This window comes from Streptomyces sp. CB01635, from assembly GCF_002803065.1.
Classification (GTDB): Bacteria; Actinomycetota; Actinomycetes; order Streptomycetales; family Streptomycetaceae; genus Streptomyces.
The window spans coordinates 169,475-281,666 of the sequence record NZ_NNBL01000006.1; the positions used below are offsets into that span (position 1 = coordinate 169,475).

Consider the following 112,192-nt stretch of genomic DNA (forward strand, 5'->3'; position numbering starts at 1 on the left):
ATCGCCTTCAGGCTGCGGCTCATGAACGCCGCGTACTTCTCGTCGGTCATCCCGAACGACGGCGCCATCGGCATGATCCGCTGGTGCGCGACGGTCTGCGCCTCGGTGTACTTGAGGATGCCCTCGGAGCCGTGGCGGCGGCCGAGGCCCGAGTCCTTCATGCCGCCCATCGGCGACTGGACACTGCCGTACGCGGGCGCGTAGCCCTCGTTGATGTTGACGGTGCCGGTGCGCAGCCGGGAGGCGACGTCGTGTCCGCGCCTGGCGTCCTTCGTCCAGACCGAGGAATTCAGGCCGTACGGCGTCCCGTTGGCCAGCGCGATGGCCTCGTCCTCGTCCGTGAAGCGGTAGATGGAGACGACCGGGCCGAAGGTCTCCTCGTTGCACACAGCCATCGGGGCCTCGACGCCGTCGAGGATGGTCGGCTCGAAGAAGTAGGGGCCGATGTCGGGGCGCGCGACGCCACCGGCCACGAGCTTCGCCCCCTTGGCCACGGCCTCGTCGACGTGCCGCGTCACCGTCTCCAACTGCCGCTCGCCGACCAGGGATCCCATGTCCGCGCCGTACGCGAGGGACTTGCCCAGGCGCATCGCCTTGGTGCGCGTGGCGAACCGCTCGACGAACGCGTCGGCGATCGACTCGTGGACGTAGAGCCGCTCGATGGAGATGCAGAGCTGTCCCGCGGAGGAGAAGCAGGCGCGGACCGCGCCGGCCGCCGCCTTGTCGATGTCGGCGTCCGCCAGGACCAGCATCGCGTTCTTGCCGCCGAGTTCGAGCGAGACGCCGACGAGGCGCGCGGCGGCACCCTGGGCGACCTCGCGGCCCGTGCGCGTGGAGCCGGTGAACGAGACGTAGTCGGCGTGCTTGACCAACTCGGGTCCCACGACCGGGCCTTCGCCGAGGACGACCTGGAAGACCTCGGCGGGCAGCCCCGCCTCGATGAGCAGGTCACGCGCCCACAGCGCCGTCAGGCAGGTCTCCGTGTCGGGCTTCATGACGACCGCGTTGCCGGACACGAACGCCGGGAGCGCGTCACCGACGGACAGCTCGAGCGGGTAGTTCCAGGGGGCGATCTGGCCCACGACACCGCGCGGCTGGCGCAACTCGGTGACCTTGGTGAGGGTCGGGACGGCGCCCGTGTGCCGCTTCGGCTTCAGGTAGGCGGGGGCCTTGCGGCCGTAGTGGCGGGCCGCGACGGCCACCGCCTGGACCTCTTCGTGCGCGTGCAGGCGCGCCTTGCCGGTCTCCAGCTGGATCAGGTCGAGGACCTCGGCCTGGCGGGCGAGCACCAGGTCGTGGAAGCGCAGCAGCACGGCGGCGCGCTGCCGTGCGGGCACCTTCGCCCAGACGGCCTGCGCGGCGCGGGCGCGCTCGAAGGCCCCCGTGACGTCCTCGGGCGTGGACTCGGGCAGGTCCGCCAGCTTCTCGCCGGTGAACGGCGTGTGGTTGGCGGTGCGGCCCGAGCCGGCCACACCCTTGGTGAGCTGGGCGACCAGCTCGGGCGTCACCACGTCGGCCGCGGTGCGCGCGCCCTGCGGGGCGGGGGCGACCGGGTTCGTGCCGGTCTTGTCCGTACGGTCCTTGGAGATGGCCTGCGAGTCCGTCATGGCGCGAGCGTAAGGGCCCGTCAACGTTTTGGGTACCCACGGGTAACGAGGTTTCACCAAGCACTCACACGCCGCCAGCGATCGCTGGCAACAAAGGCGCTGATCAGGGCGTTGTCAGGGCCTTCGCCGGGAGTTCGTCGATGTTCGCCGATGTCCGCCGATACTCGCCGATCAGACTTTGTCGATGTCGAGGTTGGCGATCGCCGCCTTCGCCACCTCACGCCCGCGCTCGGTGAAGTCGCCCTTGCCCGGGTAGTCGATCCAGAGCTGGTACATGTCGCCCGACTTGGTCTTGTAGTAGAAGACCTTCGCCTCGCGCGGCTTGAGCTCGTCGGAATCGCTGTCATCCGTGTAGGTGATGGTGTTCTCGGCGGACTCTCGGTCGTTGTACGTGGTCTTGGCGGTCCGACTGCGCGGAGCGGGCTTGTCCGCCATCTTCGAGTTGTCACCCTTGTTGATCTCGTCGGAGTCCTTGTAGGCCTGCGCGGACGCGGAGCTCGCGATCCCGTTCACGCTGTCCTCGGACTTCTTCTTGAGCGAGAGGGTGATGGAGACCGCGTAGCTCGGATCCCGGTAGGAGACCCAGTGATCGGTCTTGATGATGCTGTTGTCCGCCTCGAATCTGACGTACTCCGGCGGCGCCGCGAACGTCGCCGCGACCGTCTTCTCCCGATGGTCCTGCCACCCGTCCGGCAGCGGGCCCGCGAACGGGTTCGCGATCACCAGGTACGCCACCACCGCCGCCGCGACGACCGCAGCGCCGACGCCGAGCAACGCCTTGCGGCTGAGGCTGACGCCCTTGCCGCCGGGGCCCGCGAGCTGGACGACCTGGGTGGGCGGCTGCACCGGCGGGTTGGCCGCGCGCTCCAGGAGATCGCGCACGCGCGCCGCGTTCGGGCGCCGGGCCGGATCCTTGGCGAGCAGGCCGTTGATGGCCTCGGCGAGCGGGCCCTGGGCCGCGGCGGGCGCCGCCGGGGTCGCGTTGATCACGGACTGGAGCGTCGCCGGCGTGTTGTTGCGGCGGAACGGCGAGACGCCCTCCGTCGCCGCGTACAGGACGACGCCGAGGGACCACAGGTCGGACGCGGGGCCCGGGCGCTGGCCGAGCACCCGCTCCGGGGCGATGAACTCGGGCGAGCCGACGAAGCCGCCGGTGTCCGTCAGATTGGTCTCGCCCTCGATCTGGGCGATGCCGAAGTCGGTGAGGACCACCCGGTCGTGGCGGCCGAGCATCACGTTGTCGGGCTTCACGTCGCGGTGCAGGACGCCCGCGGCGTGCGCGGCCTCAAGGGCGCCCAGCACTTCGAGGCCGACCCGCGCCGCCTCGCGGGCGCTGAGCGTGCCCTCCTGGAGCGCGTCACCGAGCGTGCGCCCCTGCACGAACTCCATGACGATCCACGGCTGTCCGTCCTCGACGGCGACATCGTGGACGTTGACCACGGCCGGGTGGTCGAGCCGGGCCGCCGCGCGCGCCTCGCGCCGCATCCGCTCGAAGACGGTGGTCCGCTCGCGCTCCGGCAGATGGTCGGGGACGCGCGGCTCCTTGACCGCCACCTCGCGGTCCACCGTCTCGTCCTTGGCCCGCCACACGGTGCCCATGCCGCCGTGCCCGAGCTTACTCAGGAGCCGGTAGCGCCCGCCGATGAGGCGCCCCGCGCCCGGCTCGGCCTCCGCGCTCTGCCGCGGCGGGACGACCTGGGTGGGCGATGGCTGGTGCGGGGGCTGGTGCGGGGGCTGCGGCTGCGGATACGCGGTGGGGGGCTGGGCGTACGGGTTCCCCTGCTGGGGCGTGTGCGGCTGCTGCGGCGGCTGGAGTCCGAAGCTCGTCGGATCGTTCGGGCCGTAGGCGGGTCCCCCGTTGTTACTCATGCCTCCATGCCTACCGTGCGGGACGCCTCCGGATCCACTCGGGTCACTCACTTGTGACCGCCCCGATGCCTCAGCCGCCCCCGGAGGGCACGAATGTGGCGACCGCCGTGTCGAAGTACCGCTTGGCCTCCGCGATCCGGCCGACCGGCGCCGACACCCACACGTCATACATCCGGCCGCCCTGCTCCCAGCACAGGTCGTACGTGTGCCTCGCGCCCTCCGCCGTGCTGAAGCCGTTCCACGTGAACCGCCAGAGCGCGGCGGGCCGGCCGCCGTGAGTCGTGTCGGTGACCGAACCGTCCCGGTAGCCCGGGTTGTTGGCGGGCCCCTTCGCGTCGGAGCGGCGCTGCACGGCGCCGGGCCCGCCCGGGTCGGGGGCCGCCTCCTTGATGCCGATCCTGAACGTGTCGCCCGGCGACATGTAGAAGATCCTGGATCCGTCGGGCTTCCTGCTGAAGTCGTCCGGCACGGCCAGGGAGAAGCCCTCCGGGTCGACGGCCGTGCGGTAGCCGGCGGGGGACGCGGGCCGCGTGCCGGTCTGCTGCTCCGTGACGGTGACCGTCGGACGGGGCTCCGACGCCGAGTCCGAGGGGGACGCCGTGTCGCCCGTGGGGCCCGGCGCGGACGCCGTGGGGCGGTGGGTGCCGCCGCCGTCGCCCCCGTTCACGAGCAGCGCGGCCGCGGAGACGCCTGCCCCGGCCATCGCGGCGACGAGCGCGGCGGCCGCGAGGACCACGCGAGCGGAACGCTTCTGCGGGGGCGCGGGAGCGGGCGCCGTGAGACTGTTCCTGGCGGTGGGCGTGTAGCCGCCCATGGACCGCGGCGTCGTACCCGTGGCGACGTACGCGCGAAGGAGCCGGTCGGCCTCGTCCAGGCCGAGCCTGCGCTCCGGATCGCGCTCAAGGAGGCCCCGTACGACGGGCAGCAGCGGCTCGGCCTCGGCGGGCGGGCGGATCTCGCCGACGACCACGGCGTGCATGATCCCGCCCAGCGAGTCGCGCCGGAACGGCGACTCGCCCGTCAAGGCCGCGCACAGCATCGCGCCCAGCGACCACAGGTCCGACTCCGGGCCGGTCCGCTCCCCCGACATGCGCTCGGGCGCCGTGTACTCGGGCGAGCCGACGAAGGAACCCGTCTCGGTGAGCGTCGTCGCGCCGCTGACCTGCGCGATCCCGAAGTCCGTGAGCACGACGCGCTCGCTGCCCGCCTCGACGAGCACGTTCGCCGGCTTCAGATCGCGGTGCAGCACCCCCGCCGCGTGCGCGACCCGCAGCGCGCCGATGAGCGCGATCCCGATCCGGGCCGCCTCCCGCGCGTCGACGGGCCCGGTCCGCGAGAGCCGGTCGGCGAGCGAGCCGCCCTCGATCAACTCCATGACGATGTAAGGACGTTCGCCGTGCTCCACGACGTCGTGGACGACGATGACGTTCGGGTGGCTCAGCTGGGCGACCGCGCGGGCCTCGCGCAGGGTGCGGTCCTTCTGGCGGCGGGCCTCGTCGGCGGAGAGCGTCTCGTCGAGCACGAGTTCCTTGACTGCGACGCGCCGCCCGAGCAGCTGGTCGGAGGCGCGCCACACGACGCCCATTCCGCCCCGGCCGATGCGCGCCTCCAGCCGGTAACGCCCGGCGATCACACGGACGTTGCCCTCCCCCTCGGTCCCCATGCGTTCCATCATGCCGCACGGAACGGGCGCCGGAGGGGCGTGCTCCGGGCCGTCAAGGGATCAACGAAACCGCAGGGCCGGAGCCCGCGGGCCACGGGCGCCTACGGCTCCCAGCCCCGCAGGATCGCGTCGAACTGCTGCCGCCCCTCGTCCCAGTCGGCCTCCGGCACGGACAGATAGATGGCGTACTCGGTGCCGTCGTTCTCGACGTACGTCTGCTCGATCGCGTGCCGCGGGCCCGACGTCGTGTCCTTGTCACCCGCGGTCCAGGTGAACTCCCACAGGGATCCCGGCCGGTCGCGGTAGGTGTTGGGCTGCAGATTGACCTGCTGGTAGTCGGGCAGCCCGGGCGGCTTCGTGACCTGCCGCTCCAGGTCCAGCTGGTGGTGGTACGAGTCGGGCCAGTCGGGGGATTTGTCGACCGCTATCCGCACGAAGTGCGCGCCGCCGTCCGGCGTGTAGTCGACCTGGGAGCCGTCCGCCTGCCGCTTCCAGTCCTTCGGCAGCATGAGGCTGTAGCCCTCGACGTCGTCGACGCGGACCCAATCGTCCGGAATGCTCCCGGACTTGTGCTTGCCGTTGCCCGAACCCGCCGATGTGTTCGGGGCCCCGTCCTTGCCGGAGTTCGAGTCCGACGAGGTCCGGTCGTTCAGATAGTGGTTCGCGGCGAACACGCCACCGCCGCCGACGAGAGCCGCCGCCAGGGCCACGGCGACGACACGCGGCCACTTGCGGCTACCGGAGGCGCGGGCCGCGGGCGTCGCCGGCTGTCGCACGCCTATCGCAGTCGACTGCTCCGTGGGCGTCGGCTGCGCCGGGACATGCACCTGTGTGGGTACGTAGGCCTGCGCCGCGTCGGAACGGCGCCCCTCGGCGGCCTCGGCGAGCATCGTCTCGGCCTCGTCGGCGGACGGGCGCGCGGCCGGATCCTTGCGCAGCAGCGCCTGGATGACGGGCGCAAGGGCGTCCGCGTACGTGAGTTCGCCCGGCTCCTCCTCGACGACGGCCTGCATCGTGCTGATCGGCGACGTGCGCCGGAACGGGGACTTGCCCTCTACGGCCGTGAACAGCGTGGCGCCGAGCGCCCAGAGGTCGGACGCGGGTCCGGGCGCGGCGCCGCTGACCCGCTCGGGCGCCAGATAGTCGACCGAGCCGACGATCTCGCCGGTCCGCGTGATCGTCGAGTCGCCCTCGACCTGCGCGATCCCGAAGTCGGTGAGCAGCACCCGTCCGTCGCGGGCGAGCAGGACGTTGCCCGGCTTGACGTCGCGGTGCAGCACCCCGGCCGCGTGCGCGGCGCGCAGCGCCCGCAGTGTCCACAGGCCGATGCGGGCGGCCTCGCGCGGCTGGATCCGGCCATGTTCCTTGACGGCGTCCGCGAGCGAGGGGCCCTCGACGAGCTCCATCACGATCCACGGCCGGTCGTCGTGCTCCAGCACGTCGTGGACGGTGACGACCGCCGGGTGGTTGATGCGCGCGGCGGCCCGCGCCTCCGTCTGCGTCCGCGCGAGCAGCACGGCGCGATCGGCCTCCTGCACGTACTGGGCCGCCGTCAGTTCCTTGACAGCTACGGCCCGGTGCAGCACTTCGTCGTGTGCCCGCCACACCCGGCCCATGCCGCCTCGCCCGATCGAGTCACCGAGTCGATAGCGGCCCGCGAGGAGCAGGCCCTGCATCTGATTCACGTTCCCCCGCAGGCGCATTGGTCGTGCCAGGGCCGCTCATGGCCTTGACAGAGCCACATTAGGGAGCGGCCCAGGCCCAGGGAACCGCCGGGGGTGCACGGAGACCGCACTGTGACGCTTGTCGCCTGCCGGGACGGGGGCCGACAGGTCATCAACTGGGTGTATTCCGTGCGCCCGTACGTCACCGGGCGTTGTCTCGGCCCGTGCACCGGGCAGGGTTCTCAACCAGTGTTCTGATACGTCGCCGACGCCTGCTCGTACAGGCGCGTCACCTCGTCGCGTTCGGCTTCGGGGCCCCGCAGTTGCACCACGTGATAGCGGCCGCCCACGATCATCGCGAGGTTGCGTACGTACGTCTCTCGGCCCGCCGAGTTCTGCCACGTGAACTGGCCCTCGGCCATGGCCCGACCGCCCACGTCTATCCGGCGCATCCCGGAGGACGTCGCCCACGTCGAGTCGCGGAACGGCTGCAACTCGCGCTCCTTCTCCCGCTGGTACGTCATCGGGTCGCTGCCGTACGCGGACGTGCTGTCGCGGCCCGGGACGACGACGAGTTCGAAGTCGCCGTGCGTGTAGAGGACCTGGCCCTGTCCGTTCCTGCCCTGCCGGTTCCAGCCCTTGGCGACGGCGACGCGGAACCCTTCGGGGTCCTTGCGCAGCGTGAAGCCCTGCGCGACCTCGGGCTCGGACGAGTCGGTCTGCGGATCGGTGGCGGAGGGGGTCGACGAGCTGTTGCCGCCGCTCTTGCCCGCGGATTCGCCCGCCGACGGCGCCGGCGTGGACCTGCCGCCCTCGGGCGCGGGCCTGCCCCCGCCGGTGGCGCCCGCGTGATCCTTGCCGCCATCGCCGGGCGTGCCGCCGCTCGGCTCGGCCTTCGGCATGAAGAGCACGGCATACGCGACCGCGGCGGCCAGGCCGAGCAGTACGAGAACGAGCAGGGTGCGGCCGAGCGAACGGGGCTTCCTGGGGCCGCGCTCCGACTGGGGGCGACGCTCTCGCTCCGACGGGGGGCGACGCTCCGGCCTCGTGCGCCGCTCAGCCTGCTGCGGCTGCGCCTTGGCCCGCTTGTGCCGCGCATGCCCGGGCCCGGCTCCGGCTTGGGCGGAGGAGCGCCAGCGGCGCCTGCGCACGAGCTCGCCCCGGCGCCGTACGATCGGCAGCCGCGTGGCGTCGAACGGGGGTGCGACCACGACGTTCGCGCCCGCCTCAGGCTCCGGCGCGGACCGCACCAGCGACCTGAGCCACCCCCGCAGCTCCTCGAAGTCGAGCCGCTCCGTGGGGTCCTGACGCAGCAGCGACTCGACGACCGGCCGCAGCGGCCCGCACTCCTCGGCGAACGCGGGCGGCTCGGCGCACACCATCTGCACCAGCTCACCGGTGTTCTCCTCCGGGTACGGGGCATGCCCCTGGACCGCCCGGAAGAGGAGGGCGCCGAGGGCCCACAGGTCGGTGGCCGGGCCGATCGGGGCGGCCAGCTGCCAGTTCTCGTGGACGGGCCCCGCCTGCTCGGGCGCCCAGCGCTCCGTGACGGGCCCGACGACGGTCATCCGCGCCTGCCGCGCACGGTCGGCGGCGAGGGCGGTGGCCGGCCCGCGACCGGCCGTCGACGCCGTCTGCTGCGCGGGGATGAGCTGATCCCAACGCGTGCTCTCCGGGGCGGAGTCGGGCGCCTCAAGAGCGGCGGGCTCGGCCTGCTCCATGCCGGGGCGCGGGATCGCCCCGTGCCAGGGGCGCTCGGCGGAACCGCGTACGCCGTAGGGGTCGTCGATCCGGCCGGACTGCGCGTCGTCACGGTGCGTCCCGGCGCCGGACTCCCCGCCCGGCCCGCGCTGCGGCGGCCCCGGTGTCCCGTCCGTGTCCACACCCCCGCGCGCGGCGGCCCGCGCACCGGCCCGGTACGCGGCTATCGCCCCCGCGCGCGCGGCCCGCGGGTCACTCCCGGCTTCAAGGGCGGCGGGCCGGGACGGCGCGGGGGCAAAGGGAGCGGGAGGGGTGTAGGGGGACGCGGGAGCCGAAGACTGCGGGTCCTGCGGCTCCGAAGGTGCCGCGGGCGGCGCCGGCGTCGGGTCATAGCCGCACAACGCCTCCTCCGCCGCGCCGGCCGCGAGTCCGGTCAGCACGATCCGGCCGTCGTCGCACACGAGAACCGTGCGGGCGGTGATGTTCCGGTGGACCCAGCCGTGGGCGTGCAGCGCGCGCAGGGCTGTGAGGACGTCGGACGCGACCTCGGCCGCCCGGTACGGGGACAGCGGCTCCTCGGCGAGCAGCGCGGCGAGCGGCCGCGCGGAGACGACCTCACTGACGATCCACAGCGAGCCGCCCTCGGCGAACACGTCGAAGACCTGGTCGAGCCGCGGATGGTCGGGTATCTGGGCGGCGGCCTGCGCGGCCTCGACGGCACGGCGCACCGCGGGATCCGTCGGCCTGCGCGTGGTCCGCGCCGCGTCCCCCCGCTCGCGCCGGCCGCGCGACTCACGCGGCACGAACCCGTCCGGGAGCCCCTCGGCGTCGAGCACCTCGGCCTCGACCACCTCGGGTAACGGCACCTGTCTGACCAGGACCTCCTGGCCGCTGTAGGTGTCGAACGCCCGCGTCGATGCGAACTCGTACGCGTCGGCGGGCGACAGCGGCAGGCGGTAGCGGTCGGCGAGCACTCGCCCCGCGTAGTCCTCCACGACGCGTCCCCCTGTCCGCCCGGTGGTCAATTCCGTTCGCTTTGCGCCCTGTTGTGCGCAGTGACACGTACCGATGCGACTGCGCACGGTCCGCAAGCACTCACGATACGTGCCGGACCGCTGTCAGGCTCAGGACTTCGGCTCGAACGTCTTGGTGAACGTCTCCCAGGCGGCCTTGCGCTGCGCACCGTCCCAGTCAGCGGCCTTGGCCGTGTACATCAGGCCGTAGCCGAGACCGCTGTTGACCACGAAACCGCGGTCTACGGAGCGGTACTTGGTGCCCCCGTCGACGTAAGTGAACTCCCAGTCCGCCGTGTTCCAGTCGCGGAAGTCGACGGCCGCTATGCGTATCCGGTGGTACTGGGCGCGGCGCATGTACTGCTCCTGGTTGCGCCAGTCCTGGACCGGGTTCGACTTGGGCGTCGTCGTCCAGCCGACGAGCAGCTTCTGCCCGTCGGGACCCGTGAAGCGGGCCCCCGCCGCGCTCGTCGAGGTGTACTTCCAGCCCTTCGGGAGCCCGATGGAGAAGCCCTGGTCGTGCTTGTACGTCGAGGCGGCGCCGCTGCCGCCGGGGACTCCGCTGCCGCCGCTGGTGCTGTCGGGCGACGCCCCCTGGCCGGCGTCGCCGTCCTTGTCGCCGCCTTTGCCGGTGTCCGAGCCGGAGCCCTTGCCCTTGTCGGAGCCCTTGCCGCCGTCCTGCGCCGCGCCGTTGCCGGAGCCGCTGCCCTTGTCCTTGTCCTTGCTACCGCTACCGCCACTGCCTCCGGTCGCTCCCGCGGACGCGGCCTTGTCGCCGCCCTTGGCGGCACTGCCGTCGTCGCCACCGCTGAACGCGATGCCGATGACGGTGCCGATCACGGCGAGCGCGACGAGCACCGCCACGATCACGAGGGTGCGCCGCGGAACCACGTCCGTGAGCGAGGCCCTGGTCGCGGGCGTACGCGGCGGCCCGGCGGGCTGCGCCGGGATACCCGAACCGCCCTGCCCGACCGCGGGATGCGCGGAGGCCTCCGCCGTAGCGCCGGACGCTTCTCCGCCCCCCTTGCCTGCCGCTGCGGCCGCCGTCGCGGCGGTGGCCGCAGCAGCGGCCTTCCGCACCGTCCGCAGCGCACCGCGCAGCTTCTCGGCGGCCTCTTCGCCCCTCTTGCCCGCGCCATCGCCCACGGCGACACCGGAAGCGGATCCGGATCCGGCCTCCGCGGAACCAGAAGTGGCGGCAGCACTGGCGCCCGCAGCAGCCGCAGCCCCCGAACTCCCCTTACCGAAGCGCACCTTGGGCGTCTTCGACGCCTTCGGCGCCCTGGGCGTCTGCTCGGGAATGGGCGGCAGCGGCACGACCTTGGTCGCGTCGACCGGCTCGGGCGCCTCGTCCTTGGGCTCGGGAGCATGCAGGACGTCGTTGAGGAGCGCCCGCGCCCCGGCGTCGTCGAGCCGCTGCTCCGGGTCCTTGGCGAGCAGCCCGTAGATGACCTTCTCCAGCGGCCCGGCGTTCTTGGGCGGGTCGACCGGCTCGGTCATGACGGCAGTCAGGGTCGCGATGGCGGACCCCTTGTCGTACGGAGGAACGCCCTCCACCGACGCGTACAGCAGTCCGCCGAGCGACCAAAGGTCGGCTGCGGGACCGGGCTTGTGCCCGCGTGCCCGCTCCGGCGAGATGTACGAGGGCGCGCCGACGAGCATGCCGGTGGACGTGATCGAGGGGTCGCCCTCGACCTGGGCGATGCCGAAGTCCGTGAGGACGACGCGCCCGTCCTCGGCGATCAGCACGTTCGACGGCTTCACGTCGCGGTGCAGGATGCCCTCGCGGTGCGCGGCGCGCAGCACGTCGAGGATCGCGAGCCCGACCTCGGCGGCGCGCCGCGGCTCCAGCAGACCGTCCTCACGGATCTGCTCCGCGAGGGACTTGCCCTCGACGAGTTCCATCACGATCCACGGCCGGTCGTCCTCGTCGACCACGTCGTAGACCGTCACCGCGCTGTTGTTCCGGATCCGCGCGATCGCCTTCGCCTCACGCAACGTACGCGTGATCAGGCGCCGCTTCTCCTCGTCGTCGATGCTCGACGGGAACCGCAGCTCCTTGACGGCGACCGTCCGGCCGAGCGTCTCGTCCTTCGCCCGCCACACGGTTCCCATGCCGCCGCGGCCGAGGACTTCTCCCAGCCGGTAGCGCCCGGCGAGGAGACGTGCACTCTTGTCCTGACGAGCTGTGCCCGCCTGCTCCGCCTCCGACATGCGTCCCCTCTGCAACCCGCCCTGACAGAGCCTTCATTGTCCCTTACCCGGGGACCACTCCACGCCCAGGGTCGGCCGTCCCGCAAGATGGACCGCACACAGGGAGGAACCGTCATGCCCGTACTTCGGACACTGCTGGCGATACCCCTGGCAGCAGCCCTGTTCTGTATGTTTCCGGGCAGTTCCACGACGCTCGCGGCCCCGGCCACGGACGCCACTCTTCCGTTGCTGGTCACGGAGGGCAAGGCCCCCGCCGCGGCGCTGCTCGCCCGCGAGGGCAGGACGACGCGCTTCGTACGCACCGGCCCCACGATCCGCCGCACCGACCACTTCCGGGCCGGGAGCATCACGAAGTCGTTCATCGCAACGGTCGTGCTGCAACTCGTCGCCGAACACCGCCTGCGCCTCTCGGACACGGTTGACGATCACCTCCCGGGTCTCCTACGTGACCACGCCGTCTCCCTCCACTCGCTTCTCACCCACACCAGTGGCCTGCCCGACTTCACGGCGCGCACGCACGGCAAGATCCCGGTATCCCCCGGAACCGCCGTACGCCTGGCCGAGGCGGACCCGCCGAAGCCCCGCGGCCACTGGTCGTACTCGAACACGAACTACGTCCTGCTCGGCATGGTCATCGGCCAGGTCACGGGCCACTCGTACGCGGCCGAGGCCCGCCGCCGCATCATCGAACCGCTCCACCTCACCGGCACGTCGTTCCCCGGCACCCACACCGATCTGCCCACCCCGCACGGCCGCGCTTACGACGCGAAGGGCCGCGACGTAACCACCCTGAACCCACGCGTGGCCGGCGCCGCAGGCGAACTGATCTCCACCCTCACGGACCTGAACCGCTTCTACACGGCCCTCCTGAAGGGCAGCCTCCTCCCGCCACGCCAACTCGGCACGATGCTCAACACCCGCACCGCACAAGGCCGCTACGGCATGGGCCTCTACCCGACGAAACTCCCCTGCGGACTGACGGTCTGGGGCCACAACGGCCGAATCGAAGGCAGCTACGTCCGCACAGCGGCAACGAAAACGGCGTCGAGAGTCATCACGTTCCGCACCAACACGGCCACGGTGACGAACACCCCCCAACTGGAACGCCGCCTATTGACGGCAGAGTTCTGTGAACCCACGCCTAAAGACGAGCCCGCCGTTTCAGCCCGTCCGTCGTCTGAGAACAACCCCGGACCCCCCAGCCCGCCCGGCGCCTGAGGACGAGCCCGCCCCCCCCTACCCGTCCGGCGCTTGAGGACGAGCCCGAACCCTCCAGCCCGTCCGGCGCTTGAGGACGAGCCCGAAGGGCGAGGGGGGCCTGGGGGCACAGCCCCCAGCGCAACCCCGGCCCACCCGATCACAGCGGCACAATATCCGGCGCCCCCAATCGCGCCGCATCGGCCGAGAGGTCATCAGGTTGACGCTGAGACTCCCGCTCAGCCTGCACCCGCTTCTCGTAATGCTCCACCTCCCGCTCGATCTGGTCCTTGTCCCAGCCGAGCACCGGAGCCATCAGCTCCGCCACTTCACGCGCACACCGCGTCCCGCGGTCGAACGTCTCGATCGAGATCCGCGTGCGCCGCGTCAGCACATCGTCGAGGTGCCGCGCCCCCTCGTGCGAGGCGGCGTACACGACCTCGGCCCGCAGATAGTCGTCGGCGCCGGTGAGGGGCGCGCCGAGCCCTGGGTCGGCAGCCACCAGGTCGAGCAACTCCTCCGCCAACGACCCGTACCGGTTGAGCAGATGCTCCACCCGCACCACATGGAGCCCGGTCCGCGCGGCGATCCTCGCCCGCGCGTTCCACAGCGCGTGGTAGCCCTCGGCGCCGACCAGCGGAACGTCCTCGGTGACGCAGTCGGCGACGCGCTGGTCGAGCCCGTGCACCGCCTCGTCCACGGCGTCCTTGGCCATGACCCGGTACGTCGTGTACTTGCCGCCCGCCACGACGACGAGCCCCGGCACGGGGTGCGCCACCGTGTGCTCGCGCGAGAGCTTGCTCGTGGCGTCGGACTCACCGGCGAGCAGGGGCCGCAGGCCCGCGTAGACCCCCTGGACGTCGTCGCGCGTGAGGGGCACCGCGAGCACCGAGTTCACATGCTCGAGCAGATAGTCGATGTCGGCGCTGGAGGCCGCGGGGTGCGCCTTGTCGAGGTCCCATTCCGTGTCCGTGGTGCCCACGATCCAGTGGCGCCCCCACGGGATCACGAACAGGACGCTCTTCTCAGTACGCAGGATGAGCCCGGTCGTCGAGTTGATCCGGTCCTTGGGCACGACGAGGTGAATGCCCTTGGACGCGCGCACGTGGAACTGGCCCCGCTCGCCCACCATCGCCTGCGTGTCGTCCGTCCACACGCCCGTCGCGTTCACGATCTGGCGGGCGCGGATCTCGTACTCCCCACCGCCCTCCACGTCCTCGACGCGGGCGCCGACGACGCGCTCGCCCTCGCGCAGAAACCCCGTCACACGCGCCCTGTTGGCGACCTTCGCCCCGTACATCGCGGCGGTCCGCACCAGCGTCGCCACGTACCGCGCGTCGTCCATCTGCGCGTCGTAGTACTGCAACGCACCCACGAGCGCGTCCTTCTTGAGCGCGGGCGCGACCCGCAGTGCGTGACGTCGGCTCAGATGGCGGTGCATGGGCAGTCCGCGCCCGTGCCCGCGCGCCATCGACATCGCGTCGTACATGGCGACGCCCGAGCCCGCGTACAGCCGCTCCCAGCCCTTGTGCTGGAGGGGATACAGGAACGGGACCGGCTTCACGAGGTGCGGGGCGAGCCGCTCAAGGAGCAGCCCGCGCTCCTTCAGCGCCTCGCGCACGAGCGCGAAGTCGAGCATCTCGAGATACCGGAGCCCGCCGTGGATCAGCTTGCTCGACCGGCTCGATGTGCCGGAGGCCCAGTCCCGCGCCTCGACCAGGCCGGTGGACAGACCGCGGGTCGCGGCGTCGAGCGCGGTTCCCGCGCCGACCACCCCCGCGCCCACGACCAGGATGTCCAGCTCCCGCTCGGCCATTCCCGCGAGCGCCTCGGCACGCTCCGCCGGTCCCAGTGTCGCTGTCCTCACTGCTACCTCCCGCTGTCGGTCAGTCGGCGTCGGTCCAGTCGGGCCCACCGGTGTCACCTGTTCGGTGCGCCCCGGCTCTCATTCCCCATTCACCGATTCTGACCGCCGTGCCCGACTTCAGCCACCACTCACCCGCAGCCTGTGGACAACACTCCCGGATTCCCGGCCCCGCAATACCGCATAACGGTCATATTTACTCCTAGTCTGACATTGCGCTCGTCCATCTTGTCCACAGGACTTGCGCTCCCCTCCCGCTCCGGCTATTGGGAAGGACGGCCCACTTCCATGCCCGCAGATCTCGCCGTCATCGGACTCGGTCACCTCGGCCTGCCCCTCGCCCAGGCCGCCGTCGCCACCGGCATCGCGACCATCGGCTACGACCCCGCACGCGCCACCGACCTCGCGGCCGGCCGCCTCCCCGGCGACGGCGCCGAGGGAACCCTGACCGCCGCCGACATCCGCCGGATGCTCTCGGGAGGCTTCCGGCCGACCGGCGACCCCGTCGAACTCGGCCGCGTCCGCACCGCCGTCATCTGCGCCCCCGCGCCACTCGGCGCGGACCGCTCCCTCGACCTCGCACAGCTCACCGACGCCACGCGCGCCCTCGCCGCCCGCCTGCGCCCCCACACCACGGTGATCATCGAGACCCCGGTCGCCCCCGGCACCACCGAAGGCGTCCTGCGCCCCCTCCTGGAGGACGGCTCGGGGCTGCGCGCCGGCCGCGACTTCCACCTCGCCTACTCCCCCGGCCGCCTCGACCCCGGCAGCCGCACGCACGCGTACGCCACGACCCCCAAGGTCATCGGCGGCCTCACCCCCGCCTGCACCGAGTCCGCCGCCGCCTTCTACGGCCGCCTGTCCGACAAGGTCGTACGCGCGCGTGGCCCACGCGAGGCCGAGACCGTCCAGCTCCTGGAGACCAACTACCGCCACGTCAACATCGCCCTGGTCAACGAGATGGCCGTCCTCTGCCACGACCTGGGCGTCGACCTGTGGGACGTCATCCGCTGCGCCGAGACCAAGCCCTTCGGCTTCCAGGCGTTCCGCCCCGGCCCCGGCGTCGGCGGCCACGGAGTCCCCCAGGACCTCTCACGCCCGCCACTCCCGGTCCGCCCCCTGCGCATGGTGGAACTGGCCCAGCAGGTCAACCACCACATGCCGCAGTACGTGATCCAGCGCGCCGCCACCCTCCTCAACGAACACGGCAAGTCGGCCCGCGGCGCCCGCGTCCTGCTCCTCGGCGTCACGTACAAGCCCGACGTCGCCGACCTGGAGGGCACCCCCGCTCACGAGATCGCCACCCGGCTGATGCAGCTGGGCGCGGCGGTCAGCTACCACGACCCGCACATCCCGTCGTGGAACGTCCTCGGCCACCCCGTCCCCCGCGCCGACTCCCTCTACGAGGCGGCCGCCGACGCCGACCTGACGATCCTGCTTCAGCAGCACCGCACGTACGACCTCCAGGGCCTGTCCGTGAAGGCCCAGCTCCTCCTGGACACCAGGGGCGCCACCCCGACAGGCGCGGCCCACCGCCTGTAGAGGCCCTCCACGAAGAGCTGTACCGGCCCTCTACGGAGATGGGGCCCGCACCGAACCGGTGCGGGCCCCATCTCCGTAGAACTGCGTCAGCGGCGGTGCTGCGAGTCCGCCACCGTGACCTCGACCCGCTGGAACTCCTTGAGCTCGCTGTAGCCGGTCGTCGCCATGGCGCGCTTGAGGGCACCGAAGAAGTTCATCGAACCGTCCGGGGTGTGCGAAGGCCCGGTGAGGACCTCCTCCGTCGTACCGACGGTCCCGAGGTCGACCTTCTTGCCGCGCGGCACGTCCTCGTGGACGGCCTCCATGCCCCAGTGGTGGCCCTTGCCGGGCGCGTCCGTGGCGCGCGCCAGCGGGGAGCCCATCATCACGGCGTCGGCGCCGCAGGCGATGGCCTTCGGCAGGTCGCCGGACCAGCCCACGCCACCGTCGGCGATCACGTGCACGTACCGGCCGCCGGACTCGTCCATGTAGTCGCGGCGGGCGGCGGCCACATCGGCCACGGCGGTCGCCATCGGCACCTGGATGCCCAGCACGTTGCGCGTGGTGTGCGCGGCGCCGCCACCGAAGCCGACGAGCACACCGGCCGCGCCGGTGCGCATCAGGTGCAGCGCGGCCGTGTACGTGGCGCAGCCGCCCACGATGACCGGCACGTCGAGCTCGTAGATGAACTGCTTCAGGTTCAGCGGCTCGGCGGCGCCGGAGACGTGCTCGGCGGACACGGTGGTCCCCCGGATCACGAAGATGTCGACACCCGCGTCCACGACCGCCTTGGAGAACTGGGCGGTGCGCTGCGGCGACAGCGCGGCGGCGGTGACGACACCGGAGTCGCGCACCTCCTTGATGCGCTGCCCGATCAGCTCCTCCTTGATGGGAGCCTCGTAGATCTCCTGGAGGCGGCGTGTGGCGCTCTCCGTGTCCAGCTCGCCGATCTCGTCGAGGAGCGGCTGCGGGTCCTCGTAGCGGGTCCACAGGCCCTCGAGGTTCAGCACGCCGAGGCCACCGAGCTCCCCGATCCGGATGGCGGTGGCCGGCGACACGACCGAGTCCATGGGAGCGGCCAGGAACGGCAGCTCAAAGCGGTAGGCGTCGATCTGCCAGGCGATCGAGACCTCCTTCGGGTCGCGCGTACGGCGGCTCGGTACGACGGCGATGTCGTCGAAGGCGTACGCCCGGCGGCCGCGCTTGCCGCGCCCGATCTCGATCTCAGTCACGTGTGTGGCCTTTCCCTCTGCGTTTCAGCGCCTTCCAGTATCCCCGACATACGCGCCAGGGGCGGCCCCGGGAACCCCGGGGCCGCCCCTGGCCCTGTCTTCGACTGTCGGCGACTACTTGCTGCGGCTGTAGTTCGGCGCTTCGACCGTCATCTGAATGTCGTGCGGGTGGCTCTCCTTGAGGCCCGCGGACGTGATCCGCACGAACCGGCCCTTGGTCTCCATCTCGTCGATGGAGGCGGCACCCACATAGCCCATCGTCTGGCGCAGGCCGCCGACGAGCTGGTGCAGCACGTTGGCCAGCGGGCCGCGGTAGGGCACCTGACCCTCGATGCCCTCGGGCACGAGCTTGTCGTCGGAGGCGACCTCGGCCTGGAAGTAGCGGTCCTTGGAATACGACCGGCCCTGCCCACGGGACTGCATCGCCCCGAGGGAACCCATGCCGCGGTACGACTTGAACTGCTTGCCGTTGATGAACATCAGCTCGCCCGGGGACTCCTCACAGCCCGCGAGAAGGCTGCCCAGCATCACCGTGTCGGCACCGGCGGCGAGCGCCTTGCCGATGTCACCGGAGTACTGCAGACCGCCGTCACCGATGACCGGGACACCGGCGGCACGCGCGGCGAGAGCCGCCTCGTAGATCGCGGTGACCTGCGGGACACCGATACCGGCGACCACGCGCGTGGTGCAGATGGAGCCGGGGCCCACACCGACCTTCACGCCGTCGACACCGGCGTCGATCAGGGCCTGCGCGCCGTCACGCGTCGCGACGTTGCCGCCGATGACGTCGACGCCGACGCTGGACTTGATCTTCGCCATCCAGTTCAGCGCGTTGCTGTTGTGTCCGTGCGACGTGTCGACGATGAGGAAGTCCGCGCCCGCCTCGGCCAGCGCCTGAGCGCGCTCCAGGGCCTCAGGGCTGGCGCCCACCGCGGCACCGACGAGGAGGCGGCCCTCGGCGTCCTTCGCGGCGTTCGGGTACTGCTCGGCCTTCACGAAGTCCTTGACCGTGATGAGGCCCTTGAGGACGCCCGCGTCGTCGACCAGCGGAAGCTTCTCGATCTTGTGGCGGCGCAGCAGCTCCATGGCGTCGACGCCGGAGATGCCGACCTTGCCGGTCACGAGCGGCATCGGCGTCATGACCTCGCGCACCTGCCGGCTGCGGTCGGACTCGAACGCCATGTCGCGGTTGGTGACGATGCCGAGCAGCTTGCCCGCCGGGTCGGTCACCGGGACGCCGCTGATGCGGAACTTCGCACAGAGCGCGTCGGCCTCGGCCAGCGTCGCGTCCGGGTGCACGGTGATCGGGTCGGTCACCATGCCGGACTCGGAACGCTTCACGAGGTCGACCTGGTTGACCTGGTCCTCGATCGACAGGTTGCGGTGCAGCACGCCGACGCCACCCTGCCGCGCCATGGCGATGGCCATGCGGGACTCGGTGACCTTGTCCATCGCCGCCGACAGCAGCGGAATGTTCACGCGCACGTTGCGGGAGATGCGGGACGAGGTGTCGACCGCGTTCGGGAGGACCTCGGACGCGCCCGGCAGCAGCAGCACGTCGTCGTAGGTCAGCCCGAGTGTCGCGAATTTCTCGGGCACTCCGTCGACGTTTGCAGTCATGACACCTTCCCCAAATGGCCTTGATCGGTGCGGATGTCCATGCTAACGGGATCCGGAGGTGTCTCATTCCACGATCAAGATCACCAAGCAGATTTGTACGTTCACACGTGTGCGGCCCGCGCCCTGCACAGGGGGAGTCCCACGCGCGCGTGGCGCGTCTCACTCATCGGGTCACTGCTTGGGGCGCTGCTTGAAGCACTGCTCTGCTCGCACTCGCTGTTTCGGCTCGCTGTTTCGGCTCGCCGCTTCGGCTCACTGCTCGGCGAGCGCCCGCAGTCGGCTGAGTGCGCGGTGCTGGGCGACGCGGACGGCACCCGGCGACATGCCGAGCATCTGTCCCGTCTCCTCGGCGGTGAGGCCGACGGCGATACGGAGCAGCAGCAGCTCGCGCTGGTTCTCCGGAAGGTTGGCGAGGAGCTTCTTCGCCCACTCCGCATCGCTGCTGAGCAGGGCCCGCTCCTCCGGTCCGAGCGAGTCGTCGGGCCGCTCCGGCATCTCGTCGGAGGGCACGGCGGTGGAACCGGGATGCCGCATGGCGGCGCGCTGCAGATCGGCGACCTTGTGCGCGGCGATGGCGAAGACGAACGCCTCGAAGGGGCGCCCGGTGTCCTTGTAGCGCGGCAGCGCGAGGAGCACCGCGACGCAGACTTCCTGCGCGAGATCCTCCACGAAGTGCCGTGCGTCACCCGGCAGTCGGGTCAGACGGCTGCGGCAGTAGCGGATCGCGAGGGGGTGGACGTGCGCGAGAAGGTCGTGCGTGGCCTGCTCGTCGCCCTCGACTGCGCTGTGGACCAGTGCACCGATGGCTCCTGGGCCGGCTGCCTCGTCGTCGCGCATCGGTCCATGGTGCCTTGGCGGCGTCCGGTCCGTGGCACCGCGTCCGTAGTTGTGCACTGAAGCGTTATGAGCAGGTGCGCCGGAACTCATCTCGTGCGCCCTCCCCTTCCGCTCGACCGACTCGTCCCTGAGGAACTCCACAACTCAAGGATGCGGCATGTCCGGCGAAACGAGGACCGGCGGCCGTCCGCAGCCCCGTCCGCCCTGGGGCGGACGGGGATCGCTGTGCCCCCGCGGCGGCGCATCGTGGGCCTTAGCGGACAAGGCCCCAGCGGAATCCGAGCGCCACGGCGTGCGCGCGGTCCGAGGCGCCGAGCTTCTTGAAGAGGCGGCGTGCGTGCGTCTTGACCGTGTCCTCGGAGAGGAAGAGCTCGCGCCCGATCTCCGCGTTGGACCGGCCGTGGCTCATGCCCTCGAGCACCTGGATCTCACGCGCCGTGAGCGTCGGCGCCGCACCCATCTCGGCCGACCGCAGTCTGCGCGGCGCGAGCCGCCACGTCGGGTCGGCGAGCGCCTGCGTGACCGTGGCGCGCAGTTCGGCGCGCGAGGCGTCCTTGTGCAGATAGCCGCGGGCACCGGCCGCGACGGCGAGCGCGACACCGTCCAGGTCCTCGGCCACGGTGAGCATGATGATGCGCGCACCGGGATCGGCGGACAGCAGCCGCCGGACCGTCTCGACGCCACCCAGACCGGGCATGCGTACGTCCATCAGAATCAGGTCCGAGCGGTCGGCGCCCCAGCGGCGGAGTACTTCCTCGCCGTTGGCCGCGGTCGTCACGCGCTCCACGCCGGGGACGGTCGCGACCGCGCGGCGGAGCGCTTCTCGGGCAAGCGGGGAGTCGTCGCAGACGAGGACGGATGTCATGACCGTCCTCCGCAGCTGATGCGCGTCACCTTGGGCCTCCAGGCTGGTACGAATCGTCACCTGTGCGGTCGACGCTCTCGGACACTTGCCCGAGCGCTTGTTCTTTCAACCGCCTCCGCACTCTCAACGACGGTCACCCGAAAGAGTTACGGGTTCGGCGGTCTGCTTCGGCACTCTACGTGAGGGACCGGATACAGAGCAGTCGGCGCAAGCGATCCCCCAGGTTTCGCCACAAGGCATGCCCCATTTAGCCGTTTTTCTTCACTTTCAGTGGTGTCTGAGGCTAGATTCGTAATGAGTCATATTTTCATCTCCTTAGACAGTAGATGTACGGTTCTTGGGCACCGTATCCGCGTCAGAACGGCTACAAGGGGACACAGCAATGGCAGATTTCTCCCGCCTTCCCGGACCGAACGCAGATCTATGGGACTGGCAGCTCCTCGCGGCCTGCCGCGGGGTGGACAGCTCGCTCTTCTTCCATCCGGAGGGAGAGCGGGGAGCGGCGCGCAGCGCGCGCGAGAACTCGGCCAAAGAGGTCTGCATGAGGTGTCCGGTGCGCGCGGAGTGCGCTGCTCATGCGCTCCAGGTACGCGAGCCGTACGGCGTGTGGGGCGGGCTGACCGAGGACGAGCGCGAGGAGCTCATGGGCCGCGCCCGCAACCGGCTCGTCGCCGCCGCACCGGCGTCGGCGGGCGGCGCCCCGCCCGTGGTGAACAACTGACGGAAACGTTTCTTCACGGTGGGCACGCAGTGGCGTGCCCGCGGGCTTGTCAGGGCCCGATCACGGGTTCGTCAGGGCCCGATCAGCGGGCCGCGGCCCGCGCCAGGTGGTCGAGCGTGGCTGCCACGGCCGGCACCTGGGCCAGGTCGGGCAGTGTGAGGGCGACGATCTCGCGCTGCACAGCCGGCTCCACCGTCACTGTGCGTGCACCCTTGGGGCGTACGGACTCGATGGCGAGTTCCGGCAGGACCGCCACACCGAGGCCCGCGCCGACCAGGCCGATCACCGCCGGATAGTCGTCGGTCGCGAAGTCGATGCGCGGCGTGAATCCCGCACCCTCACAGACCTCCACCAGCTGCCGGCGACAGCGCGGGCAGCCCGCGATCCAGGGCTCGTCGGCCAGCTCGCCGATGGAGACCGCGTCGGACTTGGCGAGACGGTGCCCCTCAGGGACAAGGCCGACGAGACGGTCGGCCAGCAGCGGACGTACGACGAGGTCGTCCCAGTCCTCCGCGGCCTGCGCCCCTTCTCCCACCCGTCTCCCACCACCGGCCTTGTCCTGAGACGCTTCGCGCCGCCCCTCATACCTGAAGGCCAGAGCCACGTCGCAGTCGCCCTCGCGCAGCATCTCGACCGAGCGCGGCGGCTCCGCCTCCACGAGGGAGACGCGGGTGCCGGGGTGCGCGGCGCGCAGGGCGGCCAGCGCGGTGGGGACGAGCGTGGAGCTGCCGCTCGGGAAGGAGACGAGGCGGACTCGGCCGGCGCGCAGACCCGCGATGGCAGCGACCTCTTCCTCCGCCGCGGTCAGCCCGGCCAGGATTCCCGCCGCGTGCCGCACCAGAGCTTCACCCGCCTGGGTGAGGCGCATTTCGCGGCCGGTGCGGATGAGGAGCGGGGTGCCCGCCGAGGATTCGAGGGCCTTCATCTGCTGGCTGACCGCGGGCTGGGTGCAGCCCAGCTCGCGGGCGGCCGCCGAGAAGGAGCCGGTGGCGGCCACGGCGCGCAGGACACGGAGATGACGGGCCTCGATCATTCCTCAAGCATAAGGGAGCCTTGGATGCAACGGGAAATATTGCGTCGACGCTTTGGCGCCACGTCGCTTAGCGTGCCGTCATGAAGCTTCTGTCTCTGAATGTGGGTCGCCCCGAGGCCAGCGAGCACACCGACCAGGCCGAGGGTGTGACCGGAATCGACAAGCAGGCGGTGCCGGGCCCCGTCCGGGTGGCGGCGCCCGGGCCCAAGGGGGTCGGCGCCAGCGGTCTCGAAGGGGACGCCGTGTGCGACATGCGCCATCACGGCGGCGACCACCAGGCGGTCTACGCCTTCGCTCGCGAGGACCTCGACGAGTGGCAGGGCACGCTCGGCCGCGACCTGCGCAACGGCTCGTTCGGCGAGAACCTCACGACCGAGGGTGTCGACGTGACGGGCGCGAAGATCGGCGAGCGCTGGCGCGTCGGCTCCGACCTGGTCCTCGAGGTCGCCTCCGGCCGGATCCCCTGCCGCACGTTCCAGGGCCACCTCGGCGAGAAGGGGTGGGTCAAGCGTTTCACCGCGCGGGCCGCCCCGGGCGCGTATCTGCGAGTGATCGAGCCGGGCGCGATCCGGGCGGGCGACACGATCGAGATCGTGCACCGGCCCGACCACGAGGTGACCGTCGCCTTCCAGTTCCGCGCCGTCACGACCGAGCGGGAGCTGCTGCCGCGGCTGCTCGTCGCAGCGGACGTGCTCGACCCCGAGGCCGTCGAGACGGCTCGTATGTATGTGGCCAAGTACGGAGACGGGGGCGCGGGGGGCGACGCGACGCAGGGGTAGAGCGGGCCTGGCCGCGTGGCGGTAACGGACCTGGTCCGCACGGCGGTTGCGAGCCTGCCGCACTCGGGCGCAACACTCGCCGGACCACGCGCGGGGGGGCTTCCGGGCGCGGTCATGCCCACGGCGGTCACCGGGGGGTGTCCGGCGGATCATGGCCGGGGCCCCCTAGCCTGGCCTCATGACTACCGCTCTGATTACGGGATCCACCTCGGGGATCGGTGCCGCGTTCGCGCGCCGGCTCGCCGCGGACGGCCACGACCTCGTCCTGGTGGCGCGTGACACCAAGCGGCTGCGGGAGCAGGCCACCGAGCTCCACGACCGGCACGGCATCGAGGCCGAGGTGCTCACGGCGGACCTCGCCACCGACGAGGGCATCGGCGCGGTCGAGGCACGGCTGACCGACCGCAAGCGTCCGGTGGACCTGCTGGTCAACAACGCGGGCTTCGGCAACAAGGGCCAGTACCTGGAGGTCCCGCTCGCCGACGAGTTGACGATGCTGAAGGTGCACTGCGAGGCGGTCCTGCGGCTCACGTCCGCCGCGGTGGCGCCGATGCGTGAGCGCGGCAGGGGCGGCGTGGTGAACGTGGCGTCGGTGGCGGCGTTCGTGCCGCGCGGGACGTACGGCGCGTCGAAGGCGTGGGTCGTGCAGTTCACGCAGGGCGCGGCACGGGACCTGGCCGGCAGCGGTGTGCGGCTGATGGCGCTCTGCCCGGGCTTCGTCCGTACGGAGTTCCACGAGCGGGCCGCGATGGGCACCGACAACATTCCCAAGTGGATGTGGCTCGACGCCGACAAGCTGGTGGCGGCGGCGCTCTCCGACCTGGCGCGCGGCAAGTCGCTGTCGATCCCGGATCCGCGGTACAAGACGCTGATGGGCGTCGTGAAGCTCGCGCCGCGCGGGCTGCTCGGCGGGGTCACGGCGAAGACGGGTCGCAAGTACGGCCCGCAGTAGGACGCGGCGGGTTCGGGGCCGGGGCAGGGAGTGCCTCGGCCCCGAACCCGATCCCGCCGGCTCGTTACACGGCGGTGGGAAGATAGGGCTGTCCGGACCTACGCAGGGGGCTCAGGGGGGCCGGAGGCGGCGTCATGACGTTTGTGCAGGTCATCGACTGCAAGACCAGCCGATTCGACGAGATGGACCAGCTCATGGACACATGGGCGGAGAAGTCCCAGGGGAAACGGACCGCGACGCACAGCGTCATCGGCAAGGACCGGTCCGACGACACCCACTTCATCGAGATCGTCGAGTTCCCGTCGTACGAGGAGGCAATGCGGACCTCGAACCTTCCCGAGACCGACACGATCTTCCGGCAAATGGTCGCCCTCTGCGACGAGATGCCCACCTTCACCGATCTGGACGTGGTGCGGGACGAGCAGTTGTACGCGGGCAACGCGCGCCGGTTCTTCGAGACGGTCGCCACCGAGGGTGAACTGCCGCCGCTCGACGGCCTGCTCGCGGAGGACTACCACGGCCACGATCCCGGCAACGTGACGGACACCATCGGTCTCGACGCGACGCGGCGCGAGATCGAGATGTACCGCGGCGGGTTCGACTTCGAGTTCACCGTCGACGACCAGATCACCGAAGGCGACCGGGTGTGCACGCGGTGGACCTTCAGCGCCGAGCACAACGGCAACTTCATGGGGATCCCGGCGACGGGCAAGCAGGTCACGATGACCGGCGCGACCATCTTCCGGTTCCAGGGGGACGGGAAGATCGTCGAGGGCTGGTGGCACAACGACCGGCTGGGGCTGATGGCCCAGCTCGGCGCGCTCGACGAACTCGAGGGCTGACCGGCGGCCGTGTCGCGGGGCGCAACGCCGAGGCCCGGCCCCGCGACAAGCGCGGAACCGGGCCTCGTACGAACAGGCGCCAGTGCGACCGGCGCCGCACTGGTTGCTCAGTGCACTAGTGGGAGTGGCCGTGACCGTGACCGCCGGCCTCGGACTCCTCCTCCGCCGGCTTCTCGACGACCAGGGTCTCGGTCGTGAGCAGCAGCGAAGCGATGGACGCGGCGTTCTCCAGGGCGGAGCGGGTGACCTTGACCGGGTCGATGACGCCGGCCTTGACCAGGTCGCCGTACTCGCCGGTCGCGGCGTTGAAGCCCTGGCCCTTGTCGAGCTCGGCGACCTTCGAGGTGATGACGTAGCCCTCGAGGCCGGCGTTCTCGGCGATCCAGCGCAGCGGCTCGACGGCGGCGCGGCGCACGACCGCGACACCGGTGGCCTCGTCGCCGGTCTTGTCGAGGTTGCCCTCGAGGATCTTGACGGCGTGCACCAGAGCGGAGCCACCACCGGAGACGATGCCCTCCTCGACCGCGGCGCGGGTCGCGGAGATGGCGTCCTCCAGACGGTGCTTCTTCTCCTTGAGCTCCACCTCGGTGGCGGCGCCGACCTTGATCACGCACACGCCGCCGGCAAGCTTCGCAAGGCGCTCCTGGAGCTTCTCGCGGTCCCAGTCGGAGTCCGTGTTCTCGATCTCGGCCTTGATCTGGTTGACGCGGCCCTCGACGTCGCCCTTGACGCCGCCACCGTCGACGATCGTGGTGTCGTCCTTGGTGATGGTCACGCGACGGGCGGTGCCGAGCACGTCCAGACCGGCCTGGTCGAGCTTGAGGCCGACCTCCTCGGCGATGACGGTGGCACCGGTGAGGGTGGCCATGTCGCCGAGCATCGCCTTGCGGCGGTCACCGAAGCCGGGCGCCTTGACGGCGACGGCGTTGAACGTGCCGCGGATCTTGTTCACGACCAGGGTCGACAGGGCCTCGCCCTCGACGTCCTCGGCGATGATCAGGAGCGGCTTGGAGCCACCGGCCTGGATGACCTTCTCGAGCAGCGGCAGCATGTCCTGGATGGAGGAGATCTTGCCCTGGTTGATCAGGATGTACGGGTCCTCGAGCACGGCCTCCATGCGCTCCTGGTCCGTCACGAAGTACGGAGACAGGTAGCCCTTGTCGAAGGCCATGCCCTCGGTGAAGTCCAGCTCGAGCCCGAAGGTGTTGGACTCCTCGACGGTGATGACACCGTCCTTGCCGACCTTGTCCATCGCCTCGGCGATGAGCTCGCCGACCTGCGAGTCCTGGGCGGACAGACCGGCGACAGCGGCGATGTCGGCCTTGTCCTCGATCGGGCGGGCGGTCGCGAGGAGCTCCTCGGACACGGCCTTGACCGCGGCGTCGATGCCCTTCTTCAGGGCGGCCGGGGAAGCGCCGGCGGCGACGTTGCGCAGGCCTTCCTTGACCAGGGCCTGGGCGAGCACGGTGGCGGTGGTGGTGCCGTCACCCGCGATGTCGTTGGTCTTGGTCGCCACCTCCTTCACCAGCTGGGCGCCGAGGTTCTCGTACGGGTCGTCGAGCTCGACCTCGCGGGCGATCGTGACACCGTCGTTGGTGATGGTGGGAGCGCCGAACTTCTTGTCGATGACGACGTTGCGGCCCTTGGGGCCGATCGTCACCTTGACCGTGTCGGCAAGCTTGTTGACGCCGCGCTCGAGGGCGCGACGGGCGTCCTCGTCGAACTTCAGGATCTTCGCCATGGAGCTGTTAGTCCTCTCGAACGAACTGCGCCCCCGACGCCCGGCATGCTGAGAAAAGTCGCAGCTGAGTAGCGGGGTGCCAGGGGCGCAGAACTAAAACAGTGGGTGAATTACTTCTCGACGATCGCGAGCACGTCGCGAGCCGAGAGGACGAGGTACTCCTCGCCGTTGTACTTCACCTCGGTGCCGCCGTACTTGCTGTACAGCACGATGTCGCCGGTCTGCACGTCGAGCGGCAGGCGCTCGCCGTTCTCGAAGCGACCCGGACCAACGGCGAGGACGACGCCCTCCTGGGGCTTCTCCTTCGCGGTGTCCGGGATGACCAGGCCAGAGGCGGTGGTCTGCTCGGCGTCGAGCGGCTGGACCACAATGCGGTCCTCGAGCGGCTTGATGGCAACCTTGGAGCTGGTGGTCGTCACGATCCGACCTCCCCCTTCGGAGATCACGGGGTTAACTGTCTGAGGTGGCGACCAGGTGGATCCGTCGTCGCGGGTGCCGGACCTGCCCGTCGCTATTGGCACTCTCCAGTGGGGAGTGCCAGGGCCGAGACTATGACTGCGATTAGCACTCGGTCAAGCGGAGTGCCAATTCAGTGAGGGCGAGTCCTCCGCACGGCCCCTCCGGCGCGTCCGCCACAGCCCCTCCGGCCCATCCCTCACAGGTAGTTCTCGAGCCTCCCCACCGTGAACCCCTGGGCCTGGATACGGCGCAGCAGCCGCACCGTCATCCCGGTGAGCGTCGCGCCGTGCGGCCCGGCACGGTCAGTGAACCGGGCCCGGACGATGTCGCCGGGACGCAGCCGGTCCCCGTCACTCAGGTCTTCGCCCCGCGTCGAGGCGCGCCACAGGACGACGGCGTCGACCCCGCAAGTGGCGGCCGCGCGCAAGGTGTCCTGGTCGTACTCGCCGAAGGGCGGGCGGAAGAGGCGGGGGCGGGTGCCGAAGCGGTTCTTCAGCCGGTCCTGCTGGCCGCAGATCTCGGCGTGCTGCTCGGCGTACGGGAGCGAGGGCAGAGAGTGGTGGTTCAGGGTCTGGTTCTGCACGCCCGCGCCGAGGGCCCGCAGCGTGCCGAAGTGGTCGTGGCCGGGGCCCACGACGCCGTCCGTGAGGAAGACGCTGACGGGCAGCCTCAGGTCCCGGACCATGTCGGCGAAGTGCGGGTCGCGGTCCACGCCGTCGTCGAAGGTCAGGAAGACGACGCGGTCCTTGGTCCGGACGCGGTCCACGACGGGCGGGAGTGTGTGCGAGCCCCGGCCGGCCGCGTGGCGTGCCGGAGGTCTCGGCGCCGGGGCGAGCGGCGCGGAGAGCCCCCAGCGGCGATAGGCGTCCGGAGTGACGCCGCCCTGAGGGGAGTGGAGAGGCGCGGCGTGACCAGGCCCCCCAGCCGCCTCCCCGGCGCCGAGCGCACCCCAGGACGACCCGCGCCCCACACCGACGGCCGGTGTGGCCGTCGGTTCCGGGTGGCCCGAGTGGCGGACCTTCTCGGCCGCTTTCCTGCTGAGCCGCTCGATCGGGTCCACGGACGGGGCGCACCCGGTGAGCAGCGCGGGTGCGAGGACACCGGCGGCCAGGGCGGCGGCGAGCAGCCGCCGTGGCCAGGTGCGCGCGGGGGCCCGTCGTGCCCGCACGGACCTCACAGGTAGTCCTCCAGCCGGGCCACCGCGTACCCCTTGTCGGTGACGTACTTCATGAGCCGGCGGACCATGTCGGGCATGGTGCCCTTCCACTCCCCGCGGCCGCGGAAGTGGCTCAGGATGATGTCGCCGGGGTGGAGGTCCTGGTCCACCTCGCGCCACTCGACGTGGTCGACGAACATCTCTTCGTTCCAGATCGGCGCGTACTTGATCCCGCAGGACTTGGCGGCGCGCAGCGTGTCCCGGTTGTAGTTGCCGTAGGGCGGGCGGAAGAGGACGGGCCGCTTGCCGTACTCCTCCTCCATGATGTTCTGCATGCCGCAGATCTCGCGCTTCTGCTCCGCGTAGGACAGCCCGGGCAGGTAAGGGTGCGTCAGCGTGTGGTTGTTCAGGGTGACGCCGCGGGACTGCATCTTCCTGAAGTAGTCGTAGTTGTCCTCCACCAGGTAGTTGCTGAGGAAGGCGGTGTACGGGATCTTCAGGTCGCTCATCATCTTCAGGAACTCCGGGTCCTTCTCGGAGCCGTCGTCGATGGTGAGGAACACGACCTTGTCCTTGGTGGGCACGGTCGTGAAGACGGGCGGCAGGTCCTCCTGGCCGTGGACCTCGAAGCCCTTGCGGGCGCTGATCACCGGCTTGTCGGCCGGCGGGGGCGGCGCGAGGAGCGGCGGCTCGGCGAGGCGCCACTTCTTGGCCATCGCGACCCGGGCGGCACCCAACTTGCCCGCGTAGGAGTCGAGGGCGCGGCCGCCGGGCGGCCCGTGGAGGGGCTGCTGGCCGGGCGCCGGCCGGACGGCCTCCGCGCCGACGGGCGCGGCGCACCCGGAGGCGACCGCGCAGGCGGCGAGCACGGCGAGGCAGGCCCGCGTACGGCCGTGCCGGAACCCTCGGCCCGGCGTCCCCTTCGCGGCCCTTTTGTCGTTTTGTCGTACAAGTCGCATGGCGCCGAATCCTCACAGCTCACGGCGCTGATCAGGGCCCGACACCGCGGCCGGGCGCGCACCGTCCACCGACTGGCCCACAATGGGCCTGGTGAACGACCTCGCCTCCTTCAGCTCGCTGCTCTCCGCGGAGGGCCAGGCGCTCCTCGACGACGTACGGGACATCACCCCCGGCCAGGAGCTCGCCGTCGCCACCCGGCTGCGCCGCGACCACCCGGCGGAACTCGTCTCGGCGGCCATCGCTCAGGCCCGGCTGCGGCAGCGCGCCGCGGCCAAGTTCGGCGAGGCGGACGCGAGCCGCATGTACTTCACGGCGAACGGCGTCGAGCAGGCGACCCGCACGAGCGTCGCCACCCACCGCGCCCAGGAGTTCAAGGCGCTCGGGGTGCGCTCCGTCGCCGATCTGTGCTGCGGCATCGGCGGCGACGCGATCGCCCTGGCCCGCGCCGGGATCTCCGTACTCGCCGTCGACCGCGACCCCCTGACCTGCGAAGTCGCCCGGGCGAACGCTCAGGCTCTGGGCCTCGACGGGCTGATCGAGGTCCGCGAGGCCGATGTCACCCAGGTCGACACGGAGCCGTACGACGCGGTGTTCGTCGACCCCGCGCGCCGGGGCGGCGGCAAGGGGGGCGGCCGGATCTTCGACCCGGAGGCGTACTCCCCGCCCCTGTCCTGGGCGGTCGGCGCGGCGCTCGGGGCCCGGCACGCGGCCCTGAAGATCGCGCCCGGCATCCCCCACGAGGCGATCCCCACCGCGGCCGACGCCGAGTGGATCTCGGACGGCGGGGACGTGAAGGAGGCCGTGCTCTGGTTCGGCACCGAGCCGGGCCGTATGCGGGCGACGCTGCTCCCCGGGCCGCGCGCACTCATCGGCAGCGGCCTCCCCGACCCCGAAGTGCGGCCCGTGGGACGGTACTTGTACGAGCCCGACGGCGCCGTCATCCGCGCCCACCTGGTCGCCGACGTGGCCGAGGAGGTAGCGGGCGGGCTGATCGACGAGACGATCGCCTACGTCACGTCCGACACGCTGCACGCGACGCCGTACGCCACCGCGTACGAGATCACGGACCAACTCCCCTTCAACGTCAAGAAGTTGAAGGCGCTGCTGCGGGAGCGCGAGGTCGGGATCCTGACGGTGAAGAAGCGGGGGTCGGCGGTGGAGCCGGAGGAGCTGCGCCGCAAGGCGCTGCCGAAGCGGCACGGTCCGAACGCGCTGACGGTCTTCCTGACCCGCGTCGCGGGCGCCCCGACGATGCTGCTGGGCGCGCCCGCGCAGCCGGCCACGGGTGAACCCGCCGCCACCCGGCGCGGAGCGACGCCCTAACGACACCCCTCCGCCCGAGCCAGCAGCAGCCCCCGCTCCCGCTCGTTACGGGTCAGCGAAGCGGCCCGCTCGAACTCGGCCCGCGCCTCCTCGTACCGCCCGAGCCGCTCAAGCAGGTCCCCGCGCACGCTCGGCAGCAAGTGGTAGTCGCGCAGCGCCGGTTCACCGGCCAGGGCGTCCACCAGGACGAGACCGGCCGCGGGCCCCTCGGCCATGGACACCGCCACCGCCCGGTTCAGCTCGACGACAGGGGACGGCGCACGCGTGGCGAGCAGCCCGTACAGAGTCGCGATCCCCTGCCAGTTCGTCTCCGCGTACGTGTGGGCGTGCGCGTGGCTGGCGGCGATCGCGGCCTGGAGGGCGTACGGGCCGGGGCCGCCGCCCGTGGACACCGCGTCCGCGCGGCCGAGCGCGGCGAACCCGCGCCGGATCAGGAGCTGGTTCCAGCGCGTACGGTCCTGGTCCCTGAGCAGGACGGGCTCGCCCGAAGGGCCCGTACGGGCGGCCGAGCGCGAGGCCTGGAGCTCCAGCAGGGAGGCCAGGCCGTGCACTTCCGGCTCCTTCGGCATCAGGCCGGCCAGGAGCCGGGCGAGCCGCAGCGCGTCCTCGCACAGGCCGGGGCGCAGATAGTCGTCGCCCGCCGTGGCCGCGTACCCCTCGTTGAAGATGAGGTAGATGACCTCGAGGACCGAGCCGAGGCGGGCCGCCCGCTCGGGGCCGTAGGGTACTTCGAAGGCGACGTTCTTCGTGGCGAGGGTGCGTTTCGCACGCACGATGCGCTGGGCGACCGTCGCCTCGGGGGCCAGGACCGCGCGGGCGATCTCGGCCGTGGTCAGGCCGCCGAGCAGGCGCAGCGTGAGCGCGACCCGGGCCTCGGCGGACAGGACCGGGTGGCAGGCCGTGAAGACGAGGCGGAGCAGGTCGTCGTCGATGTCGTCCGGGTCCGCGGGCTCGTCCAGGTGGGGCGGCGCGGCCTCCAGGTCACGGCCGACCTCCGCCAGCTTGCGCGCGTACCGCTCCTTGCGGCGCACGAGGTCGATCGCCCGGTGCTTGGCGGTGGCCATGAGCCACGCGCCCGGGTTGTCGGGAACCCCCTCGACCGGCCACTGCTCCAGGGCTGCGACCAACGCGTCCTGCGCGAGTTCCTCCGCTATGCCCACGTCCCGGACGATGCGCGTGACGCCGGCGATGATGCGGGGCGCCTCCAGACGGAAGACGGTCTCGATGGCGTGGGCCGCTCCGGCAGTACGTTCTGCTGTCACGGCCCACCATCAGACACCCCCGGCCGTTCGGCGGCCAAGGGCCTGTCCGGCGTGGCTCGGCCCTCAGCCCTCGGCGATCTCCCGGATCTCGGAGGTGACCGTCCAGTGCTCCTCGTGCACCTTCAGGAAGCGCTTGGTCCACTCCAGGATCTCGGCCCGGTCCTTGGCCTGGATGATCGCGTAGCCGCCGATGACCTCCTTGGACTCGGTGAAGGGCCCGTCGGTGACGGTGATCTCGCCGTTCTCGTAGTGCACGCGGGTGCCCTCGGACGACGGGTGGAGGCCCCCGGTGTCGAGCAGCACGCCGGCCTTGGTCATCTCCTCGATCAGCTCGCCCATGCGCTGCATCAGAGCCTCGCTGGGGCCCTCGGCAGGGGCCTTGCTCTCGTCGATACGGACCAAGGTCATGTAGCGCGGCATGGCGGACTCCTCGTTCGGTGCGGTCGGGGCTTCTCCCCGCTCTCGTCTACGCGTCGAACGGGATCGGGGCGGATCGACACGCTCGCGGAAATTTCTTCGGGAAGTTTTCCGGCCCCTCCCCAACAACCCCCCAGCCCTCCCCTCACCCGCGTCTTACCGCCCCCCTGCCACCATCACGCCCCATGCCCTTCGACCACAACGACCACTACCACCGGCCCCTCCTGCGCCGGCTGCCGGCGGAAGGCCGCGAGGAGGGCCGCCGCGCCCTCGACATCGGCTGCGGCACCGGCCGCTTCGCGCGGCGCCTGGCGGGCCGTGGCTACCAGGTCGACGCGCTCGACACCTCGGCCGAGGTCATCGCCGAGGCGCAGGCCATGGGCGGCGGGCCGCGCTACCGCCGGGCGGACGTGACGGCGACGGATCTGCCCGAGGGGCACTACGACGTCATCACCTGCCTGGCGAGCCTGCACCACATGCCGTTCGCGACGGTGACGCGGCTGCGCGCCGCCCTCGCTCCCGGCGGCGCGCTGCTCGTCCTCGGCTGCTACGCGGGCAGGACGCCCCGCGACCTCGTGGCCGTCCCCGCGAACGCGGCGGCCCGCGCCGCGGTCCACGTGGCCGTCCGGCTGCGCGGCGCCCCGCGGCCACCCCTCCGGGCACCCGTGCGCCGGCCCGACATGACACTCACCGACATCCGCACCGAGGCCGCCCGCCTCCTCCCCGGCAGCCGGGTACGTCAACTCCTGCTCTGGCGCTACCTGTTGACGTACAACGCCTGACGCGTCACCGGAGCGAGGCCCACAGCTTTCCGGCCTCCGGCTCGTTTGCGACGACACGGTTGGGGTCGGACGGCGCCGGAAGCACCGGCATCATCACTGTCTTCACCTCATCGGCCGACAGCCCCTTCAAGCTGCCCGCCAGGGCCTGGAGTTCGCCGAGGGAGTCGAGGCCGGTGTCCGTGGTGAGGCTTCCGGTGAGGGCGTCGGCGACCTTGTAGAGGCGGGCCGGGTTCGTCAGGAGATCGCTCTCCGAGACCTTCTCCACCAGCGCCTTGACCAGCTGCTGCTGGAGTTTGATGCGGCCGAGGTCGCTGCCGTCGCCGACGCCGTGCCGGGTGCGGGCGAAGGCGAGGGCCTGCTTGCCGTCGAGGTGGTGGTAGCCCGCGTCGAGCTGGAGGTGGCTCAGATCGTCATCGATGTCCTCGGTCGTCGTGACATCCACGCCGCCGAGCGCGTCCACGACCGACGCGAAGCCGGAGAAGTCGATCTCCAGATAGTGGTCCATGCGGACGCCGGTGAGCTTCTCCACCGTCTTCACGGCACAGACGGGACCACCCACGGAGTAAGCGCTGTTGAACATGGCGCCGTACGCGGCCTGCGTGGTGCCGCCGGACGAGGCCGGGCACGCGGGCCGCTCGACGAGAGTGTCGCGGGGGATGCTGACGACGGTCGCCGACGAGCGGCCGGCGGCGAGATGGACGACCATCGCGGTGTCCGAGCGGGCGCCCTCGCTGTGGCCGCCGCCGAGCGCGGAGTTCTTGCGGCCGCTGCGCGAGTCGGAGCCGAGGACGAGGATGTTCAGCGCCCCGACGGGCGGCGCGGTCGCCGAGGGCTCCGGCGTGGCCGGTGCCCGCTTCGGGGGCCGGTCGTCGCCGAGCGCGCTGTCGATGTCGACGCCCCGGATGTTGTGGTCCAGATGCCAGTACGCCCATGCGGCCCCGCCCCCGGTGAGGACGAGCACGCAACCGGCCACGACACCGGCCGTCTTCACCAAACGCCCACGACGGCGCTGTATTCGCTTCACAGGGCGAACATAAGTCGGAATTATTACAACGGTAAACCAGTTGGACGCCGTCATTCGGGAATCTCAGACGGTTCTCACGCCCCGGGACGATGCCGCCTCAGGCGGGAGCGACCGCCTCGAACCGCCACCGATGCACCGTCCGGGTCACCAACTCGCCCTCAGGGTCGGGAAGTTCGGGCAGCTCGGCTTCGTACGCCGCGTCCCACCAGGTGATGACGAGGACCCGGTCCTGCGGGGCACGGAAGAACTCGCGCCGCAGCGGCTCGGCCGCGAGGACCTGCCCCCGCGCCCAGGCGAGCAGCTCCTCGCCCCGCCCCTCGGCCGCCCGGGCCTCCCACATCAGCGCGACGGTCATGAGTACAGGTTGTCCTTCGCGACCTCGTGCACATGGTCGTGGTCGTGCGTCTGCCCCGGCACGTGCGTCTCCGTCACGGGCAGCGACGAGTCGGCCGACAGGTCCCAGGCGGACGCGGACCGGTTGCGCGCCACCATCTCGGCGCCGAGGGCCGCGACCATCGCGCCGTTGTCCGTGCACAGCTTGGGCCGCGGCACGCGCAGCCGGATCCCGGCGGCCTCGCACCGCTCCTGGGCCAGGGCCCGCAGCCGCGAGTTGGCGGCCACACCGCCGCCGATCATGAGGTGGTCGACGCCCTCGTCCTTGCAGGCGCGCACGGCCTTGCGGGTCAGCACGTCGACGACGGCCTCCTGGAAGGACGCCGAGACATCCCGGACCGGAACGTCCTCACCGGCGGCGCGCTTCGCCTCGATCCAGCGCGCGACGGACGTCTTCAGGCCGGAGAAGGAGAAGTCGTACGCGGGGTCACGCGGCCCGGTGAGCCCACGCGGGAAGGTGATCGCGTTCGGGTCGCCCTCCTTCGCGTACCGGTCGATGACGGGACCGCCGGGGAAGCCGAGGTTCAGCACCCGGGCGATCTTGTCGAAGGCCTCGCCCGCCGCGTCGTCGATGGTCGCGCCGAGGGGCCGCACGTCGGACGTGATGTCGGAGGAGAGCAGCAGCGACGAGTGCCCGCCGGAGACGAGCAGCGCCATCGTGGGCTCGGGCAGCGGCCCGTGCTCCAGCTGGTCCACGCAGATGTGCGAGGCGAGGTGGTTCACGCCGTAGAGCGGCTTGCCGAGCGCGTACGCGAACGCCTTGGCCGCCGAGACGCCCACGAGGAGCGCGCCCGCGAGCCCCGGGCCCGCGGTGACGGAGATCCCGTCCAGGTCGGAGGCGGCGACCCCGGCGTCCTTCAGGGCGCGCTCGATGGTCGGCACCATGGCTTCCAGGTGCGCGCGCGAGGCGACCTCGGGGACGACGCCGCCGAAGCGGGCGTGCTCGTCGACGCTGGAGGCGACCGCGTCGGCGAGCAGCGTGTGGCCGCGGACGATGCCGACACCGGTCTCGTCGCAGGAGGTCTCGATGCCGAGGACGAGCGGTTCGTCAGCCATTTTCGGTTCCTTGTACGGGTGTCACGGAGGTCGAGGGGTCGGTCAGACGCATCACGAGCGCGTCCACGTTGCCCGGCTGGTAGTAGCCGCGGCGGAAGCCGATGGGCTCGAAGCCGAAGCGCTGGTAGAGCTTCTGCGCCCGGGTGTTGTCGACCCGCACCTCGAGCGTCACCTCGGAGCACTCGAAGTCGGTCGCGTGGCGCAGCAGGACGGTGAGGAGCCGGGCGCCGAGCCCGGTGCCCCACTGGTCACGGGCGACGGCGATGGTCTGCACGTCGGCCCCCACGCCGGAGCCGCCTTCGTAGTCCGTGCCGGACGCGGCGAGGCCCGCGTACCCGACGAGACGGTCGCCGTCGTGGGCGACGACATAACGGCGGGTCGACCCGGCGCCACGCGCGTGCGCGAGCTCGGACCAGAACATGCCGCGGGACCACGCGTCGTCCGGGAAGAGATCCTTCTCGAGCGCGTGCACGGATTCGATGTCCCACCAGCGCATCTCGCGCAGAGCCGCGCTCACTTCGGGGTGACCACCTTGTAGTTCTTGGGCACCTGCGCGTCGGGCCGGCGCAGATACAGGGGTCGCGGCGCGTCGAGCTCCTCGCCGGCCGCGAGCTTCTCGGCGGCGAGCGAGGCGAGGGCGGCCGCCGACACGTTCTCGGGGGCGCGCGCGTCCGGGAACGTGTCCGGGTACAGCACGGCACCGGCGCCGACCGCGGGAAGGCCCGCGACCTGCTCGGCGATGTCGGCGGGGCGGTCGACGGCGGGCTCGGTGACCCGGGTGCGCGGATCCTCGTAGCGCGCCCAGTACACCTCCTTGCGCCGCGCGTCCGTGGCGACGACGAAGGGGCCGTCCAAGGAGGCGTCCTCGGCGCCGTACGCGAGCCCGTCCAGCGTGCACAGACCGTGGACGGGCACACCGAGCGCGAGGCCGAAGGTGTCGGCGGTCATCAGGCCGACGCGGAGGCCGGTGTAGGGGCCGGGGCCCACGCCGACGACGATGCCGGTGACGGCGTCGAGTCCGACGCCGGCCTCGGCGAGTACCCGGTCGACGGCGGGCAGCAGCAGTTCCCCGTGCCGACGGGCATCCACCTGACTCGATGCGGCGACGACGGAGGAGCCGTCGTGCAGGGCGACGGTGACGGCGGGGGTGGCGGTATCCAGCGCGAGCAGCAGCACACAAACAGCCTACGGCTCCGGCGCCCCGCCCACGGCCGCCCCGGTGAGCCGCACGCCTGCTGCTACCGTCACCACAAAGACGTACGGGCAGGAGAGGTGGGCACACAGGTGGCACGGAGCAGCTCGGGATTCGTGGCCGGGCTCACCGCGGCGGCGCTCGCCGTGGTCGGCTTCCTCACCTACCAGGCTTCGGCCAGCGCGCCGGACAGCCTGGCCCCGCCGGAGACCGCGGAATCCCCTTCCACGGCCGCGTCCCACTCCCCCGAGGAGAAGAAGGACCGGACGGAGGTACCCGAGCAGTCCGGCACCGGTGAGCGGGTCGTCTACTCCGTGAGCGACGACCGGGTGTGGCTGATCGCGGAGGGCGGCAAGGCGCAGCGCACCTTCAAGGTGACGCCGAGCACCGTGAACCCGCCGGCCGGGAAGTACCTGGTGACGTCGCGCTCGGCTGCGATCACCGGCAGCGACGGTGTGCCGATCGAGCACGTGGTGCGGTTCGCGAATGTCGACGGCGTCACGATCGGCTTCAGCGCCGCGGTCGACGGCTCGATCCCGGCACCGGACCCGGCCAAGAAGACGGGCGGCATCCGCGAGAGGCGGGCGGACGGCGACGCGATGTGGGAGTTCGCGACGATCGGCAAGAAGATCGTCGTGGTCCAGTAGGACCCTCCGTCACCTGACCCACGCCACAGAAACGCTCACGCGGCATCACGCCGCTCCTCACCGGCTTCCTCCCCCCTGCCCTCCCCCTGCTCAACGGGCGGAGTGGAGATGGCGGAAGCGGCGGCGCAGGACGCGAGCAGATCGCTCATGGACAGCCCCGAGGCGGAGATCCCGGACATGTCCCCGTGCCCCGGCGCCACACGGGGCTGCTGCGGCACGTCACGTTCTGAAGCCGACATGGATGCCTCCTGGGCTCCGGGGCAGCAAAGTTAGGTAGACCTAACCAGGACTGGTATCCATGTGACCACGCGGAGCGCGCGCCGCGCAACATTTTGCCGACGCCATGTCGGAACGTTCGGGTGAAGGTACGAGAGTCAGGCGGCCAGAGCCTCCAGGCCCGCGCCGGCCCAGCGCGCCCCGAGGCCACGCAACGTCACCGAGCGCACCTCGTCGTCGGTGTCCCCCGTGGCGCGGTGGATGACGACATGGAGCCGGTCGTCGGCGAGGTCCTCCACCTTGCCGTCGCCCCACTCGACGACGATCACGGAGTCGGTCAGCGAGACGTCGAGGTCGAGGTCCTCCATCTCGTCGAGTCCGCCCCCGAGCCGGTACGCGTCCACGTGCACGAGGGCGGGCCCGTCGCCGAGCGGCGGGTGGACGCGGGCGATGACGAAGGTCGGAGAGGTCACGGCGCCCCGCACACCGAGGCCCTCGCCGAGCCCGCGGGTCAGCGTGGTCTTGCCCGCGCCCAGCTCGCCGGTGAGCATCACAAGGTCACCAGGGCGCAGCAGCTTGGCCAGGCGACGGCCCAAGTCCCCCATGTGGGCGGGCGAGTTGACGGTGATCGAGGCGGTGGCGGCGTCAGCTGCCGGGCTGTGCGGTGTCTCCATAACTTCCCACGGTAGCCCCTGCGGGAACGGCTCCCGTGCGCGCGAGGAGGTCGGCCAGCCGGTCGGTGACGGCCTCGGGGTGCTCCAGCATCACCAGGTGCCCGGCGTCGGGCACGAGCACCAGCTCGGCGTCGGGCAGCAGCCCGGCGATGGCCTCGCTGTGCTCACTGGGGGTGACGAGATCCTGGTCGCCGGCCAGTACGAGTACGGGGAGCTGCGCGAACCGCTCGATGGCCTCGCTCTTCTCGTGCTCCTGAAAGGCGGGGTAGAACTCGGCGACGACGTCGATCGGCGTGCTCTCGATCATGCGCTCGGCGAAGCGGGCGACGGCGGGATCGACGTCACGCGAGGCGAACGAGTAGCGCTTGATGATGCCGGCGAACAGGTCGGCGGTGGCGCGGCGCCCCTTCTCCACCAGGTCGGCGCGCTGGCCCAGAATCTTCAGGACGCCGGGGAGCACGCGCCGCACGGCGTTGACGCCGACCACGGGCAGCCCGTAGCTGACCTCGCCGAGCCTGCCGGAGGAGGTCCCGACGAGAGCGACGCCGACGACGCGCTCGGCCACGAGCTCGGGAAACTGGTCGGCGAACGCCATCACGGTCATGCCGCCCATGGAGTGCCCGACGAGGACGAGTGGCCCTTCGGGGGCGGCTGCGTCGATGACGGCCTTCAGGTCGCGCCCGAGCTGATCGATGGTGACGTCGGGCCCGCCGTCGGCCTGCTCGACCCCGCGCCCGGACCGCCCGTGGCTGCGCTGATCCCAGTAGACGGAACGCACCACGCCCCGCAGGGCGGCACGCTGGAAATGCCAGGAGTCCTGGTTGAGGCAGTACCCGTGACTGAATACCACGGTGACCGGCGCGGGCGCCTTGCGACCGAAAAGCCGGAGCCTGCGAGGTGCGGCACCGCCCTCGGACTCCACTTCCTCGACCTCGTAATAGAGCTCGGTGCCGTCCCCGGCGCAGGCCTTGCCGGGGGTGCCGCGCAGGGACCCGAACGGGCCGGAGGCATCCAGCGCGAGCCGCGCCTTCCTGCGCATGCCGCGGCCGACGGTGAGCCGCTCGACGGCGACACCGGCCGCGGCACCGGCCGCGACGACGCCTATCGCGGCGCCGGCGAGCCCGGCGACCCGCCAGCTCGCGACACCCGCCGCGGCCTCGGCGCTGCTCTCACCCACGTGCCGCTCCTCCGTCCACATAGACGCGCGGAACACGCGCCCCGATCCGGGTGACGATCTCGTACGCGATGGTGCCGGCGGCCTGCGCCCAGTCCTCGGCGGTCGGCTCGCCCCGGTCGCCGGGCCCGAACAGCACGGCCTCGTCCCCGGCCCTCAGCTCGTCGCCGCCGAGATCGACGACGAACTGGTCCATGGCGACGCGTCCGGCGACGGTCCGCAACTTGCCCCCGATGAGTACGGGCCCGGTCCCCGAGGCATGCCGGGGAATCCCGTCCCCGTACCCGAGGGGGACAAGCCCCAGGGTGGTCTCGCCCGGGGTGACGTAGTGATGCCCGTAACTGACGCCGAGCCCGCCCGGGGCGTGCTTCACCAGGGCGAGCGAGGCCGACAGGGTCATGACGGGCCGCAGCCCGAAGTCCTCGGGGGTGCCGATCTCGGGGCTGGGCGAGATCCCGTACATGGCGATGCCGGGCCGCACCAGATCGAAATGGGTCTCGGGCAGCGTCAGAGTCCCCGGCGAATTCGCGATGTGCCGGACCTCGGGCCGAACCCCGGCCCCTTCCGCAAAGGAGACCATCTCGCGAAATCGATCCAACTGAGCGGCAATCGACGGATGCCCCGGCTCATCGGCGCAGGCGAAATGGGACCAGAGCCCGGAAACGACAACAAGCCCCTCGCGCTCCGCGGCAACGGCAGAACGCACAAGCTCGGGCCAGTCACCAGGCAGACACCCATTACGTCCGAGCCCCGTATCGGCCTTCAACTGAATACGAGCGGGACGCCCCACCACCCGAGCCGCAGCAACAACCTCGTCCAGAGCCCACATACCACTCACGGACATGTCGAGATCGGCCTCGATGCCCTCGCGCCAGGGCCCGCCGGGCGTCCACAGCCAGCACATGACGCGCCCCTCGATCCCCGCGGCACGCACCGCGAGGGCCTCCTCGGGCGTGGCCGTACCGATCCAGGTGGCACCGGCCTCCCGCGCGGCGCGCGCGCAGGGAATCATGCCGTGGCCGTAGGCATCAGCCTTGACCACAGCCATGAACTCGGCCCCGGGCGCACGATCGCGCAGGGACCGCACATTGGCCCGCAGAGCGGCCAGATCGATCTCGGCCCGGGCACGGCCCACGGCAGGTGCTCTCTCAGTCATCGTGCGCCCAGTGTCTCAGAGCCCTCCGACACCCCCACGTGACCACCACTCCCCAAACCCCCCACACCCACTCAAATCACCAAGCCGCCGGCCACCCCACAGCGAAGAACCCAAGACCGCCCGCCACCCGCCCGACGCCCCGGACGGGACGAGACCCCCACCGGCAGCGAGCACGTACATCCCGGGTCGGCCCCGCCACAAAGACGGCGAAGCGCCCTCACGGAGCGAAGCAGAGGCCCACCGAGCCAAGCCCAACCCAGCCCGAGCCCCGCCCTAGAAGCCGCGCCGAACATCCCCCCAGGCCCCAGCAATCCCACCCGCCACATCCTGAGCAACAACAGGCGCCCCACCGGACACCCGCCGAGCGGCAAGCCCATGCAGATAGGCCCCCACAGACCCGGCATCGAGAGCCCCGAGCCCAGCGGCAAGCAGCGACCCGGCGAGCCCGGACAGAACATCACCGCTGCCGGCGGTGGCCAGCCACGCGGTACCAGTGGAATTGACCCGCACCAACCGCCCCTCACCCCCGGCGGAACCCCCACCCCCGGCAACCAGGGTCGTGGACCCCTTCAGAAGAACGGTCGCGGAGAACCGACTGGCCAACTCCCGCACAGCGGCGAGCCGTTCCGCCTCCACCTCCTCCCGGGAGACCCCCAACAACGCGGCGGCCTCCCCCGCATGAGGCGTAAGCAAAGTAGGCGCGCCCCGCCCCCGAACGGCCTCAGGATCGGCGAGCCGCAGCCCATCGGCGTCGATCAGAACGGGCACATCGGCCCCCACGACATCCGCGAGCCGGGACGCGTCATCACCGAGGCCGGGCCCGGCCACCCACGCCTGCACGCGCCCCGCCTTCCCGGGCGCGCCCTCGGACACCAGAGTCTCCGGGAACCGGGAGACGACGGCGCCGGCCGCAGGCCCGACGTACCGAACGGCCCCGGCCCCACCCCGCAAGGCCCCGGCCACGGCAAGCACGGCGGCGCCGGGATACCGCGCGGACCCGGCGACGATGCCCACGACACCGCGCCTGTACTTGTCGCTCTCACCGGTGGGCTCAGGCAACAGCCGGGCCACGTCATCGTGCTGAAGGGCCTCCAGATCCCCCTCGCCGGGAACCGGTTCAAGCCCAATGTCGACAAGCCGAACAGCACCGGCGTACTCCCGCCCGGGATCAACAAGAAGCCCAGGCTTGTACGCACCGAAGGTGACGGTCACATCGGCGCGGACGGCCTCCCCGTCGACCTGCCCCGTATCGGCGTCGACGCCGCTGGGCAGATCCACAGAAACGACAACGGCACGAGAATCCAGGGCAGCACGGACAACAGGCAGAGCACCCGCACGAAGCCCACCCCGCCCCCCAATGCCCACGATCCCGTCGACAACGAGATCGGCCCCGGCAAGAACCCGCTCAAAGCTGTCGGCGACGCGCCCCCCGGCGGAAAGGAAGGCGGCAAGCCCGGCACGGTGCACCCGCTCGGAATCCAGAAGCACGGCGGCAACCCCGGCGCCACGACGGGCAAGCCGGGCACCGGCGTAGAGGGCGTCGCCCCCGTTGTCCCCGGACCCGACGAGGAGCACGACCCGGGCCCCGTACACCTTGCCGAGGAGCTCGGCGCAGACGACGGCGAGCCCGGCGGCGGCACGCTGCATCAGGGCGCCTTCGGGAAGCCGCGCCATGAGGGCACGCTCGGCGGTCCGTACGGTGTCCACGCTGTAGGCAGTACGCATGAAACCGAGTCTCCCGCAAAGAAGAACCCCGCGCGCGAAGCGCACACCCAAACCGGAACCGGCCCCGGAACCGAGGCCGGACCCGAAGCCGGAACAAAGCCCTCCAGCCCCTGCCTCCGGGCCTCTACCCCTCGGCGATCACAACAGCAGACGCAATCCCGGCATCATGACTGAGAGACACATGCCAAGACCGCACCCCAAGCTTCTCGGCAGCGGCGGCAACGGTCCCGGTGACCCGCAGCCGCGGCTGCCCACTCGCCTCGACACAGACCTCCGCATCGGTCCACCGCAACCCGGCCGGCGCCCCCAGCGCCTTGGCCAGCGCCTCCTTGGCGGCGAACCGCGCGGCAAGAGAGGCAACACCCCGCCGCTCCCCGCTGGACAGCAGCAACTCCCGGTCGACAAAGAGCCGTTCGGCCATTCCGGGCGTACGCGCGAGCGACGCCTCGAACCGCTCGATCTCGGCAACGTCGATCCCGACCCCAATAATCAAAGCCAGCCCCTAGTAATCAAATCCAGCCCGTCACTCCACCGTCACGGACTTGGCAAGGTTCCGAGGCTGATCGACCTCGTTCCCCCGCGCAGTGGCCAGCTCGCAAGCAAACACCTGCAACGGCACCGTCGCAACCAGCGGCTGAAGGAGCGTAGGGGTGGCAGGGATCCACACGAGATGGTCGGCGTAGGGGACGACCGCCTCGTCGCCCTCCTCGGCGATCACGATGGTGCGCGCCCCGCGGGCCCGGATCTCCTGGATGTTGGACACGATCTTGTCGTGGAGGACGGACCGCCCCTTGGGCGACGGCACGACGACCACCACAGGCAGGTCCTCCTCGATCAACGCGATGGGCCCGTGCTTGAGTTCACCGGCGGCGAAGCCCTCGGCGTGCATATAGGCGAGTTCCTTGAGCTTCAGGGCGCCTTCAAGGGCGACGGGATAGCCCACGTGCCGCCCCAGGAAGAGCACGGTCCGCTTGTCGGCGAGCGACCGGGCCAGCGCCCGCACGGGCTCCATGGTCTCCAGAACGCGCTCGACCTCACCGGAGATGTCGGCCAGGTCCCGGATCACCGCACGGATCTCGTCCCCCCACTTCGTGCCGCGCACCTGCCCGAGGTACAGGGCCACGAGATAGCAGGCGACGAGTTGCGTGAGGAACGCCTTGGTGGAGGCGACGGCGACCTCGGGCCCGGCGTGCGTGTAGAGCACGGCGTCGGACTCGCGGGGAATGGTCGAACCGTTCGTGTTGCAGATGGCGAGGACGGTCGCACCCTGCGCGCGGGCGTGCCGCAGCGCCATCAGCGTGTCCATGGTCTCGCCGGACTGGGAGATGGCGATGACGAGCGAGCGCCCGCCCAGAATCGGATCCCGGTACCGGAACTCACTCGCGAGCTCCACCTCGCAGGGGATCCGGGTCCAGTGCTCGATGGCGTACTTGGCGATGAGACCGGCGTGGAACGCCGTCCCGCACGCCACGATCACGACCTTGTCGACTCCCTTCAACACGGCCGCGGGGATACGGAGTTCATCGAGCGTCAGCGCCCCGTCGACGCCGATGCGCCCGAGCAGCGTGTCGGCGACCGCCTTCGGCTGCTCGGCGATCTCCTTGAGCATGAAGTAGTCGTAGCCGCCCTTCTCGGCGGCGGAGGCGTCCCAGTCGACGTGGTACGACCGCACCTCGGCGGGCCGCCCGTCGAAGTCGGTGACGGTCACCCCGTCCCGTACGCCGTCCCGGCGCAGCTCGACGACCTGGTCCTGGCCCAGTTCGATCGCGGAGCGCGTATGGGCGATGAAGGCGGCGACGTCGGAGGCGAGGAACGCCTCGTCCTCCCCCACGCCCACGACGAGCGGCGAGTTGCGCCGGGCGCCCACGACGACGTCGGGCTCGTCGGCATGCACGGCGACCAGCGTGAACGCCCCTTCGAGGCGTCGGCAGACGAGCCGCATGGCCTCTGCGAGGTCCGCGCACACGGAGAACTCCTCGGCGAGCAGATGCGCGACGACCTCGGTGTCGGTCTCGGACTCCAGGACGTGCCCGCGCTCGGCGAGCTCGGCGCGCAGCTCGGCGAAGTTCTCGATGATGCCGTTGTGGACGACGGCGACGCGGCCGGCGTTGTCGAGGTGGGGATGCGCGTTCACGTCGGTGGGGGCGCCATGGGTGGCCCAGCGGGTATGGCCGATGCCTGTGGCCCCGGCCGGCAGCGGCCGCTCCACGAGCTCCTTCTCCAGGTTGGCGAGCTTGCCCGCCTTCCTCGCCGAGGCGAGGCCGCCGTCGGCGAGCACCGCGACCCCGGCCGAGTCGTAACCCCGGTATTCGAGCCGCTTCAGCCCGGCGAGCACGACGTCGAGCGCCGACTGAGATCCGACGTATCCCACGATTCCGCACATGGCGGCAGCCTAAGGCCGCGCGGTCAGCAGCCCCAGACGATCCGGTCCCGCGCGTCTTCGAGCAGACGCAGGTACTCCACTTCCTCGCAGCGCGGCTTGCTGCCCATCTCGTAGAGGTCGAGACAGTCGTCGAGATCCTCGCGCAGGTCCTCGTCGGGCAGGTCGAGGGCGAGCTCACTGCGCACCTGACCGGCGAAGTCGTCGCCAATCAGCCCGGGTCTGCGCCGGACGAGGTCACGCAATCGGGGCACGGCCATAACGGTTCCCTCCCACCCGGACGGCGCGGCTCGGCGCCGGATGCCGGGAACGTATCCCCGTTCCCCCGCCCGGTCCAGACCTGCGACCACGGAAACCCGCGAATTCCGGCACCAACCACGCACAGAAAGCCCACCGCACCCCCACCCGCCGCACCTCACCGCCCCCAAGGTGACGCACCCCACCCCCCACCCCGTCCACACAGCCGTAACAATGGACTGTGATCTCTTCGGTCTCCGTGCCCCCGACGGCACCCCGGAGCGCCCACCGGCACAAGCCGGAGGCGACTCCCTACGTCGACCTCACCCGCACCGAGTGGAGCGCGCTGCGCAACAAGACGCCGCTCCCCCTCACCGCCGATGAGCTGGAGAAACTGCGCGGCCTCGGCGATGTCATCGACCTCGACGAGGTCCGGGACATCTACCTCCCGCTCTCGCGCCTCCTCAACCTCTACGTCGGCGCCACCGACACCCTGCGCGGCGCCCTCAACACCTTCCTCGGCGAGACCGTCGAGAAGGCGTCCCAGTCGGGCACACCCTTCGTCATAGGGGTCGCCGGTTCGGTGGCGGTGGGCAAGTCGACCGTCGCCCGCCTCCTCCAGGCGCTGCTGTCCCGCTGGCCGGAGCACCCGCGCGTGGAGCTGGTCACCACGGACGGCTTCCTGCTGCCGACGAAGGAGCTGGAGCGGCGCGGCCTGATGTCGCGCAAGGGCTTCCCCGAGTCGTACGACCGACGCGCACTGACCCGCTTCGTCGCCGACATCAAGGCGGGCAAGGACGAGGTCTCGGCGCCCGTCTACTCCCACCTGATCTACGACATCGTGCCCGGCCAGAAGCTCACGGTCCGCCGCCCCGACATCCTCATCGTCGAGGGCCTCAACGTCCTCCAGCCGGCCATGCCCGGCAAGGACGGCCGCACCCGCGTCGGCCTCGCCGACTACTTCGACTTCAGCGTGTACGTGGACGCGCGCGCCGAGGACATCGAGAGCTGGTACCTCAACCGGTTCAAGAAGCTCCGCCAGACGGCGTTCCAGAACCCGTCCTCGTACTTCCGCAAGTACACGCAGGTCTCCGAGGAGGAGGCGCTCGACTACGCGCGGACTACCTGGCGGACCATCAACAAGCCGAACCTGCTGGAGAATGTGGCGCCCACGCGCGGCCGCGCGACGCTCGTCGTGCGCAAGGGCCCCGACCACAAGGTGCAGCGGCTGAGCCTGCGGAAGCTGTAGAAAACCGGAGAGCTACGCTGCGCGCATGCTGCACCTGCGACTGATCACCCCGGCCGACAAGACCGACGCGGTGGCCCGCCTGATCGAGAGGACCGTCGGCACCACGCATCTCGTGGTGGTGCCGGGCGCGGCCCGCGACCCCGAGGGTGACGTCGTGATGTGCGACGTCGCCCGGGAGGCCGGCGACGAGCTGATCAGCGGGCTGCGCGGCCTCCACATCGACACGACGGGCTCGATCGCCGTCGAGAACATCGACCTGTCGCTGTCGAGGCTGGCCGACAGGGCGGAGGACGAGGCGCCGGGAGAGGGCGCGGACGCGGTCCTGTGGGAAGCACTGACGGACGCGACGCACGAGGAGTCGACACTCAACGTCACGTACGTGGCGTTCCTGGCCGTCGCGACGATGCTCGCGGCCTGCGGTGTGATGCTCGACAACGCGATCCTGATCGTCGGCGCGATGGCCGTCGGCCCCGAGTTCGGGCCGCTCGCCGGGATCTCCACGGCGCTGGTGCAGCGCGCCCCGCGCCTGGTGTGGCGATCGCTGTGGGCGCTGCTGGCGGGATTCGCCGCCGCGATGGTGCTCACGGCCGGGTTCAGCTGGCTCCTTGACCTGTTCGGCCTGTTCACGCGCTCGATGATCGAGGCGGACCGGCCGAACACGTCGTTCATCTGGAAGCCGGACTGGATGTCGTTCGTCGTGGCGTTCCTCGCGGGCATCGCCGGGACGCTGTCCCTCACGTCGGCGAAGTCGGGCGCCCTGATCGGCGTCGCCATCTCGGTGACGACGGTCCCGGCCGCGGCGAACGCGGCGGTGGCGTTCGCGTACAGCGACTACGCCCAGACGTGGGGCTCGACCGCCCAGCTCCTCGCGAACCTCGGCGGCATCGTCCTGGCCGGCACGCTCACCCTGCTCGCCCAGAAGTGGTTCTGGGCGAAGCAGCGCAAGCGTGCCACTCCTGCGGCCGGACCTGCCTAGGTCCTCCGAACTGCCTTATCCGAGCGTGGACTTGACGACATCGGCGAGGCGCCCGGCGATCGAGCGGGCCTGCTCGATGTCGGCGGCCTCGACCATGACGCGGACCAGCGGCTCCGTGCCGGACGAGCGCAGCAGCACCCGGCCCGTCGCGCCCAGCTCGCGCTCGGCGTCGGTGACGGCGGCGGCCAGCTCGGCGGACGTCGTGACGCGGGACTTGTCGACGTCGCGCACATTGACCAGGACCTGCGGGAGGCGCTCCATGACGGAGGCGAGGTCCTGGAGGGTGCGGCCGGTCTGGGCGACGCGGGCCGCGAGCAGCAGACCCGTGAGCGTGCCGTCGCCGGTCGTCGCGTGGTCGAGGATGATCACGTGCCCGGACTGCTCGCCGCCGAGCGCGTAGTCGTGCTCCTTCATCGACTCCAGGACGTACCGGTCGCCGACGGCGGTCGCCACGAACTCGATGCCCTCGCGCTCCATGGCCAGCTTGAAGCCGAGGTTCGACATGACGGTCGCGACAACGGTGTCCTGGCGCAGGGCGCCGTGCTCCCGCATCGACAGGGCGAGCACGGCGAGGATCTGGTCCCCGTCGATCTCGGCGCCCGTGTGGTCGACGGCCAGGCAGCGGTCGGCGTCACCGTCGTGCGCGATGCCGAGGTCGGCGCCGTGCTTGATGACGGCGGCCTTCAGCAGGTCGAGGTGGGTGGAGCCGCAGCCGTCGTTGATGTTCAGGCCGTCCGGGTCGGCGCCGATCGTGACGATCTGGGCACCGGCCTGCGTGAACGCCTCGGGAGAGACCTTGGCCGCCGCGCCGTGCGCCTCGTCCAGGACGACCCGCAGGCCGTCGAGGCGGTTGGGCAGCACACCGATGAGGTGGGCGACGTACTGGTCGAAGCCCGCGTCGTACGAGTTCACACGGCCGACGCCGGCACCGGTCGGGCGGTCCCACGGCGCACCGGTGCGGTGCTGCTCGTAGACCTGCTCGATCCGGTCCTCCAGCTCGTCGGCGAGCTTGTGGCCGCCGCGCGCGAAGAACTTGATGCCGTTGTCCGGCATCGCGTTGTGACTGGCGGACAGCATCACGCCGAGGTCGGCGCCCAGCGCGCCGGTGAGATGCGCCACCGCGGGGGTGGGCAGCACGCCGACCCGCAGGACGTCGACGCCCGCGCTCGCCAGACCCGCGACGACCGCGGCCTCGAGGAACTCGCCCGAGGCCCGCGGGTCACGACCGACCACGGCCACCGGACGGTGCCCCTCGAACGTCCCCGCCTCGCCGAGCACATGTGCCGCCGCCACGGAGAGTCCGAGCGCGAGCTCGGCCGTCAGATCCGCGTTGGCGACACCTCGTACGCCGTCCGTGCCGAACAGTCGTCCCACTGGTGTCCTCCGAACTTTCGCAATTCTCGAAGAAGCGTCGGAAATCATCCGAGCATGAAAACTTATGAGCACCTTGTGCCGTTATAACGCCCAGCGCCGCCATATACGAACGCCCCGGCGGCACACAGCGTGCCGCCGGGGCGAACGAAACGAACAAGCAGCAGCGATTTAGCGCTTGCTGTACTGCGGGGCCTTACGGGCCTTCTTGAGACCGGCCTTCTTGCGCTCGACCGCACGGTCGTCACGCTTGAGGTAACCGGCCTTCTTGAGGGCGCCGCGGTTGTTGTCGACGTCGGCCTCGTTCAGCGCACGGGCGACACCGAGACGGAGCGCACCGGCCTGACCGGAGACGCCGCCACCCGAGATGCGGGCGATGACGTCGTAGCGGTTGTCGAGCTCGAGCACCTTGAAGGGCTCGTTGACTTCCTGCTGGTGGACCTTGTTCGGGAAGTAGTCCTCGAGCGTGCGCCCGTTGACCTTCCACTTGCCCGTGCCGGGCACGATGCGGACACGCGCGATGGCGTTCTTGCGACGGCCCAGGCCGGCGGCCGGCTGCGGGTCGCCGAAGCGCGCGGCGTTCGACTCCGAGGTGTACTCACCCTCGACGGGGACCTCGGACTCGGTGGTGTACTGCTCGACGTCGACAATCTCGGTCTCTTCGACCGGCTGCTCAACGGTGGTCTCGGCCACGATTCTCCTCAGATTCTTTTTCGTCTTTGGGGGTGGCCGGAACTACTGCGCGACCTGGGTGATCTCGAACGGCACCGGCTGCTGGGCAGCGTGGGGGTGCTGGTCGCCCGAGTAGACCTTCAGCTTCGAGAGCACCTGACGGCCCAGGGTGTTCTTGGGGATCATGCCCTTGATGGCCTTCTCGACGGCCTTCTCGGGGTTCTTGTCCAGCAGCTCGTCGTAACGAACCGAACGCAGACCGCCCGGGTAACCGGAGTGGCGGTACGCCATCTTCTGGGTCTTCTTGTTGCCGGAGAGGTGCACCTTGTCCGCGTTGATGATGATGACGAAGTCACCAGCGTCGACGTGGGGGGCGTAGATCGGCTTGTGCTTGCCCCGCAGGATGTTCGCGGCAGTGGTCGCCAGACGACCCAGGACGACATCCTGGGCGTCGATGACGTACCACTGGCGAGTGATGTCGCCGGGCTTGGGGCTGTACGTACGCACTTAGCAGCCTTCTTCTTCTTCAGTGGATGGGTGCTGAAAGTGGCATCACTGAAGCGATCGTGCAGCTGGGGACGACAGTGCCGGGTTCAGCGCCCGTATGCCGCCCACTGGTAACTGCTCCAGGGAACCTGCGCATGGCCCCTCACGCGAGAGCGAGCAAGCCAATACACACAACGACTAGGCAGGATACCCGCGCTTCCCCTTACGGGTCAAAACGCGGACCTGGACACCGGCATCGCCGGATCCGCCGCACTGGGCGGCCCTGCCGTCTACCAGAGTAAACCGCACGTCGCCGCAGGCAGCGCCGCACGAGCGTGACCCCCGGCACACAGGAAGCGCACACACGGCACACACAAGATCGACCAGACCCTGCGCACCCCCTTCCCCACCGCGCCGCAGCACCCCCTGCGCGTCGGTCTAAGATGCGCCCCATGAGCTTTGGGCAGGGGGGACCCCAGTGGGGTTCCGGGGGCAGTGGTGGTTCACAGGGACCGGACTGGGCGGCACTCGCCGAAGCGTCCGAGACACGCGCGCGGCGCCGCCGCTGGCTGATGATCGGCGGTGGCGCGCTCGCCACGGTCGCCGTCGGCTCGGCCGTCGCGTTCGCGATCGTCTCCGCCAACGGCAAGAACTCGGCCTCGAACAAGCCCGCCGACCAGCTGCCGACGACCGCTGACATCCCCAGCGACACGGCCACGGCCGACCCTACGTTCGCGGAGACCACGCCCCCGCCCCCGCTCGACCCCAAGGACTTCATCTCCAGCGCCAAGAAGGACAAGGCCCCGCTCAGCGCGGACACCCTCTTCCCCGGCACCAAGCTGACCGTCAGCGACCGCGTCTACAAGAAGGGCGCGACCGCCAGCACGAAGAGCTGCGCCTCGGCCACCCAGGGCGCGCTCGGCGGCGTCCTGACGGGCAACGACTGCACGCGCCTGATCCGCGCCACCTACGCGAAGGACGGCGTCGCGGTCACCGTCGGCGTCGCCGTCTTCGACACGGAGGCCCAGGCCACCAAGGCCAAGAACCAGTACACCAAGGGCACCGTGACCTCCCTGTCCGGCTCGGGCGTCCCCGCGTTCTGCCGTACGACGATCTGCCGCTCGACCACCAACTCGTACGGCCGCTACGCCTACTTCACGACCGCCGGTTTCACCAGCGGCGGCCGGGACGTCACCACCAAGGACCGCGCGGTCTTCACCACCGGTGACGACCTCGCCGAGTTCACGTTCCGTCAGATCACCCGGCGCGGCGAGGCGCAGGCCTCCGCTGCGGCCGAGGCGCCCCAGTAGGGGCTCAGCAGCACCCCGGTTCCGAGAAGGGCGCCCCCGGCAGCGTCCGCCTGTTCCTGGCTTCCTTGCTGCGCGCCGCGAGCAACTCGTCGGCCGGGTAACCGACTTCCTCCAGCGTCAGGCCGTGCGGCCGCACCACGTGCACCGCCGAGTCCCGTACGCCGGCGGCCAGGACCTTCGCGGGCCAGTCCGGCGTCCGGTGCCCGTCACCGACGAACAGCATCGCGCCGACCAGCGAGCGCACCATGTTGTGGCAGAACGCGTCGGCCCGGACGGTCGCTTCGAGGATCCCGTCGGGCGACCGCTCCCACCGCAGCTCCTGGAGCGTACGGATCGTCGTCGCGCCCTCGCGCCGCTTGCAGTACGCGGCGAAGTCGTGCTCCCCGAGCAGCTTCTCCGCGGCGGTGTTCATCGCGTCGAGGTCCAACTCCCAGTCGTGCCACAGCACATGACTGCGCAACAGCGGATCGACACCGCCCGGGTTGTCGGTCACCCGGTACACGTACCGACGCCACACGGCGGCGAACCGCGCGTTGAACCCGCTCGGAGCCTGAGCCACCTTCCACACCCGCACATCGTGCGGCAGCCGTCCCGCGAGCCGGCGCAGGAGCTTGTCCTGGTGCTCGGCCCAGACGTCCTCCGGCAGATCGACATGCGCGACCTGCCCGCGCGCGTGCACCCCGGCGTCGGTCCGCCCGGCCACGGTCAGCTCGTACGTCTGCGCGGACCGGGTCACGGTCTTCAGCGCGTCCTCGATCTCGCCCTGCACGGTCCGCCGGCCGCTGGCCTGCTTCGCCCACCCGGAGAAGTCCTTGCCGTCGTACGACAGATCAAGCCGCACCCGCACGAACCCGGGCTCTACCTCGTCACTCACTCACAGATCCTCTCAGGCAAAGGCAATACGAAAGCGGGCCCGCCCCGAAGGGCGGACCCGCTCACATCAAGGCAGAGCCTCAGGCGTCCTTGGACTCCTCAGCGGCCTCGACCGCTGCGGCGTCCTCGACGACCTCGGCGGCCGGAGCGGCAGCCTCGGTGTCCTTGGCGGCACGCTTGGTGGCGGCCTCGGCCTCACCGGTGGCCTGCTGCGCAACCGTCAGCGCCTCGACCAGCTCGATGACAGCCATGGGCGCGTTGTCGCCACGGCGGTTACCGATCTTGGTGATACGGGTGTAACCACCCGGACGGTTCTCGTAGCGCGGGGCGATCTCCGTGAAGAGCGTGTGGATGACGCTCTTGTCGGTGATGACCTGGAGCACCTGACGGCGGTTGTGAAGGTCGCCCTTCTTCGCCTTGGTGACCAGACGCTCCGCGTACGGACGCAGACGACGGGCCTTGGCCTCGGTCGTCGTGATCTTGCCGTGCTCGAAGAGCGACTTCGCGAGGTTCGCGAGAAGCAGCTTCTCGTGCGCGGCACTGCCGCCCAGACGGGCACCCTTGGCGGGACGCGGCATGGTGTTTCTCCTAGATGTCTGCCCCGGCCGTATCAGGTACCAGGGTCAGTGTCCGAGCGGGCGGATGCCCGTCGGAGACCCGCGCCCCGTAAGGGGCGCGGGGAACTGCGCGACCAGCCGAAGCGGACCCGCAGCCGAAATCCGGCGTCCTCGCGGAGCGCCTAGTACTGCTCGGTCTCGACGAAGCCCGCGTCCGCGTCGTCGTCGGCGCCGAAGGCGTCGGCGGCGGCGGTCGGGTCGAAGCCGGGAGGCGAGTCCTTGAGCGCAAGACCCATGCCGGCCAGCTTCGCCTTGACCTCGTCGATCGACTTCGCACCGAAGTTGCGGATGTCGAGCAGGTCCGCCTCGGAGCGGGCGACGAGCTCACCCACGGAGTGGATGCCCTCGCGCTTGAGGCAGTTGTACGACCGAACGGTGAGCTCGAGCTCCTCGATCGGCAGCGCCAGATCGGCGGCCAGGGCGGCGTCCGTGGGGGACGGGCCCATGTCGATGCCCTCGGCGTCGATGTTCAGCTCGCGGGCGAGACCGAACAGCTCGACCAGGGTCTTACCGGCCGACGCCATGGCGTCACGCGGACGCATGGCCTGCTTCGTCTCGACGTCGACGATCAGCTTGTCGAAGTCGGTGCGCTGCTCGACACGGGTCGCCTCGACCTTGTACGTGACCTTCAGGACCGGCGAGTAGATCGAGTCGACCGGGATGCGCCCGATCTCCTGACCGACCTGCTTGTTCTGGACGGCGGAGACGTAGCCGCGACCGCGCTCGACGGTCAGCTCCATCTCCAGCTTGCCCTTGCCGTTGAGCGTGGCGAGGACGAGGTCGGGGTTGTGCACCTCGACACCGGCCGGGGGCGCGATGTCGGCGGCGGTGACCAGTCCCGGGCCCTGCTTGCGCAGGTACATCACGACCGGCTCGTCGTGCTCCGAGGAGACGACCAGCTGCTTGATGTTCAGGATGAGGTCGGTGACGTCTTCCTTGACGCCCGGCACGGTGGTGAACTCGTGCAGGACACCGTCGATACGGATGCTGGTGACAGCAGCGCCGGGGATCGACGACAGGAGGGTGCGGCGAAGCGAGTTGCCGAGGGTGTAACCGAAGCCCGGCTCCAGCGGCTCAATGACGAACCGGGAGCGGAACTCGTCGACGACCTCTTCGGTCAGCGACGGGCGCTGAGCAATAAGCATGAAGGAATCCTTCAGTCAGGGGCACCCACTATTTGATGCCCTGATGCCACCGGGTGGCGGCCCGGTGTTGATGCAGTAACAAGGGTACGGGCGATACGGCCCCTAAGAGCCGTACCGCCCGAAAACCTCAGACCAAGCAGTCGTACGTCAGGTCAGACGCGGCGACGCTTGGGCGGACGGCAGCCGTTGTGCGGGGTCGGCGTGACGTCCTGGATCGAACCGACCTCGAGGCCCGTGGCCTGGAGGGAACGGATCGCGGTCTCGCGGCCGGAGCCCGGACCCTTGACGAAGACGTCAACCTTGCGCATGCCGTGCTCCTGGGCGCGACGCGCGGCCGACTCGGCGGCCATCTGCGCGGCGAACGGAGTGGACTTGCGCGAGCCCTTGAAGCCGACGTGGCCGGCGGAGGCCCACGAGATCACGTTGCCGGTCGGGTCCGTGATGGACACGATCGTGTTGTTGAACGTGCTCTTGATGTGAGCGTGCCCATGGGCAACGTTCTTCTTTTCCTTGCGGCGCACCTTCTTGGCAGCGCCCTGACGACCCTTGGGGGGCATCTATTACTCCTACGGGAGGTGGTCGGTCCTGCAGCGACAGCTGTCGATAGACCGCTGAGCGAGGACTACTTCTTGCCCGGCTTCTTCTTACCGGCGATGGCGCGACGCGGGCCCTTGCGGGTACGAGCGTTCGTGCTGGTGCGCTGACCGCGGACGGGCAGGCCACGACGGTGGCGAAGACCCTGGTAGCAGCCGATCTCGACCTTGCGGCGGATGTCGGCCTGGATCTCGCGACGGAGGTCACCCTCGGTCTGGATGTTCGCGTCCACGTACTCGCGGATCTTGATCAGGTCCTCTTCGGACAGATCACGAACGCGGATGTTGCGGTCCACACCGGTGGCGTCCAGCGTCTGCTGGGACAGCGTGCGGCCAATGCCGAACACGTAGGTGAGGGCAACCTCTACGCGCTTGTCGCGCGGGAGGTCAACGCCTTCAAGGCGTGCCATTCAAGGCTCCTGTTGATACTCGGAGGTCTTCAGCAGAACCGTTCCCAGGTGCCGTACGAGGTACATCCTGGGTCCCCGGCCTCCGACCGGGGGTGTCGCCCTCCATTACCAATGGATCTGAAGAGGGACGGGTCCTGCATGTGTGCTTACTTGCGTCGCGCGAAACTCTGCGAACTGCAGTAGTGCGTCAGCCCTGGCGCTGCTTGTGGCGCGGGTTGTCGCAGATAACCATGACCCGGCCGTGACGGCGGATCACCCTGCACTTGTCGCAGATCTTCTTGACGCTCGGCTTGACCTTCATTGGGTGAGGTTCTCCGGGTCAGTGCCACCACCCCGCGCGAGGCAGGGTGCGGGCAAGATCTACTTGTACCGGTAGACGATCCGGCCACGCGTCAGGTCGTACGGAGACAGCTCCACCACGACCCGGTCGTCAGGGAGGATACGGATGTAGTGCATACGCATCTTGCCGCTGATGTGAGCCAGGACCTGGTGGCCGTTCTGGAGCTCCACCTTGAACATGGCGTTCGGGAGAGACTCGACGACAGTGCCTTCGATCTCGATGGCACCTTGCTTCTTGGCCACGCTTTGCCCTTCGAATCGACTACCTTGATCGACTCAGCACGTACATGCAGGCATGCGTGTGCACGAGAGCCGACGAGTCAGTCTACGTCAGGGCCCCCGGAAAGACGAATCGGGGAAGTTTGCCCCACACTCAAGATCATCATGCAAGGGGACCCGGAGCAGCGAAGACACCCTCCGCAGCAGCGGCCGTCGTCAGGCCAGCGGGTCGGGTGCCGCAGTGACACCGAGCTCGGCCAGCTTCGCCTTGCCGCCGTCGGGGGCCGTGAGGACCAGCGGGCCCTGTTCGGTCAGCGCGATGGAGTGCTCCCAGTGCGAGGACCAGGTGCCATCCGTGGTGATGACCGTCCAGTCGTCCTCGAGGACCTCGGTGCGCGGGGTGCCGAGGGAGACCATCGGCTCGATCGCGAGGCAGAAGCCGGGGACGAGCTTCGGACCCTTGCCGCGGCGGCGCTCGACGTAGTTCAGGAGGTGCGGGTCCATGTGCATCTCGGTGCCGATGCCGTGGCCGCCGTAGTCCTCGACGATGCCGTACTTGCCGCCGCCCGGCTTGGGCTGGCGGCGGATGTAGGACTCGATGGCGCGGGAGATGTCGACGAGCCGGTTGCCGTTCTTCATCGCGGCGATGCCGGCCCACATCGACTCCTCGGTCACCCGCGAGAGCTCGACCAGCTCCGGAGCGTGGCCGGTCCCGACGAACGCGGTGTACGCGGCGTCGCCGTGCCAGCCGTCGATGATCGCGCCGCAGTCGATGGAGATGATGTCGCCGTCCTTGAGGACGGTCTTCTCGTCCGGGATGCCGTGGACGACGACCTCGTTGACCGAGGTGCAGATGGTCGCGGGGAATCCTCCGTAGCCGAGGAAGTTCGACTTGGCCCCGTGCTCGTCGAGCACCTTGCGCGCGACCTCGTCCAGGTCCCGGGTGGCGGCACCGGGCACCGCGGCCTCACGCGTCGCCGCGTGGATCGCGGCGACGACCAGCCCCGCCTCACGCATCTTGGCGATCTGCTCGGGGGTCTTGATCTGCACCATGGGGGCCTGCGCTCTCCGTCTTCCGTCCTACGGGTTTACCTGGACAACACTACGGCCGCGGCGCCCTGTGCGGGCACCGCGGCCGGAGCAGCGTAACGACTTACTTGTCGCGCTTGAGGGCCTCCATGGCCCGCGCGGTCACCTCGTCGACCTTGCCGAGCGCCGAGATCGTCCGCACCAGGCCCTGGGCCCGGTAGTAGTCGATGATCGGCTCGGTCTGCGTGTGGTAGACCTCGAGCCGCTTGCGAACGGTGTCCTCGCTGTCGTCCTCGCGCTGGTACAGCTCGCCGCCGCAGACGTCACAGACGCCTTCCTGCTTCGGCTGCTTGTACGACACGTGGAAGACGTGCGCGGAGTCCTTGCGGCAGATGCGGCGGCCGGCGATGCGCTTGACCACCTCGTCCTCGGGGACCTCGAGGTCCAGGACCGCGTCGAGCTTCACTTCGTCCGCCTTGAGGGCGACGTCGAGCGCCTCGGCCTGCGAGACGTTGCGAGGGAAGCCGTCGAGCAGGAAGCCGTTCACGGCGTCCGGCTGCTCCATGCGGTCCTTGGCCATCCCAATGGTGACTTCGTCGGGAACCAGGTTGCCGGCGTCCATGAACGCCTTTGCCTGCTTGCCCAGCTCCGTGCCCTGGCTGATGTTGGCACGGAAGAGGTCGCCCGTGGAGATGTGCGGAATCGACAGGTCCTTGGCAAGGAACGCGGCCTGCGTTCCCTTGCCCGCACCGGGCGGCCCGACGAGGACGATACGCATCAGCGGAGGAACCCTTCGTAATTGCGCTGCTGAAGCTGGCTCTCGATCTGCTTCACCGTCTCCAGACCGACACCCACGATGATGAGGATGCTTGTCCCACCGAACGGGAAGTTCTGGCTTGCCCCGAAGCCAACCAACGCCATCGTTGGTACGAGAGCGATCAGACCCAGATACAGCGAACCCGGCCAGGTGATCCGGTTGAGTACGTAGCTCAGGTACTCAGCGGTCGGCCGGCCAGCCCGGATGCCCGGGATGAAGCCACCATACTTCTTCATGTTGTCCGCGACTTCCTCGGGGTTGAACGAGATCGCCACGTAGAAGAACGCGAAGAAAACGATCAGGAGGAAGTACGAAACGATGTAATAGGGGTGATTTCCCTTGGTCAGATGGTCGTTGATCCAGGTCTTCCACCCGGAATTGCCTCCCGCGAACTGCGCGACGAGGGCCGGGATGTAGAGCAGCGACGAGGCGAAGATGACAGGGATCACACCCGCCTGATTGACCTTCAGCGGGATGTAGGTGGACGTACCGCCGTAAGACCGGCGACCGATCATGCGCTTCGCATACTGGACAGGAATGCGGCGCTGCGCCTGCTCGACGAACACCACCAGGCCGACCATCACGAGGCCCACCAGGATCACGGCGCCGAACTCGATCCAGCCGCCGGCGAGGTCGCCGGTCGTCTTGATGGTCCACAGGGCGCTCGGGAAGGTGGCGGCGATCGAGATGAACATCAGGATCGACATGCCGTTGCCGATGCCGCGGTCGGTGATGAGCTCACCGAGCCACATGACGATGGCGGTACCGGCGGTCATCGTGATGACCATCGTGATCGTCACGAAGATCGACTGGTCCGGGACGATCTGGTTCGCGACGGGGCAGCCCTGGAAGAGGGCGCCGCTGCGAGCGGTCGCGACGAGGCCGGTGCCCTGGAGGATGGCGAGCGCCACGGTCAGGTAACGCGTGTACTGCGTGATCTTCGCCGTACCCGCCTGACCCTCCTTCTTCAGGGCCTCGAGCCGCGGGATCACGACAGTGAGCAGCTGCAGGATGATGCTCGCGGTGATGTACGGCATGATGCCGAGCGCGAAGATCGTGATCTGCAGGAGCGCGCCACCACTGAACATGTTGACGAGACCGAACAGCCCCTGCGTGCCTTTGTTCGCGTCCACGCATGTCTGGACGTTCGAGTAGCTGACTCCCGGGATCGGTACATGCGTACCCATCCGGTAGATCACGATGATGCCGAGCGTGAAGAGCAGCTTCTTGCGCAGGTCGGGCGTCTTGAACGCCCGGGCGAACGCGGTGAGCACGGTGCCTCCTGCGACCCCCGCGCACGTGCGTCAGAGGTGACGGTCTTGAGGTTCGATGAATGAAGGAATGCGTAAACAGTCAAGCACCGGGTGAAGATCCATCAGACTCGTCGCCTTCAGGACACACCGCCCGGCCCGGGGCGTCAGCCCCAGACGGATACAGCACAGTGCAGGCCACCATACCGGCGACCATGCCCCCCTTGGAACGACCAACCGGGGATGCCCCAAATATGGGGCATCCCCGGTTGGGAATCGCTCATGTCATCGAGACGTCTGAAAAGGTCAGACGAGCTCGGTGACGGTACCGCCGGCGGCGGTGATCTTCTCCTTGGCGGAGTTGGAGACGGCGTCAACCGTCACCTGCAGCGCCACGGTGAGCTCACCCTGGCCGAGGACCTTGACGAGGCTGTTCTTGCGAACGGCACCCTTGGCGACGAGACCCTCAACGGTGACCTCGCCACCTTCCGGGTACAGCGCGCTCAGCTTGTCGAGGTTCACGACCTGGAACTCGGTCTTGAACGGGTTCTTGAAGCCCTTGAGCTTCGGGAGACGCATGTGGAGGGGCATCTGGCCACCCTCGAAGCGCTCCGGAACCTGGTAACGGGCCTTCGTGCCCTTGGTACCACGACCGGCCGTCTTACCCTTGGACGCCTCACCGCGACCCACACGGGTCTTCGCGGTCTTGGCGCCCGGGGCGGGACGGAGGTTGTGGATCTTGAGCGGGTTGTTCTCCGCCATGATCAGTCGACCTCCTCGACCGTCACGAGGTGCCGCACGGTGTTAGCCATGCCGCGGAACTCGGGACGATCCTCCTTGACGACCACGTCGTTCAGGCGCTTGAGCCCGAGCGAACGCAGGGTGTCGCGGTGGTTCTGCTTGCTGCCGATGTACGACTTCGTCTGCGTGATCTTGAGGCGAGCCATTACGCACCCGCTCCCGCACGTGCACGAAGCAGAGCCGCGGGGGCGACGTCCTCGAGGGGCAGACCACGGCGAGCCGCGATCTCCTCGGGACGCTGCAGGCCCTTGAGGGCCGCCACGGTCGCGTGCACGATGTTGATCGCGTTGGACGAGCCGAGCGACTTCGACAGGATGTCGTGAACGCCGGCGCACTCAAGGACAGCACGCACCGGGCCACCGGCGATAACGCCGGTACCGGGGGAAGCAGGCTTGAGCAGGACGACGCCCGCAGCCTTCTCGCCCGTGATCGGGTGCGGGATGGTGCCCTGGATACGGGGGACCTTGAAGAAGTGCTTCTTGGCCTCCTCAACACCCTTGGCGATGGCGGCCGGCACCTCCTTGGCCTTGCCGTAACCGACGCCTACCGTGCCATCGCCATCGCCCACTACGACGAGCGCAGTGAAGCTGAAGCGACGGCCACCCTTGACAACCTTGGCGACACGGTTGATCGCGACAACGCGCTCAACGTATGCGGTCTTCTCGGCGGCAGGGCCACCGTCGCGACCCTTCCGGTCCCGCCGCTCGCCGCCACCGGCACCGCTTCCGCGGCGCTGGGGTCCAGCCATTGGAATTACCTCTCTTCGTTTTCCGCTAGCTACGGAACCGGATCAGAACTTCAGACCGGCTTCGCGGGCGGCGTCCGCCAGAGCGGCGATGCGCCCGGCGTACTGGTTACCACCACGGTCGAACACGACAGCCTCGACGCCCGCGGCCTTGGCACGCTCGGCGACCAGGGCGCCGACCTTGCCGGCCTGCGCGGACTTGTCGGCCTCGACACCACGGATCGAGGTGTCCAGGGTCGACGCCGACGCGAGGGTGTGACCCTTAACGTCGTCGATGACCTGGGCCACGATGTGGCGGTTCGAACGCGTCACGACCAGGCGCGGACGCTCGGCCGTACCCGAAACATGCTTACGGATACGAATGTGACGGCGCTTGATGGCAGCACGCTTGTAAGCGTCGCCCTTAGCAATCTTGACACCGTATGCCATGGCTTACTTACCCGCCTTTCCGACCTTGCGGCGGATGACTTCGCCTTCGTACTTGACGCCCTTGGCCTTGTACGGGTCGGGCTTGCGCAGCTTGCGGATGTTGGCCGCAACCTCGCCGACCTTCTGCTTGTCGATGCCCTCGACCGAGAACTTGGTCGGCGACTCGACCTTGAAGGAGATGCCCTCGGGCGCCTCGATCACGATCGAGTGGCTGTAGCCGAGCGAGAACTCCAGGTTGGAGCCCTTCGCCAGGACGCGGTAACCGACACCGCTGATCTCGAGCTTCTTCACGTAACCCTGGGTCACGCCGGTGATCATGTTGGCCACCAGCGTGCGGGACAGGCCGTGCAGAGCCTTGTTCTGACGCTCATCATTGGGACGGGCGACGTTCAGCACGCCGTCCTCGTCCTTCGTGATGACGATCGGAGCGACGATCGTGTGGCTGAGGGAACCCTTGGGGCCCTTAACCGAGACCGTACGACCGTCGATGGTGACGTCCACGCCGGCGGGAACCGTGATGGGGAGCTTGCCAATACGCGACATTAGCTATTCCTCCGTTCCCGACTACCAGACGTAGGCGAGGACTTCCCCACCTACGCCCTTCTTGCCTGCCTGCTGGCCGGTCAGAAGACCGTGCGACGTGGAGATGATCGCCACGCCGAGGCCGCCGAGGACCTTGGGCAGGTTGGTGGACTTCGCGTAAACCCGGAGACCGGGCTTGGAGATCCGCTTGATGCCCGCAATGGAGCGCTCACGGTTCGGGCCGAACTTGAGCTCGAGGACGAGGTTCTTGCCAACCTCGGCGTCCTCGGTCTTCCAGCCCGTGATGAAGCCCTCCTGCTGGAGGATCTCCGCGATGTGAGACTTGATCTTGCTGTGCGGCATTGCCACGGTGTCGTGGTATGCCGAGTTCGCGTTACGCAGACGAGTCAGCATGTCCGCGATCGGATCAGTCATGGTCATGAAGTGGCCTTCGGCCTCTCTCGCCGGGGTTTCCTGTATGCGCCATCCCTCTCCCCACACAGAGGCGGGACGGGTGCGGTGCGGGGACCTACGGCGTAGTAAGTCGGTATGGGCGGCGGGCGCCCAACCCCACAAGCCTACGGCATGTGAAGGGGGGCTCCCGCCGTCCAAATACTTACCGAGAGCGTCCGGTAATTCCCAAGTCCCTAAGGACAGAAGGGGATTACCAGGAGCTCTTGGTCACGCCCGGCAGCTCGCCACGGTGAGCCATCTCACGAAGGCACACGCGGCACAGGCCGAACTTGCGGTACACGGAGTGCGGGCGGCCGCAGCGCTGGCAGCGGGTGTAGCCACGCACACCGAACTTCGGCTTACGAGCAGCCTTGGCAATAAGAGCCTTCTTCGCCATCTCGGTTACGCCTCCTTGAAGGGGAAGCCGAGGTGACGAAGGAGCGCGCGGCCCTCAGCGTCGTTGGTCGCCGTGGTGACCACGGTGATGTCCATACCCCGGACGCGGTCGATCTTGTCCTGGTCGATCTCGTGGAACATGACCTGCTCCGTGAGACCGAAGGTGTAGTTGCCACGGCCGTCGAACTGCTTGGGAGACAGACCACGGAAGTCGCGGATGCGCGGAAGCGCGAGCGACAGGGTGCGGTCCAGGAACTCCCACATGCGGTCGCCACGGAGCGTGACGTGGGCACCGATCGGCTGACCCTCACGCAGCTTGAACTGCGCGATGGACTTGCGGGCCTTGGTGATGGCCGGCTTCTGACCGGTGATCGTGGTCAGGTCACGGACGGCACCGTCCATGAGCTTGGAGTCACGGGCGGCGTCGCCGACACCCATGTTGACCACAATCTTGACGAGGCCCGGGGTCTGCATGACGTTCTCGTACGAGAACTCTTCCTGCAGCTTGCCCGCGATCTCCTCGCGGTACTTCGTCTTGAGACGCGGAGTCGTGGTGGTAGCCATCAGATGTCCTCACCCGTCCGCTTGGCAACGCGAACCTTGTTGCCCTCGTCGTCGAAGCGGTAACCGACACGCGTGACGACCTTGTTGCCGTCCTTCTCCACCACGAGCTGAACATTGCTCACGTGGACAGGGGCCTCGGTCGTGACGATGCCACCGGCCTGCGAACCGCTGGCGGTGGGGCCGGCCTTGGTGTGCTTCTTGACCCGGTTGACACCCTCGACCAGGACGCGGTCCTCGCGGGGGAAGGCCGCGATGACCTTGCCCTGCTTGCCCTTGTCCTTACCGGTGATGACCTGTACCAGGTCGCCCTTCTTGATCTTCATGCTTACAGCACCTCCGGCGCGAGCGAGATGATCTTCATGAACTTCTTCTCGCGCAGCTCACGGCCCACCGGGCCGAAGATACGGGTGCCGCGAGGGTCGCCGTCGTTCTTCAGAATGACGGCGGCGTTCTCGTCGAAGCGGATGTACGAGCCGTCCGGACGGCGGCGCTCCTTGACGGTGCGAACGATGACCGCCTTGACGACGTCACCCTTCTTCACGTTGCCGCCGGGGATCGCGTCCTTGACGGTGGCGACGATGACGTCACCGATGCCCGCGTAGCGGCGACCCGAGCCACCGAGAACACGGATGGTGAGAATTTCCTTCGCACCCGTGTTGTCGGCGACGCGCAGTCGCGACTCCTGCTGGATCACGTCTATCTCCTGATTGTCTGCCGGTTCCCCCGGGGCAGTTCAGTGAACTGCCCCGGGAGCCTGGCGGAACGAACTCTGAGGGATACCCCTCAGAGAATTACTTGGCCTTCTCGAGGATCTCGACGATGCGCCAGCGCTTGGTCGCCGACAGCGGACGCGTCTCCATGATGAGGACGCGGTCGCCGACGCCGGCAGCGTTCTGCTCGTCGTGCGCCTTGAGCTTGTTCGTACGGCGGATGACCTTGCCGTACAGCGCGTGCTTGACGCGGTCCTCGACAGCGACGACGACGGTCTTGTCCATCTTGTCGCTGACGACAAGACCCTCACGGGTCTTGCGGAAGCCGCGGGCGGCAGTCTCTTCAGTCACGTTGCTCTCGCTCATCAGGCGTTCTCCACCGTCTCGATGCCCAGCTCGCGCTCACGCATGAGGGTGTAGATCCGCGCGATGTCCTTGCGGACGGCCTTCAGCCGACCGTGGTTCTCGAGCTGACCGGTCGCCGCCTGGAAACGGAGGTTGAACAGCTCTTCCTTGGCTTCGCGGAGCTTGTTGAGAAGCTCCTCGTCACCCAGTTCGCGCAGCTCGGACGCCTTGGTACCGGCCGACATCACGACTCACCTGCCTCGCGCCGAACAATCCGGCACTTCATCGGAAGCTTGTGAGCAGCGCGGGTAAGCGCCTCACGCGCAATCTTCTCGTTCGGGTAGGACAGCTCGAACATCACCCGACCCGGGTGAACGTTCGCGACCCACCACTCGGGGGAACCCTTACCGGAACCCATGCGGGTCTCGGCGGGCTTCTTCGTGAGGGGGCGGTCCGGATAAATGTTGATCCAGACCTTGCCGCCACGCTTGATGTGGCGGGTCATCGCGATACGAGCCGCCTCGATCTGGCGGTTCGTCACGTACGCCGGCGTGAGGGCCTGAATGCCGTACTCGCCGAACGCAACCGTCGTACCACCCTTGGCCTGACCGCGGCGCTTGGGGTGGTGCTGCTTGCGGTGCTTGACCCTACGGGGGATCAGCATTTCGGTCAGGCCTCCGTTCCGGTGCTCTCAGCCGGAGCGGCAGCGGCGGGCGCGTCAGCCTTGGGGGCCTCGGCGGCCGGAGCCGTCTGCTGCTGCGGCTTGCGGCCGCGGCCGCCACGCTCGCCACCACGGCCACCACCACGGGCCGGGCGGTCGGCGCCACCGCCGCCGCCACGGGCCGGGCGGTTGCCGGCACGGGCTGCAGCGTTCTCGGCGCGGACCTCAGCGATGTTCTTGACGTCGCCCTTGTAGATCCAGACCTTCACACCGATGCGGCCGAAGGTCGTCTTGGCCTCGAAGAAGCCGTAGTCGACGTTCGCGCGGAGCGTGTGCAGGGGCACACGGCCCTCGCGGTAGAACTCCGAGCGGGACATCTCGGCGCCGCCGAGACGGCCACCACACTGGATCTTGATGCCCTTGGCGCCGGCCTTCATCGCCGTCTGCATGCTCTTACGCATGGCGCGACGGAAGGAGACGCGGGAGGACAGCTGCTCTGCAACGGCCTGAGCAACCAGCTGAGCGTCGGTCTCGGGGTTCTTGACCTCGAGGATGTTCAGCTGGACCTGCTTGCCCGTGAGCTTCTCGAGGTCACCGCGGATGCGGTCGGCCTCGGCGCCACGGCGGCCGATGACGATGCCCGGACGAGCGGTGTGGATGTCCACACGCACGCGGTCACGGGTGCGCTCGATCTCAACCTTCGAGATACCGGCGCGCTCCATGCCGGAGGTCATCATGCGACGGATGGCTACGTCTTCCTTGACGTAGTCCTTGTACAGCTTGTCGGCGTACCAACGGGACTTGAAGTCCGTGGTGATACCGAGCCGGAACCCGTGCGGGTTTACCTTCTGGCCCATTACCGGGTTCCTTCCTTGCTGCTGACGACCACGGTGATGTGGCTGGTCCGCTTACGGATCCGGTAGGCACGGCCCTGAGCGCGCGGACGGAACCGCTTCAGGGTCGGGCCCTCATCCACGTACGCCTCGCTGATGACCAGCGAATTGGCGTCGGTGTGGTCGTAGTTGTGTGCAGCGTTGGCAATGGCGCTGTCCAGCACCTTGCCAACCGGCACGCTCGCGGCCTGCGGGGCGAAACGCAGGACCGCCTGAGCCTCCGTGGCATCCATGCCACGGATGAGGTCCACCACTCGGCGGGCCTTCATGGGCGTGACGCGGATGTACCGCGCCTGGGCCCTGGCTTCCATGGTTGTCCCTTCAGTGTTCGTCATAGTCGATTCCACCCCGCCTTAGCGGCGCTTCGACTTCCGGTCGTCCTTGACGTGACCCCGGAAGGTGCGCGTCGGCGAGAACTCGCCGAGCTTGTGGCCGACCATCGACTCGGTGACGAACACCGGGATGTGGATCTTGCCATTGTGCACCGCGATGGTGTGACCCAGCATGCTGGGGATGATCATCGAGCGACGGGACCAGGTCTTGATGACGTTCTTGGTGCCGGCTTCGTTCTGGACGTCCACCTTCTTTACGAGGTGGTCGTCGACGAAGGGCCCCTTCTTGAGACTGCGCGGCATCTAAACCCGCTCCTAGCGCTTCTTGTTCGTCTTGCGGCGGCGGACGATGTACTTGCTCGAAGCCTTCTTCGGCGAGCGAGTACGACCCTCCTTCTGACCCCACGGGGAGACCGGGTGGCGACCACCGGAGGTCTTACCCTCACCACCACCGTGCGGGTGGTCCACCGGGTTCATCGCCACACCGCGAACGGTCGGACGAACGCCCAGCCAGCGCTTACGGCCGGCCTTGCCCCAGTTGATGTTCGACTGCTCGGCGTTGCCGACCTCGCCGATGGTGGCGCGGCAGCGGGCGTCGACGAGACGGATCTCACCGGACGGCATACGAAGGTGGGCCATCGTGCCCTCCTTCGCCAGCAGCTGCACGGAGGCACCAGCGGAGCGCGCGAACTTGGCGCCGCCACCGGGACGGATCTCGATCGCGTGGATCGTGGTACCGACCGGGATGTTGCGGAGCGCCAGGTTGTTGCCGGGCTTGATGTCCGCGCCGGGGCCGTTCTCGACGCGGTCACCCTGCGTCAGACCCTTGGGGGCGATGATGTAGCGCTTCTCGCCGTCCATGTAGTGGAGCAGCGCGATGCGCGCGGTGCGGTTGGGGTCGTACTCAATGTGCGCGACCTTGGCCGGCACGCCGTCCTTGTCGTGACGACGGAAGTCGATCACTCGGTAGGCGCGCTTGTGTCCGCCACCCTGGTGGCGAACGGTCACACGACCGGCGTTGTTACGGCCGCCCTTGCTGTGCAGCGGGCGGACCAGCGACTTCTCCGGCGTGGACCGCGTGACCTCGACGAAGTCGGCGACGCTGGAGCCACGACGGCCCGGCGTAGTCGGCTTGTACTTGCGGATTCCCATTTCTCAGTCCTCGTCCGATATTCGGACCAGGGCACTCCGTTAGGAGGCCTGGCCGAAGATGTCGATACGGTCGCCCTCAGCGAGGGTCACGATCGCGCGCTTGCTGTCCGCACGCTTGCCGAAGCCCGTCTTGGTCCGCTTGCGCTTGCCCTGACGGTTGATCGTGTTGACTCCGGTGACCTTGACCGAGAAGACCGCCTGGACGGCCTGCTTGATCTGGGTCTTGTTGGCACGCGGGTCAACGATGAAGGTGTACTTGCCCTCATCGAGGAGCGCGTAGCTCTTCTCGGAGACGACCGGCTTGAGGAGGACGTCACGGGGATCCGTGAAGCTCTTGCTCAGCGGCGTCTCAACGGTGTTCTTGCCCTCGGCCTCGTGGCGCTTCGCCTTGGCGATGCGCGCGGCCTTGGCGGCCTTGGCCGCCTTGGGGGCGATGCTCGGGTGACGCGTAGCCATCAGGCTTCGCTCCCTTCGGTGTCAGTGGCCTGCGGGCCGGACACGAAGGACTCGAAGGCGGCCTGGGTGAAGACCACGTCGTCCGAGACGAGAACGTCGTACGTGTTCAGCTGGCCCGGCTCCAGGATGTGGACCTGGGGCAGGTTGCGAGCGGAGAGCAGCGCGGCCTCGTCGGCACGGTCGATCACCAGGAGCAGGTTCTTGCGCTCCGAGATCTTGGCGAGCAGCGACTTGGCGGCCTTGGTGGAGACTCCGCCGTCGACCACGCCGGTGACGACGTGGATGCGAGCGTTGCGGGCCCGGTCGGTGAGGGCGTGGCGCAGGGCCGCGGCCTTCATCTTCTTCGGGGTCCGCTGCGAGTAGTCACGCGGCTGCGGGCCGTGGACGACGCCACCGCCGGCGAACTGCGGCGCACGGGTCGAACCCTGGCGCGCGCGGCCGGTGCCCTTCTGGCGGTAAGGCTTGCGCCCACCACCGCGGACCTCGCCGCGACGCTTGGTCTTGTGCGTGCCCTGACGGGCAGCGGCCAGCTGGGCGACGACGACCTGGTGGAGAAGCGGGATGCTGATCTTCTCTACGTCGAAGATCTCCGCGGGGAGCTCGACCGTCCCGGCCTTGTCGCCTGCAGGCGAAAGGATGTCAATGGTGCTCATCGGTTCCTCAAACCCCCTTGGCCGCGGTGCGGACCAGGACGAGGCCACCGTTCGGACCGGGAACTGCGCCCTTGATGAGGAGCAGACCCTTCTCCGCGTCAACGGCGTGAACGGTCAGGTTCTGGGTGGTGACCCGCTCGTTGCCCATACGACCCGCCATGCGCATGCCCTTGAAGACACGGCCGGGAGTGGCACAGCCACCGATGGAACCGGGCATACGGTGCACACGGTGGGCACCGTGGGACGCCTTGCCACCCTTGAAGTTGTGGCGCTTCATGACACCGGCGAAGCCCTTGCCCTTGCTCTTCGCGGTGACGTCAACCTTGACGCCGGCCTCGAAGACCTCGGCAGTGATCTCCTGGCCCAGCGTGTACTCGCTGGCGCCGGGGGTACGGAGCTCCACCAGGTGGCGGCGCGGGGTTACATCGGCCTTGGCGAAGTGGCCCTTGAGGGGCTTGTTCACCTTGCGCGGGTCGATCTCGCCGAAGGCGATCTGGACCGACTCGTAGCCGTCAGTGTCGTTCGTACGGACCTGGGTCACGACGTTCGGACCGGCCTTGACCACGGTGACCGGGACGACACGGTTGTTGTCGTCCCAGACCTGGGTCATGCCGAGCTTCTCGCCCAGGATGCCCTTGATCTGCTTAGCCATTCTCAGCTCACCGATCCCTAGAGCTTGATCTCGATGTCGACACCGGCCGGAAGGTCGAGTCGCATCAGAGAGTCAACGGTCTTGGGCGTCGGGTCGAGAATGTCGATCAGGCGCTTGTGCGTGCGCATCTCGAAGTGCTCGCGAGAGTCCTTGTACTTGTGCGGCGACTTGATGACGCAGTACACGTTCTTCTCAGTGGGCAGCGGCACCGGGCCTGCGACCGACGCACCAGTGCGGGTCACCGTCTCGACGATCTTCTTCGCCGAGCTGTCGATGACCTCGTGGTCGTAGGCCTTAAGCCGGATGCGGATCTTCTGTCCCGCCATGGCTACTAGTAGTCCTGTCTCTCGAAACGCTCTGGAACCTGGCAGGTCCTATTCCGTCCTCCTCCGACCCACGCGGTCGGGCGTGTCGCAGTCTCACTGACAGAAATATCCATACGGATTTCCCTGCTCGGGAGCTGCAGCCCTGGGACCGCGAAGCCGGGGGAAGAAACCCACCGGGCGCCTGGCTGAACGACCTCACTGCACTTCCCGAAAGATTCCCGTACGTCCGCCCTAGCGCTGCCTGCGGATCTTTCGACCTTCTGGCAGATGGGGCGACGAGTACTGTGGGACTCGCTTCCGGTCCTCCCGGCGGGAGGCGCGCAGCATCGGCACTCAACCGAGCAACCCCGATAGTCTGCCACAGAGCGGCTACGCCTGGCCAATCGAGCCGTAGAGAGTACCCCTGGGGTGACGAAGGTCAAACCGGGGCCGGGCGGGGACCGCAGCCGAGGGCCGACCCGCTCGGCGGGACTCAGCGGGAAGCCGCGTCACCCCAGCCCTCCAGGAACCGGCCCAGCTGGTTGCGCAGCACGTCGCGACGGGCGTCCTCCGGCAGGTCGGGGCGCGGGCCCTCAAGGACCGCAGAACCTCCGGGGCAGCCGCTTCGCCGTCCTGCATGCGCCCGATGGTCGCCTCGCCGAACGTGCCCAGGCAGTCACGCAGGACGTCCGCCACACCGTCCGGCGCGGGTCGGGAGGGGGCGTACTCCCACTCCTGTACGAGGAAGTCGGCGGGGCGGTCGAGAATCCATCCGGACAGTGCCCGATCCACGAACACGAGGTCGAAGCAGGGCGCGCTCCGCAGCCGCAGTACGTCCTGAGAAGCGCCACCGGCGCCGGATTCGTAAGCGCACACCACCTGATCACCGGTTTCGCTCACCCACCTGACGCGCGTCGGCCGGGCGTCGAAATGGCGAGAGTCGACTGCGCGGACATTGCCCGGTACGCGAGGAGCACGTCCCCAGCTCCGCATCCGATCGCTCTCAGCATCTGTAGCCAAGGTCTCCGGGACGGTCAGAATGACTCCTCGCAGCCCTCGGTCCGCTGCGGCGAACCGGAACTCGTCGTCCCCGGACCAGAGCCAATCGACACTGCCGAAGGTCTCGGAGAGCAGGGTCTCGTGGGTGGGCTGGTCCGTGTGCGGAGACACCGTGACGTACTCGCCGGAGAGGGAGAAACGGGGGGTGAGGGGCAGCGGCGGCTCGTGGACGGTGACGGCGCAGTCGTTCCCCAGGATCAGGTGCATGGTCTTCCGCGTCACCCACTCGCTCCCCCGCGGCCATCGCGCCACGCCGCTCCCCGAGCCACGCGCGGGCGAACATCGGTCCGTCGACCGCGTCTTCCTGAAGCTGTCGCATCAGTGCCAGCTGCCGGCCGGTGTGGCTCTCGGAGGGAACGTCACGTGGAGCCTTCCAGGACCCGTTGAGCGGAGGGTAGTCAGCAGAAACGGCCGCGATGTGCGGGACCCCTGACTGCGTAGAAATGCCGTGCGTCTTCCTCTGCACAGCTCTCAGACATCCTCAACTGGGCGGGGGAACGATGCCAGGGCGGCGCTCAAGTCCGCCGCGGCCGAGTCCTCCGCGGGGAGGGTGAGAGCGAGCCGGTCGGCAGCACGCAAGACCGCCTCACCCAGTTCGGGAGCGGACGTGCGAGCGATGACGCCGCCCTTCGACGCGACGGACAGCCCCTTCGTGGTGCGCCGGAATATCAGTCCGAAGGAAGTGTCGACGCCCGTGAAGGCGAGGGTCCCGGCATCGCCGCGCAAGAAGTCGCCGAGGCTGTCCAGGAGTTGGGTCACCGAAAGGTGGATCACCATGCCCTGGTCGGGGGTGTGGCCGGCCGAGTCGGCCGTTCCGAGGTCCCCTGTGACAGACATGTCACCCAGATCGAACCCACCGGGGTCGCCCTGATCCGGCCGCACGGTGAACTGCATGGTGAGCATCATCCTGTGGCTCGTCCTGCCGGGAAGAAGGTGACGATGCGGATTCCATCGGGAGACAGCGGCCGGTCTCCGCCAATTACTGACACATCAGTCAAGGTCTGAATCTCTCGAACGGTCCGGGACACCGGAGTAGTGGAGCAGCCAGGGCATGGCCGAGTGATCGGCGCCTTCCATGGTGACGATCACCTCGCGGCGCGTCGAATCCCCCAACCAACGAACGAAGTCACACACCGGGGCGAAGAACTCCGTATCGACCACGTCACTCGGGTCGAAGGAGAACTCGATCTCGTCGGCATCGAAGAAGTAGCAGGTAAACCAGATTTACCCGTGACCTGGACAGCGAGGCTGACGGAGTCCTCGGGGTCACCTTCGAGGCGCGCCCGTAGTTCGCGCGCGGTGAGCATCGCGCCGTCGGCTGCCGGTTCAGAAAGCGCCCAGGTGAAGACAGCCGGCCAGGGGACGGACTGAGCCCGTCCAGCATCCTCTGCCAGTCGTCCGGCTCAGCATCGAGCACACATACGTCGCGCAGCGCGGCGTCGACCTCGAAGTCCTCCGGGCGCTATCGCAGACCGTCGGCCGATGCGGGCACGAAGCATCCTTCAGGCTTCGCCGTAAAGCTGGTTGCGCGCGCCTCGGCGAAGAAATTGAGGCTGCCGTCCGTCATTTCCTGATTCCTTCTACTGCACCGCACTGCTCGACGGCCGGCTCATCCTCCGTTTCAAATACCCACCCAATGCATTCAGTCGGGTTCAGCCTGTGGCGCCGCGCTCAATTCGCTCCAGTTCCGACCAGAGGGGGGGCAGGCCGAACTTTTCCATGTACTTTTCCAGGATCTCGAAGGGCGGAGAGTTGTGCGGTTCGCCGCCTTCCCAGACCGTGTCGCATTCTTCGCAAACTTGAAACGTTTCCGGTCTGCCCGGAATGCGGCATCGGACAACCCATCCCTGATTACATCTAGGGCACCACGTCATGTTCAACCTCTCCTCAGGACTGCGGAAATGCGGTAATAACTCTATTGGTTCCCGGCACGACGACGATTCTCACGACTCATGACCCTAGGGGAGTCGGTTCAAGGGAGGTCAATCCGTCACCATGGAACGGCAATAGGCCAGAGGAGCCAGGAAGCTGTGCCGGGCTTCGGCTCAGCCCAGGTGCCAGAGCGCGTACGCAACCACGAACAGGACCAGCCCCGCGAACGCCATGAGGGCACCCAGGAACCGGAGATAGCCGACCGACCCGAAGACAGTGGTCGGCGCGTCGAGCGCGCCCGGCATCCCCAGCATGTGCGCGTTCCTCTGCCGGATCCGCTCGGACCGTCGGGTGGTGATCCCCCGCACGTCGAACGCCCAGTTCACCCCGCACCACAGGCAGACGAGGCCGACGAGCGAGAAGATGGCGAGGACGACGGGCAACGGCACGTCGACCCCTGCGGCAAGCACTGACAAGTCAGTCAAGGTCTGATTCTTTCGGACAGTCCGGGGCACCGGAGTGGTGGAGCAACCAGGGCATGGCTGAGTGATCGTTGCCTTCCATGGTGACGATCACCTCGCGGTACGTCGAAACCCTCAGCCGGCAGGGACGATTCAGCTACCCGACGCGTACGTCACGAAGTCGGCCCAAGCCTCAGCCGTCACGGAGAAACAGGCGGCCTGCGCGTTCTTGGAGTCGCGGACGTGGACCGTGCCGGGGGTGGCGGCGACCTCGACACAGTCGTTACCGTCACCGCTACTGCTGTAACTGCTCTTGAACCACGTCAAGTCGGATGCGGCCCAGGCAGAGGACTTGCCGGTCATGTCTCTCCAAGCATGTGCTCGATCAGAGTTCTTGACTCCCCGGGAGTTAGAGCCTGCGCCCGGATCATGCCATAGCGCAGTTCCAGGATTCGGAGCTGCTTCGGATCCGTGACCGGCCGCCCGCTGAACGCTCCCTCGGATCGCCCGGCTGCGCTGCCATCCGGAAACCTCAGCACCTCGATCAGCCCACCTGTCCCGAAGTGTTCTTCGCGGTTGGTCGGCATCACCTGAATCGAGACATTGCGCAACGCCCCGATTTCCAGGAGCCGTTCGAGCTGCCGACGCCACACCATTGTGCCTCCGACGGGACGGCACAGGGTCACCTCGTCCTGGACGAAACTCGGAGTCGGAGCAGGCACCCGCCCAAAGACGACCCGGCGAGCCAATCGAGCAGCCACCATGCGCTCCACCTCATCCTCCGAGTACGCGGGGAGCCACACCTCGAACAGAGCCCGCATGTGCGCCTCGGTCTGCAACAACCCGTGGATGTTGTGGTTGCTGTACAGACCCAGCTCCACCGCCCGCGCCTCCAGCCGGGCCAGATCCCGCACCTTCTTCGGATACCGGACCTCCGCCACGTCGCCCTTCATCGCGGCGATGAGCCCGCCCGCCCCCGGCGCCGAATCCGGGCGCTGCCTGTTCCTCGTCGAGGCGCTGGCCGATCGGTGGGGCGTCGCGGAGGGACCCGTTCCGCGTAAGACGGTGTGGGCGGAACTGGATCTCGTACGACCGGAGCTCGTGAACGCGGGCTCCGGTGCTCCATGCGACAACCCCAAAGGAACAACGGACGAGGAAAAGGAACCGAGCCAAGCCCCACCTGCCCCGCTCCCGGCAGCCGCCGGGGCCGCTCACCCACAAAGGTGAACATCGCCAACTCAGCTGGCCGAAGCCCCTGTTGACTGCCATACGCTCAGCGCGAGACCCGAGCAAGCAAAACAACCGCAGACATGCGACGGCCCCCGGCCGGGACTCGCAATCCCGATCGAGGGCCTGACCACCGAGGAAGTAGGAGCTTCCCGATGGGTACCCAGAACCCTAGCGCGCCCCCGCGCGCCCAGTCCCGCGTTGCCGGCAAAGCCCGCCCGAAACGGGTCCCCGCGCCCCTCGGCATCACCCACGCCAACACCCGCCACGCCACTCGCTTCACGGTGATCGGCAACCATCTGGCCCAGCACCGCGAGCTCTCGCTCGTCGCGATCGCGCTGGCCGTCCACATCCAGTCCCTGCCGACCGGCGCCCGCGTGGACATCAAGACCCTCACCGCCCGCTTCCCCGAAGGGGCGACACGTATCGCCGCCGCCCTGCGGGAGTTGGAGGCCCACGGCTACCTCCGGCGCGAGCGCCACCGCGTACCCGACGGCCGCATCGTCACGCGCACGGTCTCCTGCAACCAGCCGGGCCGCGCCGCCCACGCACCGGCCGCCGCGCGGGAGTCATCGGCGGGCGACGACGTACCGACCTGCCCGGCGCCGCAGCCTCGCGCCAAACGCCCACCCCGGCCCTTTTCCGTCCCCCACCCCTCCCACTCCTCCCCGCTACTCCTCCAGACCGCCGCCGACCTCCTCGCCGGCCTGCACCGCGCCGACCCCCGGCTCACCCTCTCCGCCCTTGATACGCAGCGCCTCGCACCCGGCGTCGCCGCCTGGCTGGAGCGCGACCTCGCCCCCGCCGCCGTACGCCACGCCCTGACCAGCGATCTGCCAGGCGATCTGCCCGGCGAGGGCCTGCGCCACCCGACCGCCTTCCTCGCCCACCGCCTGACGGCGCGGCTGCCGCCACCGCCCCCGTTCCGGGCCCCGGCTGCGCCCCCGCCTCCCGTCCGTCATCCGCTCCGGAACTGCGACGAGTGCGACCGCGCCTTCCGCGGCCCCGAGCCGGGCAAGTGCCGCGAGTGCCGCGCGACCGATCCCACGGGCCAGGAGCCCTCGCCAACGCCCGCCCGGCCTGCTCGCTTCTGAAGTCAGTGGGTGTCGGTGCGCTTCTCGAGGCGGGTGCCGCGGCGAAGGGTGATCGACATCAGGTCGCTGGGGGCGTTCAGCTCCAGGCGGTGCCAGCGGCCGCGGGGGACGATCACCGCGGTGCCTGCCTGCAACCGCACCATGTCCTCGGCGCCGCCGGGCGTGGCGGCACGGAAGTAGAGGCGGACGCCGCCGGTCAGGCAACACACCGCCTCTTCGGCCTCCGGGTGCATCTCCCAGTGGTCGGCGTGGACGTCGGCATCGGTCTCCACATGGAACGTCACGACCTGCCAGGCGCCGGAGTCGCTGCTCGCCATCTGCCGTTCGGCTGCTCGGACAGCGCCGTCGGGGCGGAACTGCAGCGCGGAGGCGAACAGGTCGATGGGGGTCGTGATGGGGGTCGTCTTCATGACGGCGTTCCTTCCGGTCGGTTCTCTGTGGGGGCGGTGGGTTGCGGGCCAGGCATGGCAGCCCGGCGGCGGGGCAACACCCCGATCGCCACGACTGCCGCGAGTACGAAGAGGCCGGCGGTGACGGCAAGGCCCAGGGCGTAGCCGTCGTTGAGGGCGGCGGGGCCGGTGGCCGTGCCGGTGCGGAGTGCGGCGACAGTGGCCAGGGCGGCCAGGCCGACGCAGCCGCCGAGTCGGCGGGAGCTGTTGAAGAGGCCGGAGTCCATGCCGGCCTCGCGGGAGGCGACGCCGGTGATCGCTGGCCGCGACCGGGGCCAGGGTCGCCGTCCCAAGTTTTTATACACGTAAAGAAACTAACCCCAGGGGCCCGCCGTTGTCGACGCCTGGGGAATGATGAGGCCATGCCGCAGCCGTCCGCACCGCGCAAATCCCCTGGCCGACCTCCCCGCATCTCCCGCGAGGAGGTCATCGGGGCAGCCCGCCGGATCGTGGCCGAGGAAGGCGTGGACCGGCTGACCATGCGGCGCCTGGCCACGGAGATCGGCAGTACGCCGATGGCGCTCTACCACCACGTCCGCAACAAGGAAGAGCTGCTCGTCCTGCTGCTGGACGACTACGCCGCGCAGGCGCTGCGCCGGCCCGAACTGCCCGCCCACCCTCGCGAGCGGATCGTCGTTGCCGCCGCCGCGATCCACGAGGCGCTCGCCTCCTGCCCTTGGATCGTGGAGGTGCTGACCGCCGACGACCTGATGTCCACCTCAGCGCTGTGGTTCGTCGAGCAGATCGTCGACGGTCTGGTCGAAGGCGGACTGTCCGCCGAGCGGGCCGTGCACGGGTACCGCGCGATCTGGTACTACACCGCCGGAGAGATCGTCATCCGGGCGACAGCGGCCCGGCGGCGCGCGGACGATGACCGCGCGACCTACCGGGAGCAGGTCTTCGGCGACCTCGACCCGGGTGACCTGCCCAGGCTGGCGCAGGTCGCGGACCGCTGGGCAGCGCTGACCGGCGAGGACACCTACCTGGACGGGCTCCGAGCCCTGGTGGATGGCCTCCTCGCCGCCCGCTGACGATCCCCCGGCCCGCCTTCAAGCCAGTGGGGGCCAGCGGCTGACCTGCGAAACCCGCGCCCCGCGAAGAACGCCGGTTCGAGTGAACAGAACATGTCCGTGCATGGAACCTGACCCCACTGACGAGCCTCTTCCCGACTGAAGCACCGAGAAGCAGCGCACATTCCGACCGCTGCGTACGGCGGACGGAGGACAGCGCATGGGATACAAGAGTGCCCGGAGTGAGGCCGGCGAGGGTCGAATAGGTGGCACCCGACGCTTGCCCGGGCGCCGCGCCATACTCCTCGGGTCCGCCGCCGTCGCCGCAGCCACCGCCACCGCCGCCATCACGGCCCGCATGGAACAGACCCCGCCCCCTCCCCACCCCACCGCCCCCTCCCCCGCCTCCGGCCGCCCCGCCGCCGAGGGCGAGCACGCCCTGCTGCTCCAGGTCCTCGCGCACCCCGACGACGACCTGTACTTCATGAACCCGGACACCAGCCAGGCCTTCGCCGCCGGCGTCCCCCTGGTCTGCGTCTACGTCACGGCGGGCGAGGCCGACGGCGTCAACAGGATCCCCGGCCGCCCGCACCCCCCGGCCGACAAGTCCGGGTACGCCGCCGCCCGTCACCAGGGGCTCCGCCAGTCCTACGCGACCCAGCTCGGCCTGCCCGTCTTCAGCGGCTGGCGCACCGAGGTCACCACGCTCGCGGGCGGGCACCAGGCCGAGGTGAACACGCTGGAGCACCGGGGCCGCCGCGTCGAGCTGGTCTTCCTCGATCTGGCGATGCACACCCCGGCGGGCCATATGGGTGCCCCGGCGCTGTGGCGGGAGAGCGATCTGCCGCTGCGCACGGTCGTCGTCGACGGGTCGCCCCTGCGCCGGGCACAGATGTACGACTACGACGGCCTCGTCGACGTACTCGTGGGCCTCTTCGAGCGCTACCGGCCCACCCTCGTGCACACGCTCGACCCGGACCCCGACATCCAGGACAGCGATCTGCGTACGCGGATACGTGACAGCGAACAGCCCGGATTCTCCGACCACGCCGACCACACGGCCGTGGCCGCCTTCACCTGGGCCGCGCTGATCCGCTGGTCGCAGACCGCGGCGGGTGGACCGCCCCCCTTCGCGGCCACCGCCTTCCGCGGCTACTACAACCACCACTGGCCCGAGAACCTCCCCGGGGCCGTGCTGCACGCCAAGGCTGCGCACCTGATGCCCTACGGCGCGGCTCCCGACTGGCAGTGCGGCAACCCCTCCGGCTGCGGCGACTACAACGTCGGCGGGGACCGCCCCCTCACCAACCGCAAGGGCTGGGTCCGCTCGACGCACTACCGCTACCCGGGCCCACGGATCGCCCTGGCCCAGGAACCGGACGGCAAGCTGTCCGGCTACGGCGTGCTCGGCATGCGTGCCGTCCGGTGGCGCGAGACCACGCAAGGAGTCTTCGGCCGGCCGACGGACCTCGGCGGCGGCCCGCTCGCACCGGCCCTGGGTTCCGCCACGCTCCGCGACGGACGGCAGCTGCTCCTCGGCCTCCGGCTCGCGGCTCTGGAAGGGCGCGGCGGATCCGATCTGCGCGAGGTCGTGGTCCTCGAACAGCGCGCCCCCGGCGGGGAGTTCGGCGCCTGGACCGGTCTCGGCAACCCTGAGGCCGACCCCGTGCGCGGCCGCCGCATCGGCGTCCCCGTCGCCGTCACCGCCCGCGACGGGCAGGTCCATCTCTTCGTACGGGACGCGGACCAGGGCATCAGTACACGGGTACGCGGCCTCGACGGGCGCTGGTCGCCGTGGCGCGGTCTCGGCGGCGGGCCCGTGCAGGACGGTCTGACCGCGGTCGTCGGCGAGGACGGCGGCGTCCATGTGTACGCGCCGGGACGCGACACCGTCCACCACTGGACTCCGGAGGGGCCCGCGCCGCTCGCCGGGCTGCCGGTGCCCGCGGACGCCGTCGCCTCCGCGGGCGGCCGGCTCTACTACCGGGCCCCCGCCTCGTCGGCGCTGACGGCGACGGCCGGGCCCCCGGTCGACTTTCCGGGCTACGGCCCCGTGACCGCCGACGGCCCGTACCTCCTGGGCCGGGACACCGGCGGCACGCTCCAGGTGCTGTACCGCGGCCGGACCCGGCGGGCCGCGCGCGACCTGGTCACCCTCGACGGACCCGCCCTGCGCGCCACCCCGCGCGGCCCCGTGGCCGCGGGTCTCTCCCCCGCAGCCCGGCCATGGCTGTGGCGCCCGGACAGCTCCACCGGCACCGGCACCGCCCGCAAGATCTGAGCCCCAGAAGAATCCGAGCCCCAAAAACGAAGAACGCATGCGAAAGGGGCCCGTACGACCGAAGTCGTACGGGCCCCTTCTGGTGCTCGCTGGAGCTACCAGGTCAAACCGTCAAGGAAATTACTTGACGATCTTGGTGACCTGGCCGGCGCCCACGGTCCGGCCACCCTCACGGATGGCGAACTTCAGGCCCTCTTCCATGGCGACGGGCTGGATGAGCGCAACGTTCATCTCAGTGTTGTCGCCCGGCATGACCATCTCGGTGCCCTCGGGGAGGGTCACAACGCCGGTCACGTCCGTCGTGCGGAAGTAGAACTGCGGGCGGTAGTTGTTGAAGAAGGGGGTGTGACGGCCACCCTCGTCCTTCGACAGGATGTAGGCCTGGGCCTCGAACTCGGTGTGCGGCGTGACCGAACCGGGCTTGATGATGACCTGGCCGCGCTCGACGTCCTCGCGCTTGATGCCACGGAGGAGCAGACCGACGTTCTCACCGGCCTGGCCCTCGTCGAGCAGCTTGCGGAACATCTCGATGCCGGTGACCGTGGTGGTGGTCTTCTCGGTCTTGATACCGACGATGTCGACGGTCTCGTTGACCTTGAGGACACCACGCTCGATGCGGCCGGTGACGACGGTGCCACGACCGGTGATCGTGAAGACGTCCTCGATCGGCATCAGGAACGGCTTGTCGACGTCGCGCTCGGGCTGCGGGATCGACTCGTCGACGGCGGCCATGAGGTTCAGGATCGACTGACCCCACTCCTTGTCGCCCTCGAGCGCCTTGAGCGCCGAGACCTTGACGACCGGCAGGTCGTCGCCCGGGAACTCGTACTCGGAGAGGAGCTCACGGACCTCGAGCTCGACGAGCTCCAGGATCTCCTCGTCGTCCACCATGTCGGCCTTGTTCAGGGCGACAACGATGTACGGAACGCCGACCTGGCGGGCCAGGAGCACGTGCTCCTTGGTCTGCGGCATCGGGCCGTCGGTGGCGGCGACCACGAGGATGGCGCCGTCCATCTGCGCGGCACCCGTGATCATGTTCTTGATGTAGTCCGCGTGACCGGGGCAGTCGACGTGCGCGTAGTGACGCGTCTCCGTCTGGTACTCGACGTGCGCGATCGAGATCGTGATACCGCGCTGGCGCTCCTCAGGAGCCTTGTCGATCTGGTCGAAGGCCGAGGCCTCGTTCAGGTCCGGGTACGCGTCATGCAGCACCTTGGTAATGGCGGCCGTGAGGGTCGTCTTACCGTGGTCAATGTGACCGATGGTGCCGATGTTGACGTGCGGCTTAGTCCGCTCGAACTTCGCCTTCGCCACTGGGTCCTCCTGTGGAGTGGTTCTGTACGCCTTGCTTCATCGGCGCCAGGTGATCTTTGCTGGGAAACCCGCCGCCGGGGTCCGGGGTTACGAACCCCGGCGGTCGGTGTCAAGCCTAAAGCGTGAACTCGGGTGAGTTACTCGCCCTTGGCCTTCGCGATGATCTCCTCGGCGACGTTCCGCGGAACCTCGGCGTAGGAGTCGAACTGCATCGAGTAGCTTGCGCGACCCGACGTCTTGCTGCGGAGGTCGCCGACGTAGCCGAACATCTCCGAGAGGGGCACGAGGCCCTTCACGACACGGGCGCCGCTGCGCTCCTCCATGGCCTGGATCTGGCCACGGCGGGAGTTGATGTCGCCGATGACGTCACCCATGTAGTCCTCGGGCGTGGTGACCTCAACGGCCATCATCGGCTCGAGCAGCACGGGGCTGGCCTTGCGCGCGGCCTCCTTGAACGCCTGCGAACCGGCGATCTTGAAGGCGAGCTCGGAGGAGTCGACCTCGTGGTAGCCACCGTCGAGAAGGATGACGCGGACGCCAGTCATCTCGTAGCCGGCCAGGATGCCGAACTGCATGGCCTCCTGCGCACCCGCGTCCACCGACGGGATGTACTCCCGGGGGATGCGGCCACCGGTGACCTTGTTGACGAACTCGTACGTGGCGTCGCCGCTGTCGATCGGCTCGATCGCGATCTGCACCTTGGCGAACTGACCGGTACCACCGGTCTGCTTCTTGTGGGTGTAGTCGTGACGCTCGACGGCCTTGCGGATCGTCTCGCGGTAAGCGACCTGCGGCTTGCCGACGTTCGCCTCGACGCGGAACTCGCGCTTCATGCGGTCGACGAGCACCTCGAGGTGAAGCTCGCCCATACCACCGATGATGGTCTGGCCGGTCTCCTCGTCCGAGTGGACCTGGAAGGAGGGGTCCTCCTCCGAGAGGCGCTGGATGGCGACACCCAGCTTCTCCTGGTCGCCCTTGGACTTCGGCTCGATGGCGACCTGGATGACCGGCGCCGGGAAGTCCATGGACTCCAGGATCACCGGCTGCTTGTCGTCACAGAGCGTCTCACCCGTGGTGGTCTGCTTCAGACCCATGACGGCGACGATGTCACCGGCGCCCACCGACTCGATCTCCTCACGCTTGTTCGCGTGCATACGGTAGATCTTGCCGATGCGCTCCTTCTTGCCCTTGACGGAGTTCAGCACGGCGGTGCCGGACTCCAGGCGGCCCGAGTAAACCCGGACGAAGGTGAGCTTGCCGAGGTGCGGGTCGCTCATGATCTTGAACGCCAGCGCCGAGAGGGGCTCCTCGTCGGACGGCTTGCGCTTGACGACCGTCTCCGCGTCCTTGACGTCGTGGCCCTCGATGGCCTCGACGTCCAGAGGCGACGGCAGGTAGCGCACGACGGCGTCGAGCAGGGGCTGAACGCCCTTGTTCTTGAACGCGGTGCCGCAGAACACGGGGGTGACGGTGGTGTCGCCGCCCTTGCCGGAGGCGATGGTGATGCGACGGATCGCCGCGTACAGCTGGTCCACCGAGGGCTCAGTGCCCTCGAGGTACAGCTCCATCATCTCTTCGTCGTTCTCCGCGACGGCCTCGAGCAGCTTGCCGCGCCATTCCTCGGCAGCCTCGGTGTGCGTGGCCGGGATGTCGACGATGTCGTACGCCTCGCCCTTGGCCGCCTCGGCGGACCAGACGAACGCCTTCATCGTGACGAGGTCGACGACACCCTGGAAGTCCATCTCGGCGCCGATGGGCAGCTGCATGACGAGCGGGGTCGCACCGAGGCGGTTGACGATCATGTCAACGCAGCGGTGGAACTCGGCACCCGTACGGTCGAGCTTGTTGACGAAGCAGATACGCGGCACGCCGTAGCGGTCCGCCTGACGCCAGACAGTCTCGGACTGGGGCTCAACACCGGCAACGCCGTCGAACACCGTCACGGCACCGTCGAGGACGCGGAGCGAACGCTCCACCTCGACGGTGAAGTCCACGTGGCCCGGGGTGTCGATGATGTTGATGGTGTGGTCGACATCGTTCAGCGGCCAGTGACAGGTGGTGGCAGCAGAGGTGATCGTGATGCCACGCTCCTGCTCCTGCTCCATCCAGTCCATGGTCGCGGCGCCGTCGTGGACCTCACCGATCTTGTACGAAACACCGGTGTAGAACAGGATCCGCTCGGTGGTCGTCGTCTTGCCCGCGTCGATGTGAGCCATGATGCCGATGTTGCGCACCTTGGCCAGGTCAAGTGAAGTGGTAGCCATATCGGCTCAGTCTTCTCTCGGTCTCGATGTGGGTAGCGACTACCAGCGGTAGTGCGCGAAGGCCTTGTTGGACTCGGCCATCTTGTGGGTGTCCTCGCGCTTCTTCACAGCGGCACCGAGGCCGTTGGAGGCGTCGAGGAGCTCGTTGAGGAGACGCTCGGTCATCGTCTTCTCGCGACGGGCGCGGGAGTAGCCGACCAGCCAGCGCAGGGCCAGCGTGCTGGCGCGACCGGGCTTGACCTCGATCGGCACCTGGTACGTGGCGCCACCGACGCGGCGGGACTTGACCTCAAGGGTCGGCTTGATGTTCTCGAGCGCGCGCTTGAGCGTGATGACCGGGTCGTTGCCGGTCTTCTCGCGCAGGCCCTCCATGGCGCCGTACACGATGCGCTCGGCGGTGGAGCGCTTGCCGTTCAGCAGCACCTTGTTGATGAGGGAGGTCACCAGAGGAGAACCGTAGACCGGGTCGATGATGACCGGGCGCTTCGGGGCGGGGCCCTTACGAGGCATTCTTACTTCTCCTTCTTGGCGCCGTAGCGGCTGCGGGCCTGCTTGCGGTTCTTGACACCCTGGGTGTCAAGCGAGCCGCGGATGATCTTGTAACGAACACCAGGCAGGTCCTTCACACGGCCGCCACGCACGAGCACGATGGAGTGCTCCTGCAGGTTGTGTCCCTCACCCGGGATGTAGGCCGTGACCTCGATGCCGCTGGTCAGACGCACACGCGCGACCTTACGGAGGGCCGAGTTCGGCTTCTTCGGGGTGGTCGTGAACACACGCGTGCAGACGCCGCGACGCTGGGGCGAACCCTCGAGTGCGGGCGTCTTGTTCTTCTCGACCTTGTCCTGCCGGCCCTTCCGGACCAGCTGCTGGATCGTAGGCACTACTTCTCCGGTTTCTGTGTGCCGAATAGTAAAACTAACCTGGAACATCTCCCGACCCACGCGGTCGGGTGTGTCGAATACTGTGAACTCCCGCCGCCAAGCGGGAAGGGCGCAGATTGCGGTGGCCCTTCTCGGACTCCCGCAGCGGCTGACGACACGCACGAGAGCCCAGGCACACCCCAGGCACAAGGTCTGAGCGTACCTACCTCATCGGGTTCGGTCAAAACAAATGCAGTCCACCGCGACACGCCGGACTTGTCGCACCCCGCCCGAAGGACCTCATGGACAGTGTGCGGCCCTCCACGGACACCATTCAGTTGTTCACCTGTCCCCAGAGGTTCCGTTTCAGTACGTTGAGCGATCGGCGTTCAAGGGATCTTGCCGGGCCTGCGGGATCGGGGGCGATGGCGGTGGCTGACTTACCGGGCGACGGGGGCTGGACGACCGGGTGCCGTGTCTGGCACGGCCGGAACGGGAGGACCGGGCGGCGTTGCTCGCCATCGGCCGCGTTCTGCACCACACCCCGCGCAGCGTCGTCATGCACCAGGACGAGCCGTCCACGCACGTACTGCTGCTCCTGCGGGGCTGGACCGAAGTGACGGCCATCGCAGCCAACGGGTACGAGGCCCTCCTCGCTCTGCGCGGCCCCGGCGAGCATCAGTACGGAGTCACCGGCGGCACTGTCCAGGGCGACGTGATCCGGCGCTTCGGAGGCCGAGGCGACGCCCCCGGGCCGGTCTCCGGGCCCATTCCCCGCGAGTACGTGGAAACGCTCGCGTGGGTGTTCCGGAGCTGTCCCTGCCGTACGAGTACAAGGCTTCTGAGAGTCCCGGGAACCCCCGCAAGCCGGGGTTCCCGAACCGGCCCCTGGAACCCACCTCCGCAGACCGGGGCGGCTCCCCTGTCGACCCCGACGAGCTCGCCGTCCGCACCGGAGCCCGTCTGGCGGGAGGTGGCTTCCCGGGCCGGAGTGGACGGGAGCGCGTATCAACTCTGGGTCGAAGAGAGCGACGACATCAATGCCATGGCCGCAACCGGCCATATCGTCGGCGTCGCCAGCCACTCCCTGGGCGAGCTGCCCACGGCCCGGCTCGACGGCGTACTCGCCCACGAACTGGGAGCCACCACACCAGCGGGCACGCCCGGGTGTCGCTGCTCGCCTACTGGTACGCGATACCCGGTCGTCTCGCATGGCGCCTCGTGCGCCGGCCGGCCTCGTACGTCGACCGTCTGTCCGTCGGCGTGGCCGCCGTGCTGCTCGGCCTGATCGGAGCCTGCGCGGTCGCGTGGGCGACAGCCACCTACGGCCTCGCGTTCCTCCCCCTCGTCACGCCCTGTCTTGCGGCCGCCGTCTCGCGCCGCTCCGAGTTACGGGCCGATGAGCATGCCGCGGCACTGAGATTTGCTCCACAGCTCATGGCCGTCCTGATGAGGAACACGGCTCGACAGCCTGCGCTGACAAACGCCGAAGGGCGCCCACCCCGCCGAAGCGGAGTGGGCGCCCTTCGTCAGACGTACGCCTTACTGGTTGTACGGACCGTAGTCGTAGTCCTCCAGCGGAACGGCCTGGCCGGAGCCCGTGCCGAACGGCGAGTAGTCGATGTCGTCGTAGCCGACGGCCGAGTACATCGCGGCCTTGGCCTCTTCGGTCGGCTCGACCCGGATGTTGCGGTAGCGGGACAGACCCGTACCGGCCGGGATGAGCTTACCGATGATGACGTTCTCCTTGAGGCCGATGAGGCTGTCGGACTTGGCGTTGATCGCCGCATCCGTCAGGACTCGGGTCGTCTCCTGGAAGGAGGCGGCCGACAGCCAGGATTCCGTCGCCAGCGAGGCCTTGGTGATACCCATCAGCTGCGGACGGCCGGAGGCGGGGTGACCGCCCTCGGTGACCACACGACGGTTCTCGGTCTCGAACTTCGAGCGCTCGACGAGCTCGCCCGGCAGCAGCTCCGCGTCGCCGGACTCGATGATCGTCACGCGGCGCAGCATCTGCCGGATGATGATCTCGATGTGCTTGTCGTGGATCGACACACCCTGCGAGTTGTAGACCTTCTGGACTTCGCCGACCAGGTGGACCTGGACCGCGCGCTGACCGAGGATCCGCAGCACGTCGTGCGGGTTGGTGGCACCGACGGTGAGCTTCTGGCCCACCTCGACCGCGTCGCCCTCGCCGACCAGGAGACGGGCACGCTTCGAGATCGGGAACGCCGTCTCGTCGCTGCCGTCGTCCGGGGTGACGACGAGCTTCTTGGTCTTCTCGGTCTCCTCGATACGGACGCGGCCCTTGGCCTCCGAGATCGGGGCGACACCCTTCGGCGTACGAGCCTCGAAGAGCTCGACGACACGGGGCAGACCCTGGGTGATGTCGTCACCGGCCACACCACCGGTGTGGAAGGTACGCATCGTCAGCTGGGTACCGGGCTCACCGATGGACTGGGCGGCGATGATGCCGACCGCCTCACCGATGTCGACCAGCTTGCCGGTGGCCAGCGAGCGTCCGTAGCAGAAGGCACAGGTGCCGACCGTGGACTCGCAGGTGAGAATAGAGCGGGTCTTGACCTGCTCGACACCGTGCTGGATCAGCTGGTCGATGAGCACGTCGCCCAGGTCGACGTTGGCCGGCGCGATCACCTTGCCGTCGATGACGACGTCCTCGGCGAGCATGCGGGCGTAGACGCTGGTCTCGACGTCGTCCGTCTTACGCAGGACGCCGTCCTCGCCGCGCGCACCGATCTGCAGCTTGAGGCCGCGCTCGGTACCGCAGTCCTCCTCGCGGATGATGACGTCCTGCGAGACGTCCACCAGACGACGGGTCAGGTAACCCGAGTCAGCGGTACGCAGAGCGGTGTCCGCGAGGCCCTTACGGGCACCGTGCGTGGAGATGAAGTACTCAAGAACGGTCAGGCCCTCACGGAAGGAGGCCTTGATCGGACGCGGGATGGTCTCGTTCTTCGCGTTCGACACCAGACCACGCATACCGGCGATCTGACGCATCTGCATCATGTTTCCTCGGGCACCCGAGTCAACCATCATGAAGATGGGGTTCGTCTTGGGGAAGTTCGCGTTCATCGCCTCGGCAACCTCGTTGGTCGCCTTGGTCCAGATCGCGATGAGCTCCTGCGTGCGCTCGTCCTTGGTGATCAGACCGCGCTCGTACTGCTTCTGGACCTTCTCGTCCTGCGCCTCGTAGCCCGCGACAATCTCCTTCTTGGCCGCGGGGACCACGACATCGGAGATGGCCACGGTGACACCGGAACGGGTCGCCCAGAAGAAGCCGGCCGCCTTCAGGTTGTCGAGCGTCGCCGCCACGATGACCTTGGGGTAGCGCTCGGCCAGGTCGTTGACGATCTCGGAGAGCTGCTTCTTGCCCACCGAGTAGTCGACGAACGGGTAGTCCTCGGGCAGCAGCTCGTTGAAGAGCGCGCGGCCCAGGGTCGTACGCAGCCGGAAGCTGTCGCCCGACTGGTACTCGGGCTCGCCTTCCTCGACGGCCGGCGGCGTCCAGCCACGCGGCGGGAAAGTGCCCACCGGGAAGCGGATGTCGACGGCCGACTGGAGCGCGAGCTCGCCGGCGTCGAACGCCATGATCGCCTCGGCGGTCGAGCCGAACGCACGGCCCTCGCCCTTGACGTCACGCAGCTCACCGTCGGTGGTGAGGAAGAACAGACCGAGGACCATGTCCTGGGTCGGCATCGTCACCGGACGGCCGTCGGCGGGCTTGAGGATGTTGTTCGAGGACAGCATCAGGATGCGGGCCTCGGCCTGCGCCTCCGCGGAGAGCGGCAGGTGCACGGCCATCTGGTCACCGTCGAAGTCCGCGTTGAACGCGGTGCAGACGAGCGGGTGGATCTGGATGGCCTTGCCCTCGACCAGCTGCGGCTCGAAGGCCTGGATGCCGAGGCGGTGCAGCGTCGGCGCACGGTTCAGCAGAACCGGGTGCTCGGCGATGACCTCTTCCAGGACGTCGTACACGACCGTGCGGCCGCGCTCGACCATGCGCTTGGCGCTCTTGATGTTCTGCGCGTGGTTCAGGTCGACCAGGCGCTTCATCACGAACGGCTTGAAGAGCTCCAGCGCCATGGCCTTCGGGAGACCACACTGGTGCAGCTTCAGCTGCGGGCCGACGACGATGACGGAACGCGCCGAGTAGTCGACTCGCTTGCCGAGCAGGTTCTGACGGAAACGACCCTGCTTGCCCTTGAGCATGTCGGACAGCGACTTCAGCGGACGGTTGCCGGGGCCCGTGACCGGGCGACCACGACGGCCGTTGTCGAAGAGCGCGTCGACGGCCTCCTGAAGCATGCGCTTCTCGTTGTTCACGATGATCTCGGGGGCACCGAGGTCAAGGAGTCGCTTCAGGCGGTTGTTGCGGTTGATCACGCGGCGGTACAGGTCGTTCAGGTCGGAGGTCGCGAAGCGGCCACCGTCCAGCTGCACCATCGGACGCAGGTCCGGCGGGATGACCGGCACGCAGTCGAGCACCATGCCCTTGGGGCTGTTGCTGGTCTGCAGGAACGCGGAGACGACCTTGAGGCGCTTGAGCGCACGGGTCTTCTTCTGGCCCTTGCCGGTACGGATGATCTCGCGGAGGCGCTCGGCCTCCTCCTCGAGGTCGAAGGACTCCAGGCGCTTCTGCAGGGCAGCGGCACCCATGGAGCCGTCGAAGTACGTGCCGAAGCGGTCACGCAGCTCGCGGTAGAGCAGCTCGTCACCTTCGAGGTCCTGGACCTTGAGGTTCTTGAAGCGGTTCCACACCTCGTCGAGGCGGTCGATCTCGCGCTGCGCACGGTCGCGCAGCTGCTTCATCTCGCGCTCCGCGCCTTCGCGCACCTTGCGGCGCACGTCGGCCTTGGCACCCTCGGCCTCGAGCTCGGCCAGGTCGGTCTCGAGCTTCTTGGCGCGGGCCTCCAGGTCGGAGTCGCGACGGTTCTCGATCTGCTGACGCTCCACCTGGACGTGCGCCTCGAGGGAGGGCAGGTCGCGGGTGCGGCGCTCCTCGTCCACGAACGTGATCATGTACGCCGCGAAGTAGATGACCTTCTCGAGGTCCTTCGGGGCGAGATCAAGCAGGTAGCCGAGGCGCGACGGAACGCCCTTGAAGTACCAGATGTGCGTGACAGGGGCGGCCAGCTCAATGTGGCCCATCCGCTCACGACGCACCTTGGCGCGAGTGACCTCGACGCCGCAGCGCTCGCAGATGATGCCCTTGAAGCGGACACGCTTGTACTTACCGCAGTAGCACTCCCAGTCCCTGGTCGGACCGAAGATCTTCTCGCAGAAGAGTCCGTCCTTTTCGGGCTTGAGGGTGCGGTAGTTGATGGTCTCGGGCTTCTTGACCTCGCCGTGAGACCAGGTCCGGATGTCGTCCGCGGTGGCAAGGCCGATCCGCAGCTCGTCGAAGAAGTTGACGTCGAGCACTGTGCGTCAATCCCTCTTTCGGGGTTGTGCCCCTCGCGTTAGCGAAGTAAGGCGCTTCATCATGGTCTGAACGGTCCCGGGGATGGCCGGGGGCTCCTTGTGGAGCCCCCGACCAGGCCCGTCAGACCTCTTCGACGCTGCTCGGCTCGCGCCGGGACAGGTCGATACCGAGCTCCTCCGCCGCACGGAAGACGTCCTCGTCGGTGTCGCGCATCTCGATGGACATGCCGTCCGAGGACAGCACCTCCACGTTGAGGCAGAGCGACTGCATTTCCTTGATGAGCACCTTGAAGGACTCGGGAATGCCCGGCTCGGGAATGTTCTCGCCCTTGACGATGGCCTCGTAGACCTTCACGCGGCCGGTCACGTCGTCGGACTTGATCGTCAGGAGCTCCTGGAGGGCGTAAGCGGCACCGTAAGCCTCAAGCGCCCACACCTCCATCTCACCGAATCGCTGGCCACCGAACTGAGCCTTACCACCCAGCGGCTGCTGGGTGATCATGGAGTACGGACCGGTCGAACGGGCGTGGAGCTTGTCGTCGACCAGGTGGTGCAGCTTGAGGATGTACATGTACCCGATCGAGATCGGGTCCGGGAACGGCTCACCGGAGCGGCCGTCGAACAGGTTGGCCTTGCCGGACGGCTGGACCAGACGGTCACCGTCGCGGTTCGGGATCGTGGCCTCGAAGAGACCGGAGATCTCGTCCTCACGCGCACCGTCGAAGACCGGGGTCGCGACGTTGGTACCGGGGGCGACCTGGTCGGCGCCGATGGCCTGCAGGCGCTGGGCCCACTCGTCACCGAGGCCGGAGACGTCCCAGCCGCGGCTGGCGAGCCAGCCGAGGTGGATCTCCAGGACCTGTCCCGGGTTCATTCGGGACGGCACACCCAGCGGGTTGAGGATGATGTCGACCGGAGTTCCGTCCTCGAGGAACGGCATGTCCTCGATCGGAAGGATCTTCGAGATAACACCCTTGTTGCCGTGGCGGCCGGCGAGCTTGTCACCGTCCGTGATCTTGCGCTTCTGCGCCACGTAGACACGAACCAGCTGGTTCACGCCCGGCGGCAGCTCGTCGCCCTCTTCACGGTCGAAGACGCGGACGCCGATGACCTTGCCGATCTCACCGTGCGGCACCTTCAGCGAGGTGTCGCGCACCTCGCGCGCCTTCTCACCGAAGATCGCGCGGAGCAGGCGCTCCTCCGGCGTCAGCTCGGTCTCACCCTTGGGCGTGACCTTGCCGACGAGGATGTCGCCGGCGACGACCTCGGCACCGATACGGATGATGCCGCGCTCGTCGAGGTCGGCGAGGACCTCTTCGGAGACGTTCGGGATGTCCCGGGTGATCTCCTCCGGGCCGAGCTTGGTGTCACGGGCGTCGACCTCGTGCTCCTCGATGTGGATCGAGGAGAGGACGTCGTCCTGCACGAGGCGCTGCGACAGGATGATCGCGTCCTCGTAGTTGTGACCCTCCCACGGCATGAACGCCACGAGCAGGTTCTTGCCGAGCGCCATCTCGCCGTTCTCGGTCGCGGGACCGTCGGCCAGAACCTGGCCCTCGATCACGCGGGCGCCCTCGTCCACGACAACCTTCTGGTTGACGGAGGTGCCCTGGTTGGAGCGCGAGAACTTCGCGAGGCGGTACGTGGTGTACGTGCCGTCGTCGTTGGCGGTGGTGATGTAGTCCGCGGAAACCTCCTGGACCACACCGTCCTTCTCCGCCTTGAGCACGTCGCCCGCGTCAGTGGCGCAGCGGTACTCCATGCCCGTGCCGACGAGCGGCGCCTCGGACTTGATCAGCGGCACGGCCTGACGCATCATGTTCGCGCCCATGAGGGCACGGTTGGCGTCGTCGTGCTCGAGGAACGGGATCATCGCGGTCGCGACCGACACCATCTGGCGCGGCGAGACGTCCATGTAGTCGACGTCGTCGCCCGGGATGTAGTCGATCTCGCCGCCACGACGGCGGACCAGGACGCGGTTCTCGGTGAACCGCATGTCCTCGCCGAGGCCGGCGTTGGCCTGGGCGATCACGAAGCGGTCTTCCTCGTCCGCGGTCAGGTAGTCGACATCGTCGGTGACGACACCCTCGACGACCTTGCGGTACGGCGTCTCGACGAAGCCGAACGCGTTGACGCGACCGTAGGAAGCCAGCGAACCGATCAGGCCGATGTTCGGGCCTTCAGGCGTCTCAATCGGGCACATACGGCCGTAGTGGGACGGGTGCACGTCACGGACCTCGAAGCCGGCCCGCTCACGGGAGAGACCACCCGGGCCAAGCGCCGACAGACGGCGCTTGTGGGTGAGACCCGACAGCGGGTTGTTCTGGTCCATGAACTGCGACAGCTGGCTGGTGCCGAAGAACTCCTTGATGGAGGCGACGACCGGCCGGATGTTGATCAGGGTCTGCGGCGTGATCGCCTCGACGTCCTGAGTCGTCATGCGCTCGCGGACGACGCGCTCCATACGAGCCAGACCCGTGCGGACCTGGTTCTGGATGAGCTCGCCGACGTTACGCAGACGACGGTTGCCGAAGTGGTCGATGTCGTCGGTCTCGACGACAATCGAGACACCGCTGTCGCCAACGGTCTCGGTCTCACCGGCGTGCAGCTTCACCAGGTACTTGATCGACGAGATGATGTCCTCGACGGTCAGGACGCCGGCGTCCAGCGGGGCTTCGCCGCCCAGCTTCTTGTTGACCTTGTAGCGGCCGACCTTCGCGAGGTCGTAGCGCTTCGGGTTGAAGTAGAGGTTCTCGAGCAGCGTCTGCGCGGCCTCACGGGTCGGCGGCTCGCCCGGACGCAGCTTGCGGTAGATGTCGAGGAGCGCGTCGTCCTGGCCCTGAGTGTGGTCCTTCTCCAGGGTGGCGCGCATGGACTCGTACTCGCCGAACTCCTCGAGGATCTGCTCGGTCGTCCAACCGAGAGCCTTGAGGAGAACGGTGACGGACTGCTTGCGCTTGCGGTCGATGCGGACACCGACCATGTCGCGCTTGTCGATCTCCATCTCGAGCCAGGCACCCCGGGACGGGATGACCTTGGCCGAGAAGATGTCCTTGTCGGACGTCTTGTCGATCGAGGAGTCGAAGTAGACGCCCGGCGAGCGGACGAGCTGCGACACAACGACACGCTCGGTGCCGTTGATGACGAAGGTGCCCTTGTTGGTCATGAGCGGGAAGTCGCCCATGAAGACCGTCTGGGACTTGATCTCGCCGGTCTCGTTGTTGGTGAACTCGGCGGTGACGAAGAGCGGGGCGCCGAACGTGAAGTCGCGCTCCTTGCACTCGTCGATCGAGTTCTTCGGCGGCTCGAAGCGGTGGTCGCGGAACGTCAGCGACATCGACCCGGAGAAGTCCTCGATCGGAGAGATCTCCTCGAAGATCTCCTCCAGACCGGACTTCCTGGGGACGTCCTGTCCGCTTTCAAGAGCCGCCTCGACACGAGCCTTCCACGCGTCGTTGCCGAGCAGCCAGTCGAAGCTTTCGGTCTGCAGCGCAAGAAGGTTCGGAACCTCGAGGGGCTCCTTGATCTTTGCAAAGGAAATGCGCAGCGGGGCGGTGCTGGCGCCGTTGTTCGTATTCGCGGTCGAGGCAGTGCGCGAGGCGGCCAAGAGGGGGTCCTTCCGAGGGCTCGGACTCACTACGCGCGTACCGGTCCCAAGCTGGCACGGAGGCAGAAGCTTCCCGAATCGGCCCGTGAGGGCCAGGTCGGGACGGTTTCAAGTCCACGGTGCTGGAGCGAGGGCATGCCCCTGGTGACGGGCAGGGAGCAGCTAACAGGCAGCGCAAAGGGTCAGTGTAGCCACTTGGCTCACTGATGTCCAGTGCGGGTTTTTTGAGACCCTCGTTGTCCTCAACGACCCTCGTCAGACCCTCGTTGTTCTCAACAGCTGCAACACGTCACCACGTCACTCGTGGCGCGCACATCCTTACTGCCCTCTTCGTCGTCGATCCATGCCTCGGATCCGGATCGTTGTGACGACGCGTCCTGAGAATTGCGCGCTGCGTGCGGTTCGTCAAGGCCCCGTCCTGTGCGAACGGGGCTGCCCCGACCCCCGCACTCACCAGCAGGCACCCGCAGGCACCGGCTCCAGGCACCGGTTCCAGGCACAACGAAGATCACCATACTCGTCGGGACCGTCAGTGCAAGGCAGCCGAACTGGAGCGCCGAGCGGCCGTCCGGAAAGCCTGAAGGGCGACCACCCAGTTGGGTGATCGCCCTTCAGTACGTTCGCGTTACAGCCCTACGCGAGAGCCGCTCAGCAAGGAGTCAGCAGACTCCCGAGGTCACTTGACCTCGACGGAGGCGCCGGCGCCCTTGAGGGACTCGGCAGCCTTCTCCGCGGCGTCCTTCGCGACCTTCTCGAGGACGGGCTTCGGGGCGCCGTCGACGAGGTCCTTGGCCTCCTTGAGGCCCAGGGAGGTGAGCTCGCGCACGACCTTGATGACCTGGATCTTCTTCTCGCCGGCGCCGGTGAGGATGACGTCGAACTCGTCCTGCTCCTCGGCAGCCTCGGCGGCCGGGCCACCGGCGGCGGGGCCGGCAACAGCGACGGCCGCGGCGGCGGTGACGTCGAACTTCTCCTCGAAGGCCTTCACGAACTCGGAGAGCTCGATGAGGGTCATCTCTTCGAACTGCGCGAGCAGGTCGTCCTGGGACAGCTTCGCCATGATGGCGTCCTTCCACTAATTCGGCAGGTGCCGGAGTTTATGTAGGCGGGCGTACGTTCGGCCCGCTGCGACCGTTGCCCTGGCGGGCAGCGATCATTGCGCGAGCCGAGTTACTCGGCACCGCCCTGCTCGTCGCGCTTGACGCGAAGCGCCTCCGCAGTGCGGACGAACTTCGACGGGAGCGCCTGGAAGACCTGAGCAGCCTGAGTCTGCTTGCCCTTCATGGCGCCCGCCAGCTTGGCGAGCAGAACCTCGCGGGACTCGAGGTCCGCGAGCTTCTTGATCTCATCGGCGGACAGCGCCTTACCGTCAAGGACACCGCCCTTGATGATGAGGTTGGGGTTGTCCTTGGCGAAGTCACGAAGACCCTTCGCCGACTCCACCGGGTCACCGGTGACGAAGGCAACCGCTGTCGGACCCGTGAACAGGTCGTCCAGCGTGTTGATCCCGGCCTCGTTGGCCGCGATCTTGGTCAGCGTGTTCTTCACCACGGCGTACTCGGAGTTCTCACCGAGAGAACGGCGCAGCTGCTTGAGCTGGGCCACGGTGAGACCCCGGTACTCGGTCAGCACGGCGGCGTTCGAGCTGCGGAACTTGTCCGTGAGCTCGGCTACCGCGGCAGCCTTGTCGGGCGTCGGCATAGAGCGTCGGCCTCCTTCCGGGTGATGAGGACCGCTCAGAAGGGGCTGTACAAAACAAAACGCCCCGGCGCAGGCGCACGGGGCATAGCTCGACCGGAACGAGTCCGGGAACTTTCCACAGTCACCTGCGCAGGTCGTCCGCTTTCAGCAGATCCTTCGGTTCCCGGTTCCTCTTGCGAGGGCACGGCAACGACCAGCGGTCTTTGGCTTCCTGAGGAGATTACGTGACGGGGTCCGCCTCAGGCAAATCCGCCCTTGTCGGCCCCTCGCCGGGGCACTCAACCGCTGGTCGCGCGCGGTCCGCTCGCCTTGGCCGTCGCCCTCTTCCCTGTCATGCAGTGGGCTTTCGACCGACGACGTCCTTGAAGTCGACCGTGTCCCGCGCCGGCGGGCGCTCGGCCGAGGCGCGGGCGCCGTAGTCGGCGTAGTGCACGGTCCCGGAGAAGGCTCCGGAGTCCGTACGGGCCCGCTGGACGCGTTTGATTAGAAGGTGCCCGCGGTCGATCCAGACGTCGACGCGCTGCCCGTCGGCCGTGCCCGTGTAGTGCGTGGCGCGGACGCCGCGCACGGTCTCCCGGCCCACCTCGCGCGCGTTGCCCGAGGACAGCAGCAGTTTCAGGGAGGCCGCCGGTGAGAGGTCGGCCCCGGGGGCGTACGGGTATCGGATCCAGTGCTTGCCGTCCGACAGTGCGGCGAACTTGTCGGTCATGCGCGTGTAGTACGCGTCCGGCAGGAAGCGGGACTGGGACGGGGAACCGCCCATGAGCCGGGTCGTCGACGCCATCGAGCCGCCGGTCGCTGTCACCCTCAGGGTGCCGCGCAGCCCGCCCGACCAGCGCAGGACGCCCACGCTCCGCGAGGACAGGCTGGTGCCCGTACTGCTCGTCGCCTCGATCCTGGCGGACCCGGCGGCGGCGACCTCCGAGCGGGCGGCCCGCAGCGCCCCGGTGACGCTCTCGTCGCCCTTGGGCGCCTCGTGCGAGCCGCAGGACACCAGGCCGGCCACCGCCAGGCAGACCGTCCCGTACCGCACCCATGTCCTGCCGTTCATACGCTCCCCCCGCCGAACCCCAGGTCGACCCCGCACGCTAGCGGAGCCCACCGGTGCCCGGAGGGGTTAGCGGGAAAACGGGAACGGGCCCCGCACCTCGAAAGGTGCGGGGCCCGAGCCGACGTGGCTGAGCTGTCAGGCTCAGACCGCAGCCGGGTCCTCCTCGACGAGGAGGTTGCGGGTGCGGTTCGGGTCGAGCGGAACGCCGGGGCCCATCGTGGTGGCGATGGCGGCCTTCTTGATGTAGCGACCCTTGGCGGCGGACGGCTTCAGACGAAGGATCTCGTCCAGGGCCGCGCCGTAGTTCTCCACCAGCTGGGTGTCGTCGAAGGACACCTTGCCGATGATGAAGTGGAGGTTCGAGTGCTTGTCGACGCGGAACTCGATCTTGCCGCCCTTGATCTCGTTCACGGCCTTGACCACGTCCGGGGTCACCGTGCCGGTCTTCGGGTTCGGCATGAGGCCACGGGGGCCGAGCACGCGGCCGAGGCGGCCGACCTTGCCCATGAGGTCCGGGGTGGCGACAACGGCGTCGAACTCGTTCAGGCGGTTGCCCTTGGAGATCTCGTCGATGAGCTCGTCGGAGCCGACGATGTCGGCGCCAGCGGCTTCCGCGGCCGCAGCACGGTCACCGGTCGCGAAGACCAGGACCCGGGCGGTCTTGCCGGTGCCGTGCGGGAGGTTCACGGTGCCACGGACCATCTGGTCGGCCTTGCGCGGGTCGACACCCAGACGCATGGCGACCTCGACGGTGCCGTCGAACTTCGTCGCGGAGGTCTCCTTGGCGATACGGACGGCCTCGAGCGGGGCGTAGAGCTTGTCCCGGTCGATCTTCGCGTCCGCAGCGCGGAGAGTCTTGCTGCGCTTCACTTCTACTCCTGGATTCAGGGATGGAGTTCGTGGTCCGGGCCGGCGCTGGCCCTGCCACTGGAGGTCTTACGGGGTGGAGGGGTTCAGCCCTCGACCGTGACGCCCATGGAACGCGCGGTACCGGCGATGATCTTCGCGGCGGCGTCCAGGTCGTTGGCGTTCAGGTCGGCCATCTTGGTGGTGGCGATCTCGCGGACCTGCGCGTCGGTGATCTTCGCGACCTTGGTCTTGTGAGGCTCGCCGGAGCCCTTCTCGATGCCCGCGGCCTTGAGGATCATCTTGGCGGCCGGGGGCGTCTTGGTGATGAAGGTGAAGGAGCGGTCTTCGTAGACCGTGATCTCCACCGGGATGACCCAGCCACGCTGCGACTCGGTCGCGGCGTTGTAGGCCTTGCAGAACTCCATGATGTTGACGCCGTGCTGGCCCAGCGCGGGACCAACCGGCGGGGCCGGGTTGGCGGCACCGGCCTGGATCTGGAGCTTGATAAGCCCCGTGACCTTCTTCTTCTTGGGAGGCATTGCTCTCTCCGGGTCCTAGTGAGAGTTTTCAGCCGACCACCCGGTCATCCGGATGGAGGCATACCGCACAACGATAACGGGTATCCGTGTGCGGCTAAAAACCGAGCAGGTCAGACAGGCTGTGAGAGCCCGTCTGACCTGTTCGGAAGTGCTTGTTCCAGAAGGTGCCGGAAGGGGCTAGTTCTTCTGGATCTGGTCGAAGCTGAGCTCGACCGGGGTCTCCCGGCCGAAGATCTCGACGAGGCCCTTGACCTTCTTCGAGTCGGCGTTGATCTCGTTGATCGTCGCCTGCAGCGTCGCGAACGGGCCGTCGGTGACGGTGACCGAGTCGCCGACCTCGAAGTCCAGGACCTGGACCTCGACCTTGCGGGACGGAGCCGGCCTGCCCTCGGCCTCGGCGGCCTCACGGGCGGCCTTCTCCTCGGCCTCCGGGGCGAGCATCTTGACGATCTCGTCCAGGGTCAGCGGGTACGGGTCGTAGGCGTTGCCCACGAAGCCGGTGACGCCGGGGGTGTTGCGGACGACGCCCCAGGACTCGTTCGTCAGGTCCATGCGCACCAGCACGTAGCCGGGGAGCTTGTTCTGACGGACGGTCTTGCGCTCGCCGTTCTTGATCTGCGCGACCTCTTCCTGCGGCACCTCGGCCTGGAAGATGAAGTCCTCGACGTTCAGCGAGACGGCGCGCTGCTCGAGGTTGGTCTTCACGCGGTTCTCGTAACCGGCGTACGTGTGGATGACGTACCACTCGCCGGGCAGCGTGCGCAGTTCCTCGCGCAGGGCGACGATCGGGTCGACCGGCTCGGACTCCTCGGCGGCTTCCTCGACGGACTCCTCGTCGGCCTCGGCCTCGGGGGCGTCCTCGGCGGACTCCTCGTCGGCGTCGTCCTCGGCGGCGTGCTCGAGGGACTCCTCGGCGGCTTCGACCTCGTCCTCGACGTGCGCGTCAGCCTCAGTGGCTGCCTCGTCGGCAGTCTCGGCCTGGACCGTGTCCTCGGCGTTCTCGGCGTCCGCCGCCTCGACAATGTCGAGCTCGTCCTCAGCGGACTCGACGGGCTCGATCGCCTCGTTCAGGTTCGGGTCAGACACTGTGGCTGCTTCTTCCTGGATACATAGGGGTGGAACACGCGAAAGGGGCGCCGGGTACGGCGCCCTTCGCTCTCGGCTCAGCCGAAGATGTACTTGACGGCGTGGTTGAAGCCATAGTCAATCACGGTCACCAGACCGATCATGATGACGACGAACACAATCACCACACTGGTGTAGGTGGTGAGCTGGTTCCGAGTCGGCCAGACAACCTTGCGGAGTTCCGCGACGATCTGGCGGTAGAAGAGCGCGAGACGGCCGAAGGGGCCCTTCTTTCCGCGCTTGCCACCCTTACGGGGCTTCTTCTGGGACTCCGGCGCCTCATCCTGGGCATCAGGCATGTCGATGGAGCCCACGGCGTCCGTCACGCGTCCTCACCTGAATTCCGGGTCGTGGCCGTGCCGCGCCCGGTTGAGCCGCACGGCGGTGCATTTGCAGTACGTACATGCGCACACGTCCTGGCGAAGGAGTGTGTAGCAGGGCCGGAGGGACTTGAACCCCCAACCGCTGGTTTTGGAGACCAGTGCTCTACCAATTGAGCTACGACCCTTTGTCTGCCCCAACGTACCGCATCCTTCCGACTGCACGTTGTGTGCCGGAAGAGAGCGGCCGGTGAAGGCCAACGAGCAGTGAGTGTACGTGTTCCGCGGCCCTCCGTCGAACAGAAAGAAGCGGGCCAGTCGTTGATCGTCCGTGAAACCCGTGTGCCGGCCGGGTTTCCGGTCTGGAACGATGGGGTTATGAGCGCTGCTGCTACTCCTTCCACTTCGCCCACCGAGCGCCGGGTCTCCGCCCGTATCGGCGCGATCTCCGAGTCCGCGACCCTCGCCGTCGACGCCAAGGCCAAGGCCCTCAAGGCCGCCGGGCGTCCGGTCATCGGTTTCGGCGCGGGCGAGCCCGACTTCCCGACCCCGGACTACATCGTCGAAGCGGCCATCGAGGCCTGCAAGAACCCGAAGTACCACCGGTACACGCCCGCCGGCGGTCTGCCCGAGCTGAAGGCCGCGATCGCCGCGAAGACGCTGCGCGACTCCGGCTACGAGGTCGACCCCTCGCAGGTCCTGGTGACCAACGGCGGCAAGCAGGCCATCTACGAGGCCTTCGCCGCGATCCTCGACCCGGGCGACGAGGTCATCGTCCCGGCGCCGTACTGGACGACGTACCCCGAGTCGATCCGTCTCGCCGGTGGTGTCCCGGTCGAGGTCGTGGCCGACGAGACGACCGGGTACCGCGTCTCCGTGGAGCAGCTGGAGGCGGCGCGCACCGAGCGCACCAAGGTCGTCCTGTTCGTGTCGCCGTCGAACCCGACGGGCGCGGTCTACAGCGAGGCCGACGCCGAGGCGATCGGCCGCTGGGCCGTCGAGCACGGCCTGTGGGTTCTCACGGACGAGATCTACGAGCACCTGGTCTACGGGGACGCCAAGTTCACGTCCCTGCCGGCGCTCCTGCCCGAGCTGCGCGACAAGTGCATCGTCGTCAACGGCGTCGCCAAGACGTACGCCATGACCGGCTGGCGCGTCGGGTGGATCATCGGCCCGAAGGACGTCGTGAAGGCCGCGACCAACCTGCAGTCGCACGCCACGTCGAACGTGTCGAACGTCGCGCAGATCGCCGCGCTCGCCGCCGTGTCCGGTGACCTGACGGCCGTCGCGAAGATGCGCGAGGCCTTCGACCGCCGCCGCAAGACCATCGTGCGCATGCTGAACGAGATCGACGGCGTGTTCTGCCCCGAGCCCGAGGGCGCCTTCTACGCTTACCCGTCGGTGAAGGAGCTGCTCGGCAAGGAGATCCGCGGCAAGCGTCCGCAGGACTCCGTCGAGCTGGCCGCGCTGATCCTGGAGGAGGCCGAGGTCGCGGTCGTCCCGGGTGAGGCCTTCGGCACGCCGGGCTACCTGCGTCTGTCGTACGCCCTGGGCGACGAGGACCTGGTCGAGGGTGTCTCGCGGATCCAGAAGCTGCTCGCCGAGGCGCGCGACTGACGCGTCTTCCGCGTGATGCGGGCCGTCTCCGGGATTCCCGGGGGCGGCCCGTTTTTCGTCCGGACCGTCGTCCGGACCGTCGTCCGGACCTTGGGTCGGTTCTTCGGTCGGATCTTCGTTCGGACAAGGCCACGAAGGGAGAAAGCCGCTTCCCGCGCGGCGGGTGTGTGCGGCAAGATCCTGGAATGGAGCGTGTACCACGTGATGTAAGGCAGCTGCCCAAGGCCCATCTTCATCTGCACTTCACCGGGTCGATGCGGCCCACGACCCTGCTCGAACTCGCCGACAAGTACGGCGTCAGACTGCCGGACGCCCTGACCGGGTCCGAGCCGCCGAAGCTGCGTGCCACCGACGAGCGCGGCTGGTTCCGCTTCCAGCGGCTGTACGATGCCGCGCGGTCCTGCCTGCGCGAGCCCGAGGACATTCAGCGGCTGGTGCGCGAGGCCGCGCTGGAGGATCTCGCGGACGGGTCGGGGTGGCTGGAGATCCAGGTCGACCCGACGTCGTACGCGCCGCGGCTCGGAGGGCTGATCCCAGCCCTGGAAGTCATCCTGGACGCCGTCGAGACCGCCTCGCGCGACACGGGTCTCGGCATGCGGGTCCTGGTGGCCGCGAACCGTATGAAGCATCCGCTGGACGCGCGCACTCTGGCCCGACTCGCCGTGCGGTACGCGGACCGCGGCATCGTCGGCTTCGGGCTCTCCAACGACGAACGGCGGGGCATGGCGCGGGACTTCGACCGCGCGTTCGCCATCGCCAGGGAGGGCGGGCTCCTGGCCGCGCCGCACGGCGGCGAGCTGACCGGGCCCGCCTCCGTACGCGACTGTCTGGACGACCTGGAGGCGACGCGGATCGGTCACGGAGTGCGGGCCGCCGAGGACCCCCGGCTCCTGAAGCGTCTCGCGGACCGACAGGTGACCTGCGAGGTCTGCCCGGCGTCCAATGTCGCGCTCGGCGTCTACGAGAAGCCGGAGGATGTACCCCTGCGCACTCTGTTCGAGGCAGGGGTGCCGATGGCGCTCGGCGCCGACGACCCGCTCCTGTTCGGCTCGCGTCTGGCCGCCCAGTACGAGATCGCGCGCCGTCACCACGACTTCGACGACGCCGAACTGGCCGAGCTGGCGCGGCAGTCGGTGCGCGGTTCGGCGGCGCCGCAGGACATCAAGGCGAAGCTGCTGTCAGGGGTCGACGACTGGCTGACCGCCGCCCCCTGAGCAGGCCCGGTGCGTCTGTCACTCCGGCAGGGTCGACGTCATGACCGCCAGCGGAACGTACTTGGGGTCGAACATCAGGTTCCACCGGTCCTCGCTGATGAGGGTGCCGTTCACCGCGAAGGCCGGGGTGCCGGGCGCCTTGTCGGCCTCGTAGGCCTTCTCGGAGGCGGTGACGAAGGGGCGGTACTTCATGCCCTTCACCGCCGCGTCGAACTCGGCGCCGCGCAGGCCCTTCACCCGCGAGGCCATGCGGAGCAGGAACGCGTCGGTGTAGCCGTCGACGGCCTCCTCGGGCTGCTCCTGGAAGAGGAGGTCGTGGTACTCGACGAACTTCCCCTTTTCCAGCGCGGCCCGCAGCGCGTTGGCCGCCTTCTTCGAGCCCTTGCCGCCGAGCCGGTCGTCGAGGAACGACGCCAGGGTGTACTCGGCCCTGACCTCGCCGTGAAGGGTCATCTTCCGCAGCGCGCCGGCGCCGCCGTCCTCCTCGAAGTCACGGCAGACGGGGCAGCGCAGGTCCTCGTAGAGCCGTACGACGGTGTCCGCCTTCGATGACCCGACGACGACCGTCGTGCCGTCCGCGGCGAGGTGTTCGGGCAGCTGCCGGGAGCTCGCAAACCGCTCGGGCTTCCTGGCGTCGGCCGCGTCCCCGCCGGACGGTCCCCGGCCGCACCCCGCGGCGAGTACTCCCGTCAGCGCCGCCACCAGCACCGGTATGGCGACCCGGCGCCCTCTTCCACGCAGCATGATCTTGCCCTCCCCAGAAAGAATGGGGACTCTATGCGATCCCTGTGAGCAGGGTGCGGGCGAGGCCCGCGGCGAACTCGTCCAACGGCTGCGGGGGCTTGCGGTCGGGGGCCATGTCGTACGCGAACGCACGCTGGGCGCAGGCTCCGAGGAGGAGTGACGCGGCGGCGTAGGTGTCGGCGTCGCGGCTGACGCGGCCCGCGTCCTGCTCGGATCTGAGGTAGGCGTCCAGACCCTGGATCGGGCGGTGGGGGCCCGTGCCCATCTCGCGCAGCGCCTCCTCATGACGACGCTTGAGCTGGGGTTCCGCGTACAGGGAGGCGGCCATCGGGAAGGTCTGCTCGTAGAAGAGGGCGGCCTCGCGGGCGATCTCCGTGAGGTTCTCCTCGACGCTCTTCGCGCCCGGCTTCCTGGTGAGCTCGGTCAGGAGCGGTCCGAGCTTGGGCAGCCGCTCGCTGAGAACGGTCACGAACAGCTCTTCCTTGTTCGCGAAGTACTTGTAGAGCGCTGCTTCCGAACAGTCCGCCGCTTTGGCGATCTCCTTGGTGGTGGCGCGGGCGAGGCCGATGCTCAGCATGAGTTCATGGGCGGCGTCGACGATGCGGACGCGGGCCGGCTTCTGATGCATGCGGACTCCAACCGAGCTTGACGAGCAGGTGAGTATCCACTCACTCTAGGGGGTGAGTGAACACTTACCCACCCTAGGAGGGTGTGCCATGAGGATCACTGTCTTCGGCGCGACCGGCGGTATCGGCCAGGAAATCGTCCGGCAGGCACTGGCATCAGGACATCAGGTCACCGCGGTGGTCCGTGACCCCGCGCGGTTCACGGTGACGGGTACGGACCTGGAGGTGTTCCGGGCGGATGTCCGGGACCCCGAGGTGCTGCGCCCCGCGGTCGCCGGGCGGGACGCGGTCCTGTCCGGGCTCGGCGCCCGCAAGCGCGCGGACGCGGGCATCACGGCCGAGCTGACCGGGTCGGTACTGGGGGCGGTGGAGGCCGAGAGCGTACGGCGTCTGCTCGTCGTCAGCGCGGCGCCGGTCGGCCCCGAGCCGGAGCGCTCACCACTCCTCGACCGCGCCATGATCGGCTTCATCAGCTCGCTGCTCAAGCCCGTCTACGACGATCTGCGGGCCATGGAGGGCGCGCTCGCGGCCAGCGCCACGGACTGGACCTCCGTGCGCCCGCCGAAGCTCACGGACAAGCCGCTCACGGGCACGTACCGGACCGTGGTCGGCGGGAATCCACGCAGCGGCCGGAGCATCTCGCGGGCCGACGTGGCCCACGCGATGCTGGCGATGATCGACAACCCGGCGACGGTGAAGCAGGGCGTGGGGGTCGCCTACTAGCGGGTCGCCGGGGCAGGGGGCAGAAGGTCACGAGGGTCAGAGAGTCACGCCCACCGTGACCGGCTCGTTGACCAGCGTCACGCCGAAGGCGTCGTGGACGCCGGCCACGACCTCGCGGGCGAGCGCGAGGAGGTCGTCGGTGGTCGCCTCGCCGCGGTTGGTGAGGGCGAGCGTGTGCTTGGTGGAGATACGCGCGGGCCCGCTGCCGTAGCCCTTGGTGAAGCCCGCCTTGTCGATGAGCCAGGCCGCCGAGGTCTTCACGCGGGCCTCGCCGGCCGGGAAGGCGGGCGGGGCGGTGTCGGGGCCGAGACGGTCCGCCACGCGCGCGTGGAAGGCGGCGAACTCCTCCTCGGTGAGGATCGGGTTGGTGAAGAACGACCCGGCCGACCAGGTGTCGTGATCCTCGGGGTCGAGCACCATGCCCTTGCCCGCGCGCAGCTTCAGGACAGTCTCGCGGGCGAGGGCCGCGGGGACCCGGTCGCCCGCCTCGACACCGAGGGTGCGGGCGGTCTCGGGGTACTTGATGGGGGCGCTCATGCCGCCCGCGTCCTCGAGCCCGAACCGCACCCGCAGCACCACGAAGCGCTCGGGATCGGCCTTGAAACGGCTGTGCCGGTACGAGAACGCGCACTCCTCGTTCCGAATGGTGACCGTCTCGTCGGTCTTCCGGTCGTACGCGATCACTTCGGTGATCGTCGACGAGACCTCCTGGCCGTACGCGCCCACGTTCTGGATCGGCGTGGCGCCGGCGGAGCCCGGGATTCCGGCGAGGCACTCGATGCCCGCGAGACCGGCCTCGACGGTGCGGGCGACCGCGTCGGTCCACACCTCGCCGGCCGCGAGCTCAAGGTTCGTACCGTCGAGCGAGAAGCCCTTCGTGGCGATCCGCAGGGCGGTGCCCGCGAAGCCCTTGTCACCGATGACCAGATTGCTGCCACCGCCGACGATCAGCAGCGGGGTGCCTGCCGCGTCGGCCTCACGGACGGCGGCGATCACCTCGTCGTCGGTCGTCGCCGTCAGCAGCCGGGCCGCGGGGCCGCCGAGACGGAAGGTGGTCAGGGGGGCGAGGGGGGCGTCGTGGAGTTCCTGCACGCGCTCAAGAGTACGAGAACGGCCCCGCCGGTCGTGGCGGGGCCGTTCGTCTCCTTCAATACCTGGCGAGTCTTCTCCCTCGATACCTGGTGAGTCTTCTCCTTCGACACCTGGCGAGCTCGCCTCACGGCTCAGGTCAGGCGCCGCAGCGCCTCCGCCCAGTCGAGCGGCAGCTCGTCCGTGGTGGTCTGCCAGCGCACGAACTTCGCGTCCTTCATCTGTGAGCGCAGACCACCAGCCGCCGGGCCATGGGGCGCCGAGCCCGCGAAGCGCTTCAGCGCGTCCGGCGACTCCCAGGCGGACAGGGTCCAGAAGGTCCGCCGCAGGGGAGCCGCCTTCACCGAGGCTCCGTACGCGCCGGGCGCCTTGCTCACCTGGCGCCAGACAGAGGGGGTCTTCGCGAAGAAACGGAGGGCTCCCCACAGGGTGCGGGTCTCGAAGCGGGAGGCCATGACGTGGGCCTCGGCGCCGGCCGGCGGGGTGTTCGGGACGGTCCAGGGCAGTGTGGGCATGACGGGCTCCTTCGAAGAGTGCCGGTTCGGTGCGGGTCGATCTCAGTTCGAAGCGGTCTCCAGGACAGGGGCAGGTCGGGGCTCGGGCTCGCTCCTGGGGCCCTCGGCCGCGCGCCGGCGGGAGGGGATGAACAGGGCCGCGGCTCCGGCGACGGCCACCGTGGCCGCGCCCACCCACAGCGCGGGCTGGATGCCGTCCACGAAGGTCTGCGCGGAGTCGTAGCCGCCCTGCGCCGCGAAGATCGACGACATCACGGCGATACCGAGCGCTCCGCCCACCTCGCGCAGCGCGTTGTTCGCGCCGGACGCGATGCCCTGCTCCTGCGGGCGGACGCTGGACATGACCAGGTTGGACGCGGGGGCGAAGTAGAGGGACATCCCGATGCCGTTGATGATCAGGGCGGGCAGCTGCGCGGTGTACGAGGCGTCGGCGGCGACCACGGAGGCGTAGTAGGCGAGGCCCGCGGCCTGGAGGAAGAGGCCGGTGGCGACGACCAGGCGGCCGCCGATCCGGTCGGACAGGTACCCCGCGATCGGCGAGACGAGCATCGGCATGCCGGTCCAGGGCAGCATCCGCAGGCCCGCCTCGGTGGGCGAGTAGCCGAGGACGCCCTGCATGTACTGGCTGAGCAGGAAGATCGAGCCGAACATCCCGAGGAACATCAGCAGGCTGGCCGCGTTGATCCCGGCGAAGGCGCGGGAGCGGAAGAGGCGCATCGGCAGCATCGCGTTCCTGGCGCGGGTGCCGTGCAGCGCGAAGCCGACGAGCAGGGCGCCGCCGGCGAACAGGCCCAGCAGAACGAGTCCGCTGGTCCAGCCGTCGCGGGGCGCGCGGACCAGGGCGTACACGATGCCGAAGAGGCCGCTGCTGGCGAGCACTGTGCCGACCAGGTCGAGCCGGGCGCCGGTGCCGTACGACTCACTGAGGCGCAGCCGGGCGAGCGGAAGAAGGGCGAGGCCGAGCGGGACGTTCAGCCAGAAGATCCAGTGCCAGGAGACGTGCTCGGTGAGGCTGCCGCCGATCAACGGCCCGCTCGCGACCGCGAGCCCGTTGACGGCGCCCCAGATCCCGTACGCCATCCCGCGCTTCGCCGCCGGGACGGCCGCGGTGAGCAGGGTGAGCGTCAGCGGCATCATGATCGCGGCGCCGACTCCCTGGACCGCGCGGGCGGCGATCAGCGAGTCGATGCCGGGCGCCATGGCCGCGGCGGCGGAAGCACCGGTGAAGACGGTGAGGCCGACGAGGAAGAGCCGGCGGCGGCCGAACCGGTCCCCCAGGGCCGCGCCGAACATCAGCAGCACGGCGAAGGTGAGCGTGTAGGCGCTGACCGTCCACTCCAGGTCGTCGAGCGCTCCGCCGAGATCCTTGCGGATGGAGGGCAGAGCGGTGGTGACGACGAGGTTGTCGAGGGCCGCCATGAACCCGGCGACACTGGTGATGACGAGGGCCCAGACGGCTCCCCCACGGCGTGCTGTCTGCTGTGACATCGTTCCCCCCGGAACGTTGGTTAGTTATTGATGACTAACTTTCATGGGCGGGAAGAGGCCAAGGGCCTCCCCGGACACCCACACCTGGTTCCCCGTGCTCAGTTGCCGATTACTGCCGGCACTCCGGTTACCGCTAGTGCTCCAGGCTCCCCATGGCGCGAGCCGAGGGGTACAGCCCTTCCCAGATCCGGTGCTCCGGGGGGAATCCCATGGAGACCAGAACATTGATCAGCATTCCGTAGGCCATGAAGGTCGTCGTCGTGTCCACGTCCGCCCCCAGAGGCAGATGCGCCGCCTCCCAGAGCTTCATCCACTCAGCGCGGACCGCCTCGCCGAACTCGCGGTCACCGGCCGCCTCGGCGGCGGCGACCGCGACGTACACCTGCATCTGCATCATGAGCCGCTCGGGGTCCTTGGCGATGACGTCGGTGTACGCGTTCGCCATGGCGTGCAGGGCCTCCTCGCCCTCCAGGCCTTCGGAGGCCTCGGCGAAGAGCCGCGTCGCGTCCTGCACGCAACGGGTCGCCGCCGCGAGGAAGATGGCCTTCTTCCCCGGGAAGAGCCGGAACAGATACGGCTGCGAGACACCCACCCGCTTGGCGATCGCATCAGTAGAGGTGCCGTAGTAACCACCCCTGGCGAACTCGCTCATCGCCGCGCGGATGACGCTCTCGCGTCGCTCGTCTGCGCTCATCCTGACCATGCGGCTAAGTTAGTGGTCAATCACTACCTATGTCAAGCGTCACATCTCGGCTCCCGCGAAGGCGTACGAGTCCTGCCTACGAGTAAGGGGCACCCCGCAATGGAGGGTGCCCCTTACTCAGGTTCCTACGGAGCAGCCGTTACGCCAGCTGCACGACCGCCCGCGACATGCCGAGCACTTTCTGGCCCGCGCTCGTCGCGACGAGGTCGACGCGGACGCGGCCGTCGTCGAGCTTGGCGGCGACCTTGCCGCTGACCTCGATCGTCGCGCCCTTGTCGTCGTTCGGGACGATGACGGGCCTGGTGAAGCGCACGCCGTACTCCACGACGGCGGCCGGGTCGCCGACCCAGTCGGTCACGACGCGGATCGCCTCGGCCATGGTGAACATGCCGTGGGCGATGACGTCCGGGAGCCCGACCTCGACCGCGAACTTCTCGTTCCAGTGGATCGGGTTGAAGTCACCGGAGGCGCCCGCGTACTGCACGAGCGTGGCGCGGGTCACGGGGAACGTCTGGGCCGGCAGCTCCGTGCCGATCTCCACATCCGCGTACTGAATCGTCGTCGTCATGGTCACGCCCCCTCGGCCGCGCGCGACACGAGCTTGGTGTGGGCGGTCACGACGTGCTCGCCGGTCTCGTCGTGGACCTCGCCGCGGATGTCCAGGATGTCGTTGCCCGCCAGGGACTTGATCGCCTCGATCGTCGAGGTCACGGTGAGCCGGTCACCGGCGCGCACCGGGCGCGTGTACACGAACTTCTGGTCGCCGTGCACGACGCGGCTGTAGTCGAGGCCCAGCTGCGGGTCCTCGATCACCTGGCCCGCGGCCTTGAACGTGATGGCGAACACAAAGGTCGGCGGAGCGATCACATCGGGGTGGCCGAGCGCCTTGGCCGCCTCCGGATCGACGTAGGCGGGATTGGCGTCCCGCACCGCCTCCGCGAATTCACGGATCTTCTCCCGGCCGACCTCATAGGGGTCGGTGGGCGGGTAGGACCGTCCCACGAAGGACTGGTCGAGCGCCATGGACTCGGCACCTCCTGGATTTGCGCTGTTGCCGGATGTTGCCGGATCTTACGGCCGGCCGCCCACACGCGATAACGACATGAGGCCGCCCCCTCGAAAGGGGACGGCCTCATGTACGAGCCTGAGTCAGCGCGTTTCGCGGTGCGCCGTGTGCTGGTTGCAGCGCGGGCAGTGCTTCTTCATCTCAAGACGGTCCGGGTCGTTACGCCGGTTCTTCTTGGTGATGTAGTTCCGCTCCTTGCACTCCACGCAGGCCAGCGTGATCTTCGGGCGGACGTCGGTGGCAGCCACGTGAGTGCTCCTTGGACGGACGGTTGACGGATGAACGCATGAATAGTAGCCGACCGGAGGACCGACCCCACAATCGGCTACTGTGTGTAGCGGTGACCGGACTTGAACCGGTGACACAGCGATTATGAGCCGCTTGCTCTACCGACTGAGCTACACCGCTTTGATGCGATGCCCCTCACCCGAAGGTGAGGGAACTTCACACCAGAGCCCCAATACGGAATCGAACCGTAGACCTTCTCCTTACCATGGAGACGCTCTACCGACTGAGCTATTGGGGCGAGCGATGAAGACATTACACGCTCGCCCGCCGATCGCCCAAATCCGTTTCGCGGCCGCCCCCCAGGGGCAGGACCACGGCCGTTCCGGAGCCGCAACAACCGCCCACGACCGCCTCATCGGCACCACGCACCACAGCAGTACGACTATTGCGCTCCTCCGCGAAGCTATTGCGCTCCTCCGCGAAGCGGGCCTGCCGCAGCTCTAGGCTCGACCCGCGCTGCGTGATCTTGTACGCCCCTTCCGGCCCGCCTCCGGTCCGGGGCGGCCCCCGCCCACGCGGCCGCCGCCCCCGAACCCCAGGAGCGCGATGCCCGACAGCCAGCCGCAGCACCCCCGCTCCCCCGGCAACGACTCCGCCGCCGAGAGCACCGCCCTCCTCCTGTCCGGTGCCCGGCTCACCGACGGCCGGACCGTGGACGTGCGGCTCGACGACGAGCGCATCGAGGCCGTCGGCACGGCCGGCAGCCTCACCGCCCCCTCCGCGCGTGTGGACCTCGGCGGCTACCTCCTGCTCCCTGCCCCCGCCGAACCCCACGCCCATGGCGACACGGCGCTGTCCGAGGAGACGGAGGGGCCGGTGTCGTACGACGGGCCCGACGTGCAGCGGCGGGCCACCGAGGCCGCGCTGCTCCAGCTCGGGCACGGGGCCACCGCGCAGCGCGCGCATGTGCGGATCGGGGATCTGCAGGGCCTCGGCCCGATGGAGGCGGTGCTCCAGGCGTGGCGGTCGCTGCGCGGCCTGGCCGATCTGCGGACCGTGGCGATGCCCCGGCTCCTGACGGGCCTCGCGGGGGCCGACGGCCTGTCGATGCTGCGGGACGCGGTGAAGATGGGCGCGTCCGTGGTGGGCGGGTGCCCGGATCTCGACCCCGACCCGACCGGCTACGTGGAGGCGGTCCTCGAGGTCGCGGCGGAGCACGGCTGCGCGGTGGATCTGCATACGGACGGCGGTGATCCGGCACGGCTCGGGCGGATCGCGACGATGGCCGGAGGGCTGCGGCCCGGCGTCACGATCGGGCCGTGCGGCGGGCTCGGACGGCTGCCGCGCGAGGTCGCCGCGCGCACCGCCGACCGACTCGCCGCCGCGGGCGTCACGGTGGTCTGCCTGCCGCAGGGCGGCTGCGCGGGCGTCGACCGTCGCGGCACGGCTCCCGTACGGCTCCTGCGTGCGGCCGGCGTGCGGGTCGCGGCGGGCAGCGGGGCGCTGCGCGACATGGCGAACCCGGTGGGGCGCGGCGATCCGCTGGAGGCCGCGCACCTGCTGGTCTCGCGCTACGGGCTGCGCCCCGAGGAGGCGTACGACTGCGTCAGCGGGGCAGCGCGGGCAGCGCTCGGGCTGCCCGAGGTGCGGGTGGAGGCGGGCTTCCCCGCGGAGCTCGTCGCCGTGCGCGGCGACCGGCTCGCGGGTGCGCTCTCACTCGCGTACAGCCGGATCGTGGTGCACCGGGGGCGGGTGGTGGCGCGCACCAGTGCGGTGCGGGAGTACTGCGACTCGGCGTCGGCGCTCGATCTGCCGCGGCAGGGGCGGGCGGGGAAGCCGATGGAGGGCGGGGGCTGCGGGCAGGAGTGAAAGGGCCCGCCCGCACGCGGGACCCCTTGACTCCTGTGAAGCCCATCTACCGCCCTTCCCCAGGGCTTTGACCAACCGTCAGAAGCCGCCCATCGGGGTACCCATCATGAACGGGTTGCCGCCCGCGAGCTCACCGAGCGGGACCTCGGTCGCGCCGGACGGTGCGCTGATGTCGCCCGCCTTGCCGAACTTGAGCACCAGCGGGACCTTGGCGCCCTTCTTGCCGTCGGCGAGGGTCGCGAGGTCGAAGGAGATCTTCGACAGCGTGCCGTTGGTGATGGAGAAGTCGACGGCCACCTTCTTGGCGGGGGCGTCCTTGAGGTCCTTGGCGGTGGGAAATCCGGCGCCGGGCGGCAGTTCGTCCTTCAGGGGGCCGAGCTTGTCGAAGAGGTCCGTCAGGAGCTCACGGAAGGACGCCTTGGCAACGATGCGCTCCGTGCCGTCCTTGGTGCCGGCGCTGCGGAGCGTGACGTCGTCGGCGATGACGCCGCGCAGGGCCTTGAGGACCTTCCGCTGGGTGTGCTCGTCCAGGCCACCGGAACCCTTGGAGCCGTTGCCTGAAGTGTTCTTCCCGGCGTCCGAGACGTCCACCTTGACCCACTCGCCTTCGAGGGCCTTCGCGAGCCCCTCCTCGCCCTTCGGGAGGTCCTTCGGCGAGGGGAGGGGGAAGCCCATGAGTTCCGACGACTTCTGCATGTCGAGGCGGAAGTAGACGAAGTCTCCGGCGAACCGGTACTCGGCCAGGGTGCCGCCCTGGGCCGACACCTTCGCGCCCATCCCGACGAAGTCCTTCCCGCCCGACTCGGACAGCGGCTTCTTCGACCGTACGGCGAAGGTGATGTGGGCACCGGCGAACGCCTTGGCGATCGTCGGTGGCATGGCCTCGTCGCCCTGTCCGCCGGCCAGCTCCATGAGCGCGTCCGGCTTCGCGCCGAGGCCCAACTCGAAGGACAGCGACTTCTGTTCGCCGAGCTTGTCGGCGGCCTTGTCGATCTTCTGACCAGCCGTCAGGTTCTCGACGGTGCCGCAGGCGGAGGTGGTCGCGAGCAGCAGGGCGGCGCAGGCGGCCGCGGTGAGGGTGGTGGTGCGTATGGCGCTGATGTCTGTCTCCCGCAGAGGTCCGATGAGAGACCCGGCGGCCGTCGGCGGCACGGGTCGCTGATGAGACCCACGAGGCGCCCGCAAGGTTGCGCGGCGAACGGGGTCGGCCCGGCGTACGGTCGGAAGCATGCGCATTGTCATCGCTGGTGGTCATGGTCAGATCGCGCTGCGGCTCGAGCGTCTGCTCGCCGCACGCGGAGACGAGGTCGCGGGCGTCATCCGCCGCGCCGAGCAGGCGGACGACCTGCGGGAGGCCGGGGCCGAGCCCCTTGTGTGCGACCTGGAATCGGCGTCCGTGGAGGAGGTCGCCGGGCTTCTGGAGGGCGCGGACGCGGCGGTGTTCGCGGCCGGCGCGGGGCCGGGCAGCACGGCCGGACGCAAAGACACGGTGGACCGGGGGGCGGCCGTGCTGTTCGCGGACGCGGCGGAGCGGGCCGGGGTCCGGCGGTACGTCGTGGTGTCGTCGATGGGCGCGGACCCGGCCCATCAGGGTGACGAGGTCTTCGACGCGTATCTGCGGGCCAAGGGCGAGGCGGACGTGTCCGTACGGGCCCGGTCCGGCCTGGACTGGACGATCCTGCGTCCCGGGATGCTCACGGACGACGCGGGCACCGGACTCGTCCGTCTGGAGGCGTCCACCGGGCGGGGTCCGGTGCCGCGGGACGATGTGGCGGCGGTGCTCGCGGAGCTGGTGGACACGCCCGCCACCGCGGGGCTGACGCTGGAGCTGATCTCCGGGTCGGCGCCGGTGATGGTGGCGGTCAAGTCGGTCGCGGGGAACTGAGCGCGGTTCAGAAGAGCGGGAGCTGGCCGGGCGCTGTCGGGACCACGTAGCCGTCGAGGGACGGCTGCGCGGCGCCGAGCTGCGCCGGCCTGCGGGAGCCGGGGCAGGACACGAGTTCGCCCGCGCTGCGGGCCCCGGGCGGGTCGTGGCGGGCGAAGCGGCCGGCCACGACGGCGATGTCGCGGCGGCACTCGGGGCAGTTTCTGCGGCGAGACGCCGACGGTACGGACATGGGGATCAGTCTGCGCCACGGGGTGTCCGAGGATCCGAAGAAGCCCCCTCCGGACTGCGATGCCACGGTCCGCGGGGCTTCCCTGAGGGCTTCCCGCCATGGGGCGGCGCCGGGCACAGCCTGCCTCGTCCACGTCCCGTCCACGCCTCGTCCCGGCACATCCCGCGCCCCCCTGACCTCCCGGACACCCCCAGTAGGGTGGGCGCGACAGCACCCCACGAACCGGAGCAAGGAGCAGACGTGAGCGAGTCGGCGTCTAACGACCTGCAGCAGGAGATCGCCCGCGAACTCCAGGTCGCCGAGACCTTCGAGGCCGAGCGTGAGATCGAACGGCGGGTGGCCTTCCTCACCGAACGGCTGACCTCCACCGGCCTGCGCTCCCTCGTGCTCGGCATCAGCGGCGGTGTCGACTCCACAACAGCCGGCCGGCTGTGCCAGCTCGCCGTGGAGCGGGCCCGGGCTGCCGGACACGAGGCGCGGTTCTACGCGATGCGGCTGCCCTACGGGATTCAGGCCGACGAGCACGATGCCCAACTCGCGCTCTCCTTCATCCGCGCCGACCACGTGCTGACCGTGGACATCAAGCCCGCCAGCGACGCCGCGATCGAGGCCGCACTGGCCGCCGACGTGAACTTCCGCGACGAGGGCCACCAGGACTTCGTGCACGGCAACATCAAGGCCCGGCAGCGCATGGTCGCCCAGTACGCGGTGGCCGGCGCGCACAACGGCCTGGTCGTCGGCACCGACCACGCCGCCGAGGCCGTCTCCGGCTTCTTCACGAAGTTCGGCGACGGCGCCGCGGACCTGGTCCCGCTGACCGGCCTGACCAAGCGCCGGGTGCGCGCCGTCGCGGACTCGCTGGGCGCACCCGCCGAGCTGGTGTGGAAGGTCCCCACGGCCGACCTGGAGACCCTCGACCCGGGCAAGGCCGACGAGGACGCGCTCGGGGTCACCTACGACGACATCGACGACTTCCTGGAGGGCAAGCCGGTCGACGGGCGGGCCTTCGAGACGATCGTCCACCGCTACCGCCTCACCGACCACAAGCGTCAACTCCCCATCGCGCCCTAGA

The 112,192-nt window shown here is 69.1% G+C and carries 115 protein-coding genes, 3 tRNA genes and 3 pseudogenes (1 of these 121 only partly in view); 23 read left to right on the top strand and 98 right to left on the bottom strand.

The features are described 5' to 3' along the window. The 6 genes from CG723_RS19980 to CG723_RS20005 all read right to left on the bottom strand — a co-directional run. Positions 1-1,607: the 5' portion of a succinic semialdehyde dehydrogenase gene (locus tag CG723_RS19980; RefSeq protein ID WP_100594831.1), read on the bottom strand. The gene continues 22 nt to the left of window position 1, outside the view; 1,607 of the gene's 1,629 nt are visible here — the first part of the coding sequence; its start codon is at positions 1,605-1,607; the stop codon falls past the left edge of the window. A gap of 171 nt (positions 1,608-1,778) precedes the next feature. Further along, complete coding sequence (locus CG723_RS19985; protein ID WP_100594832.1) at positions 1,779-3,476, bottom strand: serine/threonine-protein kinase; 1,698 nt, start codon at positions 3,474-3,476, stop codon at positions 1,779-1,781. Between the two features lie 70 nt (positions 3,477-3,546). Then, a complete protein-coding gene (locus CG723_RS19990) occupies positions 3,547-5,139 on the bottom strand; it encodes a serine/threonine-protein kinase (protein WP_100594963.1) in 1,593 nt (530 codons plus the stop codon). A 101-nt stretch (positions 5,140-5,240) separates the two neighbouring features. Continuing rightward, positions 5,241-6,815, bottom strand: a complete 1,575-nt coding sequence (locus tag CG723_RS19995) for a serine/threonine-protein kinase (protein ID WP_100594964.1) — start codon at positions 6,813-6,815, stop codon at positions 5,241-5,243. A 230-nt stretch (positions 6,816-7,045) separates the two neighbouring features. Beyond that, entirely contained in the window at positions 7,046-9,499 is a 2,454-nt protein-coding gene (locus CG723_RS20000) for a protein kinase (protein WP_100594833.1), read from the bottom strand. A 129-nt stretch (positions 9,500-9,628) separates the two neighbouring features. After that, entirely contained in the window at positions 9,629-11,731 is a 2,103-nt protein-coding gene (locus CG723_RS20005; protein ID WP_100594834.1) for a serine/threonine-protein kinase, read from the bottom strand. A 114-nt stretch (positions 11,732-11,845) separates the two neighbouring features. Between CG723_RS20005 and CG723_RS20010 the strand changes: the two genes are divergently transcribed. Then, entirely contained in the window at positions 11,846-12,949 is a 1,104-nt protein-coding gene (locus tag CG723_RS20010; protein ID WP_100594835.1) for a serine hydrolase domain-containing protein, read from the top strand. A 139-nt stretch (positions 12,950-13,088) separates the two neighbouring features. On the opposite strand, the gene CG723_RS20015 is transcribed toward CG723_RS20010, so the two are convergent. Continuing rightward, complete coding sequence (locus tag CG723_RS20015) at positions 13,089-14,795, bottom strand: glycerol-3-phosphate dehydrogenase/oxidase (RefSeq protein WP_100594836.1); 1,707 nt, start codon at positions 14,793-14,795, stop codon at positions 13,089-13,091. A 285-nt stretch (positions 14,796-15,080) separates the two neighbouring features. Between CG723_RS20015 and CG723_RS20020 the strand changes: the two genes are divergently transcribed. Then, entirely contained in the window at positions 15,081-16,334 is a 1,254-nt protein-coding gene (locus CG723_RS20020; RefSeq protein WP_100594837.1) for a nucleotide sugar dehydrogenase, read from the top strand. A gap of 86 nt (positions 16,335-16,420) precedes the next feature. Here CG723_RS20020 and CG723_RS20025 read toward each other — a convergent pair whose 3' ends face one another. From CG723_RS20025 to CG723_RS20040, 4 genes are all read right to left on the bottom strand, one after another. Beyond that, the gene (locus tag CG723_RS20025) at positions 16,421-17,545 is read right to left on the bottom strand and encodes a GuaB3 family IMP dehydrogenase-related protein (RefSeq protein ID WP_100594838.1); all 1,125 of its coding nucleotides are present in this window, start codon (positions 17,543-17,545) and stop codon (positions 16,421-16,423) included. Positions 17,546-17,659: 114 nt separating this feature from the next. Next, entirely contained in the window at positions 17,660-19,165 is a 1,506-nt protein-coding gene (gene guaB, locus CG723_RS20030) for an IMP dehydrogenase (RefSeq protein ID WP_100594839.1), read from the bottom strand. A 252-nt stretch (positions 19,166-19,417) separates the two neighbouring features. Continuing rightward, the gene (locus CG723_RS20035; RefSeq protein WP_324903690.1) at positions 19,418-20,002 is read right to left on the bottom strand and encodes a sigma-70 family RNA polymerase sigma factor; all 585 of its coding nucleotides are present in this window, start codon (positions 20,000-20,002) and stop codon (positions 19,418-19,420) included. Positions 20,003-20,255: 253 nt separating this feature from the next. Further along, positions 20,256-20,867, bottom strand: coding sequence for a response regulator transcription factor (locus CG723_RS20040; RefSeq protein WP_003948568.1), 612 nt, complete (start codon positions 20,865-20,867; stop codon positions 20,256-20,258). Positions 20,868-21,249: 382 nt separating this feature from the next. Between CG723_RS20040 and CG723_RS20045 the strand changes: the two genes are divergently transcribed. Continuing rightward, positions 21,250-21,588: a WhiB family transcriptional regulator gene (locus CG723_RS20045; RefSeq protein ID WP_100594840.1), complete on the top strand. Its 339-nt coding sequence runs from the start codon at positions 21,250-21,252 to the stop codon at positions 21,586-21,588. Positions 21,589-21,670: 82 nt separating this feature from the next. Here the strand turns inward: CG723_RS20045 and CG723_RS20050 are convergent, their stop codons facing one another. Continuing rightward, positions 21,671-22,621, bottom strand: coding sequence for a LysR family transcriptional regulator (locus tag CG723_RS20050; RefSeq protein WP_100594841.1), 951 nt, complete (start codon positions 22,619-22,621; stop codon positions 21,671-21,673). An 80-nt stretch (positions 22,622-22,701) separates the two neighbouring features. Between CG723_RS20050 and CG723_RS20055 the strand changes: the two genes are divergently transcribed. The 3 genes from CG723_RS20055 (at position 22,702) to CG723_RS20065 (ending at position 25,194) form a co-directional block, all read left to right on the top strand. Continuing rightward, positions 22,702-23,400, top strand: coding sequence for an MOSC domain-containing protein (locus tag CG723_RS20055; RefSeq protein WP_100594842.1), 699 nt, complete (start codon positions 22,702-22,704; stop codon positions 23,398-23,400). A 178-nt stretch (positions 23,401-23,578) separates the two neighbouring features. Continuing rightward, positions 23,579-24,352 carry an SDR family NAD(P)-dependent oxidoreductase gene (locus CG723_RS20060; protein WP_100594843.1) on the top strand — a complete coding sequence of 258 codons (774 nt, stop codon included), beginning with the start codon at positions 23,579-23,581 and terminating at the stop codon, positions 24,350-24,352. A 134-nt stretch (positions 24,353-24,486) separates the two neighbouring features. Continuing rightward, positions 24,487-25,194, top strand: coding sequence for an ester cyclase (locus tag CG723_RS20065; RefSeq protein WP_100594844.1), 708 nt, complete (start codon positions 24,487-24,489; stop codon positions 25,192-25,194). A gap of 115 nt (positions 25,195-25,309) precedes the next feature. Here the strand turns inward: CG723_RS20065 and groL are convergent, their stop codons facing one another. The 4 genes from groL to CG723_RS20085 all read right to left on the bottom strand — a co-directional run bounded on the left by groL (position 25,310) and on the right by CG723_RS20085 (position 29,509). After that, positions 25,310-26,935 carry a chaperonin GroEL gene (groL, locus tag CG723_RS20070; protein WP_100594845.1) on the bottom strand — a complete coding sequence of 542 codons (1,626 nt, stop codon included), beginning with the start codon at positions 26,933-26,935 and terminating at the stop codon, positions 25,310-25,312. 110 nt (positions 26,936-27,045) lie between these two features. Next, entirely contained in the window at positions 27,046-27,354 is a 309-nt protein-coding gene (gene groES, locus CG723_RS20075) for a co-chaperone GroES (protein WP_073810087.1), read from the bottom strand. 236 nt (positions 27,355-27,590) lie between these two features. Continuing rightward, positions 27,591-28,562 carry a polysaccharide deacetylase family protein gene (locus CG723_RS20080; RefSeq protein WP_234374409.1) on the bottom strand — a complete coding sequence of 324 codons (972 nt, stop codon included), beginning with the start codon at positions 28,560-28,562 and terminating at the stop codon, positions 27,591-27,593. A 5-nt stretch (positions 28,563-28,567) separates the two neighbouring features. After that, the gene (locus tag CG723_RS20085; protein ID WP_100594846.1) at positions 28,568-29,509 is read right to left on the bottom strand and encodes a polysaccharide deacetylase family protein; all 942 of its coding nucleotides are present in this window, start codon (positions 29,507-29,509) and stop codon (positions 28,568-28,570) included. A gap of 91 nt (positions 29,510-29,600) precedes the next feature. On the opposite strand from CG723_RS20085, the gene CG723_RS20090 reads away from it, so the two are divergent. Then, positions 29,601-30,833, top strand: a complete 1,233-nt coding sequence (locus CG723_RS20090; RefSeq protein ID WP_100594967.1) for a class I SAM-dependent methyltransferase — start codon at positions 29,601-29,603, stop codon at positions 30,831-30,833. Here the strand turns inward: CG723_RS20090 and CG723_RS20095 are convergent. Both CG723_RS20095 and CG723_RS20100 read right to left on the bottom strand, forming a co-directional pair. After that, a complete protein-coding gene (locus CG723_RS20095; RefSeq protein WP_100594847.1) occupies positions 30,830-32,095 on the bottom strand; it encodes an RNA polymerase sigma factor in 1,266 nt (421 codons plus the stop codon). The two genes, CG723_RS20090 and CG723_RS20095, sit on opposite strands and share 4 nt — an antisense overlap. A 63-nt stretch (positions 32,096-32,158) precedes the next feature. Further along, positions 32,159-32,515: a YciI family protein gene (locus tag CG723_RS20100; protein ID WP_100594848.1), complete on the bottom strand. Its 357-nt coding sequence runs from the start codon at positions 32,513-32,515 to the stop codon at positions 32,159-32,161. Between the two features lie 182 nt (positions 32,516-32,697). Here CG723_RS20100 and CG723_RS20105 point away from each other — a divergent pair, with 182 nt between their 5' ends. Then, the gene (locus CG723_RS20105) at positions 32,698-33,294 is read left to right on the top strand and encodes a class I SAM-dependent methyltransferase (protein WP_100594849.1); all 597 of its coding nucleotides are present in this window, start codon (positions 32,698-32,700) and stop codon (positions 33,292-33,294) included. A 4-nt stretch (positions 33,295-33,298) separates the two neighbouring features. Here the strand turns inward: CG723_RS20105 and CG723_RS20110 are convergent, their stop codons facing one another. From CG723_RS20110 to tsaB, 5 genes are all read right to left on the bottom strand, one after another. Next, positions 33,299-34,288 (bottom strand): LCP family protein, encoded by a 990-nt coding sequence (locus tag CG723_RS20110; RefSeq protein WP_442802577.1) that lies wholly within the window; start codon positions 34,286-34,288, stop codon positions 33,299-33,301. Between the two features lie 127 nt (positions 34,289-34,415). Beyond that, positions 34,416-34,673: a hypothetical protein gene (locus tag CG723_RS20115; RefSeq protein ID WP_100594851.1), complete on the bottom strand. Its 258-nt coding sequence runs from the start codon at positions 34,671-34,673 to the stop codon at positions 34,416-34,418. Next, on the bottom strand, positions 34,670-35,767 hold the full coding sequence (gene tsaD / locus CG723_RS20120; protein ID WP_100594852.1) for a tRNA (adenosine(37)-N6)-threonylcarbamoyltransferase complex transferase subunit TsaD: 1,098 nt from the start codon (positions 35,765-35,767) through the stop codon (positions 34,670-34,672). The genes CG723_RS20115 and tsaD overlap by 4 nt, the downstream gene beginning before the upstream one ends. Beyond that, complete coding sequence (gene rimI, locus CG723_RS20125) at positions 35,760-36,263, bottom strand: ribosomal protein S18-alanine N-acetyltransferase (protein WP_100594968.1); 504 nt, start codon at positions 36,261-36,263, stop codon at positions 35,760-35,762. Before rimI ends, tsaD begins: the two co-directional genes overlap by 8 nt. Before the next feature lie 17 nt (positions 36,264-36,280). Next, positions 36,281-36,943, bottom strand: a complete 663-nt coding sequence (tsaB, locus tag CG723_RS20130) for a tRNA (adenosine(37)-N6)-threonylcarbamoyltransferase complex dimerization subunit type 1 TsaB (RefSeq protein ID WP_100594853.1) — start codon at positions 36,941-36,943, stop codon at positions 36,281-36,283. Positions 36,944-37,051: 108 nt separating this feature from the next. Between tsaB and CG723_RS20135 the strand changes: the two genes are divergently transcribed. Beyond that, complete coding sequence (locus CG723_RS20135; RefSeq protein WP_100594969.1) at positions 37,052-37,606, top strand: hypothetical protein; 555 nt, start codon at positions 37,052-37,054, stop codon at positions 37,604-37,606. A gap of 35 nt (positions 37,607-37,641) precedes the next feature. On the opposite strand, the gene CG723_RS20140 is transcribed toward CG723_RS20135, so the two are convergent. The 8 genes from CG723_RS20140 to CG723_RS20175 all read right to left on the bottom strand — a co-directional run bounded on the left by CG723_RS20140 (position 37,642) and on the right by CG723_RS20175 (position 45,191). Further along, the gene (locus CG723_RS20140) at positions 37,642-37,845 is read right to left on the bottom strand and encodes a hypothetical protein (protein WP_100594854.1); all 204 of its coding nucleotides are present in this window, start codon (positions 37,843-37,845) and stop codon (positions 37,642-37,644) included. A gap of 135 nt (positions 37,846-37,980) precedes the next feature. Continuing rightward, positions 37,981-38,496 carry a tRNA (adenosine(37)-N6)-threonylcarbamoyltransferase complex ATPase subunit type 1 TsaE gene (tsaE, locus tag CG723_RS20145; protein ID WP_100594855.1) on the bottom strand — a complete coding sequence of 172 codons (516 nt, stop codon included), beginning with the start codon at positions 38,494-38,496 and terminating at the stop codon, positions 37,981-37,983. After that, positions 38,468-39,694 (bottom strand): alpha/beta fold hydrolase, encoded by a 1,227-nt coding sequence (locus CG723_RS20150; RefSeq protein WP_100594856.1) that lies wholly within the window; start codon positions 39,692-39,694, stop codon positions 38,468-38,470. Before CG723_RS20150 ends, tsaE begins: the two co-directional genes overlap by 29 nt. After that, positions 39,666-40,826: an alanine racemase gene (gene alr, locus CG723_RS20155; protein WP_100594857.1), complete on the bottom strand. Its 1,161-nt coding sequence runs from the start codon at positions 40,824-40,826 to the stop codon at positions 39,666-39,668. Before alr ends, CG723_RS20150 begins: the two co-directional genes overlap by 29 nt. Before the next feature lie 273 nt (positions 40,827-41,099). Continuing rightward, complete coding sequence (locus CG723_RS20160; RefSeq protein WP_100594858.1) at positions 41,100-42,551, bottom strand: NAD(P)H-hydrate dehydratase; 1,452 nt, start codon at positions 42,549-42,551, stop codon at positions 41,100-41,102. A gap of 124 nt (positions 42,552-42,675) precedes the next feature. Next, positions 42,676-43,044, bottom strand: a complete 369-nt coding sequence (locus tag CG723_RS20165; RefSeq protein WP_100594859.1) for a holo-ACP synthase — start codon at positions 43,042-43,044, stop codon at positions 42,676-42,678. A gap of 30 nt (positions 43,045-43,074) precedes the next feature. Further along, on the bottom strand, positions 43,075-44,934 hold the full coding sequence (gene glmS, locus CG723_RS20170) for a glutamine--fructose-6-phosphate transaminase (isomerizing) (RefSeq protein WP_100594860.1): 1,860 nt from the start codon (positions 44,932-44,934) through the stop codon (positions 43,075-43,077). 23 nt (positions 44,935-44,957) lie between these two features. Continuing rightward, positions 44,958-45,191 carry a hypothetical protein gene (locus CG723_RS20175; RefSeq protein WP_100594861.1) on the bottom strand — a complete coding sequence of 78 codons (234 nt, stop codon included), beginning with the start codon at positions 45,189-45,191 and terminating at the stop codon, positions 44,958-44,960. Between the two features lie 236 nt (positions 45,192-45,427). On the opposite strand from CG723_RS20175, the gene coaA reads away from it, so the two are divergent. Together coaA and CG723_RS20185 are read left to right on the top strand one after the other, a co-directional pair. Then, positions 45,428-46,417, top strand: coding sequence for a type I pantothenate kinase (coaA, locus tag CG723_RS20180; protein ID WP_100594970.1), 990 nt, complete (start codon positions 45,428-45,430; stop codon positions 46,415-46,417). Positions 46,418-46,442: 25 nt separating this feature from the next. Beyond that, positions 46,443-47,393, top strand: a complete 951-nt coding sequence (locus CG723_RS20185) for a DUF389 domain-containing protein (RefSeq protein WP_100594862.1) — start codon at positions 46,443-46,445, stop codon at positions 47,391-47,393. Positions 47,394-47,408: 15 nt separating this feature from the next. Here CG723_RS20185 and glmM read toward each other — a convergent pair whose 3' ends face one another. The 3 genes from glmM to rplM form a co-directional block, all read right to left on the bottom strand. Further along, positions 47,409-48,767 carry a phosphoglucosamine mutase gene (glmM, locus tag CG723_RS20190; protein WP_100594863.1) on the bottom strand — a complete coding sequence of 453 codons (1,359 nt, stop codon included), beginning with the start codon at positions 48,765-48,767 and terminating at the stop codon, positions 47,409-47,411. A 168-nt stretch (positions 48,768-48,935) separates the two neighbouring features. Continuing rightward, positions 48,936-49,457 (bottom strand): 30S ribosomal protein S9, encoded by a 522-nt coding sequence (rpsI, locus tag CG723_RS20195; RefSeq protein WP_100594864.1) that lies wholly within the window; start codon positions 49,455-49,457, stop codon positions 48,936-48,938. Positions 49,458-49,499: 42 nt separating this feature from the next. After that, positions 49,500-49,943, bottom strand: coding sequence for a 50S ribosomal protein L13 (gene rplM / locus CG723_RS20200; protein WP_100594865.1), 444 nt, complete (start codon positions 49,941-49,943; stop codon positions 49,500-49,502). Positions 49,944-50,374: 431 nt separating this feature from the next. Here rplM and CG723_RS46280 point away from each other — a divergent pair, with 431 nt between their 5' ends. After that, positions 50,375-51,232 (top strand): hypothetical protein, encoded by an 858-nt coding sequence (locus CG723_RS46280; protein WP_159032494.1) that lies wholly within the window; start codon positions 50,375-50,377, stop codon positions 51,230-51,232. Between the two features lie 4 nt (positions 51,233-51,236). Here the strand turns inward: CG723_RS46280 and truA are convergent, their stop codons facing one another. The 35 genes and pseudogenes from truA to CG723_RS20395 form a co-directional block, all read right to left on the bottom strand. Further along, complete coding sequence (gene truA / locus CG723_RS20215) at positions 51,237-52,106, bottom strand: tRNA pseudouridine(38-40) synthase TruA (protein WP_100594868.1); 870 nt, start codon at positions 52,104-52,106, stop codon at positions 51,237-51,239. Positions 52,107-52,185: 79 nt separating this feature from the next. Continuing rightward, positions 52,186-52,683 carry a 50S ribosomal protein L17 gene (gene rplQ, locus CG723_RS20220; protein WP_100594869.1) on the bottom strand — a complete coding sequence of 166 codons (498 nt, stop codon included), beginning with the start codon at positions 52,681-52,683 and terminating at the stop codon, positions 52,186-52,188. 161 nt (positions 52,684-52,844) lie between these two features. After that, positions 52,845-53,867 (bottom strand): DNA-directed RNA polymerase subunit alpha, encoded by a 1,023-nt coding sequence (locus tag CG723_RS20225; protein ID WP_003966937.1) that lies wholly within the window; start codon positions 53,865-53,867, stop codon positions 52,845-52,847. 152 nt (positions 53,868-54,019) lie between these two features. Next, complete coding sequence (gene rpsK, locus CG723_RS20230; protein ID WP_003948617.1) at positions 54,020-54,424, bottom strand: 30S ribosomal protein S11; 405 nt, start codon at positions 54,422-54,424, stop codon at positions 54,020-54,022. Positions 54,425-54,489: 65 nt separating this feature from the next. Further along, a complete protein-coding gene (rpsM, locus tag CG723_RS20235; protein ID WP_100594870.1) occupies positions 54,490-54,870 on the bottom strand; it encodes a 30S ribosomal protein S13 in 381 nt (126 codons plus the stop codon). 187 nt (positions 54,871-55,057) lie between these two features. Next, complete coding sequence (gene rpmJ, locus CG723_RS20240) at positions 55,058-55,171, bottom strand: 50S ribosomal protein L36 (protein WP_003974245.1); 114 nt, start codon at positions 55,169-55,171, stop codon at positions 55,058-55,060. 59 nt (positions 55,172-55,230) lie between these two features. After that, on the bottom strand, positions 55,231-55,452 hold the full coding sequence (gene infA / locus CG723_RS20245) for a translation initiation factor IF-1 (RefSeq protein WP_003948620.1): 222 nt from the start codon (positions 55,450-55,452) through the stop codon (positions 55,231-55,233). A gap of 192 nt (positions 55,453-55,644) precedes the next feature. Continuing rightward, positions 55,645-56,481, bottom strand: a complete 837-nt coding sequence (map, locus tag CG723_RS20250; RefSeq protein ID WP_100594871.1) for a type I methionyl aminopeptidase — start codon at positions 56,479-56,481, stop codon at positions 55,645-55,647. A 100-nt stretch (positions 56,482-56,581) separates the two neighbouring features. Continuing rightward, the gene (locus CG723_RS20255; protein ID WP_100594872.1) at positions 56,582-57,235 is read right to left on the bottom strand and encodes an adenylate kinase; all 654 of its coding nucleotides are present in this window, start codon (positions 57,233-57,235) and stop codon (positions 56,582-56,584) included. Then, on the bottom strand, positions 57,235-58,548 hold the full coding sequence (gene secY / locus CG723_RS20260) for a preprotein translocase subunit SecY (protein WP_100594873.1): 1,314 nt from the start codon (positions 58,546-58,548) through the stop codon (positions 57,235-57,237). The genes CG723_RS20255 and secY overlap by 1 nt, the downstream gene beginning before the upstream one ends. A 282-nt stretch (positions 58,549-58,830) precedes the next feature. Then, positions 58,831-59,286, bottom strand: coding sequence for a 50S ribosomal protein L15 (gene rplO / locus CG723_RS20265; protein ID WP_100594874.1), 456 nt, complete (start codon positions 59,284-59,286; stop codon positions 58,831-58,833). Between the two features lie 2 nt (positions 59,287-59,288). Further along, positions 59,289-59,471: a 50S ribosomal protein L30 gene (rpmD, locus tag CG723_RS20270; protein WP_041985698.1), complete on the bottom strand. Its 183-nt coding sequence runs from the start codon at positions 59,469-59,471 to the stop codon at positions 59,289-59,291. Next, a complete protein-coding gene (gene rpsE, locus CG723_RS20275; protein ID WP_100594875.1) occupies positions 59,471-60,073 on the bottom strand; it encodes a 30S ribosomal protein S5 in 603 nt (200 codons plus the stop codon). Before rpsE ends, rpmD begins: the two co-directional genes overlap by 1 nt. Positions 60,074-60,115: 42 nt before the next feature. Then, positions 60,116-60,499: a 50S ribosomal protein L18 gene (gene rplR / locus CG723_RS20280; protein WP_100594876.1), complete on the bottom strand. Its 384-nt coding sequence runs from the start codon at positions 60,497-60,499 to the stop codon at positions 60,116-60,118. 3 nt (positions 60,500-60,502) lie between these two features. Then, positions 60,503-61,042 (bottom strand): 50S ribosomal protein L6, encoded by a 540-nt coding sequence (gene rplF, locus CG723_RS20285; RefSeq protein WP_100594877.1) that lies wholly within the window; start codon positions 61,040-61,042, stop codon positions 60,503-60,505. A 21-nt stretch (positions 61,043-61,063) separates the two neighbouring features. Next, positions 61,064-61,462, bottom strand: coding sequence for a 30S ribosomal protein S8 (gene rpsH / locus CG723_RS20290; RefSeq protein ID WP_030221010.1), 399 nt, complete (start codon positions 61,460-61,462; stop codon positions 61,064-61,066). A 223-nt stretch (positions 61,463-61,685) separates the two neighbouring features. Continuing rightward, the gene (locus CG723_RS20300; protein ID WP_003948630.1) at positions 61,686-61,871 is read right to left on the bottom strand and encodes a type Z 30S ribosomal protein S14; all 186 of its coding nucleotides are present in this window, start codon (positions 61,869-61,871) and stop codon (positions 61,686-61,688) included. Positions 61,872-61,876: 5 nt separating this feature from the next. Then, positions 61,877-62,434, bottom strand: coding sequence for a 50S ribosomal protein L5 (gene rplE, locus CG723_RS20305; protein ID WP_100594878.1), 558 nt, complete (start codon positions 62,432-62,434; stop codon positions 61,877-61,879). Beyond that, the gene (rplX, locus tag CG723_RS20310; RefSeq protein ID WP_100594879.1) at positions 62,434-62,757 is read right to left on the bottom strand and encodes a 50S ribosomal protein L24; all 324 of its coding nucleotides are present in this window, start codon (positions 62,755-62,757) and stop codon (positions 62,434-62,436) included. Before rplX ends, rplE begins: the two co-directional genes overlap by 1 nt. 2 nt (positions 62,758-62,759) lie before the next feature. After that, positions 62,760-63,128 (bottom strand): 50S ribosomal protein L14, encoded by a 369-nt coding sequence (rplN, locus tag CG723_RS20315; RefSeq protein ID WP_003974257.1) that lies wholly within the window; start codon positions 63,126-63,128, stop codon positions 62,760-62,762. Positions 63,129-63,225: 97 nt separating this feature from the next. Continuing rightward, on the bottom strand, positions 63,226-63,510 hold the full coding sequence (gene rpsQ, locus CG723_RS20320) for a 30S ribosomal protein S17 (protein WP_100594880.1): 285 nt from the start codon (positions 63,508-63,510) through the stop codon (positions 63,226-63,228). After that, complete coding sequence (gene rpmC / locus CG723_RS20325; protein WP_030671810.1) at positions 63,510-63,734, bottom strand: 50S ribosomal protein L29; 225 nt, start codon at positions 63,732-63,734, stop codon at positions 63,510-63,512. The genes rpsQ and rpmC overlap by 1 nt, the downstream gene beginning before the upstream one ends. Further along, a complete protein-coding gene (rplP, locus tag CG723_RS20330; protein ID WP_030782563.1) occupies positions 63,734-64,153 on the bottom strand; it encodes a 50S ribosomal protein L16 in 420 nt (139 codons plus the stop codon). The genes rpmC and rplP overlap by 1 nt, the downstream gene beginning before the upstream one ends. A 5-nt stretch (positions 64,154-64,158) precedes the next feature. Next, the gene (gene rpsC, locus CG723_RS20335; protein WP_100594881.1) at positions 64,159-65,007 is read right to left on the bottom strand and encodes a 30S ribosomal protein S3; all 849 of its coding nucleotides are present in this window, start codon (positions 65,005-65,007) and stop codon (positions 64,159-64,161) included. Then, the gene (gene rplV / locus CG723_RS20340) at positions 65,007-65,354 is read right to left on the bottom strand and encodes a 50S ribosomal protein L22 (RefSeq protein ID WP_026249422.1); all 348 of its coding nucleotides are present in this window, start codon (positions 65,352-65,354) and stop codon (positions 65,007-65,009) included. The genes rpsC and rplV overlap by 1 nt, the downstream gene beginning before the upstream one ends. Before the next feature lie 42 nt (positions 65,355-65,396). Beyond that, entirely contained in the window at positions 65,397-65,678 is a 282-nt protein-coding gene (gene rpsS, locus CG723_RS20345; protein ID WP_100594882.1) for a 30S ribosomal protein S19, read from the bottom strand. Positions 65,679-65,690: 12 nt separating this feature from the next. Further along, positions 65,691-66,527, bottom strand: a complete 837-nt coding sequence (rplB, locus tag CG723_RS20350; protein WP_100594883.1) for a 50S ribosomal protein L2 — start codon at positions 66,525-66,527, stop codon at positions 65,691-65,693. Positions 66,528-66,566: 39 nt separating this feature from the next. After that, positions 66,567-66,983, bottom strand: coding sequence for a 50S ribosomal protein L23 (gene rplW / locus CG723_RS20355; RefSeq protein WP_100594884.1), 417 nt, complete (start codon positions 66,981-66,983; stop codon positions 66,567-66,569). Then, a complete protein-coding gene (rplD, locus tag CG723_RS20360) occupies positions 66,983-67,636 on the bottom strand; it encodes a 50S ribosomal protein L4 (protein ID WP_100594885.1) in 654 nt (217 codons plus the stop codon). The genes rplW and rplD overlap by 1 nt, the downstream gene beginning before the upstream one ends. A 7-nt stretch (positions 67,637-67,643) precedes the next feature. After that, complete coding sequence (gene rplC / locus CG723_RS20365) at positions 67,644-68,288, bottom strand: 50S ribosomal protein L3 (RefSeq protein ID WP_100594886.1); 645 nt, start codon at positions 68,286-68,288, stop codon at positions 67,644-67,646. A 17-nt stretch (positions 68,289-68,305) separates the two neighbouring features. Next, entirely contained in the window at positions 68,306-68,614 is a 309-nt protein-coding gene (gene rpsJ, locus CG723_RS20370) for a 30S ribosomal protein S10 (protein ID WP_003948644.1), read from the bottom strand. A 1,509-nt stretch (positions 68,615-70,123) separates the two neighbouring features. Further along, the gene (locus tag CG723_RS20380) at positions 70,124-70,546 is read right to left on the bottom strand and encodes a hypothetical protein (RefSeq protein WP_159032495.1); all 423 of its coding nucleotides are present in this window, start codon (positions 70,544-70,546) and stop codon (positions 70,124-70,126) included. A 1,151-nt stretch (positions 70,547-71,697) separates the two neighbouring features. Continuing rightward, positions 71,698-72,009, bottom strand: coding sequence for a hypothetical protein (locus tag CG723_RS20385; RefSeq protein ID WP_234374411.1), 312 nt, complete (start codon positions 72,007-72,009; stop codon positions 71,698-71,700). A gap of 129 nt (positions 72,010-72,138) precedes the next feature. Then, positions 72,139-72,348, bottom strand: a complete 210-nt coding sequence (locus tag CG723_RS20390) for a DUF397 domain-containing protein (RefSeq protein WP_100594889.1) — start codon at positions 72,346-72,348, stop codon at positions 72,139-72,141. Beyond that, positions 72,345-72,968: pseudogene (locus tag CG723_RS20395) on the bottom strand (DUF5753 domain-containing protein); the annotation flags it as partial. The pseudogene CG723_RS20395 and the gene CG723_RS20390, both read right to left, overlap by 4 nt. Here CG723_RS20395 and CG723_RS47615 point away from each other — a divergent pair. Together CG723_RS47615 and CG723_RS20405 are read left to right on the top strand one after the other, a co-directional pair. Continuing rightward, a pseudogene (locus tag CG723_RS47615) lies at positions 72,952-73,212 on the top strand (ATP-binding protein); the annotation flags it as partial. The pseudogenes CG723_RS20395 and CG723_RS47615 sit on opposite strands and share 17 nt — an antisense overlap. Before the next feature lie 155 nt (positions 73,213-73,367). Then, complete coding sequence (locus tag CG723_RS20405; RefSeq protein WP_100594890.1) at positions 73,368-74,306, top strand: helix-turn-helix domain-containing protein; 939 nt, start codon at positions 73,368-73,370, stop codon at positions 74,304-74,306. 2 nt (positions 74,307-74,308) lie between these two features. Here CG723_RS20405 and CG723_RS20410 read toward each other — a convergent pair whose 3' ends face one another. Together CG723_RS20410 and CG723_RS20415 are read right to left on the bottom strand one after the other, a co-directional pair. Further along, a complete protein-coding gene (locus CG723_RS20410) occupies positions 74,309-74,716 on the bottom strand; it encodes a cupin domain-containing protein (protein ID WP_100594891.1) in 408 nt (135 codons plus the stop codon). Continuing rightward, a pseudogene (locus tag CG723_RS20415) lies at positions 74,713-75,034 on the bottom strand (MFS transporter); the annotation flags it as partial. The pseudogene CG723_RS20415 and the gene CG723_RS20410, both read right to left, overlap by 4 nt. 83 nt (positions 75,035-75,117) lie before the next feature. On the opposite strand from CG723_RS20415, the gene CG723_RS20420 reads away from it, so the two are divergent. Then, entirely contained in the window at positions 75,118-75,786 is a 669-nt protein-coding gene (locus CG723_RS20420; RefSeq protein WP_100594892.1) for a TetR/AcrR family transcriptional regulator, read from the top strand. 199 nt (positions 75,787-75,985) lie between these two features. Continuing rightward, complete coding sequence (locus CG723_RS20425; protein WP_100594893.1) at positions 75,986-78,046, top strand: PIG-L family deacetylase; 2,061 nt, start codon at positions 75,986-75,988, stop codon at positions 78,044-78,046. Positions 78,047-78,166: 120 nt separating this feature from the next. Here the strand turns inward: CG723_RS20425 and tuf are convergent, their stop codons facing one another. The 4 genes from tuf to rpsL all read right to left on the bottom strand — a co-directional run bounded on the left by tuf (position 78,167) and on the right by rpsL (position 82,508). After that, a complete protein-coding gene (gene tuf / locus CG723_RS20430) occupies positions 78,167-79,360 on the bottom strand; it encodes an elongation factor Tu (protein WP_100594894.1) in 1,194 nt (397 codons plus the stop codon). Positions 79,361-79,497: 137 nt separating this feature from the next. Beyond that, complete coding sequence (gene fusA, locus CG723_RS20435) at positions 79,498-81,624, bottom strand: elongation factor G (protein ID WP_100594895.1); 2,127 nt, start codon at positions 81,622-81,624, stop codon at positions 79,498-79,500. Between the two features lie 39 nt (positions 81,625-81,663). Next, positions 81,664-82,134: a 30S ribosomal protein S7 gene (gene rpsG, locus CG723_RS20440; RefSeq protein WP_081218873.1), complete on the bottom strand. Its 471-nt coding sequence runs from the start codon at positions 82,132-82,134 to the stop codon at positions 81,664-81,666. 2 nt (positions 82,135-82,136) lie between these two features. Continuing rightward, on the bottom strand, positions 82,137-82,508 hold the full coding sequence (gene rpsL, locus CG723_RS20445; protein ID WP_003948652.1) for a 30S ribosomal protein S12: 372 nt from the start codon (positions 82,506-82,508) through the stop codon (positions 82,137-82,139). Positions 82,509-82,956: 448 nt separating this feature from the next. Between rpsL and CG723_RS47620 the strand changes: the two genes are divergently transcribed. Beyond that, positions 82,957-83,775, top strand: coding sequence for a hypothetical protein (locus tag CG723_RS47620; protein WP_234374412.1), 819 nt, complete (start codon positions 82,957-82,959; stop codon positions 83,773-83,775). A 254-nt stretch (positions 83,776-84,029) separates the two neighbouring features. On the opposite strand, the gene CG723_RS20460 is transcribed toward CG723_RS47620, so the two are convergent. The 10 genes from CG723_RS20460 to CG723_RS20510 all read right to left on the bottom strand — a co-directional run bounded on the left by CG723_RS20460 (position 84,030) and on the right by CG723_RS20510 (position 97,309). Continuing rightward, a complete protein-coding gene (locus CG723_RS20460) occupies positions 84,030-87,929 on the bottom strand; it encodes a DNA-directed RNA polymerase subunit beta' (RefSeq protein WP_100594896.1) in 3,900 nt (1,299 codons plus the stop codon). Between the two features lie 121 nt (positions 87,930-88,050). Continuing rightward, positions 88,051-91,536 (bottom strand): DNA-directed RNA polymerase subunit beta, encoded by a 3,486-nt coding sequence (gene rpoB, locus CG723_RS20465; RefSeq protein WP_100594897.1) that lies wholly within the window; start codon positions 91,534-91,536, stop codon positions 88,051-88,053. Positions 91,537-92,212: 676 nt separating this feature from the next. Continuing rightward, positions 92,213-92,596: a 50S ribosomal protein L7/L12 gene (gene rplL, locus CG723_RS20475; RefSeq protein ID WP_100594898.1), complete on the bottom strand. Its 384-nt coding sequence runs from the start codon at positions 92,594-92,596 to the stop codon at positions 92,213-92,215. A gap of 110 nt (positions 92,597-92,706) precedes the next feature. Next, complete coding sequence (rplJ, locus tag CG723_RS20480; protein WP_100594899.1) at positions 92,707-93,237, bottom strand: 50S ribosomal protein L10; 531 nt, start codon at positions 93,235-93,237, stop codon at positions 92,707-92,709. 331 nt (positions 93,238-93,568) lie between these two features. Continuing rightward, entirely contained in the window at positions 93,569-94,288 is a 720-nt protein-coding gene (locus tag CG723_RS20485) for a hypothetical protein (protein ID WP_100594900.1), read from the bottom strand. 141 nt (positions 94,289-94,429) lie between these two features. Further along, positions 94,430-95,158, bottom strand: coding sequence for a 50S ribosomal protein L1 (rplA, locus tag CG723_RS20490; protein ID WP_100594901.1), 729 nt, complete (start codon positions 95,156-95,158; stop codon positions 94,430-94,432). An 83-nt stretch (positions 95,159-95,241) separates the two neighbouring features. Further along, entirely contained in the window at positions 95,242-95,676 is a 435-nt protein-coding gene (gene rplK, locus CG723_RS20495; RefSeq protein ID WP_100594902.1) for a 50S ribosomal protein L11, read from the bottom strand. A gap of 177 nt (positions 95,677-95,853) precedes the next feature. After that, positions 95,854-96,762, bottom strand: coding sequence for a transcription termination/antitermination protein NusG (nusG, locus tag CG723_RS20500; RefSeq protein ID WP_100594903.1), 909 nt, complete (start codon positions 96,760-96,762; stop codon positions 95,854-95,856). 77 nt (positions 96,763-96,839) lie between these two features. Beyond that, positions 96,840-97,127: a preprotein translocase subunit SecE gene (gene secE / locus CG723_RS20505; protein ID WP_100594904.1), complete on the bottom strand. Its 288-nt coding sequence runs from the start codon at positions 97,125-97,127 to the stop codon at positions 96,840-96,842. 109 nt (positions 97,128-97,236) lie between these two features. Next, positions 97,237-97,309 (bottom strand) — tRNA-Trp (locus CG723_RS20510). A 190-nt stretch (positions 97,310-97,499) separates the two neighbouring features. On the opposite strand from CG723_RS20510, the gene CG723_RS20515 reads away from it, so the two are divergent. Together CG723_RS20515 and CG723_RS20520 are read left to right on the top strand one after the other, a co-directional pair. Further along, positions 97,500-98,738 carry a pyridoxal phosphate-dependent aminotransferase gene (locus CG723_RS20515; protein ID WP_100594905.1) on the top strand — a complete coding sequence of 413 codons (1,239 nt, stop codon included), beginning with the start codon at positions 97,500-97,502 and terminating at the stop codon, positions 98,736-98,738. A 185-nt stretch (positions 98,739-98,923) separates the two neighbouring features. Continuing rightward, entirely contained in the window at positions 98,924-99,952 is a 1,029-nt protein-coding gene (locus tag CG723_RS20520) for an adenosine deaminase (protein ID WP_100594906.1), read from the top strand. A gap of 18 nt (positions 99,953-99,970) precedes the next feature. Here the strand turns inward: CG723_RS20520 and CG723_RS20525 are convergent, their stop codons facing one another. Together CG723_RS20525 and CG723_RS20530 are read right to left on the bottom strand one after the other, a co-directional pair. Next, on the bottom strand, positions 99,971-100,696 hold the full coding sequence (locus CG723_RS20525; RefSeq protein WP_100594907.1) for a DsbA family protein: 726 nt from the start codon (positions 100,694-100,696) through the stop codon (positions 99,971-99,973). 31 nt (positions 100,697-100,727) lie between these two features. Further along, positions 100,728-101,324 carry a TetR/AcrR family transcriptional regulator gene (locus tag CG723_RS20530; protein ID WP_100594908.1) on the bottom strand — a complete coding sequence of 199 codons (597 nt, stop codon included), beginning with the start codon at positions 101,322-101,324 and terminating at the stop codon, positions 100,728-100,730. An 88-nt stretch (positions 101,325-101,412) separates the two neighbouring features. On the opposite strand from CG723_RS20530, the gene CG723_RS20535 reads away from it, so the two are divergent. Then, the gene (locus CG723_RS20535) at positions 101,413-102,045 is read left to right on the top strand and encodes an NAD(P)-dependent oxidoreductase (protein ID WP_100594909.1); all 633 of its coding nucleotides are present in this window, start codon (positions 101,413-101,415) and stop codon (positions 102,043-102,045) included. 36 nt (positions 102,046-102,081) lie between these two features. Here the strand turns inward: CG723_RS20535 and CG723_RS20540 are convergent, their stop codons facing one another. The 9 genes from CG723_RS20540 to CG723_RS20580 all read right to left on the bottom strand — a co-directional run bounded on the left by CG723_RS20540 (position 102,082) and on the right by CG723_RS20580 (position 107,432). Continuing rightward, entirely contained in the window at positions 102,082-103,197 is a 1,116-nt protein-coding gene (locus CG723_RS20540; protein ID WP_100594974.1) for a UDP-N-acetylmuramate dehydrogenase, read from the bottom strand. A gap of 71 nt (positions 103,198-103,268) precedes the next feature. Beyond that, positions 103,269-103,649: a DUF3291 domain-containing protein gene (locus CG723_RS20545; RefSeq protein ID WP_100594910.1), complete on the bottom strand. Its 381-nt coding sequence runs from the start codon at positions 103,647-103,649 to the stop codon at positions 103,269-103,271. Between the two features lie 42 nt (positions 103,650-103,691). After that, positions 103,692-105,137, bottom strand: a complete 1,446-nt coding sequence (locus tag CG723_RS20550) for a DHA2 family efflux MFS transporter permease subunit (RefSeq protein ID WP_100594911.1) — start codon at positions 105,135-105,137, stop codon at positions 103,692-103,694. A gap of 133 nt (positions 105,138-105,270) precedes the next feature. Beyond that, a complete protein-coding gene (locus tag CG723_RS20555; protein WP_199841830.1) occupies positions 105,271-105,840 on the bottom strand; it encodes a TetR/AcrR family transcriptional regulator in 570 nt (189 codons plus the stop codon). Between the two features lie 139 nt (positions 105,841-105,979). Continuing rightward, the gene (locus CG723_RS20560; RefSeq protein ID WP_100594912.1) at positions 105,980-106,408 is read right to left on the bottom strand and encodes a MaoC family dehydratase; all 429 of its coding nucleotides are present in this window, start codon (positions 106,406-106,408) and stop codon (positions 105,980-105,982) included. 2 nt (positions 106,409-106,410) lie between these two features. Beyond that, positions 106,411-106,863 carry a MaoC family dehydratase N-terminal domain-containing protein gene (locus CG723_RS20565; RefSeq protein WP_100594913.1) on the bottom strand — a complete coding sequence of 151 codons (453 nt, stop codon included), beginning with the start codon at positions 106,861-106,863 and terminating at the stop codon, positions 106,411-106,413. Positions 106,864-106,989: 126 nt separating this feature from the next. After that, positions 106,990-107,154, bottom strand: coding sequence for a 50S ribosomal protein L33 (rpmG, locus tag CG723_RS20570; protein WP_100594914.1), 165 nt, complete (start codon positions 107,152-107,154; stop codon positions 106,990-106,992). Between the two features lie 87 nt (positions 107,155-107,241). Continuing rightward, positions 107,242-107,314, bottom strand: a tRNA-Met gene (locus CG723_RS20575). 45 nt (positions 107,315-107,359) lie between these two features. After that, a tRNA-Thr gene (locus CG723_RS20580) sits at positions 107,360-107,432 on the bottom strand. A gap of 308 nt (positions 107,433-107,740) precedes the next feature. Here CG723_RS20580 and CG723_RS20590 point away from each other — a divergent pair. Next, the gene (locus tag CG723_RS20590; protein ID WP_100594916.1) at positions 107,741-109,003 is read left to right on the top strand and encodes an amidohydrolase family protein; all 1,263 of its coding nucleotides are present in this window, start codon (positions 107,741-107,743) and stop codon (positions 109,001-109,003) included. A gap of 78 nt (positions 109,004-109,081) precedes the next feature. Here the strand turns inward: CG723_RS20590 and CG723_RS20595 are convergent, their stop codons facing one another. Continuing rightward, on the bottom strand, positions 109,082-110,155 hold the full coding sequence (locus CG723_RS20595) for a hypothetical protein (protein WP_159032496.1): 1,074 nt from the start codon (positions 110,153-110,155) through the stop codon (positions 109,082-109,084). Positions 110,156-110,231: 76 nt separating this feature from the next. Between CG723_RS20595 and CG723_RS20605 the strand changes: the two genes are divergently transcribed. Then, positions 110,232-110,888, top strand: a complete 657-nt coding sequence (locus CG723_RS20605; protein WP_100594918.1) for an SDR family oxidoreductase — start codon at positions 110,232-110,234, stop codon at positions 110,886-110,888. Positions 110,889-110,895: 7 nt separating this feature from the next. Here CG723_RS20605 and CG723_RS20610 read toward each other — a convergent pair whose 3' ends face one another. Continuing rightward, positions 110,896-111,120, bottom strand: a complete 225-nt coding sequence (locus CG723_RS20610) for a hypothetical protein (RefSeq protein WP_100594976.1) — start codon at positions 111,118-111,120, stop codon at positions 110,896-110,898. 240 nt (positions 111,121-111,360) lie between these two features. Here CG723_RS20610 and nadE point away from each other — a divergent pair, with 240 nt between their 5' ends. Beyond that, the gene (gene nadE / locus CG723_RS20615) at positions 111,361-112,191 is read left to right on the top strand and encodes an ammonia-dependent NAD(+) synthetase (RefSeq protein ID WP_100594919.1); all 831 of its coding nucleotides are present in this window, start codon (positions 111,361-111,363) and stop codon (positions 112,189-112,191) included. Position 112,192 lies beyond the last annotated feature (1 nt).

Coding starts and splice junctions, on each gene's coding strand:
- CG723_RS19985 (WP_100594832.1), bottom strand. CDS start 3,476: ATGAGTAACAACGGGGGACCCGCCTACGGCCCGAACGATCCGACGAGC.
- CG723_RS19990 (WP_100594963.1), bottom strand. CDS start 5,139: ATGGGGACCGAGGGGGAGGGCAACGTCCGTGTGATCGCCGGGCGTTAC.
- CG723_RS19995 (WP_100594964.1), bottom strand. CDS start 6,815: ATGCAGGGCCTGCTCCTCGCGGGCCGCTATCGACTCGGTGACTCGATC.
- CG723_RS20005 (WP_100594834.1), bottom strand. CDS start 11,731: ATGTCGGAGGCGGAGCAGGCGGGCACAGCTCGTCAGGACAAGAGTGCA.
- CG723_RS20010 (WP_100594835.1), top strand. CDS start 11,846: ATGCCCGTACTTCGGACACTGCTGGCGATACCCCTGGCAGCAGCCCTG.
- CG723_RS20020 (WP_100594837.1), top strand. CDS start 15,081: ATGCCCGCAGATCTCGCCGTCATCGGACTCGGTCACCTCGGCCTGCCC.
- guaB (WP_100594839.1), bottom strand. CDS start 19,165: ATGACTGCAAACGTCGACGGAGTGCCCGAGAAATTCGCGACACTCGGG.
- CG723_RS20035 (WP_324903690.1), bottom strand. CDS start 20,002: ATGCGCGACGACGAGGCAGCCGGCCCAGGAGCCATCGGTGCACTGGTC.
- CG723_RS20040 (WP_003948568.1), bottom strand. CDS start 20,867: ATGACATCCGTCCTCGTCTGCGACGACTCCCCGCTTGCCCGAGAAGCG.
- CG723_RS20045 (WP_100594840.1), top strand. CDS start 21,250: ATGGCAGATTTCTCCCGCCTTCCCGGACCGAACGCAGATCTATGGGAC.
- CG723_RS20050 (WP_100594841.1), bottom strand. CDS start 22,621: ATGATCGAGGCCCGTCATCTCCGTGTCCTGCGCGCCGTGGCCGCCACC.
- CG723_RS20055 (WP_100594842.1), top strand. CDS start 22,702: ATGAAGCTTCTGTCTCTGAATGTGGGTCGCCCCGAGGCCAGCGAGCAC.
- CG723_RS20060 (WP_100594843.1), top strand. CDS start 23,579: ATGACTACCGCTCTGATTACGGGATCCACCTCGGGGATCGGTGCCGCG.
- CG723_RS20065 (WP_100594844.1), top strand. CDS start 24,487: ATGACGTTTGTGCAGGTCATCGACTGCAAGACCAGCCGATTCGACGAG.
- groL (WP_100594845.1), bottom strand. CDS start 26,935: ATGGCGAAGATCCTGAAGTTCGACGAGGACGCCCGTCGCGCCCTCGAG.
- CG723_RS20085 (WP_100594846.1), bottom strand. CDS start 29,509: ATGCGACTTGTACGACAAAACGACAAAAGGGCCGCGAAGGGGACGCCG.
- CG723_RS20100 (WP_100594848.1), bottom strand. CDS start 32,515: ATGCCGCGCTACATGACCTTGGTCCGTATCGACGAGAGCAAGGCCCCT.
- CG723_RS20105 (WP_100594849.1), top strand. CDS start 32,698: ATGCCCTTCGACCACAACGACCACTACCACCGGCCCCTCCTGCGCCGG.
- CG723_RS20115 (WP_100594851.1), bottom strand. CDS start 34,673: ATGACCGTCGCGCTGATGTGGGAGGCCCGGGCGGCCGAGGGGCGGGGC.
- tsaD (WP_100594852.1), bottom strand. CDS start 35,767: ATGGCTGACGAACCGCTCGTCCTCGGCATCGAGACCTCCTGCGACGAG.
- rimI (WP_100594968.1), bottom strand. CDS start 36,263: ATGCGCTGGTGGGACATCGAATCCGTGCACGCGCTCGAGAAGGATCTC.
- CG723_RS20140 (WP_100594854.1), bottom strand. CDS start 37,845: ATGTCGGCTTCAGAACGTGACGTGCCGCAGCAGCCCCGTGTGGCGCCG.
- tsaE (WP_100594855.1), bottom strand. CDS start 38,496: ATGGAGACACCGCACAGCCCGGCAGCTGACGCCGCCACCGCCTCGATC.
- CG723_RS20150 (WP_100594856.1), bottom strand. CDS start 39,694: ATGTGGACGGAGGAGCGGCACGTGGGTGAGAGCAGCGCCGAGGCCGCG.
- alr (WP_100594857.1), bottom strand. CDS start 40,826: ATGACTGAGAGAGCACCTGCCGTGGGCCGTGCCCGGGCCGAGATCGAT.
- CG723_RS20160 (WP_100594858.1), bottom strand. CDS start 42,551: ATGCGTACTGCCTACAGCGTGGACACCGTACGGACCGCCGAGCGTGCC.
- glmS (WP_100594860.1), bottom strand. CDS start 44,934: ATGTGCGGAATCGTGGGATACGTCGGATCTCAGTCGGCGCTCGACGTC.
- CG723_RS20175 (WP_100594861.1), bottom strand. CDS start 45,191: ATGGCCGTGCCCCGATTGCGTGACCTCGTCCGGCGCAGACCCGGGCTG.
- CG723_RS20185 (WP_100594862.1), top strand. CDS start 46,443: ATGCTGCACCTGCGACTGATCACCCCGGCCGACAAGACCGACGCGGTG.
- CG723_RS46280 (WP_159032494.1), top strand. CDS start 50,375: ATGAGCTTTGGGCAGGGGGGACCCCAGTGGGGTTCCGGGGGCAGTGGT.
- rplQ (WP_100594869.1), bottom strand. CDS start 52,683: ATGCCGCGTCCCGCCAAGGGTGCCCGTCTGGGCGGCAGTGCCGCGCAC.
- CG723_RS20225 (WP_003966937.1), bottom strand. CDS start 53,867: ATGCTTATTGCTCAGCGCCCGTCGCTGACCGAAGAGGTCGTCGACGAG.
- rpsK (WP_003948617.1), bottom strand. CDS start 54,424: ATGCCCCCCAAGGGTCGTCAGGGCGCTGCCAAGAAGGTGCGCCGCAAG.
- rpsM (WP_100594870.1), bottom strand. CDS start 54,870: ATGGCACGCCTTGAAGGCGTTGACCTCCCGCGCGACAAGCGCGTAGAG.
- rpmJ (WP_003974245.1), bottom strand. CDS start 55,171: ATGAAGGTCAAGCCGAGCGTCAAGAAGATCTGCGACAAGTGCAGGGTG.
- map (WP_100594871.1), bottom strand. CDS start 56,481: ATGGTGCAGATCAAGACCCCCGAGCAGATCGCCAAGATGCGTGAGGCG.
- CG723_RS20255 (WP_100594872.1), bottom strand. CDS start 57,235: ATGCGTATCGTCCTCGTCGGGCCGCCCGGTGCGGGCAAGGGAACGCAG.
- rplO (WP_100594874.1), bottom strand. CDS start 59,286: ATGGCGGAGAACAACCCGCTCAAGATCCACAACCTCCGTCCCGCCCCG.
- rpmD (WP_041985698.1), bottom strand. CDS start 59,471: ATGGCTCGCCTCAAGATCACGCAGACGAAGTCGTACATCGGCAGCAAG.
- rpsE (WP_100594875.1), bottom strand. CDS start 60,073: ATGGCTGGACCCCAGCGCCGCGGAAGCGGTGCCGGTGGCGGCGAGCGG.
- rplR (WP_100594876.1), bottom strand. CDS start 60,499: ATGGCATACGGTGTCAAGATTGCTAAGGGCGACGCTTACAAGCGTGCT.
- rplF (WP_100594877.1), bottom strand. CDS start 61,042: ATGTCGCGTATTGGCAAGCTCCCCATCACGGTTCCCGCCGGCGTGGAC.
- rpsH (WP_030221010.1), bottom strand. CDS start 61,462: ATGACCATGACTGATCCGATCGCGGACATGCTGACTCGTCTGCGTAAC.
- CG723_RS20300 (WP_003948630.1), bottom strand. CDS start 61,871: ATGGCGAAGAAGGCTCTTATTGCCAAGGCTGCTCGTAAGCCGAAGTTC.
- rplE (WP_100594878.1), bottom strand. CDS start 62,434: ATGGCTACCACCACGACTCCGCGTCTCAAGACGAAGTACCGCGAGGAG.
- rplX (WP_100594879.1), bottom strand. CDS start 62,757: ATGAAGATCAAGAAGGGCGACCTGGTACAGGTCATCACCGGTAAGGAC.
- rpsQ (WP_100594880.1), bottom strand. CDS start 63,510: ATGAGCGAGAGCAACGTGACTGAAGAGACTGCCGCCCGCGGCTTCCGC.
- rpmC (WP_030671810.1), bottom strand. CDS start 63,734: ATGTCGGCCGGTACCAAGGCGTCCGAGCTGCGCGAACTGGGTGACGAG.
- rplP (WP_030782563.1), bottom strand. CDS start 64,153: ATGCTGATCCCCCGTAGGGTCAAGCACCGCAAGCAGCACCACCCCAAG.
- rpsC (WP_100594881.1), bottom strand. CDS start 65,007: ATGGGCCAGAAGGTAAACCCGCACGGGTTCCGGCTCGGTATCACCACG.
- rplV (WP_026249422.1), bottom strand. CDS start 65,354: ATGGAAGCCAGGGCCCAGGCGCGGTACATCCGCGTCACGCCCATGAAG.
- rpsS (WP_100594882.1), bottom strand. CDS start 65,678: ATGCCGCGCAGTCTCAAGAAGGGGCCCTTCGTCGACGACCACCTCGTA.
- rplB (WP_100594883.1), bottom strand. CDS start 66,527: ATGGGAATCCGCAAGTACAAGCCGACTACGCCGGGCCGTCGTGGCTCC.
- rplW (WP_100594884.1), bottom strand. CDS start 66,983: ATGGCTACGCGTCACCCGAGCATCGCCCCCAAGGCGGCCAAGGCCGCC.
- rplD (WP_100594885.1), bottom strand. CDS start 67,636: ATGAGCACCATTGACATCCTTTCGCCTGCAGGCGACAAGGCCGGGACG.
- rplC (WP_100594886.1), bottom strand. CDS start 68,288: ATGGCTAAGCAGATCAAGGGCATCCTGGGCGAGAAGCTCGGCATGACC.
- rpsJ (WP_003948644.1), bottom strand. CDS start 68,614: ATGGCGGGACAGAAGATCCGCATCCGGCTTAAGGCCTACGACCACGAG.
- CG723_RS20380 (WP_159032495.1), bottom strand. CDS start 70,546: ATGCAGTTCACCGTGCGGCCGGATCAGGGCGACCCCGGTGGGTTCGAT.
- CG723_RS20390 (WP_100594889.1), bottom strand. CDS start 72,348: ATGACCGGCAAGTCCTCTGCCTGGGCCGCATCCGACTTGACGTGGTTC.
- CG723_RS20405 (WP_100594890.1), top strand. CDS start 73,368: ATGGGTACCCAGAACCCTAGCGCGCCCCCGCGCGCCCAGTCCCGCGTT.
- CG723_RS20410 (WP_100594891.1), bottom strand. CDS start 74,716: ATGAAGACGACCCCCATCACGACCCCCATCGACCTGTTCGCCTCCGCG.
- CG723_RS20420 (WP_100594892.1), top strand. CDS start 75,118: ATGCCGCAGCCGTCCGCACCGCGCAAATCCCCTGGCCGACCTCCCCGC.
- CG723_RS20425 (WP_100594893.1), top strand. CDS start 75,986: ATGGGATACAAGAGTGCCCGGAGTGAGGCCGGCGAGGGTCGAATAGGT.
- fusA (WP_100594895.1), bottom strand. CDS start 81,624: ATGGCTACCACTTCACTTGACCTGGCCAAGGTGCGCAACATCGGCATC.
- rpsG (WP_081218873.1), bottom strand. CDS start 82,134: ATGCCTCGTAAGGGCCCCGCCCCGAAGCGCCCGGTCATCATCGACCCG.
- rplL (WP_100594898.1), bottom strand. CDS start 92,596: ATGGCGAAGCTGTCCCAGGACGACCTGCTCGCGCAGTTCGAAGAGATG.
- rplJ (WP_100594899.1), bottom strand. CDS start 93,237: ATGCCGACGCCCGACAAGGCTGCCGCGGTAGCCGAGCTCACGGACAAG.
- CG723_RS20485 (WP_100594900.1), bottom strand. CDS start 94,288: ATGAACGGCAGGACATGGGTGCGGTACGGGACGGTCTGCCTGGCGGTG.
- rplK (WP_100594902.1), bottom strand. CDS start 95,676: ATGCCTCCCAAGAAGAAGAAGGTCACGGGGCTTATCAAGCTCCAGATC.
- CG723_RS20515 (WP_100594905.1), top strand. CDS start 97,500: ATGAGCGCTGCTGCTACTCCTTCCACTTCGCCCACCGAGCGCCGGGTC.
- CG723_RS20520 (WP_100594906.1), top strand. CDS start 98,924: ATGGAGCGTGTACCACGTGATGTAAGGCAGCTGCCCAAGGCCCATCTT.
- CG723_RS20525 (WP_100594907.1), bottom strand. CDS start 100,696: ATGCTGCGTGGAAGAGGGCGCCGGGTCGCCATACCGGTGCTGGTGGCG.
- CG723_RS20530 (WP_100594908.1), bottom strand. CDS start 101,324: ATGCATCAGAAGCCGGCCCGCGTCCGCATCGTCGACGCCGCCCATGAA.
- CG723_RS20535 (WP_100594909.1), top strand. CDS start 101,413: ATGAGGATCACTGTCTTCGGCGCGACCGGCGGTATCGGCCAGGAAATC.
- CG723_RS20545 (WP_100594910.1), bottom strand. CDS start 103,649: ATGCCCACACTGCCCTGGACCGTCCCGAACACCCCGCCGGCCGGCGCC.
- CG723_RS20550 (WP_100594911.1), bottom strand. CDS start 105,137: ATGTCACAGCAGACAGCACGCCGTGGGGGAGCCGTCTGGGCCCTCGTC.
- CG723_RS20555 (WP_199841830.1), bottom strand. CDS start 105,840: ATGGTCAGGATGAGCGCAGACGAGCGACGCGAGAGCGTCATCCGCGCG.
- CG723_RS20560 (WP_100594912.1), bottom strand. CDS start 106,408: ATGACGACGACGATTCAGTACGCGGATGTGGAGATCGGCACGGAGCTG.
- CG723_RS20565 (WP_100594913.1), bottom strand. CDS start 106,863: ATGGCGCTCGACCAGTCCTTCGTGGGACGGTCCTACCCGCCCACCGAC.
- CG723_RS20590 (WP_100594916.1), top strand. CDS start 107,741: ATGCCCGACAGCCAGCCGCAGCACCCCCGCTCCCCCGGCAACGACTCC.
- CG723_RS20605 (WP_100594918.1), top strand. CDS start 110,232: ATGCGCATTGTCATCGCTGGTGGTCATGGTCAGATCGCGCTGCGGCTC.
- CG723_RS20610 (WP_100594976.1), bottom strand. CDS start 111,120: ATGTCCGTACCGTCGGCGTCTCGCCGCAGAAACTGCCCCGAGTGCCGC.